The organism is Glaciecola sp. HA4-3, assembly GCF_055693685.1.
The window spans coordinates 3,460,344-3,575,686 of sequence record NZ_CM146340.1; the positions used below are offsets into that span (position 1 = coordinate 3,460,344).

Annotated in this window: 122 protein-coding genes and 6 pseudogenes (2 of these 128 cut by a window edge); 89 read left to right on the forward strand and 39 right to left on the reverse strand. The window is 40.7% G+C overall.

Annotated features, from left to right (window positions below):
* A pseudogene (locus tag ACZ1G6_RS16520) lies at positions 1–1,522 on the forward strand (alpha-galactosidase) (it extends 615 nt beyond the left edge of the window).
* Positions 1,523–1,573: 51 nt separating this feature from the next.
* Positions 1,574–2,266, forward strand: coding sequence for a FadR/GntR family transcriptional regulator (locus ACZ1G6_RS16525; protein WP_472617289.1), 693 nt, complete (start codon positions 1,574–1,576; stop codon positions 2,264–2,266).
* A 12-nt stretch (positions 2,267–2,278) separates the two neighbouring features.
* Here ACZ1G6_RS16525 and ACZ1G6_RS16530 read toward each other — a convergent pair whose 3' ends face one another.
* The gene (locus tag ACZ1G6_RS16530) at positions 2,279–3,052 is read right to left on the reverse strand and encodes an MBL fold metallo-hydrolase (protein WP_472617290.1); all 774 of its coding nucleotides are present in this window, start codon (positions 3,050–3,052) and stop codon (positions 2,279–2,281) included.
* A gap of 165 nt (positions 3,053–3,217) precedes the next feature.
* Here ACZ1G6_RS16530 and ACZ1G6_RS16535 point away from each other — a divergent pair, with 165 nt between their 5' ends.
* From ACZ1G6_RS16535 to ACZ1G6_RS16560, 6 genes are all read left to right on the forward strand, one after another.
* Positions 3,218–4,804 (forward strand): ABC-F family ATPase, encoded by a 1,587-nt coding sequence (locus tag ACZ1G6_RS16535; protein WP_472617291.1) that lies wholly within the window; start codon positions 3,218–3,220, stop codon positions 4,802–4,804.
* A complete protein-coding gene (locus tag ACZ1G6_RS16540; protein WP_472617292.1) occupies positions 4,801–5,415 on the forward strand; it encodes a flavin reductase family protein in 615 nt (204 codons plus the stop codon). Before ACZ1G6_RS16535 ends, ACZ1G6_RS16540 begins: the two co-directional genes overlap by 4 nt.
* A 30-nt stretch (positions 5,416–5,445) precedes the next feature.
* A complete protein-coding gene (locus ACZ1G6_RS16545) occupies positions 5,446–5,943 on the forward strand; it encodes a hypothetical protein (protein WP_472617293.1) in 498 nt (165 codons plus the stop codon).
* A 168-nt stretch (positions 5,944–6,111) separates the two neighbouring features.
* Positions 6,112–13,191: an N-acetylmuramidase domain-containing protein gene (locus ACZ1G6_RS16550; protein ID WP_472617294.1), complete on the forward strand. Its 7,080-nt coding sequence runs from the start codon at positions 6,112–6,114 to the stop codon at positions 13,189–13,191.
* Positions 13,163–13,723 (forward strand): hypothetical protein, encoded by a 561-nt coding sequence (locus ACZ1G6_RS16555; RefSeq protein WP_472617295.1) that lies wholly within the window; start codon positions 13,163–13,165, stop codon positions 13,721–13,723. Before ACZ1G6_RS16550 ends, ACZ1G6_RS16555 begins: the two co-directional genes overlap by 29 nt.
* A gap of 139 nt (positions 13,724–13,862) precedes the next feature.
* Positions 13,863–14,492, forward strand: coding sequence for a tyrosine-type recombinase/integrase (locus ACZ1G6_RS16560; RefSeq protein WP_472617296.1), 630 nt, complete (start codon positions 13,863–13,865; stop codon positions 14,490–14,492).
* Positions 14,493–14,810: 318 nt separating this feature from the next.
* Here the strand turns inward: ACZ1G6_RS16560 and ACZ1G6_RS16565 are convergent, their stop codons facing one another.
* Positions 14,811–15,029, reverse strand: a complete 219-nt coding sequence (locus ACZ1G6_RS16565) for a hypothetical protein (protein WP_472617297.1) — start codon at positions 15,027–15,029, stop codon at positions 14,811–14,813.
* 329 nt (positions 15,030–15,358) lie between these two features.
* On the opposite strand from ACZ1G6_RS16565, the gene ACZ1G6_RS16570 reads away from it, so the two are divergent.
* The 12 genes and pseudogenes from ACZ1G6_RS16570 (at position 15,359) to ACZ1G6_RS16625 (ending at position 24,633) form a co-directional block, all read left to right on the forward strand.
* Positions 15,359–15,877 (forward strand): tyrosine-type recombinase/integrase, encoded by a 519-nt coding sequence (locus ACZ1G6_RS16570; RefSeq protein ID WP_472617298.1) that lies wholly within the window; start codon positions 15,359–15,361, stop codon positions 15,875–15,877.
* 163 nt (positions 15,878–16,040) lie between these two features.
* Positions 16,041–16,970, forward strand: coding sequence for an NYN domain-containing protein (locus tag ACZ1G6_RS16575; RefSeq protein ID WP_472617299.1), 930 nt, complete (start codon positions 16,041–16,043; stop codon positions 16,968–16,970).
* A gap of 186 nt (positions 16,971–17,156) precedes the next feature.
* Positions 17,157–17,978, forward strand: a complete 822-nt coding sequence (locus tag ACZ1G6_RS16580; protein ID WP_472617300.1) for a hypothetical protein — start codon at positions 17,157–17,159, stop codon at positions 17,976–17,978.
* Complete coding sequence (locus ACZ1G6_RS16585; RefSeq protein ID WP_472617301.1) at positions 17,978–18,448, forward strand: hypothetical protein; 471 nt, start codon at positions 17,978–17,980, stop codon at positions 18,446–18,448. The genes ACZ1G6_RS16580 and ACZ1G6_RS16585 overlap by 1 nt, the downstream gene beginning before the upstream one ends.
* Before the next feature lie 49 nt (positions 18,449–18,497).
* Positions 18,498–18,638 (forward strand): hypothetical protein, encoded by a 141-nt coding sequence (locus ACZ1G6_RS16590; protein WP_472617302.1) that lies wholly within the window; start codon positions 18,498–18,500, stop codon positions 18,636–18,638.
* 123 nt (positions 18,639–18,761) lie between these two features.
* The gene (locus ACZ1G6_RS16595) at positions 18,762–20,003 is read left to right on the forward strand and encodes an RHS repeat domain-containing protein (RefSeq protein ID WP_472617303.1); all 1,242 of its coding nucleotides are present in this window, start codon (positions 18,762–18,764) and stop codon (positions 20,001–20,003) included.
* 1 nt (position 20,004) lies between these two features.
* On the forward strand, positions 20,005–20,487 hold the full coding sequence (locus ACZ1G6_RS16600) for a hypothetical protein (RefSeq protein WP_472617304.1): 483 nt from the start codon (positions 20,005–20,007) through the stop codon (positions 20,485–20,487).
* Positions 20,488–20,928: 441 nt separating this feature from the next.
* Positions 20,929–21,087 (forward strand): annotated as a pseudogene (locus ACZ1G6_RS16605) (RHS repeat-associated core domain-containing protein); the annotation flags it as partial.
* 821 nt (positions 21,088–21,908) lie between these two features.
* On the forward strand, positions 21,909–22,460 hold the full coding sequence (locus ACZ1G6_RS16610) for a hypothetical protein (protein WP_472617305.1): 552 nt from the start codon (positions 21,909–21,911) through the stop codon (positions 22,458–22,460).
* A 136-nt stretch (positions 22,461–22,596) separates the two neighbouring features.
* Entirely contained in the window at positions 22,597–22,842 is a 246-nt protein-coding gene (locus ACZ1G6_RS16615) for a hypothetical protein (RefSeq protein ID WP_472617306.1), read from the forward strand.
* 94 nt (positions 22,843–22,936) lie between these two features.
* Complete coding sequence (locus ACZ1G6_RS16620) at positions 22,937–24,250, forward strand: RHS repeat domain-containing protein (RefSeq protein WP_472617307.1); 1,314 nt, start codon at positions 22,937–22,939, stop codon at positions 24,248–24,250.
* A gap of 5 nt (positions 24,251–24,255) precedes the next feature.
* Positions 24,256–24,633 carry a hypothetical protein gene (locus tag ACZ1G6_RS16625; protein ID WP_472617308.1) on the forward strand — a complete coding sequence of 126 codons (378 nt, stop codon included), beginning with the start codon at positions 24,256–24,258 and terminating at the stop codon, positions 24,631–24,633.
* Positions 24,634–25,380: 747 nt separating this feature from the next.
* Here the strand turns inward: ACZ1G6_RS16625 and ACZ1G6_RS16630 are convergent.
* Positions 25,381–25,974 carry a hypothetical protein gene (locus ACZ1G6_RS16630; RefSeq protein ID WP_472617309.1) on the reverse strand — a complete coding sequence of 198 codons (594 nt, stop codon included), beginning with the start codon at positions 25,972–25,974 and terminating at the stop codon, positions 25,381–25,383.
* Between the two features lie 204 nt (positions 25,975–26,178).
* Here ACZ1G6_RS16630 and ACZ1G6_RS16635 point away from each other — a divergent pair, with 204 nt between their 5' ends.
* The 11 genes from ACZ1G6_RS16635 to ACZ1G6_RS16685 all read left to right on the forward strand — a co-directional run bounded on the left by ACZ1G6_RS16635 (position 26,179) and on the right by ACZ1G6_RS16685 (position 34,170).
* Positions 26,179–26,451, forward strand: a complete 273-nt coding sequence (locus ACZ1G6_RS16635) for a hypothetical protein (protein ID WP_472617310.1) — start codon at positions 26,179–26,181, stop codon at positions 26,449–26,451.
* A gap of 187 nt (positions 26,452–26,638) precedes the next feature.
* Entirely contained in the window at positions 26,639–28,204 is a 1,566-nt protein-coding gene (gene istA / locus ACZ1G6_RS16640; protein WP_472617311.1) for an IS21 family transposase, read from the forward strand.
* Positions 28,197–28,670: an ATP-binding protein gene (locus ACZ1G6_RS16645; protein WP_472617312.1), complete on the forward strand. Its 474-nt coding sequence runs from the start codon at positions 28,197–28,199 to the stop codon at positions 28,668–28,670. Before istA ends, ACZ1G6_RS16645 begins: the two co-directional genes overlap by 8 nt.
* An 8-nt stretch (positions 28,671–28,678) precedes the next feature.
* Entirely contained in the window at positions 28,679–28,969 is a 291-nt protein-coding gene (locus tag ACZ1G6_RS16650; RefSeq protein ID WP_472617313.1) for an ATP-binding protein, read from the forward strand.
* 120 nt (positions 28,970–29,089) lie between these two features.
* Positions 29,090–29,902 carry a toprim domain-containing protein gene (locus ACZ1G6_RS16655; RefSeq protein ID WP_472617314.1) on the forward strand — a complete coding sequence of 271 codons (813 nt, stop codon included), beginning with the start codon at positions 29,090–29,092 and terminating at the stop codon, positions 29,900–29,902.
* Complete coding sequence (locus ACZ1G6_RS16660) at positions 29,893–30,822, forward strand: tyrosine-type recombinase/integrase (RefSeq protein WP_472617315.1); 930 nt, start codon at positions 29,893–29,895, stop codon at positions 30,820–30,822. Before ACZ1G6_RS16655 ends, ACZ1G6_RS16660 begins: the two co-directional genes overlap by 10 nt.
* Before the next feature lie 84 nt (positions 30,823–30,906).
* Positions 30,907–31,218 carry a helix-turn-helix domain-containing protein gene (locus ACZ1G6_RS16665; protein ID WP_472617316.1) on the forward strand — a complete coding sequence of 104 codons (312 nt, stop codon included), beginning with the start codon at positions 30,907–30,909 and terminating at the stop codon, positions 31,216–31,218.
* Complete coding sequence (locus ACZ1G6_RS16670; RefSeq protein WP_472617317.1) at positions 31,208–32,080, forward strand: ImmA/IrrE family metallo-endopeptidase; 873 nt, start codon at positions 31,208–31,210, stop codon at positions 32,078–32,080. Before ACZ1G6_RS16665 ends, ACZ1G6_RS16670 begins: the two co-directional genes overlap by 11 nt.
* Entirely contained in the window at positions 32,077–32,550 is a 474-nt protein-coding gene (locus ACZ1G6_RS16675; RefSeq protein WP_472617318.1) for a PIN domain-containing protein, read from the forward strand. The genes ACZ1G6_RS16670 and ACZ1G6_RS16675 overlap by 4 nt, the downstream gene beginning before the upstream one ends.
* Positions 32,551–32,606: 56 nt before the next feature.
* Positions 32,607–33,539 carry an RHS repeat-associated core domain-containing protein gene (locus ACZ1G6_RS16680; protein WP_472619005.1) on the forward strand — a complete coding sequence of 311 codons (933 nt, stop codon included), beginning with the start codon at positions 32,607–32,609 and terminating at the stop codon, positions 33,537–33,539.
* A gap of 286 nt (positions 33,540–33,825) precedes the next feature.
* Positions 33,826–34,170: a hypothetical protein gene (locus ACZ1G6_RS16685; protein ID WP_472617319.1), complete on the forward strand. Its 345-nt coding sequence runs from the start codon at positions 33,826–33,828 to the stop codon at positions 34,168–34,170.
* Positions 34,171–34,426: 256 nt separating this feature from the next.
* Here the strand turns inward: ACZ1G6_RS16685 and ACZ1G6_RS16690 are convergent, their stop codons facing one another.
* Complete coding sequence (locus ACZ1G6_RS16690; protein WP_472617320.1) at positions 34,427–34,768, reverse strand: hypothetical protein; 342 nt, start codon at positions 34,766–34,768, stop codon at positions 34,427–34,429.
* Positions 34,769–35,004: 236 nt separating this feature from the next.
* Here ACZ1G6_RS16690 and ACZ1G6_RS16695 point away from each other — a divergent pair, with 236 nt between their 5' ends.
* From ACZ1G6_RS16695 to ACZ1G6_RS16705, 3 genes are read left to right on the forward strand one after another with little or no spacing between them, the layout of a single operon-like run.
* The gene (locus ACZ1G6_RS16695; RefSeq protein WP_472617321.1) at positions 35,005–36,018 is read left to right on the forward strand and encodes an RHS repeat domain-containing protein; all 1,014 of its coding nucleotides are present in this window, start codon (positions 35,005–35,007) and stop codon (positions 36,016–36,018) included.
* A gap of 9 nt (positions 36,019–36,027) precedes the next feature.
* Positions 36,028–36,264, forward strand: coding sequence for a hypothetical protein (locus ACZ1G6_RS16700; protein WP_472617322.1), 237 nt, complete (start codon positions 36,028–36,030; stop codon positions 36,262–36,264).
* 2 nt (positions 36,265–36,266) lie between these two features.
* Positions 36,267–36,716, forward strand: coding sequence for a hypothetical protein (locus ACZ1G6_RS16705; RefSeq protein WP_472617323.1), 450 nt, complete (start codon positions 36,267–36,269; stop codon positions 36,714–36,716).
* A 191-nt stretch (positions 36,717–36,907) separates the two neighbouring features.
* Here the strand turns inward: ACZ1G6_RS16705 and ACZ1G6_RS16710 are convergent, their stop codons facing one another.
* On the reverse strand, positions 36,908–37,204 hold the full coding sequence (locus ACZ1G6_RS16710) for a hypothetical protein (RefSeq protein ID WP_472617324.1): 297 nt from the start codon (positions 37,202–37,204) through the stop codon (positions 36,908–36,910).
* 212 nt (positions 37,205–37,416) lie between these two features.
* Between ACZ1G6_RS16710 and ACZ1G6_RS16715 the strand changes: the two are divergent.
* The 3 genes and pseudogenes from ACZ1G6_RS16715 (at position 37,417) to ACZ1G6_RS16725 (ending at position 39,950) form a co-directional block, all read left to right on the forward strand.
* A pseudogene (locus ACZ1G6_RS16715) lies at positions 37,417–38,140 on the forward strand (transposase).
* Positions 38,137–39,312, forward strand: coding sequence for an RHS repeat domain-containing protein (locus ACZ1G6_RS16720; protein WP_472617325.1), 1,176 nt, complete (start codon positions 38,137–38,139; stop codon positions 39,310–39,312). The pseudogene ACZ1G6_RS16715 and the gene ACZ1G6_RS16720 overlap by 4 nt, the downstream one beginning before the upstream one ends.
* 8 nt (positions 39,313–39,320) lie before the next feature.
* Positions 39,321–39,950: a hypothetical protein gene (locus ACZ1G6_RS16725; protein WP_472617326.1), complete on the forward strand. Its 630-nt coding sequence runs from the start codon at positions 39,321–39,323 to the stop codon at positions 39,948–39,950.
* A 376-nt stretch (positions 39,951–40,326) separates the two neighbouring features.
* Here ACZ1G6_RS16725 and ACZ1G6_RS16730 read toward each other — a convergent pair whose 3' ends face one another.
* The 6 genes from ACZ1G6_RS16730 to ACZ1G6_RS16755 all read right to left on the reverse strand — a co-directional run bounded on the left by ACZ1G6_RS16730 (position 40,327) and on the right by ACZ1G6_RS16755 (position 46,306).
* Positions 40,327–41,121, reverse strand: a complete 795-nt coding sequence (locus ACZ1G6_RS16730; RefSeq protein WP_472617327.1) for a DUF481 domain-containing protein — start codon at positions 41,119–41,121, stop codon at positions 40,327–40,329.
* On the reverse strand, positions 41,114–41,911 hold the full coding sequence (locus ACZ1G6_RS16735) for a hypothetical protein (protein ID WP_472617328.1): 798 nt from the start codon (positions 41,909–41,911) through the stop codon (positions 41,114–41,116). Before ACZ1G6_RS16735 ends, ACZ1G6_RS16730 begins: the two co-directional genes overlap by 8 nt.
* Before the next feature lie 23 nt (positions 41,912–41,934).
* Complete coding sequence (locus ACZ1G6_RS16740) at positions 41,935–43,179, reverse strand: hypothetical protein (RefSeq protein ID WP_472617329.1); 1,245 nt, start codon at positions 43,177–43,179, stop codon at positions 41,935–41,937.
* Entirely contained in the window at positions 43,176–43,409 is a 234-nt protein-coding gene (locus ACZ1G6_RS16745) for a DUF2798 domain-containing protein (RefSeq protein ID WP_472617330.1), read from the reverse strand. The genes ACZ1G6_RS16740 and ACZ1G6_RS16745 overlap by 4 nt, the downstream gene beginning before the upstream one ends.
* A 144-nt stretch (positions 43,410–43,553) precedes the next feature.
* The gene (locus ACZ1G6_RS16750) at positions 43,554–45,329 is read right to left on the reverse strand and encodes a choice-of-anchor B family protein (RefSeq protein ID WP_472617331.1); all 1,776 of its coding nucleotides are present in this window, start codon (positions 45,327–45,329) and stop codon (positions 43,554–43,556) included.
* On the reverse strand, positions 45,317–46,306 hold the full coding sequence (locus ACZ1G6_RS16755) for a choice-of-anchor B family protein (protein WP_472617332.1): 990 nt from the start codon (positions 46,304–46,306) through the stop codon (positions 45,317–45,319). Before ACZ1G6_RS16755 ends, ACZ1G6_RS16750 begins: the two co-directional genes overlap by 13 nt.
* 250 nt (positions 46,307–46,556) lie before the next feature.
* Between ACZ1G6_RS16755 and ACZ1G6_RS16760 the strand changes: the two genes are divergently transcribed.
* The 4 genes from ACZ1G6_RS16760 to ACZ1G6_RS16775 all read left to right on the forward strand — a co-directional run bounded on the left by ACZ1G6_RS16760 (position 46,557) and on the right by ACZ1G6_RS16775 (position 49,128).
* Positions 46,557–46,877 carry a hypothetical protein gene (locus tag ACZ1G6_RS16760; protein ID WP_472617333.1) on the forward strand — a complete coding sequence of 107 codons (321 nt, stop codon included), beginning with the start codon at positions 46,557–46,559 and terminating at the stop codon, positions 46,875–46,877.
* 19 nt (positions 46,878–46,896) lie between these two features.
* On the forward strand, positions 46,897–47,292 hold the full coding sequence (locus ACZ1G6_RS16765; RefSeq protein WP_472617334.1) for an MbnP family protein: 396 nt from the start codon (positions 46,897–46,899) through the stop codon (positions 47,290–47,292).
* Between the two features lie 53 nt (positions 47,293–47,345).
* Complete coding sequence (locus tag ACZ1G6_RS16770) at positions 47,346–48,416, forward strand: MbnH family di-heme enzyme (protein ID WP_472619006.1); 1,071 nt, start codon at positions 47,346–47,348, stop codon at positions 48,414–48,416.
* Between the two features lie 133 nt (positions 48,417–48,549).
* Positions 48,550–49,128: a DUF4136 domain-containing protein gene (locus ACZ1G6_RS16775; protein ID WP_472617335.1), complete on the forward strand. Its 579-nt coding sequence runs from the start codon at positions 48,550–48,552 to the stop codon at positions 49,126–49,128.
* On the opposite strand, the gene pseI is transcribed toward ACZ1G6_RS16775, so the two are convergent.
* The 6 genes from pseI to ACZ1G6_RS16805 form a co-directional block, all read right to left on the reverse strand.
* Positions 49,125–50,210 (reverse strand): pseudaminic acid synthase, encoded by a 1,086-nt coding sequence (gene pseI, locus ACZ1G6_RS16780; RefSeq protein ID WP_472617336.1) that lies wholly within the window; start codon positions 50,208–50,210, stop codon positions 49,125–49,127. The genes ACZ1G6_RS16775 and pseI overlap by 4 nt on opposite strands.
* Positions 50,211–50,268: 58 nt before the next feature.
* On the reverse strand, positions 50,269–50,598 hold the full coding sequence (locus ACZ1G6_RS16785; RefSeq protein WP_472617337.1) for a hypothetical protein: 330 nt from the start codon (positions 50,596–50,598) through the stop codon (positions 50,269–50,271).
* A gap of 175 nt (positions 50,599–50,773) precedes the next feature.
* A complete protein-coding gene (locus ACZ1G6_RS16790) occupies positions 50,774–51,442 on the reverse strand; it encodes a dUTP diphosphatase (protein ID WP_472617338.1) in 669 nt (222 codons plus the stop codon).
* A 33-nt stretch (positions 51,443–51,475) separates the two neighbouring features.
* Positions 51,476–51,772: a 2OG-Fe(II) oxygenase family protein gene (locus ACZ1G6_RS16795; RefSeq protein ID WP_472617339.1), complete on the reverse strand. Its 297-nt coding sequence runs from the start codon at positions 51,770–51,772 to the stop codon at positions 51,476–51,478.
* Positions 51,744–52,181 carry a hypothetical protein gene (locus ACZ1G6_RS16800; RefSeq protein WP_472617340.1) on the reverse strand — a complete coding sequence of 146 codons (438 nt, stop codon included), beginning with the start codon at positions 52,179–52,181 and terminating at the stop codon, positions 51,744–51,746. The genes ACZ1G6_RS16795 and ACZ1G6_RS16800 overlap by 29 nt, the downstream gene beginning before the upstream one ends.
* 229 nt (positions 52,182–52,410) lie before the next feature.
* On the reverse strand, positions 52,411–53,046 hold the full coding sequence (locus ACZ1G6_RS16805; protein ID WP_472617341.1) for a hypothetical protein: 636 nt from the start codon (positions 53,044–53,046) through the stop codon (positions 52,411–52,413).
* A gap of 164 nt (positions 53,047–53,210) precedes the next feature.
* Here ACZ1G6_RS16805 and ACZ1G6_RS16810 point away from each other — a divergent pair, with 164 nt between their 5' ends.
* The 11 genes from ACZ1G6_RS16810 (at position 53,211) to ACZ1G6_RS16860 (ending at position 71,302) form a co-directional block, all read left to right on the forward strand.
* Positions 53,211–54,377 (forward strand): sensor histidine kinase, encoded by a 1,167-nt coding sequence (locus tag ACZ1G6_RS16810; protein WP_472617342.1) that lies wholly within the window; start codon positions 53,211–53,213, stop codon positions 54,375–54,377.
* Positions 54,370–55,014 carry a response regulator gene (locus ACZ1G6_RS16815; RefSeq protein ID WP_472617343.1) on the forward strand — a complete coding sequence of 215 codons (645 nt, stop codon included), beginning with the start codon at positions 54,370–54,372 and terminating at the stop codon, positions 55,012–55,014. The genes ACZ1G6_RS16810 and ACZ1G6_RS16815 overlap by 8 nt, the downstream gene beginning before the upstream one ends.
* A gap of 138 nt (positions 55,015–55,152) precedes the next feature.
* Complete coding sequence (gene zapE / locus ACZ1G6_RS16820; RefSeq protein WP_472617344.1) at positions 55,153–56,490, forward strand: cell division protein ZapE; 1,338 nt, start codon at positions 55,153–55,155, stop codon at positions 56,488–56,490.
* A gap of 471 nt (positions 56,491–56,961) precedes the next feature.
* Positions 56,962–57,462, forward strand: a complete 501-nt coding sequence (locus ACZ1G6_RS16825; protein WP_472617345.1) for a hypothetical protein — start codon at positions 56,962–56,964, stop codon at positions 57,460–57,462.
* Between the two features lie 39 nt (positions 57,463–57,501).
* On the forward strand, positions 57,502–60,417 hold the full coding sequence (locus tag ACZ1G6_RS16830; RefSeq protein WP_472617346.1) for a prolyl oligopeptidase family serine peptidase: 2,916 nt from the start codon (positions 57,502–57,504) through the stop codon (positions 60,415–60,417).
* A gap of 415 nt (positions 60,418–60,832) precedes the next feature.
* On the forward strand, positions 60,833–63,640 hold the full coding sequence (locus ACZ1G6_RS16835; protein WP_472617347.1) for a tandem-95 repeat protein: 2,808 nt from the start codon (positions 60,833–60,835) through the stop codon (positions 63,638–63,640).
* A complete protein-coding gene (locus ACZ1G6_RS16840) occupies positions 63,627–63,995 on the forward strand; it encodes a hypothetical protein (protein ID WP_472617348.1) in 369 nt (122 codons plus the stop codon). Before ACZ1G6_RS16835 ends, ACZ1G6_RS16840 begins: the two co-directional genes overlap by 14 nt.
* A 104-nt stretch (positions 63,996–64,099) precedes the next feature.
* Positions 64,100–66,598: a SpvB/TcaC N-terminal domain-containing protein gene (locus tag ACZ1G6_RS16845; RefSeq protein ID WP_472617349.1), complete on the forward strand. Its 2,499-nt coding sequence runs from the start codon at positions 64,100–64,102 to the stop codon at positions 66,596–66,598.
* Positions 66,599–66,701: 103 nt separating this feature from the next.
* Positions 66,702–68,195: a toxin TcdB middle/N-terminal domain-containing protein gene (locus ACZ1G6_RS16850; protein ID WP_472617350.1), complete on the forward strand. Its 1,494-nt coding sequence runs from the start codon at positions 66,702–66,704 to the stop codon at positions 68,193–68,195.
* 18 nt (positions 68,196–68,213) lie between these two features.
* Positions 68,214–71,045, forward strand: a complete 2,832-nt coding sequence (locus ACZ1G6_RS16855; RefSeq protein WP_472617351.1) for an RHS repeat domain-containing protein — start codon at positions 68,214–68,216, stop codon at positions 71,043–71,045.
* A gap of 2 nt (positions 71,046–71,047) precedes the next feature.
* Positions 71,048–71,302, forward strand: a complete 255-nt coding sequence (locus tag ACZ1G6_RS16860) for a hypothetical protein (protein WP_472617352.1) — start codon at positions 71,048–71,050, stop codon at positions 71,300–71,302.
* Between the two features lie 129 nt (positions 71,303–71,431).
* On the opposite strand, the gene ACZ1G6_RS16865 is transcribed toward ACZ1G6_RS16860, so the two are convergent.
* Complete coding sequence (locus ACZ1G6_RS16865; protein WP_472617353.1) at positions 71,432–71,608, reverse strand: SymE family type I addiction module toxin; 177 nt, start codon at positions 71,606–71,608, stop codon at positions 71,432–71,434.
* Positions 71,609–71,659: 51 nt separating this feature from the next.
* Between ACZ1G6_RS16865 and ACZ1G6_RS16870 the strand changes: the two genes are divergently transcribed.
* The 5 genes from ACZ1G6_RS16870 to ACZ1G6_RS16890 all read left to right on the forward strand — a co-directional run bounded on the left by ACZ1G6_RS16870 (position 71,660) and on the right by ACZ1G6_RS16890 (position 75,006).
* Complete coding sequence (locus ACZ1G6_RS16870) at positions 71,660–71,812, forward strand: hypothetical protein (protein WP_472617354.1); 153 nt, start codon at positions 71,660–71,662, stop codon at positions 71,810–71,812.
* A gap of 138 nt (positions 71,813–71,950) precedes the next feature.
* Positions 71,951–72,106, forward strand: a complete 156-nt coding sequence (locus ACZ1G6_RS16875; RefSeq protein WP_472617355.1) for a hypothetical protein — start codon at positions 71,951–71,953, stop codon at positions 72,104–72,106.
* A gap of 207 nt (positions 72,107–72,313) precedes the next feature.
* Positions 72,314–72,955, forward strand: coding sequence for an ankyrin repeat domain-containing protein (locus ACZ1G6_RS16880; RefSeq protein ID WP_472617356.1), 642 nt, complete (start codon positions 72,314–72,316; stop codon positions 72,953–72,955).
* A gap of 456 nt (positions 72,956–73,411) precedes the next feature.
* Complete coding sequence (locus tag ACZ1G6_RS16885) at positions 73,412–74,209, forward strand: hypothetical protein (protein WP_472617357.1); 798 nt, start codon at positions 73,412–73,414, stop codon at positions 74,207–74,209.
* 446 nt (positions 74,210–74,655) lie between these two features.
* A complete protein-coding gene (locus ACZ1G6_RS16890; RefSeq protein WP_472617358.1) occupies positions 74,656–75,006 on the forward strand; it encodes a hypothetical protein in 351 nt (116 codons plus the stop codon).
* Between the two features lie 117 nt (positions 75,007–75,123).
* On the opposite strand, the gene ACZ1G6_RS16895 is transcribed toward ACZ1G6_RS16890, so the two are convergent.
* Complete coding sequence (locus ACZ1G6_RS16895; RefSeq protein ID WP_472617359.1) at positions 75,124–75,294, reverse strand: SymE family type I addiction module toxin; 171 nt, start codon at positions 75,292–75,294, stop codon at positions 75,124–75,126.
* A 173-nt stretch (positions 75,295–75,467) separates the two neighbouring features.
* Between ACZ1G6_RS16895 and ACZ1G6_RS16900 the strand changes: the two genes are divergently transcribed.
* Positions 75,468–75,764, forward strand: a complete 297-nt coding sequence (locus ACZ1G6_RS16900) for a hypothetical protein (protein WP_472617360.1) — start codon at positions 75,468–75,470, stop codon at positions 75,762–75,764.
* A gap of 75 nt (positions 75,765–75,839) precedes the next feature.
* Here the strand turns inward: ACZ1G6_RS16900 and ACZ1G6_RS16905 are convergent, their stop codons facing one another.
* Both ACZ1G6_RS16905 and ACZ1G6_RS16910 read right to left on the reverse strand, forming a co-directional pair.
* On the reverse strand, positions 75,840–76,202 hold the full coding sequence (locus ACZ1G6_RS16905) for a SymE family type I addiction module toxin (RefSeq protein WP_472617361.1): 363 nt from the start codon (positions 76,200–76,202) through the stop codon (positions 75,840–75,842).
* Positions 76,162–76,716, reverse strand: a complete 555-nt coding sequence (locus tag ACZ1G6_RS16910; RefSeq protein ID WP_472617362.1) for a carboxymuconolactone decarboxylase family protein — start codon at positions 76,714–76,716, stop codon at positions 76,162–76,164. Before ACZ1G6_RS16910 ends, ACZ1G6_RS16905 begins: the two co-directional genes overlap by 41 nt.
* 246 nt (positions 76,717–76,962) lie before the next feature.
* Here ACZ1G6_RS16910 and ACZ1G6_RS16915 point away from each other — a divergent pair, with 246 nt between their 5' ends.
* Positions 76,963–77,502, forward strand: a complete 540-nt coding sequence (locus tag ACZ1G6_RS16915; protein ID WP_472617363.1) for a peroxiredoxin family protein — start codon at positions 76,963–76,965, stop codon at positions 77,500–77,502.
* 5 nt (positions 77,503–77,507) lie between these two features.
* Here ACZ1G6_RS16915 and ACZ1G6_RS16920 read toward each other — a convergent pair whose 3' ends face one another.
* A complete protein-coding gene (locus ACZ1G6_RS16920; protein ID WP_472617364.1) occupies positions 77,508–78,362 on the reverse strand; it encodes a cupin domain-containing protein in 855 nt (284 codons plus the stop codon).
* Positions 78,363–78,498: 136 nt separating this feature from the next.
* Between ACZ1G6_RS16920 and ACZ1G6_RS16925 the strand changes: the two genes are divergently transcribed.
* Together ACZ1G6_RS16925 and ACZ1G6_RS16930 are read left to right on the forward strand one after the other, a co-directional pair.
* Entirely contained in the window at positions 78,499–78,978 is a 480-nt protein-coding gene (locus ACZ1G6_RS16925; protein WP_472617365.1) for a YHS domain-containing (seleno)protein, read from the forward strand.
* Between the two features lie 212 nt (positions 78,979–79,190).
* Positions 79,191–79,712: a DUF2058 domain-containing protein gene (locus tag ACZ1G6_RS16930; protein WP_472617366.1), complete on the forward strand. Its 522-nt coding sequence runs from the start codon at positions 79,191–79,193 to the stop codon at positions 79,710–79,712.
* A 24-nt stretch (positions 79,713–79,736) separates the two neighbouring features.
* Here the strand turns inward: ACZ1G6_RS16930 and ACZ1G6_RS16935 are convergent, their stop codons facing one another.
* The 3 genes and pseudogenes from ACZ1G6_RS16935 to ACZ1G6_RS16945 all read right to left on the reverse strand — a co-directional run bounded on the left by ACZ1G6_RS16935 (position 79,737) and on the right by ACZ1G6_RS16945 (position 81,620).
* Complete coding sequence (locus ACZ1G6_RS16935) at positions 79,737–80,138, reverse strand: ACT domain-containing protein (RefSeq protein WP_472617367.1); 402 nt, start codon at positions 80,136–80,138, stop codon at positions 79,737–79,739.
* Between the two features lie 39 nt (positions 80,139–80,177).
* A pseudogene (locus tag ACZ1G6_RS16940) lies at positions 80,178–80,832 on the reverse strand (cupin domain-containing protein).
* Between the two features lie 20 nt (positions 80,833–80,852).
* Positions 80,853–81,620, reverse strand: a complete 768-nt coding sequence (locus ACZ1G6_RS16945; RefSeq protein WP_472617368.1) for an SDR family NAD(P)-dependent oxidoreductase — start codon at positions 81,618–81,620, stop codon at positions 80,853–80,855.
* Between the two features lie 108 nt (positions 81,621–81,728).
* Between ACZ1G6_RS16945 and ACZ1G6_RS16950 the strand changes: the two are divergent.
* A pseudogene (locus ACZ1G6_RS16950) lies at positions 81,729–82,071 on the forward strand (winged helix-turn-helix transcriptional regulator).
* Between the two features lie 25 nt (positions 82,072–82,096).
* Positions 82,097–82,930, forward strand: coding sequence for a dihydrodipicolinate synthase family protein (locus ACZ1G6_RS16955; protein WP_472617369.1), 834 nt, complete (start codon positions 82,097–82,099; stop codon positions 82,928–82,930).
* On the opposite strand, the gene ACZ1G6_RS16960 is transcribed toward ACZ1G6_RS16955, so the two are convergent.
* The 5 genes from ACZ1G6_RS16960 to ACZ1G6_RS16980 all read right to left on the reverse strand — a co-directional run bounded on the left by ACZ1G6_RS16960 (position 82,927) and on the right by ACZ1G6_RS16980 (position 88,464).
* The gene (locus ACZ1G6_RS16960) at positions 82,927–84,345 is read right to left on the reverse strand and encodes a DUF1501 domain-containing protein (RefSeq protein ID WP_472617370.1); all 1,419 of its coding nucleotides are present in this window, start codon (positions 84,343–84,345) and stop codon (positions 82,927–82,929) included. The genes ACZ1G6_RS16955 and ACZ1G6_RS16960 overlap by 4 nt on opposite strands.
* 11 nt (positions 84,346–84,356) lie before the next feature.
* Complete coding sequence (locus ACZ1G6_RS16965) at positions 84,357–84,683, reverse strand: hypothetical protein (RefSeq protein ID WP_472617371.1); 327 nt, start codon at positions 84,681–84,683, stop codon at positions 84,357–84,359.
* 60 nt (positions 84,684–84,743) lie between these two features.
* Positions 84,744–86,684 carry a DUF1800 family protein gene (locus tag ACZ1G6_RS16970; RefSeq protein WP_472617372.1) on the reverse strand — a complete coding sequence of 647 codons (1,941 nt, stop codon included), beginning with the start codon at positions 86,682–86,684 and terminating at the stop codon, positions 84,744–84,746.
* Positions 86,685–86,987: 303 nt separating this feature from the next.
* The gene (locus ACZ1G6_RS16975; RefSeq protein WP_472617373.1) at positions 86,988–88,082 is read right to left on the reverse strand and encodes a tetratricopeptide repeat protein; all 1,095 of its coding nucleotides are present in this window, start codon (positions 88,080–88,082) and stop codon (positions 86,988–86,990) included.
* A gap of 109 nt (positions 88,083–88,191) precedes the next feature.
* Positions 88,192–88,464, reverse strand: a complete 273-nt coding sequence (locus ACZ1G6_RS16980) for a hypothetical protein (protein ID WP_472617374.1) — start codon at positions 88,462–88,464, stop codon at positions 88,192–88,194.
* Between the two features lie 61 nt (positions 88,465–88,525).
* Between ACZ1G6_RS16980 and ACZ1G6_RS16985 the strand changes: the two genes are divergently transcribed.
* From ACZ1G6_RS16985 to ACZ1G6_RS17020, 8 genes are all read left to right on the forward strand, one after another.
* The gene (locus ACZ1G6_RS16985; protein ID WP_472617375.1) at positions 88,526–89,092 is read left to right on the forward strand and encodes an arsenate reductase ArsC; all 567 of its coding nucleotides are present in this window, start codon (positions 88,526–88,528) and stop codon (positions 89,090–89,092) included.
* A 146-nt stretch (positions 89,093–89,238) separates the two neighbouring features.
* Entirely contained in the window at positions 89,239–89,730 is a 492-nt protein-coding gene (locus tag ACZ1G6_RS16990; RefSeq protein ID WP_472617376.1) for a hypothetical protein, read from the forward strand.
* A gap of 45 nt (positions 89,731–89,775) precedes the next feature.
* Complete coding sequence (locus ACZ1G6_RS16995; protein WP_472617377.1) at positions 89,776–90,660, forward strand: fatty acid desaturase family protein; 885 nt, start codon at positions 89,776–89,778, stop codon at positions 90,658–90,660.
* Between the two features lie 125 nt (positions 90,661–90,785).
* Positions 90,786–91,490, forward strand: coding sequence for a DUF4919 domain-containing protein (locus ACZ1G6_RS17000; protein ID WP_472617378.1), 705 nt, complete (start codon positions 90,786–90,788; stop codon positions 91,488–91,490).
* Between the two features lie 25 nt (positions 91,491–91,515).
* Positions 91,516–92,310 (forward strand): MBL fold metallo-hydrolase, encoded by a 795-nt coding sequence (locus ACZ1G6_RS17005; RefSeq protein WP_472617379.1) that lies wholly within the window; start codon positions 91,516–91,518, stop codon positions 92,308–92,310.
* Between the two features lie 120 nt (positions 92,311–92,430).
* Positions 92,431–92,667 carry a TIGR02450 family Trp-rich protein gene (locus ACZ1G6_RS17010; RefSeq protein ID WP_472617380.1) on the forward strand — a complete coding sequence of 79 codons (237 nt, stop codon included), beginning with the start codon at positions 92,431–92,433 and terminating at the stop codon, positions 92,665–92,667.
* 12 nt (positions 92,668–92,679) lie between these two features.
* Positions 92,680–93,717, forward strand: coding sequence for an alpha/beta hydrolase fold domain-containing protein (locus ACZ1G6_RS17015; protein ID WP_472617381.1), 1,038 nt, complete (start codon positions 92,680–92,682; stop codon positions 93,715–93,717).
* Positions 93,714–94,511: a TlpA family protein disulfide reductase gene (locus ACZ1G6_RS17020; RefSeq protein WP_472617382.1), complete on the forward strand. Its 798-nt coding sequence runs from the start codon at positions 93,714–93,716 to the stop codon at positions 94,509–94,511. Before ACZ1G6_RS17015 ends, ACZ1G6_RS17020 begins: the two co-directional genes overlap by 4 nt.
* A 33-nt stretch (positions 94,512–94,544) precedes the next feature.
* Here ACZ1G6_RS17020 and ACZ1G6_RS17025 read toward each other — a convergent pair whose 3' ends face one another.
* Positions 94,545–95,828: an NHL repeat-containing protein gene (locus tag ACZ1G6_RS17025; protein ID WP_472617383.1), complete on the reverse strand. Its 1,284-nt coding sequence runs from the start codon at positions 95,826–95,828 to the stop codon at positions 94,545–94,547.
* Between the two features lie 178 nt (positions 95,829–96,006).
* Between ACZ1G6_RS17025 and ACZ1G6_RS17030 the strand changes: the two genes are divergently transcribed.
* A complete protein-coding gene (locus ACZ1G6_RS17030) occupies positions 96,007–97,089 on the forward strand; it encodes a sensor histidine kinase (RefSeq protein ID WP_472617384.1) in 1,083 nt (360 codons plus the stop codon).
* Positions 97,086–97,841, forward strand: coding sequence for a LytR/AlgR family response regulator transcription factor (locus tag ACZ1G6_RS17035; RefSeq protein WP_472617385.1), 756 nt, complete (start codon positions 97,086–97,088; stop codon positions 97,839–97,841). The genes ACZ1G6_RS17030 and ACZ1G6_RS17035 overlap by 4 nt, the downstream gene beginning before the upstream one ends.
* An 11-nt stretch (positions 97,842–97,852) precedes the next feature.
* Here the strand turns inward: ACZ1G6_RS17035 and ACZ1G6_RS17040 are convergent, their stop codons facing one another.
* The 5 genes from ACZ1G6_RS17040 to ACZ1G6_RS17060 all read right to left on the reverse strand — a co-directional run bounded on the left by ACZ1G6_RS17040 (position 97,853) and on the right by ACZ1G6_RS17060 (position 101,815).
* Positions 97,853–98,575, reverse strand: coding sequence for an alpha/beta hydrolase family protein (locus tag ACZ1G6_RS17040; protein ID WP_472617386.1), 723 nt, complete (start codon positions 98,573–98,575; stop codon positions 97,853–97,855).
* Positions 98,576–98,656: 81 nt separating this feature from the next.
* Positions 98,657–98,866 (reverse strand): penicillin-binding protein, encoded by a 210-nt coding sequence (locus ACZ1G6_RS17045; RefSeq protein ID WP_472617387.1) that lies wholly within the window; start codon positions 98,864–98,866, stop codon positions 98,657–98,659.
* 13 nt (positions 98,867–98,879) lie between these two features.
* On the reverse strand, positions 98,880–99,167 hold the full coding sequence (locus ACZ1G6_RS17050; protein WP_472617388.1) for a TIGR03643 family protein: 288 nt from the start codon (positions 99,165–99,167) through the stop codon (positions 98,880–98,882).
* Between the two features lie 67 nt (positions 99,168–99,234).
* A complete protein-coding gene (locus tag ACZ1G6_RS17055) occupies positions 99,235–101,412 on the reverse strand; it encodes an exonuclease domain-containing protein (RefSeq protein ID WP_472617389.1) in 2,178 nt (725 codons plus the stop codon).
* Between the two features lie 91 nt (positions 101,413–101,503).
* Positions 101,504–101,815 (reverse strand): hypothetical protein, encoded by a 312-nt coding sequence (locus ACZ1G6_RS17060; protein ID WP_472617390.1) that lies wholly within the window; start codon positions 101,813–101,815, stop codon positions 101,504–101,506.
* A 115-nt stretch (positions 101,816–101,930) separates the two neighbouring features.
* Between ACZ1G6_RS17060 and ACZ1G6_RS17065 the strand changes: the two genes are divergently transcribed.
* The 5 genes and pseudogenes from ACZ1G6_RS17065 to ACZ1G6_RS17085 all read left to right on the forward strand — a co-directional run bounded on the left by ACZ1G6_RS17065 (position 101,931) and on the right by ACZ1G6_RS17085 (position 104,643).
* The gene (locus tag ACZ1G6_RS17065; protein ID WP_472617391.1) at positions 101,931–103,058 is read left to right on the forward strand and encodes a hypothetical protein; all 1,128 of its coding nucleotides are present in this window, start codon (positions 101,931–101,933) and stop codon (positions 103,056–103,058) included.
* 123 nt (positions 103,059–103,181) lie between these two features.
* Positions 103,182–103,373: a zinc ribbon domain-containing protein gene (locus ACZ1G6_RS17070; RefSeq protein WP_472617392.1), complete on the forward strand. Its 192-nt coding sequence runs from the start codon at positions 103,182–103,184 to the stop codon at positions 103,371–103,373.
* Positions 103,374–103,390: 17 nt separating this feature from the next.
* Positions 103,391–104,055 (forward strand): annotated as a pseudogene (locus ACZ1G6_RS17075) (flavin reductase family protein).
* Positions 104,039–104,164, forward strand: coding sequence for a hypothetical protein (locus tag ACZ1G6_RS17080; RefSeq protein WP_472617393.1), 126 nt, complete (start codon positions 104,039–104,041; stop codon positions 104,162–104,164). Before ACZ1G6_RS17075 ends, ACZ1G6_RS17080 begins: the two are co-directional and overlap by 17 nt.
* 188 nt (positions 104,165–104,352) lie before the next feature.
* On the forward strand, positions 104,353–104,643 hold the full coding sequence (locus ACZ1G6_RS17085; RefSeq protein ID WP_472617394.1) for a high-potential iron-sulfur protein: 291 nt from the start codon (positions 104,353–104,355) through the stop codon (positions 104,641–104,643).
* Positions 104,644–104,720: 77 nt separating this feature from the next.
* Here ACZ1G6_RS17085 and ACZ1G6_RS17090 read toward each other — a convergent pair whose 3' ends face one another.
* Positions 104,721–106,322, reverse strand: a complete 1,602-nt coding sequence (locus tag ACZ1G6_RS17090) for an amidase (protein ID WP_472617395.1) — start codon at positions 106,320–106,322, stop codon at positions 104,721–104,723.
* A gap of 364 nt (positions 106,323–106,686) precedes the next feature.
* Between ACZ1G6_RS17090 and ACZ1G6_RS17095 the strand changes: the two genes are divergently transcribed.
* The 3 genes from ACZ1G6_RS17095 (at position 106,687) to ACZ1G6_RS17105 (ending at position 108,777) form a co-directional block, all read left to right on the forward strand.
* Complete coding sequence (locus ACZ1G6_RS17095; RefSeq protein ID WP_472617396.1) at positions 106,687–107,097, forward strand: delta-class carbonic anhydrase; 411 nt, start codon at positions 106,687–106,689, stop codon at positions 107,095–107,097.
* Positions 107,057–107,461, forward strand: coding sequence for a delta-class carbonic anhydrase (locus ACZ1G6_RS17100; RefSeq protein WP_472617397.1), 405 nt, complete (start codon positions 107,057–107,059; stop codon positions 107,459–107,461). Before ACZ1G6_RS17095 ends, ACZ1G6_RS17100 begins: the two co-directional genes overlap by 41 nt.
* Before the next feature lie 167 nt (positions 107,462–107,628).
* On the forward strand, positions 107,629–108,777 hold the full coding sequence (locus ACZ1G6_RS17105; protein WP_472617398.1) for an HD-GYP domain-containing protein: 1,149 nt from the start codon (positions 107,629–107,631) through the stop codon (positions 108,775–108,777).
* Here the strand turns inward: ACZ1G6_RS17105 and ACZ1G6_RS17110 are convergent.
* Positions 108,774–109,253 (reverse strand): hypothetical protein, encoded by a 480-nt coding sequence (locus ACZ1G6_RS17110; RefSeq protein ID WP_472617399.1) that lies wholly within the window; start codon positions 109,251–109,253, stop codon positions 108,774–108,776. The genes ACZ1G6_RS17105 and ACZ1G6_RS17110 overlap by 4 nt on opposite strands.
* An 11-nt stretch (positions 109,254–109,264) precedes the next feature.
* Positions 109,265–111,001 (reverse strand): M64 family metallopeptidase, encoded by a 1,737-nt coding sequence (locus ACZ1G6_RS17115; protein WP_472617400.1) that lies wholly within the window; start codon positions 110,999–111,001, stop codon positions 109,265–109,267.
* Positions 111,002–111,202: 201 nt separating this feature from the next.
* Here ACZ1G6_RS17115 and ACZ1G6_RS17120 point away from each other — a divergent pair, with 201 nt between their 5' ends.
* From ACZ1G6_RS17120 to secD, 8 genes are all read left to right on the forward strand, one after another.
* A complete protein-coding gene (locus ACZ1G6_RS17120) occupies positions 111,203–111,772 on the forward strand; it encodes a zf-TFIIB domain-containing protein (RefSeq protein WP_472617401.1) in 570 nt (189 codons plus the stop codon).
* Positions 111,773–111,791: 19 nt separating this feature from the next.
* On the forward strand, positions 111,792–112,073 hold the full coding sequence (locus ACZ1G6_RS17125; protein ID WP_472617402.1) for a hypothetical protein: 282 nt from the start codon (positions 111,792–111,794) through the stop codon (positions 112,071–112,073).
* On the forward strand, positions 112,070–113,344 hold the full coding sequence (locus ACZ1G6_RS17130) for an alpha/beta fold hydrolase (protein WP_472619007.1): 1,275 nt from the start codon (positions 112,070–112,072) through the stop codon (positions 113,342–113,344). The genes ACZ1G6_RS17125 and ACZ1G6_RS17130 overlap by 4 nt, the downstream gene beginning before the upstream one ends.
* Positions 113,345–113,368: 24 nt before the next feature.
* Positions 113,369–113,698, forward strand: coding sequence for a class I SAM-dependent methyltransferase (locus ACZ1G6_RS17135; RefSeq protein ID WP_472617403.1), 330 nt, complete (start codon positions 113,369–113,371; stop codon positions 113,696–113,698).
* Between the two features lie 10 nt (positions 113,699–113,708).
* Positions 113,709–113,963, forward strand: coding sequence for a hypothetical protein (locus ACZ1G6_RS17140; RefSeq protein ID WP_472617404.1), 255 nt, complete (start codon positions 113,709–113,711; stop codon positions 113,961–113,963).
* A gap of 68 nt (positions 113,964–114,031) precedes the next feature.
* The gene (locus ACZ1G6_RS17145) at positions 114,032–114,514 is read left to right on the forward strand and encodes a methyltransferase family protein (protein ID WP_472617405.1); all 483 of its coding nucleotides are present in this window, start codon (positions 114,032–114,034) and stop codon (positions 114,512–114,514) included.
* A gap of 131 nt (positions 114,515–114,645) precedes the next feature.
* The gene (locus ACZ1G6_RS17150; RefSeq protein WP_472617406.1) at positions 114,646–115,032 is read left to right on the forward strand and encodes a hypothetical protein; all 387 of its coding nucleotides are present in this window, start codon (positions 114,646–114,648) and stop codon (positions 115,030–115,032) included.
* 111 nt (positions 115,033–115,143) lie between these two features.
* Positions 115,144–115,343, forward strand: the beginning of a protein-coding gene (secD, locus tag ACZ1G6_RS17155; RefSeq protein ID WP_472617407.1) for a preprotein translocase subunit SecD family protein. 607 nt of this gene lie beyond the right edge of the window; only the first 200 of its 807 coding nucleotides appear in the window; it begins with the start codon at positions 115,144–115,146; its stop codon lies off the right edge, out of view.

Here is a 115,343-nt window from a genome sequence, read left to right on the forward strand (position 1 = left end):
GTTTTGCATGATGCTTACGCTAACGAGACACAAGGCGAATGTTATGGCTTTCATCTTGGATGGAGTGGTAATCATCGAACTCGCGTCGAATTGTTGCCTGAGCAACGAACTTATTTGCAAATGGGGGAGTTATTAGGTGATAGAGAGCTCGGATTAGCAAAAAATGAGAGCTATGAGTCACCAAGTTTATACATGTCATACTCACATGATGGTTTTGGTGAGTTGTCCCATCATTTTCACCAATATGTGCGCACTCACTTGTTGTCCAATAAGATCGTATCTACCCCCAGACCTGTTCACTATAATACTTGGGAAGGTATATATTTTGATCATGATACCAAAACTCTGAAGCAGCTTGCGGATATCATGGCGGATGTTGGGGCTGAGCGTTTTGTGCTTGATGACGGTTGGTTTAAGGGCAGGCGCAACGACGAAGCAGGTTTGGGTGATTGGCTCATTGATACACAGATCTACCCTTTAGGTCTTCAAGACATTATTGACCACGTTTTGAGTAAAAAGATGGAATTTGGCATCTGGTTTGAGCCTGAAATGGTTAATCCAGATAGTGATTTATACCGGGCACATCCTGACTGGGTACTTAGCACTCAAGGAAACCCAATGACCTTGTTTAGGAACCAATATGTACTAGACATGACTCGGCCAGAAGTTACAGACTATCTTTTTTCACATATCGACAAGGTGTTATCAGATTATCCTCAGATCACCTACATAAAGTGGGATATGAATCGAGATATCAACCATACAGGCGATGCGCACGGGAAAACAGTGATTCATAAGCAAACCAAAGCTGTTTATGACTTGATATCCAACATAAAAGCAAAACATACTCATGTAGAAATTGAAAGCTGCTCTTCTGGTGGCGCGCGTATCGATTTTGGTGTGTTGCAACATACTGATCGTGTTTGGACCTCAGACTCTAATGATGCACTTGATCGCTTGCTGATTCAGAGGGGCTGCTCATTTTTTATTCCAAGTATCATAATGGGCTCGCATGTTGGTCCACGAGACTGTCATATCACGGGCCGTCGAATAAGCATGGATACCCGCATTGCGGTTGCGATGTTTGGTAGCATGGGCATGGAAATGGACCCGCGTGAATTAGATGAAGATGATAAACAAAAATTACGCGCAGGTTTAGCGCTACATACTAAGCACCGAGAGCTAATTCATAGTGGTCGACTATATCGCTTTGATGCTAACGGCGATTCAATTGACTTTGGAGTGGTCGCTCAAGATAAATCACAAGCATTATTTAGCTATAACAGTGTTAATGAGAGTCGGCGTACTATGCCTCGCAAATACCGATTTATCGGCCTTGAGCCAAGGCAGCAATTATCAATTTAGTGTAGTGTGGCCGACGAAATTACAAGAGTATACACCTTCTTTGTTGACACAAATTGAAGGACAAGTATTTAGTGCACAGGCGCTTATGTCTTTTGGTATGCAGTTACCTATTACCTTCCCACAAACCAGTATTATCTTTAAGCTACAAAAAGTATGACAATTAAAGTAAGATAAATCACATAAAAAGTTAAAGAAGTTAATAACGCAGATGTCACGTACACACAATTTAACACAACAACTAACGCATAAACTGGGTGTTTTAATTGTTAATGGGGATTACCCTGTTGGTGAGGGAATGCCTTCTGAGGCCGTCCTATGTGAACAGTTTGATGTAAGCAGAAGCTCTACCCGAGAAGCAGTTAAGATGCTCTCAGCGAAGGGTTTGATTTCGTCGCGCCCCAAAAAAGGGATTAGAGTATTACCTGAAACGCAATGGAATTTGTTTGATAGTGATGTGCTTTCATGGATTTTACAAAGTAAACCTTCATTAAGCCTACTTCGTGAATTCACGCAAGTTAGGCATGCTATAGAGCCCAACGCTGCAAAATTAGCTGCCCGCAATGCGACGCCTAAACAATTAGCCGCGCTTGAAACAGCTTTATTCCAAATAGCGGATGCTCGTGAAGGTTTAGATGATCAACTAGACGCTCATATTAATTTCTTAAATGCAATTCTAATGGCCAGTGGTAATCGTTTCTTTATTCAATTAACACAGTTTGTAAAGGCTGCATTGAGAGTAAGTATTCGCTATAACAATCAAAATATGGGCGTGAATAATACAGATATTAGTTTTCATGCAGATGTATTTGATAGTATTAAAATAGGTGACGAACAACGTGCTTTCGAATTAGTTGACACTATTTTGTCTGATGCATTGGCATCACTTGAAAAACGTCTATAAGCCTATTTTTGCTTAATCAAGACTTGTTGGGTCAAACTCAATCAACGCTTCATAAGCTTCTTGTAACATCGCTTTATTCGCTAATGGGCCATGCCCAGGTATGATTTTCGTTTTGCCGTTGCTGCGCGCCAATATTGCTTTCATTGCCGCTAAATACCCTTGATACGATCCACCATTATCGGTATCAATAAAAGGCGTGACTCCTACAAAAAACAAGTCGCCGGTGTGAATAACATTTGATTGTTTGAAAAACACCGCGATGTCGCCAGCGGTATGGGCATTGGGGAAATGAATAATTTCAATAGTTTCTTCATCCTCATGAAGTTGCAGTTGCTTATCAAAAGTGACATAAGGTAAAGCTTGATTTGAGAGTTGAGGTAAGCGCGAATTGGGCGCGTGTGTTGTAGATGCCGCTTTTAATATCTGCCGAGTATTCGCATGTGCAATGATGGTAATATTAGGACCGTGAAAGTGCTCGTTTCCTTGAGTATGATCAGAATGATAATGAGTATTGATCAAATATTTTATTGGTAGTGGTGAAATGTTCAATACAGCCTCTTTTATCGAACTTGACGCTTTTGTGAACTGACTATCAATCATAATTGTGTGGGTTTTACCGCGCACAATAGCAATATTCCCACCCGTACCTCTGAGCATATAAATGTTATTGGTTAATGCGATGGTTTCAATAGGAACTTGTTCATTATTGGTGTTATGCACATGAGCATTCGCCACATCAATAATGCAAGTATAGAGGATTACCAATAAGGTTAGCTGATTGCGCATAATAAATGTATTGAGTTGCTTAATGCTTATAAGCAGTCTAATTGTTTTTGAGCTGATATCAATGCAAGCAATGAAATAAAACGAGTATGTCTTTGTTTATTATTCGTCCATTTTGGCGTATAGTGCGCGTCCTTTTTTTGCTCTATCTGATACAGGTCATCGATTTTGATTACAACCGCAAATATCACCATGCAGTTTGGTGCTAAGCCTCTTTTTGAAAACATATCAGCTAAGTTTGGTAACGGAAATCGCTACGGATTAATTGGCGCCAATGGCTGTGGCAAATCAACATTTATGAAAATCATGAGTGGCGAACTAGTGCCAACTTCAGGCAATGTGTCGCTCACGCCTGACGAGCGTATTGGTATATTAAACCAAGACCAATTTGCGTTTGAAGCCTATTCGGTTGTTGACGCTGTGATTATGGGTGATGAAAAGCTATGGGAAGTAAAGCAGGAGCGTGACCGTATATATAGCTTACCAGAGATGTCAGAAGAAGACGGTATGAAGGTTGCTGATTTAGAATCACAGTATGCAGAATTAGATGGGTATACCGCTGAGACGCGGGCAATAGAATTACTACTTGAAGCAGGTATTGATGAAAGCTATCACTATGGTTTGATGTCACAAATCGCACCGGGGAAAAAACTACGAGTGCTGATTGCTCAAGCATTGTTTTCACAACCGGATATTTTGTTGCTTGATGAGCCTACCAACAACCTTGATATTTATACAATTAAATGGCTTGAAGATGTGCTTAATCAACGCAAATGCACGATGGTGATTATTTCGCACGACCGCCATTTCTTAAATGCAGTGTGCACTCACATGGCTGATATCGACTATGGGGAGCTGCGTATTTATCCGGGTAACTATGAAGCATTTAGTACGGCTGCTGCCATGGCGCAAGAGCAAATTCACATTGAAAATGCCAAAAAACAAACTGAAATTGAAGAGCTACAAGGCTTTGTTGCGCGGTTTTCTGCAAATGCTTCTAAAGCGAAACAAGCTACTTCACGTGCCAAAAGGCTTGAGAAAATTGAGTTGACCGAAGTTATTTCTTCTTCTCGCCAATCACCGTACATCACCTACAAGCAACACAAAAAACTGCATCGCTTAGCACTAGAGATGCACAATTTAGAACATGGCTTTGATGAAGGTAGCTTGTTCAAAGGTGGCGATATTTTAGTTGAAGCCGGTACCCGACTGGCCGTTATTGGTGAAAACGGTGCAGGTAAAACCACGTTTATGAAATGTTTGGTGGGCGAGCTTAAAGCAAATGCTGGCACCCTAAAGTGGTCTGAAAATGCCGCCATTGGTTACTTAGCACAAGATGTCAGTAATGATTTTGCAGTTGAAATGAATCTGTTTGATTGGATGTCACAATGGCGCACACCAAAACATGACGATTTAGCGGTACGTGCGATATTGGGGCGTTTGTTATTTAGCGCAGATGATATCGTCAAAGACGTAAGAGTTTGTTCAGGTGGTGAAAAAAACCGCTTGATGTTTGGTAAACTCATGATGCAAGAAATCAACGTTATCATCATGGATGAGCCAACTAACCACATGGATATGGAAGCCATTGAAGCGCTCAATAAGGCCTTATTGAATTTTGACGGCACCTTGGTATTTGTAAGTCACGATAGAGAGTTTGTTTCTACCTTGGCAACCTCTATTATTGAGATTAAAGACAAGAAATTACATTATTTTCAAGGGACATACGACGAATACGTAGGTAATACAAAGTGAATGTTGATTTAGCATCTTTATCAAGTACGCAAGTCTATCATTTGATGACCCAAACGGTCATTCCAAGGCCTATTGCATGGGTGCTCTCAGCTAATACAAATGACACGCTAAACTTAGCGCCGTTTTCGTACTTTAATGCGGTGGCTAGTGATCCACCTTTATGCATGTTGTCGATGGGCAAAAAACCAAGTGGCGATATTAAAGACACCGCGAGCAATTTATCTGAAGGCGCACATTGTGTGATACACATTGCAAGTGCTGAGCAAGCAAAAGAGGTAACGGCAAGCGCTGCAACACTTGATTATGGTGTAAGTGAGCTTGAGTTAACTCGATTAACAACAACTAGACATGCACATTGGTTGCTTCCTAGGTTGGCAAATTGCGATATTGCCTACTATTGTAAAGTACACTGCACCCAAGAAATTGGAAATGCTCCACAACGACTTGTGTTTGTCGAAGTGCTTGAGGTTTACCTTAATGATAAGGCGTGCAAGCATGATGAAAAAGGACGTTTGATGATTGATGCATTAGCCATTAATCCACTAGCTCGACTAGGGGCAAATCAATATGCGTCATTAGGCAGTGTGTTTGATAACAAACGGCCTAAGTAGTCAATCGAATAAGCTAAAAGGGCAATAATTATGAGCGCAGCCTATTTTATTATTGTAAACGATGATGTTGATTTTGATACCTATGTCAGTGGCAAACACATTGCTAGGCTTAGTGAAAAACTAAATGCCTTTTGTCTTGCCAACAATATCAAGTCGCTTGATTTTTACTTGTATCAAGACTTTTCAGAGTTTCTAGATGAACAGCATAGTTATATTGATGAGCCATTAATGGATGAACAAGACTATGATGCTACCTTTGCTGAAAATAGCGAAGTGTCTGATACCTTAATTGATGAAAAAGACCCGATAGAAAATGACGACAACGCTAGTGATGCACCAGAGCAAGACGATGTTTGGTTTGATCCACGCCTTGGTATTGAATGGGTCGATATGCTTGTTAGTGCCCTTCAAAACAAGGCGCCTGACTTTCTAAGCTCCTCTCTTATCGAAGAATTACTAGAATATAAAGATGTACTGAAAAAAACCCAAAAAGCGAACCTGCTTTGGCATTTAGAGATGGATTATTAGTGTAGATAAAATGTTTAACTGACAAGATATAGTAAAACAATCGTTCAGCGGCTTACTTAATTAAGTATTTGAGCTAAAACAATAAATTACACTTAGAATGTTGACATAACAACAAACAGCCTGTACTTTTGTTTGTATATTAATGGATTAAATATACAGGCAATGGACATGTTTTCTAACACGTATACGCGTGCAAACTCGCTTAGTGGCTTACTCAGCGCATCGGTACTTTCTTTTTTTATTATTTTTACTACAAATACTGCCAACGCGGCTATTTTTGGTAGTACCTTGAATGTGCCAGCAACTGATGCTGATGGCACCTTCACTATATCGTGGACAGAAACCGCACCTAATTTAATTTTAGAAGAACAAACGGGCTTCGGTTTTACACCTTTGCTCCAAAGCACACTTGGTAGCCCCATTACCATCACAAGACCGATGGGGTCGTATACCTTTCGTCTTGCATCATGCAATAATGGTGGTGGCGGCGGAGGCCCTGCGCCTTTTGCCGCGCGAAGTATGAGATTCCCATCTGGCGGCTCATCTTGTGTTTATGGCGTCGCCAAAACTATTTTTGTTTCACCCGATGTAGCACCGCCACCCACAGGGCCAAGTCCTGGCGAGCCTGTTGCTGAACCAAGTGCAACATCAGCCGCTTCAGCCCCCACGCGCACAGGTGGCACGAATTATCATCAAAAAAATGGAGTTGTGCTCGATCAAGGGCTAATTACGCCCACTGTGCCAAGCTCCAATTTTCAAGGGGGCTTAATGGGCAATGCGGATGTGTCAGGCGGTGGCGCAAATTACAACCTGCCACTTGATGTATTGCCGGGCCGAAATGGTATGCAACCATCGGTATCCATCAGTTATAGCAGCCGGGCTGGCAATGGTAACGCCGGTGTAGGCTTTAGTGTGAATGCTGGCGGCTCGATATCGCGATGCGGCGCAACCCTTGCGCAAGATGGCTTTTTCAAAAGTGTGAGTTTAAACAAAAGTACCGACAAATTATGTTTAAATGGTCAGCGTTTAATGCGCGCCTCGGGTACCTACGGTTATTCAGGCGCTCAATACCGATTTGAGATAAACGATAACACCGTTGTCTATCAGCTAGGCGGTAACATTGACCAAAGCAAAGCATATTTTAAGGTCGTATCGCCCAGTGGTGGCGTCACGTATTATGGACAAAATACGCAAAGCAAAGTGGTATTAAGTGGTAATGCAAAAACCCTCACATGGCTTGTGGATAAACAAACGGATGTCAGTGGTAATAACACCATGGAGTATGTGTACAGCAATTATGGTGATGGTCAGCGCTTGCTAAGTAACATTTACTACACAGGTACGCGCACATCACGTGGTGATAGGCGCGTTAACATTGTGTATGAAACACGTACCGACGATAGTGTCAGCTATATGGTAGGCGCGATGAGTAAATCAACTAAACGCGTGAACTATATTGATATTATTTATGGTTCAACTCGTATCTATCGTTATGATTTGCAATACCAAAGCAGTAACGCAAGTGCGCGAAGTTTGTTAACAGGTATTCAAAAGTGCGCTTATGAGTTTGGTGCGGTATGTCAAGCGCTGACTACATTTGATTGGTCAGATGATGATATTCACTACCAAGTCGAAGCGCTTGAAACAAATAACGGGCAAACGCTAGCTCCGGGAATAAGTCAAACGACTTTACCCCGGGGCGACATGAACGGTGATGGTGTTCGTGACTGGCCTACATTTTTTGTTAATGCCGAAGGCGATAACAAGGGCGCTAATAATTATGCGCAAAACCCTTGTACTAATAGTTTTGTCACCAAAAGCACGATTTGCCACAGCCCAGATTTTGACAAAGACGGCCTTACAGATGTTTGGCGTGTCCGCAATGGTAAAATGGAAATTGGCTATTCGCGCGATGGTCAACCCAATAATTGGACCGATGTTGTCACCACCAACGTTGCATTATCAAATCAGATATATGCTCACGCCGCGGCCTCAAAATCAGTAACTAGTATCGCTGATTATTCGGGTAATGGTTGGCCCGACTTAATTGTGCATGAAGCCACCGAGATAACTAGCTACTACACCAGGAATGTCAGCACGCGAGGAAATTTTTATATTTACAAGCATTCTGGCAATCGAAGCGCGCCCTACCCAAGTAAAACGCTACTAACGTCTCTACAAAGCCGAGAGTCCATTCAATATGCGGGAGACTTAAATGGTGATGGTCTGCCTGACTTTGCAATTTCGTCGACAAATCGTTTAAGTCGTAATGCACGCATCACTAAGTTATTGCTAACCAATCAGTCATCAGGGCAGCATTTCAGCCTAACAACAGTCCCTTTTTCGGTGCCTGCGCCTTCTACCACAAGTTTAACTGACAACTTTGACATGTTGGTAGATATTAATGGCGATGGTTTGAGTGATTGGATCGGACTTATATCAGGCCAAAACATGCGTTTGTATGGCAAGTTAAACAAAGGCAATGGCACCTTTACCCCACATTTTCCGCTTAATTATACATTACCTTCACGTCAAGTTGGTGTCCAAAATGGGCCCGAACAAGAATTTATAACAGCGCCGCGTTACAGCGTTGGGATAAAACAAATTGATATGGATCACGATGGTCAAACTGAACTACTTATTCCTGACGCAAGACAAGTAACGGGTTGCGCGCGAGTGAATATATCAAATGGCAGTCAATGGTTGTGTGGGGACGATATTTATGACACACCCTTGCCGCAAGCTGGACAAATGTTTAATGCACAAGAGATTGACGATAAAAGCATTTACCAATTTAAACAGTTAAAGTTTGTTAAACAAACCGATAACACCTATCGCATTGCGGTGAGTAATACATCATTAATTGGGAATGTGGAAAGTGCGGTTGTCGATGCCTTTGGTAAAGGTTTAAGTGACTTGGTATTCGATTACTATGGCGATGCTGGCAATTATCGAACAAATACACCGGCATGGGGTCCGTTAGTGGGCAAAGCTGATAACAGAGTCTATGTGAATCGCAATTATGGCAGCACTTCGATTGCCTCACCTTCTGTTGATGATTACCATCCAACAGATTTAGTTACACAAGTCGACAATGGCGTTGGAAATGTTACCCAATTTACTTATTTGCCACTCAGTAGCGGTCAACAAGCTAATCTGTATGAGGTGAATCACGATGATGTAGTTGATAATAACCATTTTCATTTTGCCTCAAGTATGTACGTTGTGGCACAAAAGCGCACTAAAAACATTAACGGTTCATTTAACGTCATGCGTTACGAATATGAAGGTGCGATGTATAACACGCAAGGTCGTGGGTTTAGAGGCTTTTATCGTATATCAGAGATTAATGAGGCCTTAGGCACGCGAACAGACACCCAATACAAGCAAAAATTCCCTTATACCAGTTTAATTGAAAGCCAAAAAGTATATGCCATAAATAGCAATGCGCCCTTTATGACAGTTGATAATGTCTATGACGACATCACAAATAGTACCTATCCCAATACAGTGAAAGTATTTAACATTGATAGCGTTACTAAACGTTATGACATCAATTCTTTGGCGTTAATGACAACCCAGCAAACAACAGTCAACCCGACTAACATTGACGCATTCGGGAACATCACCGAGTCACTCACCACAGTGAAAGATAAATTTGGTGAATTAAGAAAGAAAACAACCGCAAATTATAGCCCAAGTGTTGCTTGGCCGCATAAACAAACCTCATCAACTCAAAGCACCACATACATCCCAGATTCAGCGCCGGTTAGTATCCCTAACAATGTAGCATTAGCGCATACGCAATTTTCAGCCACGACGATTTGGGATCTTACTCATCGTAAGCCAAAAGAAACGCTCAAAGGTGCTGGCAACTCTATTTTAAGTGCCAGTCAGTGTAACACCTCATCTAGTGATGATTGTACTGTGACCACTGCCACATATAACACCTATGGCCTGCCCACAAAACTTGTTAATAAGGGGCGTGTGACCTTAGGCAGCGGTGACACTACCGCCTTGCAAATAAAAGAGCAGCGCATCAGCTATACCAAAAACGGAACCAGTAGTGCCAGTGATGGTTACTTCCCTTATCGCACCACCGTTGAAAATGGCAGTTTAGATCACGTTTCATACACAAAATACTACCCTGCTCGCGGCTTAACTAAACGCATCATCGATGCCAATAGTGTGGCACTTGATACCAAGTATGATAGCTGGGGCCGGGTAATTGAGACAAAACCGTGGGGCGCTCCTATTCAATACACTAGGTATCGCACGCCAGATAGCCTTGCGCCTACTGGTGTCGTGGTGAGCAAGGTAAGCCAATATCAAGCAGGTACACCTACTGCACATCAGTATATGGCCAATAACGGCAAACCGCTAAGAGGTATGACACAAGGTTTTGATGGCAGTTATATCAAAGTCGATACACTGTATGACAATCTAGGACGCATCACCCATGAATCTGCGCCGTATTATAGTGGCAACCCCTATTACACTCGTTATTATGGCTACGATATTCTGTCTAGACCGGCTCAAAAGCAAGCCTTATCTACTTATAATAACGAAGCATTGAATGTTACTTATACCTACGATAGTTTTACCACTACCGTGACTACCACTGCACCTGATGGGCCGAACATGGTCATGACGCGCACGTATGACTCGCGTAAATTGTTAATGGAAACCATCGATGACATTGGCGGCAAAACCCAATACGCCTATGACGGTATGGGCAACCCTGTGGTGATAACAGATGCCAACGGTAATAGTATTGTGGCTTCTTATGATGATTTGGGCCGCAAGACCTTTGTTGATGACCCCAATCAAGGTACCACGTTGTTTTCATACAACGCCTTTGGTCAGCTAGAAAAACAGATGGATGCTAACAATGTAAGTATGCGCTATGACTATGACGCGCTTGGGCGGGTCACTAGGCGATATTCGCCAGAAGGTACCGCGAGCTTTGTATTTGATACAGTGAAAAAGGGCATGCTTAGTAGTGAAACAAGCCCAGGCTTTGCGCGCAGTTATGAATACGATATTTTAGCACGCCCAGTGGCATCGGTGACCACCATTGATGGGGTCACGTACCGCGGTGAAACCCACTACGATGCTAACTATGGTAGAATTAAAGCAGTGGCCTATCCTAATGATTTAACCGTGCGCTATTTTTACAACACACAAGGGTATTTACAGTTTGAAACCAACGCTGCGAGTGGGTATGTGTATCGTGAAGTCACAGCCCAAGATGCCTTTGGCAATATTCAAAATAGTCACATTGCCAATGCCAATAATCAAGGTGCGTACTTATACAGCCAGCTCACAGGACAAATGCTATCTTCACAGGTGAAAAAATCACTACAAACTGTGCATCACCTAGCATATACCGACTATGACAGCTATGGTAATTTAAAAGAGCAGCGCAACTATGTTACATCGGTCGCTGCCACTGACAACTTCACCTACGATTCACTGCATCGTTTAACGCGTTCAACCTCTCGTATGAATTCGTTGCCAACCAGCAGCACAAATCCATTTACCATTGACTATGCATATGATGCCGTGGGCAACTTACTTAAAAAGACCGATTATTCACAAAACCATAATAATGCTTATCGCTATACCAGTGGCACTAACCGCTTGCATCAAGTGACATTAAAAAATAACAGTGTCGTGACATTTGCATATGATGGACGAGGTAACCTCACCAAGCGCAATAATCAAACACAAACGACCTACAATACGCTTGATAAGCCCAAGCGTATCACCAAAAATGGTGCTACACTCGATTTTTACTATGGCAGTGACTGGATGCGTTTTAAGCAAGTACGTACTCATCAAGGTCAAACGACGACGACCTATTATTTAGGAAAAGGCTTTGAAGTAGAAAAAGTAGGCAACAAAACAACCGAGCATACCTACATTGGTGATGTGGCCGTGTTAACAGAAGTCGATGGCACACCCAGCATTCGATTTACTCACCGAGACCGACTAGGCAGTGCTACAAGTTATACGAATCAAGATGGTGATGTGCTGGGTTACCGCACATACGACCCATTTGGTAAACCACGAATGGGTAATAATGCGCCTATGAATTACTATGCCATGGCATCACGTATACTCAATAATCTTAATGATATAAACAATCCATTAAGACGCGGTTTCACCGACCATGAGCACTTAGATGAAGCCGAGTTGATTCATATGAACGGGCGGGTGTATGACTATAACCTTGGGCGGTTTATGTCTGTAGACCCGTTTATTCAAGGTGACGGAAACAGCCAAGGAATTAACCCTTATAGTTATGTCATGAATAATCCACTAGGGTACACTGATCCGAGTGGATATACTGCAAAGTCAACTGATAGGCGTTCAGCCTGCAAGTTTTCGTTAAGTGGTTGCGAGGCCTCCGGTTGGAGTGTTCCCAGAAAATCTGGTAATAATGGAGTAATCCATAGTCAACAAACTGGCACGCCTGAACAGATTCAGGATATTGAGTCGAGGGTAATAAAGAGAGGAGGGAAATTGACTTTAGGGAGAACCAATGCCGATGGCTCAGTTACAGCTCATTTTGCAATGCCGGTGGCAAAAACGTTTTTTATAGACGAAAATAGTACCAGTGGGTTGACTGCTAACACAATTTCTTCTTCAAAGGGGGCTGCTGGACTATCTCAACAAGACCTCACCGATGCCGCCTCTGCAATTGGGACGGATGAAGCTGCAATACTTGCCGTAGGGGAACTTGAAAGTGGTAATAATGGCTTCCTCGCCTCTGGAGACCCCAAAGTTCTTTTCGAAGCCCATATTTTTAGCAAGCTAACAAATGGTAAGTATGATAAATCGAATCCTGATATATCTTCAGCCACATGGGATAAGAGCTTATATAGTAAGGGTTCGGCAGAACAAAGAGGGCTTGGGGAATACATGAGATTGTCCACCGCCATGTCTCTTGATGCAGACGCAGCGATAAAAGCCACATCTTGGGGGAGATTCCAAATTCTTGGATTGAATCATAAGGCTGCTGGGTACAAAACCCCTAAAGCATTCATGTCAGCAATGCTGACAAGTGAGGTATACCACCTCAAAGCCTTTGTTAACTTTGTCAATCGTTCAACAATCAGAAGTCAATCTCTTCAAAATCACAATTGGGCGAGATTTGCTAGGAACTATAATGGACCAGCCTTTAAGGCAAACAGGTATGATACGAGGCTTAGTAATGCATATAAGAAATACAGCACACCTTAGATTATTAATGAGTTTTGGGTTGCTTTTAGCAACCCAAGCCTGTGCAAAAAACACAGACAACATATACGTTGATGAAAACTTGATACCGCAAGTTAATGTGGATAGTGAGGTTGTGAGCGAAAAAATTAACAATCAACTATCATCGTTTTTTAAAGATTTCGCATGTGACGACGGCTCCATGCCAGACGTTACAATCGAAAATACATTCGTTAATGATAGTTACTTAAGTGCTTCCTATATGCTTGCTGGATATTGCCCGGGACTAGCTTCTCCATTCGAATTTTCTGGTGGCTTCACATTTGACTTAATTTCTGGAGAACTTGTACCACTAGAAAAGCTAGTCAACAATAAAAGCATCATAAAAAATACAATACAAAAAACTTATAATGACAAAAGCAAAGTAGATTGTCCTTTACCTGACTATAGTGGTGAGTTTTACCTAAAGGAAGGAGTCATAGTTTTAAAAGAGTTTTACCCATCTAAACAGGACATTACTTGTGAATTTGAGGTTGAGTTGCCTATCAGCAAATAACGTTTAATTATCACCCACCGATCTCCGATCGGTGGAATCCTGCGTCACCCATCATCACACCTTCATCATTACTAGCAGTATTATCCGGCTGAAAACATTCCCATTTTGGAGTATAATCGGGAAAGTCTAGGAGAATGGAATGAGTAAAGTTGTAGAGTTCAAGCATCATCAAAGTACCACCCCAACCATCGAAAATCGGAAAGTTCTTCCAACCCCACCCAAATATGACCAAGTTCGTGAACGTGAATATCTTCTACCCGATGAAGTAAATCGCATCATCAAAGCTGCAAAGAATGTCGGTCGCCATGGTCACAGAGATATGACAATGGTGATGATGAGTTATCACCATGCATTGCGTGTATCTGAGTTAATCAATCTGAAGTGGTCACAAGTTGATTTATCACAAGGTCTGATTCATGTTAATCGACTAAAAAATGGTGTTGCCAGTGTACATCCATTAAGTGGTCAAAGCATTCGGGCATTACGTAAACTCAAACGTGATTATCCCGATACCCAATATGTGTTCATGACCGAATGTAAAGGTCCATTGGTGGCTGATACCGTTAGAAAGATGATAAAACGGGCAGGTGAAGTAGCACAACTGCCCTTTCCTATACACCCACACATGCTAAGGCATTCAACAGGGTTTAAACTGGTGAACGACAAGCATGATACCCGTGCTATTCAACATTACATGGGGCATAAGAACATTCAACACACGGTGCGTTACACAGAGCTTGCTACGGGACGGTTTGATACCTTTTGGTAGTGTACCGTGTTGAGCAGTGTTGAATGTTGCGGTCTGTTGAGTTGATTCAATTAAGCATCAGTATTAACGGGTCGATGTAATTTACACATGAAAAGCAATGCGATTTAGTTTGGCCTGCAATTTACTTTGCACCATTTGGTAACCAAACATACTGTGATTCTCTGTGAAATATAACATCTGCGAATGTCGCACCATAAAACAATGGTAGGTCATTCGCTGGCCTACCTTCGCTGGCCTACCAATGGGAAGCCTACTAGTGCCGTGCACACGTTATCGTGATTGATGTAACGTGATATCAATCCCATAAGCACATGGATATCATCTAAGGCGATTGGAATGGTATCGTGTGTCGCCCTGTGTCAGGTAATCACCTGCCTGACCTACCATGCCCTCATGTTGCTTTACGGCATCAACAACACCCCTTACAACCTCATGACCTAAGAATGCTTTTTGATTGCACTTATCAAATGAAAAGCCCGATATGCTGAGATAGGCCAGTGATTTGCCATCCTTAATACTGTATTTGTTTGATGTCATGTTAACCCGCTTTTGTTGTTATAAAACGGTATTTATTGAGATTAAAAGACATCTGCAAAAAACATCACATCTTTACATGCTGGTGCAAATGATGTCACGTTATTCGCATCGCTGGCAGTTGCGCTGATTCACTTATCTCTCCCTTCGATAAAAAACACCAAATAAAATAGAACAATGTTTATTCATTGCTAATGCTCGCCTGTGCGCACTCATACTAAAGAGTTGATGCCACTTGGTAGCACTGCACTGGGTTTCACATAACAACATTGTTTTTAGTTTGGCGTTTATTTATCGCCCATCATTAATGTTATCGCAACACTGTTTTAGCAATGCTTGGGCTTTCGTATAGATATAACGAGGCCAATACACAAGGTAATTGTGACTACAAACGGGTGTTATTTTCACCCAAAGAATGTCAGCAGGCACTTAGTCATAAGTCACAATCATGGGCTGAATGGGCAGAGCCGATTGAACATAAGTTGCGCGACCTAATCAAGCACGGGCTTACTTTACCTAAGCTTATGCACTTAAATTCTGGTAACGCTTTGTTTCTGTGTAATAGCGGCCAGCAGTTTACAAGACGACAGCTCACAGCAATGGTATCGAAACATAAGCGCAGAGCAGGCGTAGCAAAGCGTGGCGCTTGTAATTTGCACAGGCACACTACTGCTACTACTATGCTGAATAATGGTGCTGAAATAAGTGTAGTGCAAAAAATGTTGGGACATAAGAGCATTAATACGACTCAAATCTACACGCACGTTGCGGTTCAAAGGTTGTCTGAAGAATATAATAGATTTCATCCGGCGGCACGTGCCCACGATAATGAACAACCGCCGGGACACTAGTGGCCTATGGTTAGCTAGTCGCTCATAGGCGCTTGATAAAGCCTTTATTGTGCAATATACTTGCGCGTAACAACTGACCCTTTTTCCACGCGTGACATTATGCTCCCTGAAATTGGGAGGAAAAGCCGGCGAAAGTCGGTTTTTTCATTTTAGGGAGAAAATAATGAAAACAAGGATATATGTTGACGGTTATAACCTCTATTACGGTTGTTTAAAAAACACGCCTTACAAATGGTTAGATATCGTTAAGCTATTTGAAAACCATATTCTTCCTAGCTCTACTCCTGAAGCCTACAATCAAGGCGATGTAGATGTCCGCTATTTTACTGCGTCAATAAGCGGTAAAGCAGCACAAGACGATGATTCTGTACAAGACCAATCTACTTATCTTCGGGCACTTCAAGCGCTTTACCCAGTCGGCAAGCTAGATATCATTCAAGGATATTTTTCTGTGTCTGACATGCTTGCATTTAAAGTAGATGACGATAATCCTGTCAAAGAGCCACGGTATTGTGAGCGAGTTAACGTATGGAAACTTGAAGAAAAACAAACTGATGTCAATATTGCTGTTGAATCATTATATGACGCACTCACCGATAGTTCATTAGAACATTTGGTGTTTGTCACAAATGATACTGATATTGCGCCTGCACTTAAGAAAATTAAATTAGCCACCAATATTAAAATTGGAGTTGTGGTGCCTACCAAAGAAACGGTACGTAGACCAAGTGAAATGCTACGTGCTGAGGCTGATTGGTTTCGTAGCAATATAAAAGATGAAGAATTACAAAATTCTGCGATGCCAAGAGCTATCTCCCAATCAGCTCGTCAAAAGCTTCGCAAACCAATTATTAAACCTGTTAGTTGGTTTGGGCAGCCTGACCTAGTAAACGAAATCATATCAATTCTTTTGACTACTACGGGTGGTAAACGCAACCGTTGTTGGCAATGGCTTGAATCTGGAAAACCAAATGTTGATGGCTTGCCTTCGCTCAAGGGCTTACCAATCAATATGCTCGATACTAAAGAAGATGCTGAAATCGTGCTAGCCCACGCTCAAGCATATGCTGAATATCTTAAACTTCAAGACTAAATAGTACGCTAAAAATACTACCTTTGATGACCTAGCTTCTGGTAATCTACCATTTATTACATTTTTCTTTAACAGTTTTGTTGTGGCTTAGCCTCTAGTCGTATACACGCTCCATACATATGAACGGGCGGGTGTAAGATTATAACCTTGGACGGTTTATGTCGGTTGACCCGTTAATTGTAGGTCATGGTAATAGCTAAGGCAATTAATCCTTATTCTTATGTGTTAAATAACCTCTTAGGATATACCGACCCAAGTGGTTATTCTCGAGTCGCCAAACACAAAGAGCGCACAAGGCTTAAAAAAATTGCTAAGTTAAACGAAAAGATTGACGCACATAATGCAAGTATCACAGACAAAGGCAGTACGAAAAATAACATCGGGAATGGCCAAAGCTCAACCGCAAGTGAAACAGTACCAACTAGTAATATGGTTGATTTTGGCTCTCCGCAGAATATTGCAGCTTCAAATGAGAATGAGTCGACTACTGGAAAAGCTCAGCCGGCTGTTGGAAGTGGGGCTCAAACAAGTGAAGATGCACAAAAGGTGAAACCTGACCTTTTGAAAGGTGAAGTTGAGGTCGAGTTAAACGGCTACATTAAGGGTAAGTTGTCTTCGGGGGGCGTTGAGCTTAGTGTGGAACTTGGAGCAGCATCAGTTTCATTTGATCAGGATGGAAAAATTTCTGGCACGTATGGCTTTGTTAAAGGCGAGGGTCAGTTTTCCGGTCTAGGTGCAAAACTCACGTCCTTAGGTATTGATATTAAAGGTGCTCAGTTTACATTGAGTGACTTTTCATCAACCTCCCTTTCTTGGAAACTCCACTATTCGAATAGTTTTTGGGGTTACGATGTAGGTAAGCACTTCCCTAGCTTTAGTGGTTCAATCAACATAGATCCAGTTCACTACATAATGCAAACAAGAGCTGGTCAAGCAGGTCAGCAATACCGATCTGGATCAACGAATTACGTTGAACAATGCATGGCTAGAAATTTTGAGGGTTGCTAATGATTAAGTTGATAGTAGTTTTAGCTTGTTTTCTCACCACTTGGGGACTGAATGTCAATGCCGGAGGTGGAGATGCTGATTGCGAGCCTAACGTTAATTTATTCCAAGACTATATTGGTCGCATAACTGAACTTGAAGCGAATACAGCACAATATTTTAATCTGCGTTATCTGTCTCAAGAAATGAAAAAACAAGGTATACCGGATGAGGAAATTACAACTAGGTTATTGAAATACATATCGAGCATCGATCAGCTATTGGAAGGGGTCTCGTTGATTGCCGTGAGCCCTTCCTGCGCAGGTCAGTCTTCGAGGCTGGTTTTTAAAGTTGACGATAAAGATTCGCCTGGGAAGGGCGACTATATAATTGTTCGCATGATTGAAGGTCGGGTCATAAATGTGAGTTTCGAGGAATCCGGTGTCTTATTGGATAATATGGGAATTCAAGATTTAGCCTACAAGAAGCTATAAATAACCTCATGCAAAGAAGGAGGAACCGTTACTGCTTAATGAAGATTATTTGATGAATGTATTTAAAATCCATCGTTACGATACGGATGGCGTTGTTATGGATGAGCAGGCGCAATCCTTGGCTACAGATATGTATTTCAAAGCACTCAAAGCTGACGAAGGTATATCTGGGTCGAGAGGGTTTTTATAGCTTTCGCAGGAGCAATCATGGGGTCAGGTTCGTTGAAACGCCATTGCACATTGTTATTTAGGTAAGGGTTTTGACGTTGAAAAAGTAGGCAACAAAACAACCGAGCATACTTACATTGGTGATGTGGCCGTATTAACAGAAGTAGATGGCACACCAAATATTCGATTTACTCACCCAGACCGGCTAGGCAGTGCTACTAGTTATACGAATCAACATGGTGATGTGCTGGGTTATCGTACATACGACCCATTTGGTAAACCGCGCATGGGCAATAATGCGCCTATGAATTACTATGCAATGGCATCGCGCATACTCAATAACCTCAATGATATTAACAATCCACTAAGACGCGGTTTTACCGACCATGAGCATTTAGCTGAAGCCGAGTTGATTCATATGAACGGGCGGGTGTATGATTACAACCTTGGCAGGTTTATGAGTGTTGATCCGTTTATTCATGGCGGTTCTCAAGGGGTCAATCCCTATTCCTACATCATGAACAATTCTCTTGCTGGAACCGATCCTAGTGGTTACTCACCTGAAAAAGAGACAGTTGAAGTCAGTGCCGACTCCCAAGTCTATAAAGATTCTGATGGAAATAATTACGTCGATGCTGGTGACGGAAGTGGGGACTTAATTAAGATAGACTCTGCTACAAAAACTAATTCAAATGGCAGTAGTACAACTTTTACGTTTGGGAAAAGTGGTGCAGTGACGGACGTAAGCACCACTGATATTGGTAGCTCATCAGAAACTACTAAAAATCAAACCTCTAATTCCGCTGGAAACAACAATAGAGGGGATTCATTATTCCCGAACGGAGAGTTTAACGGGCAACAAATTAAACAATTAGAATCTGATAGAATTTTAGCTGTTGAAAAAATGGATAAGCTATTGACCGCAACGAAGAACAATAGTTTTACTGCGCAGCAAATTACAACATTATCGATTTATGGTGTCGACGTTAATAATAAAAATGATCTTGCGCTATTGGAGAAACGGTTAAATTATTCAATAACGGCTTTGCGTCGAGCGACTTTCTTGCCTCGTTCTGAGAAAGCGATAAGAAGCTTCGTGTTAGACATTGGAACTTCGCAGTTCAAGCTGCGTCGACAAACTGCAGACAAGTTGGTCAGTGAAATTAATACTTTTGATCTAGATGCGTTTGTATTTCCAAGCGTTCGTTCACGGTCAATATTTGTCGATTCTAGTTATTTTGGAAACTCTAACAAAGACCGAATTGGCACGCTCTCACATGAAGCATCTCATTTTGATTATGTTTTTGACAAAGGCACTATAGATAAGCCACCCTTTCTGAATATGAATAATGCGCATGGATTTGGAATGTTGGTAAAGGAGTTTTAATATGAATAGTAGTTTTTTTTATGCTTTGCTATTAGTTTTTATGGGGACAAAAATGGTTTGCTCAGCAGAGTCAATTGTTACAGTATCTATTGACTCAATTAATTCTGTAGGGACTCTTGAGTTAAAAATACAAAATAACAGCAAAGCGCCTATGAAGATACATAATTATGTTTTATGTCACGAGGGCTTCTCTAATGAACAAAACTTTGATGTGAAGTTAGTAGGTACTCAAACAATAGATGTTCCGTATATCTATGTAATCAAAGATATTGCTGATTTCTATTCTGAGAAAAATTATATAACATTAGACTCTGGGGAAGTAATTAGGACGAAATGTGAACTCAGTAATTTGTATTTTTTGGAGGCAGGGAACAAATACATGGTTCGCTTTCATACTACGTTACCAAAGTATCTCGATCTTCAGTCTGAAATAAATTTAATATCTGAAACAAAAGAATTTGAATACAAAAAAGCAAACAATTAGCCATTGAAAGTTATGCTCACTAGCATAGAATCACTAGTAGATGTAGATCACCACGCACTTGTCGTGTCTGTCGTTAGAACGTAACCGATCATTTTAGACCGTTCTTTACAACCGTCTGATTTAGATCTAATGGTGCAGCACGAATGTGCCTGACGATACCAGCGGGGACTTGAAATAACGGGGTCAGGGTTATTTAACGAGAATTAGCGAAAAATATAGTCAAGTTTGCATGAGCTTCATAGCTATGTCAAAGCCCAAAAATGTTCCTAGTGCGTATTAAAATGATGAAGATCGCTGATATTGGGCGATCTAAGTGGATGTTAATATGCACCTAGGAAATTTTTGTCAACAAGGAATACTCAAGCAATAAGAATGCTCTTTAATACCGCTGCTCTCTAGGCCAAAACGCCATATACACTTGGATGTGCCCTAGGCTCGTTCGTTCATATGAACGGTCGGGTGTATGATTATAACTTAGGTAGGTTTATGAGTGTTGATCCCTTCATTCAAGAGCCGGGCAACAGCCAAGGGATCAATCCGTATTCATATGTGATGAATAATCCATTGGGCTATACTGATCCTAGTGGTTACAGAAGCGAAAAGTCTACCGCGTGTAGTAAAAATGCTGGGCAAGGTTTCAACGGTTGCTTATTTTGGCAAGCAGCAGGGATTACAATAGGTGGTGGAACTGGAAATTATTTACTAGGATTGAATCCCAGTGGCAATGGCGCAAAGAGCACAGCAGCTTCAGGAAAGACGCCAAACGTTGAGGGCACTGATATTGAAAGCAATCCAGAAAAAAACGAAAAAACTAGTGCTGAAAGTGAGCATGCTGATACAGCGCCTAGTACCAGTGGAGGTTCAATTACCCCAAAAGAAACCTTAACCATGATACAAGGCGTACTCAAAAAGCTGGATGCTGTAGCTCCCGGCATGGACTCTGAAGAGGCACAAGCACTTCTATTACTAACGGCGGCAAAAGAATCTGACTTTAGGGCGAGAGACCAAGACGGCGGAGGGCCGGGTAAAGGCCTGTTTCAGATGGAGGCGACGGCAGATGGCAAGAGCACTTTGGGTAGTTTATATGAACACTACTTCAGTAAGCCCTCAAAAAGCGCATTGAAAGATGTTGTTAATGAGATTGGTGGCCTAACTGATAAGTCCAGTCATGCTGATAGAATTCAAGCTTTGAGAACAAATCAAGAATATGCAACAGCTATGGCTCGTGTGCATTACTGGCAAAGCTCCAAGTTAAAAGTGCTTCCTCAAGTTAGCGACGTTAAAGGTATGGCGTATGCTTGGTTTAACGCATATAACAGCCCTCCTCGACACCTCAGGGCTAGGCGAGACCCCAAATTCCCGAATCAAGCAATGGCTAAATGGAAACAATATAACTTAGGGCAATATTTCGGAGGTAAAAAATGAGATTATTAATTTCAGTTGTGCTAGCGGTGTTTGCTCAACTATCTATGGCTAGCGATAAGCTAGAGTTGCCCTATTGGCCGTGTAAATTGGATTCCAGTACCGAGTTTGATTACCAATGGGGGCAGCGGGTAGTTAACGTTCATAAATTATGCTTTTTTAATAGTGCAGACAATGAAGTTGATAATGCTGAAATGATGATGCTGTCAGTGCTCGACAATGAGTCTAGAGCAAAAGGGCGACCAGTTTTCTTTAGAATGATAGAAGGTATAAATTCAAAAATTGAAACCGTGACAATTGATAGCGAAAAACTTTTAATATTGTCATACCTGTCTGGTGCTAACTCTCATTCGACAGATGTCTTTAAACTTGATGACTACTTGGTTTTGAAGTTAGTCGGCAGCGTTTTATCTGATGAAGGAGTGGTAACGTTTAGCAAATCCAAACAAGGATTTTTCTTTCAGAGTATTGAGTTGGATGATAATGGCAATGGAGCACCTGTTTTGCACAAATATAATGGTGAAAAATTAATAAAAGTTAAGAACTGGTAAATGTTTTGGGGTAGTCGCTTGGGTTACCCCAACCATCATCACAGTTTCACACCTTCTTCAGCATTACTAGCAATCTTCATCACCGTATAAATCTTTCCCACTTTCGACTATAATCGGGAAAGTTACTGGAGCCAATATGAGTAAAGTTGTACAGTTAATGCATCATCACCGCACCACCCCAAGCATCGAAAACTTGAAAGTTCTGCCAAACCCACCCAAATACAAACAGGTTCGTGAACGTGAATATCTCGCATCATCAGAGATTGACCGTATTGCAAAAGCCGCCAAGTCCATAGGTCGCTACGGTCATCGTGACCACGCCATTATCATGTTAGCTTATCACCATGCATTGCGTGTATCTGAATTAATCAGTCTGAAGTAGGCACAGGTCGATTTAGCACAAGGTCTAATTCAATAAACCTAAACGCATTACTCGAAATGGCGCTACACTCGATTTTAACTATGGCAGTGACTGGATGCGTTTTAAGCAAGTACGTACTCATCAAGGTCAAACGACGACGACCTATTATTTAGGAAAAGGCTTTGAAGTAGAAAAAGTAGGCAACAAAACAACCGAGCATACCTACATTGGTGATGTGGCCGTGTTAACTGAAGTCGATGGCACACCCAGCATTCGATTTACTCACCGAGACCGACTAGGCAGTGCTACAAGTTATACGAATCAAGATGGTGATGTGCTGGGTTACCGCACATACGACCCATTTGGTAAACCACGAATGGGTAATAATGCGCCCATGAATTACTACGCCATGGCATCACGTATACTCAATAATCTTAATGATATAAACAATCCATTAAGACGCGGTTTCACCGACCATGAGCACTTAGATGAAGCCGAGTTGATTCATATGAACGGACGGGTGTATGATTATAACCTTGGGCGGTTTCTCAGCGTAGATCCATTTATTCATGGCGGTTCTCAAGGGATTAACCCTTATTCCTATATAATGAATAATCCTCTTGCTGGGACTGATCCAACTGGGTATGAGCCGGAAAAAGAAGTTGAAGAACCTGAAACATTTGAGTTTGAAGCCAGTGAAGTAGAAAGTATAACGGTAAATGCAGAGGGGCAAGTAACTGTTAACTTTAACAATGGCGCGGAAAGTCAAAGCTTTCAGGCTGAAAGCGTGTCAATTGGTGAAAACACAGTAGATATTGGTAGTCAGTCTGATATAGCCAATAATAACCCCGGAGCTACGTCATCAGAAGCGCTGGCTGCTATAGGTAGTACAATTGCTGATAACTGGAAAAGTATTATAAAAGGCGCAGTGGGTGAAGCCAGTGATTCAAACCCAATTATGGGTGTGGCATCTACGTTTGTTGGTGCTGAAGAGGCAACCGATGGGATTATTGCTGCTTCAGAGGGGGATTACGAAGGAGCGATAGAGAATGCAGGGCTGGTACTGATTTCAAAGCTCAGAGTGGCGGATAAAGCAGTTAAGTTTGGTCAAAGTGATGTAAGCAATACGTTCTCAAATGGTGAATTTAAGGGGAAAACTATTGGGGAGGTTTCTGAGGGGTTGAGAAATGGCACAATAAGTCCTGATCAGCTACCGTTAGAATACATCGTTAGAAATGGCGAGCGTGTGACACTTAATAATAGGTCGCTGACTGCATTAAGAAGGGCTGGTATTAAACCTACCAACTTGATTAATCGAACAGGTAGTAAAATGCATGAACGAACATTGAATAGGCACTTAAGAGGCGCTGAACCAAGTGATGTAATTAGGATTAGAGGGGCAGGAAGAAATGCTTCATCTTTGGAGTAAGGAGAATGAATATTAACTTTAATCAATGGGTTATACCAATCAATGCATCTTCAAAAAGAGCAATTGAACTGAGTCAACTTGTATATGAAGGTAATTCACTCTCTTTTAAGTTTTTTGATGAAGAGTCTGATTGTTACTGGTCTATGAAATTTAATGCATATCAAGCAGTAAAGATCACAAGTGAAGAATGTGACTCACAAACATGGGAACAACTACCCGAAACTGGTGCTTTTTATAAAACTGATGAGAGTTTATGGCTTTCTGAATTAGGTAAAGGTGATATCGGCTTTTTGGATGACTCTTTGCATTTTGTAATATGTTGCTATGACCAACTTATCGAAGTGGTTTCATGTTTAGATGCTGTAGAAATAATGAAGTGTTAACTAACGTAAGACCATGAAGCCTGTACTAGCGGGCTTCATGGTCTTTAGATGCCAAAACTTGTATTTGTCTATTATCAGCCTTACCGCTTTGAGTCTCCAGTTCTTTCTAACCAGCAGAACTATTCATGAGTTAACAGCGGGAACTGCATTTTTATCCAGCCCCACTACTTGATGGCGCTGGTGTATTTGACAAACTCTGCTGATGACAATTGACTAGCAAAACTGTTGAGGTCAGCATTCGCCGCTGGTTATTTTTTGTTAAGCCGACTGGGCTAGCGTAGCGTACCTTTTTGCTGTCATAGGTTTTGCCAAATTAGCGGTCATAAGATCGGAAAAGGGGTCAGTGTAAAATTGCAATAAATGCCTTGCAAACGTAGATGTCACATTTTTATGTATTTTGGTCCTTTTTACTGGAAACGTGGTCCAACTTATATGGAACTGTGGTCCATCGGGCCTGTAATATGCAACTGCATATTCCGATATGAGTGACACTCGGTTCCAATTAACAGGGACCACTGTTCCAACAAGTTTTGCCAGATAAACAAGTCATTGAGATTAATGAAACAACACGATGAAAACGTAAGTGAAAAATCTAACACTATCTAAAGGTAGTACTTTTAAACCAAATCGCCGACTATCTTGTTAATGCCAACAGCATGGATTCAATTATCAAAACGTGTCTTGTCAGGCAGTGATAATACCGCGATATCCTGCTTGTCATTTGATAAACGCGTGATGCCAAGTTGTTTAGCGTTCCAGATAATTGGTAAGCAATTGGTCTACTGCTTTTTCATGTTTTATACTTGTTATTTCTCGCTTTATCGCTTCAAAACTATTTCGAATTAACATTCCGTTATACCGCCTTACCTCAAGAGACAAGTTGCATCTTTTGGCCAGCAACAATAATCTTAACGTGTCGAGGTTGGGTTTAAGAGAGAGTTGTTGTAGTTTATAAAATGAAAACGCCGCTAGTTTTAAAGCCTCCTTATCTTGGTCGTAGTGTGCGACTGTCAATAATTCATGATAGGCAAAAATATCTGGAGTGCATTCTCGTTTTTCCATAAAGTACGCCTTCCATAATGCCTTTTTTGTACTGACTAGTATCTCAAACGTCGGATGGTTGATGATAGATAGTGTTTCATCAAAAACTTGCGACATATGCAATATTTTATTTTTCCATGCCAATGGTTGTCCGTTACGTTTTCGATACCAGAATCGAGAGATAACTTCCGTCTTCAGTATTTCGTCGTTTGGATAAAGCTTCGTCAGTTTTTCAATTAAACCCGCTACACTTTTTTCGTCGACTGCTCGCATGAGTCGCGCTATGACCAATTGAGTCACAAAAGACCTTAACTTCAGCGGCAACTTTCGATACATATCTTATCTCCCTCCTACCCCACAACTTATAGCATAGACAATATTTGCTGCCTTTGATGTGCAAATAATTGCACCTTTTTTAAGCCATTTAATACAATTGCGTCTGGCTCAGTCACGACTAGACTTATTGATAAACGATTTATTAAATAAAGTGAGGGTGTTTTGGACGTGCCACAAGAACCAGTTCGTGAACTTGCCAAGCAACTCGAAACCCAGCTGTTAACCCAGTACAAGATGCCCATGTTAAGTGGGGAGTCGTTACGGCTGGCGCTTGGTTATCCGAGTCAAGATGCATTGCGACAAGCTATTAAGCGTTCATATGTAGATGTTCCGCTTTTCACTATCCCAAATAGACGAGGTAACTTTGCGTTAGTTAAAGATGTCGCTCTGTGGATAGCAAAATGCCGCGAACAAAGGAGGTGCAACAAGAAGAAAAAATAACTGTGTAAAACAACGAGGGCGTAAAAGCAAAAAAGCCTTGTGATAAAAACCACAAAGCTTCTTTAGGTGTCAATTTTGGACGACTGACTCATAAAGAATAGCTTGTTTCTGAAGACTGTCAAGAATTTCAATACATTCTGACGGCACTGGTGCGCCCTTCATTTAAACTTAATGAAGGAAAATAATCATGTTATCGAAACAAAAAATATGTCATATCGCACGATTTAAAAAAGCCAGTCCGCTAAGTGCAAGAGAAATTGCGGACATTGTTGGTTGCTCACATCAAAGTGTTATCCGTTATCGTTACTTTATTGAACGGCATAATCTACACGTCAATGATATGGTCAATACGCCCAAAGGCGATTTGCTTAAGATATTTTTCCCCAACTATCCTTATCGCCAAATTGATAAAATAGAGCCCGATTATCAATACATTCATCGCGTGTTGATGGGCAATCGTAAACAAACTATTTTTAACTGCTGGCTTGATTACATTGCTAGTGCGGGTCAAAAAGCCATTGGTCGGAGTCAGTTTTATCAAGGGTATCGGCACTATCGCAAAGCACAAAAACTCTCGATGAAAATGAATCACAGAGCAGGTGAAATCATCTTTGTGGATTATGCGGGTACCACCCTCAACTATGGTAGACCTGGTAAAGCGGCTGTTCAAAAAGCGCAAATATTTGTGGGAATACTGGGGTGCTCACAAAAGATGTTTGCTTATGCAACACCACGTCAAACCACCACTGATTGGATCGAAGCACAAATTGCGATGCTAGAGTACTTCGGCGGTGTTCCAGAGATAATAGTGCCAGATAACCCTAGGGCATTAGTGAATACCACTAAGCACACGCGCGTTATCGCTAGCAACTATGAACGTTTTAGTGTTCATTATGGCGTAAGTATCGTGTTTGCGCGTGTGCGCGCACCGCAAGATAAAGCAATGGCAGAGCAAGCGGTTGGGTTTATCACTAACCGCATTCTTTCGAATATGAAAAATATGCGTTTTTTTAGCCTTGATGAAATGAATGCCTATTTATCAAGAGAGGTCGAAAAGCTAAACGATGCACCATTTCAAAAACGAAGCACTACCCGCAATATTGAGTTTGACCGTCTTGATAAGCCAAAACTAGGTATATTGCCTCAAAAACGTTTAGCGTTGGTTGAGCAAGTATTAAGCTGTCGTGTGCCCGAAAACTATATGGTAGAGGTCGCAGAAAATGCATATTCAGTACCTTATCGTCATGCCCATAAACCGGTTGATATTCATGTAACACGACGTCATATCACTGTGTTGCACGACATGCAAGAGATAGCAAAGCACCCGCGCAGTTATGAAAAAGGCGAAGAAATTCGCTTAACTGAGCACATGCATCCTGATCACTATTATATTGAAGACAAAGCCCTCGAGTATTACTGGTTGTGGGCAGAGCAATTTGGTGAGGCGGTGCAAAAAATCATGTCATTGCAATTTACAGGCGCCCATCCGAAATCACGCAGAGCGAACATAGCATGTCGAAAGATACAGTCTTTATATGAAAAAGCGAAGATTTCAAGCGAGGATTTTGAGCGTGCATGCCAATTTGCCCTAGAGTATTCGCAAACCACACCGACTCATATCAAACAAATTGTGTCATCAAACGCATACAACATGCAAAACGATGCGCCGCCAGTTGATTTACAAAAGCATGCCAATGTGAGAGGTAAGCACTATTACGATGTGACTCAACAGCAAGGAGAGCATCATGAATAATGCCCTGAAACAAAAACTAGCATCGTTGAAACTAGATGCATTTGAACGTTCTTTCTCACACGCCGTTAAACCACTAAAGATAAAATTAGCCGACGCGCTTGTTTTACTAGAGCAATTGTGTGATGAGCAACTTAGCGTTAATAAGCTTGCTACCGAGCAGCGTAATCGACGGTCGGCCAAATTGCGCTGGCCCGATGCCACCACCGCAGATATTGATTTTCAGCGACAAAAAGTCCTTAGCAAACGCGAAGTGGCAAGACTTGCGTTAGCTGACTGGGTAAAAGAGCATGCTCATATATTACTGTTAGGACCAACCGGTGTCGCAAAAACCACCATTGCATGTGCGTTATGCAACGTACTGATAGAGCGTGGGTATAAAGTCTTGTTTTATCGTTTCCATGATTTACTTCTAGAATTAAAGGCGCTGATTGTAATGATGATCGGCGGGTATTTAATTCACTATTAAGAAAGTTGGTGAATGTCCCTGTATTGGTGATAGACGATTGGGCGATTGCGCCTATGTCAGAAGTACACAGACGCCTCTTATTTGACGTGGTTGAAAAACGAGATGGGAAAGGCTCATTAATTATTACCTCTCAGTACAAACCGTCGCAGTGGCATAGTGCACTGGGCGATTCCACCATCGCCGATGCTATTCTTGATAGGATTGTGCATAGTGCCAATGTTTATGACTTTGAGAAGGTTGAATCATTTAGGAAGTTAAACGCGTTAAAGGGAGGGAAGGCACATGCAAGCGCTAAGTAGCTATTCTGTCAACTATCCCGCTAAACATTTTTATTCTTCTTCCTTGATGTGGTTACATGGCATCTATCACTTTGTCACTAACCGCTGCGTTGATGGACGATACCATCTAGGAGAGTCGTAATGTTTACTCAATTAAATCACGCGAATATCGGTGCTTCACGATTAGTGTCGACTGTCGTACAAACAGAGTATTTTGAAATGGCACTCAAGCATTACTCACAACGTTTGATTAAGTGCACTCAAGCAAGTGATTATTTAACAAAACAACGAGGTATAGCAGCTGCGTTAGTTCGCTCATTTGATATAGGTTATTGCGATCGCACTTTGCCTAAAGTGCTACCACATTGCGAGTCATTCGAAGGTGCTTTGGTGCGTGGTACCTTGCAGCGCTTTGGGCTCATTAAACCTAATGGTAGAGAACTTTTTAGGGGCGCTATTACTATTCCAATTAAAGATGAGAAAGGGACTATTGTTGATGTCTATGGGCGAAGAATTGGCTCGGTTCAACGGCAGGATGTGCCGTTGAGGCTTAGCATGAAACGGCATCCGTTCAGCTTGTTTAACGCCGAAGCGCTTGTCACCAATCGCCATATCATTTTGTGCTCATCACCCCTAGAGGCGCTGACATTATTAACAATGGGATTTAATAATGTCGTCAGTCTATTGGGTTTGGAACGGTTAACAGCCTCCTTTTTTGAGCAAATGAAAGTTAACGGAATAGAACATGTTGTCGTTGCAATAAGTGACTTACAAAAAGGGCGCGCTTGTAAAAAAATTGTGTTCCAAATGCTCAAATCGCTAGGCATCAATTATAGTGAGCTACGCCTGTTGGCAAATGATGACATCAATAATCTATTTCTTACATTAGGGTTTGAGAAAGCACAATTGCGGTTTGGTGAGCTGCGGGATATGGTGGGTATAAAATGTCATTAACTACTGTCGAGCATGCTGTGGCAATCTATTTACAAGACTGCACGGCTAGAGGACAGTCTCCTAGAACGATTGAGGGTAAAAGTGGTACCCTCAATCAGTTCTTGGCGCATTGTCAAGTACACAAACTCAACAATATTGAGCTTATAACACTCGCAACGCTAAGAGACTATCAACAGCTTTTGGTCGATTATAGAAGCGCGTGTAACAAGCCGCTTGATGTGACAACTCGTCGCAATAAGTTGGTAATAGTCCGCACTTTTTGTCGCCGGCTTTATACGCTAGAGTATTTGGCACAAGATCCATCTGAGCGTTTTGAGGTGCCTAAGCGACCGCGCCGATTACCCTCAGGAATATTGACTGAAAGTGAGCTTATTGCTATTGCACAACAAACATCGTTGCATGGCAGTATTGGAACACGTGACAAATGCATAATGGAATTATATTACGCCTCAGCAATGCGCCGAGCTGAATTGAGTAATATGCGATTACAAGATGTAGACATATCAAAGAACCTTGTTCGTGTTAACAATGGTAAAGGGCAAAAGGATCGCATTGTCCCCATTGCACCTCGCACAAGTAATATGCTCATTGAATATGTCGATAACGTGAGAAAAAAGCAGGCATCGTTTTACTCAGGTCAATGGCTATTTTTAAATAACCAAAACAAACAGTTTACACCCAAACAGTTATCAAGCTTAGTAAGAAAATACGTTATGAGAGCGGGCATCGATAGGAAAGGTGCATGCAATTTATTTCGTCATACAGCGGCTACCCAGATGTTGGAAAATGGTGCAGATATACGTGTTATTCAGGAGCAATTAGGGCATGCTGACTTATCTACTACCCAGGTTTATACAAAAGTAAGTAATAAGCTATTGATTGATACTTACCATAAGACGCATCCTGCGGCTTTAGATTAAATTGGATTTGTTGGTCTGCAATGTATTAAGATACAAAAAAGTAATAATTTAAAAAGACAGATTTAGTGTTTTTGCAGGTGAAAAATGAAAAGCATACCGGTTGAAGGAGTTCAGCCTACAGTTTTAATATGGGCACGTTTGTCAATAGGTCTGTCTATTGATGATGTAGCTTTAAAAATGAGGCGTTCTGCTGATGACATATTAGACTGGGAAGCAGGGAGAAGCGCACCCTCTTATCCACAGTTAGAAAAACTCGCTTATCAACTATATAAGCGACCATTAGCTGTGTTTTTCTTTCCTGAACCACCAAACGAAATTTCACCCAAAAAAGAATTCCGGAGCTTACCCGAATCTGATTCTAGAAAATTTGCATCCAGATACTTTCATGCATGTTAGAAAAGGTCATGCCTATCAGTTGTCGTTGAGAGAAGTGTTTCGAGATTCAAATCCCGCAGATACAAAGCTTTGGAATGAAGTCTGCTTGAATATGGATGGCAACATTGCTGAGCAGTCACTGCAAATTAGAAAAGCATTGAATATTACTCTTGAGACGCAATCTACACTTAAATCTGATGAAGAATCATTGAAAGTTTGGCGTAGCAAAATTGAAGAGAAAGGTATTTTTGTCTTCAAATCTTCATTCAAACAAAAGGATATTTCTGGTTTTTGCCTTTCAGATGAACAATTTCCTTTAATTTATATTAATAACAGTACTACTAAGACTAGACAAATCTTTAGTCTTTTCCATGAGTTAGCGCACTTACTCTTGAATACAAGAAGTTTGAGTAAATTCGACCATTCGTATTTCAATGAATTAGCAGCATATGAGAAAAAAGTAGAAATTTTTTGCAACGCAATAGCCGCTGAGACTTTAATTCCTAGTTCAGATTTTGAATCGTTTACTAAGAATCTCCCTGTAAATATAGAACTAGTTTCTGATGAAGAAATCTCTCATATCGCTAATCGTTACTGCGTAAGTAGAGAAGCAATTCTTAGAAGGTTTCTTGATCAGGGGCGGGTAAGTAATGCTTATTATAAAAAATGCTCAGAAGTTTGGTCTAACCAGCAAAAAACAAGCGGTGGTGGTAATTGGTTTGCCTCCGCCAATGCATATTTGAGCAAGTCTTTCGCTCGTGAAGTCGTAAGCCAATATTATAAGCACAACTTAAGTGTTGAAAAAGCGTCTGATCTATTGGGCATTAAAGCAAAAAATTTCAGCGGTATTGAGCAACGGGTATTGCAAGGAACAAATACATGATATATGTGTTTGACACAAGCTCATTGATCAAACTTAAACACTTCTATCCGACAGTATTCAAATCTTTATGGAAAGGGCTTGACGACTTGGTTCAGAATGGACAGTTCATATCTACGCGTGAAGTATGGAATGAATTCGAGCGTGGGGTTGATGATAAGCATGTCAATGAATGGTTGAAAGCTAGAAAGCAAGTTTTCACTACTCCGACCGGCCCAGAACTTCAATTTGTAGCGCAAATATTGCAAGTGCAACACTTTCGATCGTTGATAGGTGAGCAACAACAGTTGAAAGGCACGCCAGTAGCGGACCCTTTTGTAATTGCTTGTGCAAAAATAAACAATGCAACAGTCGTTACAGAAGAGTTAGCAAAACCGAACGCAGCAAAGATTCCTAACGTTTGTGAACACTTCGGTAATATACCTTGCGTTACGCTCGAACAATTCATGGAAAGCCAGAATTGGGGCTTCTAAACAAATCCTCTTAAGTACAAACGTTCTTTAACAATCAAATATCATACACCGTTTTCATTCATATGAACGGGCGGGTGTATGATTATAACCTTGGGCGATTTTTGAGTGTTGATCCTTTGATTCATATGGAAGGTGGTAGCCAAGGTATAAATCCATATTCGTATTTGATGAATAACCCTATGGCAGGTCTGGATCCCTCTGGATACGATCCAGATCTTGAAACAGTCGATGTTGCAGCGGACGCTCAGGTCTATACGGACTCTGATGGAAACAATTACGTTGATGCCGGTGATGGTAGCGGCGATTTGATAAAGATTGACTCGATATCAGCAACCAAATCTAATGGAACAACTATTTCAGCTAGTTTTGATAATGGTAGCGTTACTTCAATGACTGCGTCTAAGGGGAACGCAACAGTAAGCGTTACTGACATCGGTAGTCAGCAACAAACAGCAACCTTGAGTTATGACAGTTCTAGTAATGGAAATGAAAGCGAAAGCAACTTTTTTGGAGATGCGTACGGAGCAACAAAAGAGCTGTTCGGAGAGGCAGTAGACGGTGTGGCACGGAGGTACAATGCCGTAGCCGATGGCCTAGCTGATGACTTTTCTGAAGGGGTATTAGAAGGAATAATAAACTTTACCGGTGGAAGATCTGAAACCAGCGCACTTGAAGACTTTAGACAAAATTACTCCGACACGAGTATAGTGGTTGGGCCGATAAGTGATATAGATAAAAAAGTCACGGGCATGCTTGTTGGAGGACAACTAGCGAAAACCAATGGTGGAATGACATTCGGTCAATGGGCGAAAACAGGTTTTAATACCGCGCCGCATTTACAAACAAGAGGCGCGACTTTTGGATATGTTGCGAGAACATCTGTCATCAATGGAGCTGTAGTAACCGCTGCTTATGAGTTTGGTAATGCAGTTGGTAGTGGTATACGGGTCGGTGTTAATCGATTTGCTAGATACCTTGCCGACGAATAGAGAGTTTATAAGACATGAATACAAATGACCCAGTAAGGTTGGGAGCAACTGCGCGGATAGGAGCAGGCTTTATATTACTTTGTGCAATCCTTGCAGTATGTGCTGTTATATATTTTATGATAGCCGAAGGAACATCACTCTTCGGAATGGGGTTTGTTATTGCGAGTATTTTCGGTTGCTATCTTTTTGCTCATATGGCCTTTAAAGGGCACGTACCGCCAATGTTTAGGTGGCTGGAGTAAGTTGATTATTCCTTCATTCTTCACCGATGATTGAGCTACAAAAATTGAGTCTTCAGAGTTGGACTACTCCGTTTGAAGCTTCAAATAAGAGGGCGATAGAACTGCTGAACTATCAATTTGATGGTTCAGTAGCAAGTTTCGTTTTGTACGATGAGGAAGAAGATCAAAAATGGAAATTGACATTTGAAAGCCATACAGCGTTAAAAGTTATTTCTGAAGAATGTTCAGCAAGTATTCAAGATGGCCTTCCTGAGGATGGCGCTTTTTATCAAACAAGTGAAAGTCATTGGTTGGACGAGTTAGGAAAAGGAGATGTTTCATTTTTAGATGACGCGGTCCATTTTGTAATGTGCTGTTATGATGTAGACCACCACGCACTTGTCGTATAAATTCCCACGGTATTTATCATAACATTTGAGCATAATTTTCTAATTTCCCACGCTCCTACCGAACGCTAAATTTTCTTTGCCACGTTAACGTCATACAATTTCTCTTTTTGCATTATACCTTTTACCACTTTGCATCATACGCTCGACCAAACTGCCATCATAAGTCAGATTGTTTTTACCTAAAAAAGAGCCAGATCATGATAGATCTGGCTCGTTGTTGTGCCGTTTAGTGGCAAGTTATGATGCTTTTGACTGGCTATTTAGGCACTTGTTGGGTGATTAATTCCTTGTGGGTGCGCCAATGTGGCTGGATTAAGATAGCGTTGACATGACTAATGGTGACTTCCTTTTGTGCGTTTCTGGCGGCCTCCATTAAACTGCCATAGCAGAGGTTTTTGCATAATCTTAAGTTGCCGTTGGCATTGCGCAGTATGAGCTCCATTGCACCTTCGGTGAAGGTATTCGCGCCCATGTTGGCGGTGGTGAGCTCTCTTTCGATGAAATCGGTTAAGTGCGCATCGGTCAACGGTTGCAAGTGGTTTGAGTAGGTAATGCGGGATTTTATGTCAGCATTGGCTGTCAGTGATAAGTAGTGCATTAAGTCAGATTGCCCGAATAGCACGAGGTTGTGTTTTTTGGGGAATTTGTCTACCAGTAGGCGTAGCCTACGCAATGATTCGGTGGGAAGAAGGTGTAACGATGTAGCTGAAGGTAAGAAAATCAAGGGGTCAGGTTCGTTGAAACGTCATTGCACATTACTATTTAGGTAAGGGCTTTGAAGTAGAAAAAGTAGGCAACAAAACCACCGAGCATACCTACATTGGTGATGTGGCCGTGTTAACAGAAGTCGATGGCACACCCAGCATTCGATTTACTCACCCAGACCGACTAGGCAGTGCTACAAGTTATACGAATCAACATGGTGATGTACTTGGTTATCGCACATACGACCTATTTGGTAAACCGCGCATGGGCAATAATGCGCCTATGAATTACTATGCAATGGCATCGCGCATACTCAATAACCTTAATGATATTAACAATCCACTAAGACGCGGTTTCACCGACCATGAGCACTTAGATGAAGCCGAGTTGATTCATATGAACGGGCGGGTGTATGACTATAACCTTGGGCGGTTTATGTCTGTAGACCCGTTTATTCAAGGTGACGGAAACAGCCAAGGAATTAACCCTTATAGTTATGTCATGAATAATCCACTAGGGTACACTGATCCGAGTGGATATACTGCAAAGGCAACTGATAGGCGTTCAGCCTGCAAGTTTTCGTTAAGTGGTTGCGAGGCCTCCGGTTGGAGTGTCCCCAGAAAATCTGGTAATAATGGAGTAATCCATAGTCAACAAACTGGGACGCCTGAACAGATTCAGGATATTGAGTCGAGGGTAATAAAGAGAGGAGGGGTATTGACTTTAGGGAGAACCAATGCCGATGGCTCAGTTACAGCTCATTTTGCAATGCCGATGGTAAAAACGTTTTTTATAGACGAAAATAGTGCCAGTGGGTCTTTTGGTCCCTATAGCAAGGATGACTGGTTTTACCATAAGTTTGATTTCCGAACAGAAATTTGTTCAACGCAGGTGTCTAGTTGTACTTTTGAAAACGTGACCATATCTTCAGAAAAGAATCATGCACCGGGTTCAGATGGCGTAAATAGAATTACAAATGATAAGACAACCGGAATACGATTTTTTGGGTTATCCGGAGTTGATGTTGCTACTGAAGTTGACACTGAAAATGGCAGCCTGATGAATATAACCCTAATAAATCACCTTTTTATTACGGTAGCCTGCAGAGGACGGTTGAAGAAGAAAATGGATTTATTTATATGAGAACTGTTGGTGAAGGGGTTAATAGACCTATTCACTCAATTGCTCTTAGCGCAAGGGTCTCAATTCCCAGTGGTGGTAGAAAATATTGGTAATGGTGTATCATGGTTGGGTAATCATGTTTTGGGGAGAATCGCGTTTAAAGAAATGGATAGAAGAATAATTCAAGATATCCATAACCAAAGCTCAAATGGCTCTCAAGAACTGTTCGAGCACACATTAAGAAATGTGGAATGGAGGAGTTTCTAGATATGAAAATGTTCTTATTTTCAGTAGCCTTAGTTTGTTTAGTTGGCTGTAGCTACGTAGTTCGTGAGGCAAAGACGCATGGGTATTTAATATTAAAAGATATGAAAGATTCAGATATAGTGTTAGCCGAATTTGAATCTATTGCAAAGAAATTTAACTATACAATCTCACTTTCAGACGACGTGGCTCGTGGAGACCCTAATATTGTTTTAAAGAGGCGCGAGTATGAAAGCGAAGATGCATCTTATACCTTTTTCTATAGCAACTTTTCTGGCCTTAGATGCATAACGATAGGAATTTATAGTGATTTGCCTGAACAATTGGCCCAAAAAGAGTTAGAACGATTTAAGAGTGAAATATTTGAAGCACAACAGTCATTGACATTTACTAAAGAAAATTGTGTTGGGATTGACAACAACATTTCAATCTTTGATAGGAATACTGATGATTAGCATTTATTTTCAATATTTTTAGTTGTGGCGGGGTAGTTCAGTCTATTGGTCAATCTCACATGTCATGTGATTTTATTGCTAAATTATACGATTAGCGTTACGCAAGAGGGGTTACAATCGTGGTGACTATCCTCCAAAACTTTCCCGATTATAGTCTAAAACGGGAAAGTTTTATACAGTGATGAATATTGCTACTCTACATACCCATCAAGCGGAGCTACGGTATTCTCTTTTTCGTGCTTGATTGGCTCAATAATTATCTGGTTCTTTAAATTAAAGAAAGCAATGTATGTTGTTGTTTCGCCCATAGCATTGTATTCGTAAATAGTTGAACCAGCAGGAATAATTCCAATCGCATCAGGGGATTCTTGTAGCTTAATATCTTCCTTCAACTTGTAGGCTGGAAGGTTGCCAAGAGTATTTTGTTTCCACTTGGTGCCAGCAAGAAAAGCTACACCACACAAAACCAACGTAATTAATATGTACATAATGTTCTTCACCATAATCTAGTTACCTCATCATTTATATGTATTCACAGCACTTGCTTTACCGTATTGTTCTGCGGCTTCCTGAAGGTCCATCGGCATCCTGACTCCATTGCCAGTTTTGCTGAAGTTATATGCCTTCTGTAACCCTCCCCTGAAATCAGAATAGCCTAAATAGAGTTTCCCATTTACAGTAAACCTAATGGAGAACGAAGATGAAAAAAACACGTTTTAGCGAAAGCCAGATAATCAGTATTTTGAAAGAAGGTGAATCAGGCGCGATGAGTGTGCCTGATTTATGCCGATTACATGGCGTGGGGCAAAGCACCTATTACAACTGGAAATCTAAATACGGCGGCATGCAAGCGTCTGACTTATCAAAGATTCGTGAGCTTGAAGCCGAGAACGCAAAGTATTAGCTCAATATGCAGTCATTGAGTTTGGTCTGAGCGTGGTGTTGGCCTGCGATGCAGTCGGGATTAGCCGATGTACTTACTATTATCAACCCAAATTGGTAGACGATAGTGAGATTATTGAAGCAGTCAGTGAGCTTGCGCAAAAGCACACCACTTACGGATTCAAGAAAATCCATAAGTGACTGCGTTTGATGGGACATTGGTGGAACCATAAGCGCGTTTATCGGATTTATTATGGGCTTAAACTTAATTTGCGTCGCAAAGGAAAGAAACGCTACCGTCGCGCGACCCAGAGCCGCTGGTTGTGCCCAGCAAGCCCAATGAATGCTGGTCGATGGATTTCATGAGTGACAGCTTGCACGAGGTATTGGATTGCTATTTGTTTAAAAGCTTGACCGAAGTACGCGAAATAACAGATAGTTGGATGGTCGATTACAATTATGAACGGCCTCATGAATCACCAAACGATTTACCGCCAAAAGAATATGAGCGACTAGATCAGGAAAACTCTCTTGAAGTTTGATCGATATAGGGGAGGGTTACACTACAAGTTATACGAATCAACATGGTGATGTACTTGGTTATCGCACATACGACCTATTTGGTAAACCGCGCATGGGCAATAATGCGCCTATGAATTACTATGCAATGGCATCGCGCATACTCAATAACCTTAATGATATTAACAATCCACTAAGACGCGGTTTCACCGACCATGAGCACTTAGATGAAGCCGAGTTGATTCATATGAACGGGCGGGTGTATGACTATAACCTTGGGCGGTTTATGTCTGTAGACCCGTTTATTCAAGGTGACGGAAACAGCCAAGGAATTAACCCTTATAGTTATGTCATGAATAATCCACTAGGGTACACTGATCCGAGTGGATATACTGCAAAGGCAACTGATAGGCGTTCAGCCTGCAAGTTTTCGTTAAGTGGTTGCGAGGCCTCCGGTTGGAGTGTTCCCAGAAAATCTGGTAATAATGGAGTAATCCATAGTCAACAAACTGGCACGCCTGAACAGATTCAGGATATTGAGTCGAGGGTAATAAAGAGAGGAGGGAAATTGACTTTAGGGAGAACCAATGCCGATGGCTCAGTTACAGCTCATTTTGCAATGCCGGTGGCAAAAACGTTTTTTATAGACGAAAATAGTACCAGTGGAGGTGAAGAGCCTCCTGCTAATAAGTTGAAGCCGACAGCGGCAGAATTTAAGTTAGTAGAAGACGGGAAGCTGCCTGAAATGTGGAAAGGGAGATGTAGTAATGGTGACCCTATAGGCTGTGTAGGTTTTGCAACATGGGGGAGTGTTGCTGAAATTAGAGAGTATTATGGTGATAATGAACTGGAGGCTGACTACTGGATAAGTGTTGGACTCACTGTTCAATTCAATGCGACAACAGGATTGCTGGAAGGAAACAAGGTTTTGCAAAGCGATATTGGGCGAACATACCTACCATATTTTACGCATCAATTCGGGAAAAAAATCGCTCTCGCTCACTTAAGGGCAACCGAGCTAGATTTTAAAAATAAACCTCACTTTTTGTCACCCTCTGAAATAACTGATTATCACCATCGAGTTTTTGATGCACACAATGTTTCTCGAAAATGGTATGGTGGGAGCTACATATCCGGCGAACATGAACCCATTTTGACACCTACGTATTGCCGCTCGGCATGTGATAAGGAGTGAAACACAAAATGAAAAAACTAGCCGTAGTCTTATCTATACTTTCAGTGTTAACTTGTGGCGCCGCCAATCAAGGCTCGTATCGGTTCAATACGCAGGAGTACACATTAAAAATACCAGCCATGTATATAGATAACACCGAAGGTTTAGCTCCTTGGCTTGAGCCGGTAAAAGAGAGCCTTGATAGTAATGACGGGATAGTGCTACTAACGTTTGAGCACGAAGAGATTTCTTACAGCGTTGTTGATTTTGAAAAAAGTCGGGCTAATGATAACTCACTTGTTCTGCTGTACAGCGAAAAGATGAATCAGCAAGCTTTAGTCAATGTTATTCAGCAGCGAATACCAACTTCATTAAGAATCGAAAAGCATGGCGCCATTAATAGCGCCTACAGTGTATATCTATCAGAGGATGCTTGGGATGTTGTTGAGGGTTATTTCACGGGAAATGAAAAGGATTTTATCGTTACTAAAATGATTGCAAGTTGTGATTCAGGGTTTTATGGGACTTCTTGTAAATTTTTTGCGGAAATGAATGGCGCCTATTTTACATACTCACTTAAAGGGAAAAATTTAAATTTACGCAATGATATTGAGGGGTTTTATAAAGGAAAAATTGCTGGATGGGTACATTATCGCTAACTGGAAGCCATTAATGAGATTTCGCTTCCCTGTTAACTCTAACCCTCCAAAACTTTCCCGTTTTGAACTATAATCGGGAAAGTTACCGGAGCCAAAATGAGTAAAGTTGTACAGTTAAAGCATCATCACGGCACCACTCCAAACATCGAAAACCGGAAAGTTCTGCCAAACCCGCCCAAATACAAACAGGTCGCCAAATGCCGTAATTTTTCCCTACAATTTAATTATATTATTGGTTTGCTTTGATCAGCGATACAGTTGATCTTCGTTTTTACCGTTGGTTGTTTAAATGTCGATTGATTGTTTTACAGATATCGCTAGAGCCTTTACCAATGAAAAGGTCACAGTGGATTAATGGAGGAAAACCCTAGGCTGCTTAAAAGACATAATTTAAGGATACGCCATATTCAATATCAGTTTTTTTAACATCAGGGAAAGGCATGGAATTATGTTGAACTTCAATTTCAAATCCAACTGACAAGTTAGGTCGAATTGGATATTCAATAGCTGATATTGCCAGCATTCTAAAGTCATCAACATCATCAAACGCAGGTTGAAGATAGGTTGAAAACGACACAGCAAAAGGATATTCGCTTTTGTTTTCATATATATACCGAGCATATAAATTCGCTCTTATCGTGTTATCACTTACCCCTGTTAACACTGATTCTTCAGTTTCGTAAAACATGCCAGCAGCTAAAATCAGCTGACTATCATAGTTGTCATTTTCAGATGCTTGTCGCCATCGTATATTGCCACCCAACAACTCTCTTGATGAAATGTCGGCAAAATCATCATATTGATATTGTACAAATAGCTCTGGGTCAATATTTTGTGCTAACGCATCAATCCCAACCCAGCGGGCATGCAAAAACAGCTCGTCTTCATCTGTCACGTCATTTGTTTCGGAAAAATTAATATCGCCTATAAATACAAATAAATTATCTTGCGTTCTATACCTAAGCAGGCCATTGGCGTTATATTCTTGCTCGTCTTTGTTTCCTGACTGACCATTTAGCATAAATCCTATGTTGCCACTGATGCCTTGTGCAGGAATCACCTTGTCGTTAATAGGGACAATAGCAGACGCACAATAAGGCGATGACAGCAATGCTATGCTCATCGCTTTGCTGAAAAAAGAAATCTTACAATCGTATCCTTGCTTATTCATTAGTTTTCCATTGATAAGTATTGCAACGATTTTGCCAACCCTTAAGCCATTTTTGTTCAACAGCTCGTTGTGGTGAATTCTCTACTCGCCTTTTGAGCATAGCAAAACAAGATTTAGCAAAGGCATCATGTAAATTGTACTGCTGTATATCCATATGACTTAAGACCTGCAGTAGTCCCCACCCTTGTCCTTTATAGCGTTCAGATTCTGCGATACCTTCGCCTTTAAAGTTTACATAGTCGATGAGTGAATATACGCCAAGTTCAGTGGTTTCAAGCTGGGTAAAACGGCTTGTTATCTTATGAGCTTGTTGTTGATTTTGGATGTTAGTTAACATCGCAGGCAATGCCGCTTGCATTCTTTTGTGAATAAAACGTATTTGATATTCAAAGGTCGATAGCATTAGCTGGCGCAGTTCCTTCATTTTTGTGCTGTTTTTGGCTTCATTAAATTCATGTTTATTTTGCCACGGATTATCTCTTTGCTCGATAAGCCAAACGGGCACCTGTACACCTTGCTCAATAAAGTAGTCTATTAGGCTAGGGAAGGTTTCGGTAAAAGGACTGTCTAAGTTGGCTGGAAACCAGATAAAATGGCCAATCCCTAAACTAGCGAATGACTCGCCTTCATTCCATGCAATTAGATGTTCGGGATTTGAGCCTGTTTCATTTTGATAAATCTTAAGGGCGATGGTTTTTAGTTGTTGTGAACTAAGCGATTCGCCAATTGAAGGCGCGCTGTACATAAATAGCGTCAACATTAGCGACACTGATATATACAGCGAGGTCATTTTTGATTTCATTTTTGTAGTTTCTATTGCACTTGTGCTTGTGTATGTGCACTAATCCAATTTTCAAACACATCACTTTTAACAAACTCAGCATAAAAAACTTCAGCTTCAAAGTTTGCTTTATCAAATTGATATCCAAATATTTCCACTAAATCATCTAAGGTCGCTATGCTTTGAGAAAACTGTTGCTGCTCAATTTGCAGGGTCAATAAGGTCCAGTAGATATCTTCAAAATCATATTCTAAGTCTATGCCTTTGTAGCTATTTGAAATTGCTTCATCAGGCATATCCATTAAGTAAAATGTGTTGGCTTTAAGATTATATATAGCCGCATCTTTTCCAAACCTATCTTCTACCGATTGTATGGCTTGCATGGTGAGTTCAAGCTCGCCTAGGTTAGAATAATAATCAATAAACATAAACTGTAGCGTTGGGTCATCACCATGATACTTTGCTAAATTTCCCAACTCACTGAAGTACACTTCATCGCTGATAAACTGCGCAGACTGTATAGCATTATTGATCATAAGTTTAGAGTTTCGAACTTCTTCAGGAAGCGCTTTTATTTTGTCGTATGCTTGTTGATGCTGCCCAGATTTTTGTAGCTCACTGATTGCGCGAATTTCCAATGATAGCGATTCATTTGCGCTTAAGTTACCTAGTAAGCGACCAATCAAGTTATCGCTAGGAGCGACCAACATGCTTACAGCATCTTCTAATTGTTTGCTATATAACATGCCGCCTGACGCAATAAATAAATCGACTACTTTAGAGGCATCTTCGTTCATGTGTAAAATCATATACTCATGACCACCATCTTCGATATCTACTCTTAGCAAAGGTCGCACAGTATTATCTTCTTCTAAGAGCCTCAGAAACCATGTTGGGCTGTTTGTACCAAGCATATTTTGCGCTAAGTTACTTGCCACGGTAATGGCGCCAGCTTGCATAAAGCCTTGATATAAATCGCGCTGCTGGCGACTTGAATCGGTAATGTTTTTTGCCACATCCATCGCCATAGTCTCAAAATCAATCAAGGCGGCCAAGGCGGGTAAATTTTCTTCATTAAGGGCACTTGCAAAAGCAATTGCAGTATCAACACTAGCCTCTTCAAACTGACACGCTTGGTCACATTCATTTTCAGCTTGAGCAGCATTGACAGTATTTATAGACATGCTCAAGGAGAAAACAAGCATTAAGCCAAACCTTGACCATGGAGTTACTTTTACAAGCTGTTTTGTGAATGTGGAAAAAATATCTGTAGTCATCCTGATTCCTTCATGACGATAATGGTTAATAGTTTACGAACTAAGGGTGCCAGTAATAGTATCGCTGGAAATGCAATCGTGAAAGCAAAACACCATGCCTTTAGCCAAATAATTAGTAAATTATCGATAAAGCCTAAATTAAATGTGGTGATAATAAATGACATAAGCCCAGACATCATTAATGCCATTAAAAACGCGAATGCTACTTGTTCATACCTTGCAGGTATCATAGTAATGACTCCATATTCGCCATGAAATAAATATCTATATTTATACAGTTTTCGTCCAGCTTTTAAATACAAACCCTAAAATATATCCATATGGGCATCAAATGGTTTTCTTGTCAGGCTAATAATTAAGTTGTTCATTTGTTTTTAATTGCGCGAAATTTGATATCTTCGCACAAGTGTTATCAATAATAAGCCAATTATGTAAAAGTTCATGGAGCCACCCGAGCTAGATTGAGGGGGATCCGGAACAGGTACAAATGGAAGCGCAACAACGCTAATACTAAGTTCGTCACTTGTTGATAAGCCCAGTTGATCTGTTGCACTAAGACTCAATACGACAGTACTTGGGCTAACTGGCGCGACAAAACTAGGGTTAAGCGTGTCAGCATCATTTAGCGTGACACTTGGCCCTGACACCTGAGTCCATAAAACAGTCACGTCGCCTTGTGTATCTGTGGCACTAGCACCGCTTAGGTTAACAGTTTGTCTTGTATTGACTTCAATATCATCACCTGCATTAACTTCAGGGGGTAAGTTGGCATCATCATCTATAATCGACACTTCAATGTCAGAAAATTGCCCTAATATTGACGCGTCGTCGGCGCTTAGACTAATGCTAAAGGTTTCAATTGATTCGGTAAGTTCATCGTCTACTAAGTTCACTGTAATAGTTCGTTGACTTGCATCGCCTTGTGCCCAAGTCAGCGTATCTATATCTTCTAAGGTAAAATCATCATTTTCACTTGCCGTATCGGCTACCACACTGACATTAACACTTAAGTCGGTTTGTGTTCCGTTTTGTCGAAGCACAACGAGCTCTAATGTGCCTTGCGATTCTGCAACTTCAATTTGGTTATCTTCAAAGCCAATAAAGCCAGTATTGACAGCGGTGCCCTCTATGGTGACAAAGGTATGTGATTGTGCATTAATAATATGGCCATCTTGAGCATTATTAAGCACCAGTACAAACATTTCATCGTTCTCATCTTCATCGTCGGTCACAATGGGTATATCAATAAACTGACTTTCAACATTTTGTGCATCCCATGTAAGCGTACCGCTAGATAAGGTGAGGTCTTGTTCTGACGAAGAAGGATATAAAATATCATAATTAACAGATATATCACCGGTGCCTTGTCTTTGTACTTCAACACGAAGGGTGTCGCCTTCTTGCGTGGTGAGAGTTTTTTGCGAAAAACCTATCGCATCATCGCTTGGCTCTAATGATTGGTCTTCTAAAATGAACAATCCGCCTTGGATATCGCTTGCAAGCACAATGCCTGACGGTAAAAATGGATATACTCCCCATACTCCATTAAACGAAGCAGAATCAGATGCGCCAAAGGTATCAAAATAAGCAATATCGTTAGGCGCAGTTGGGTCGCTTATATCAAGTACAGTAACGCCACGTTGATAGTTTGACATATAGTACTTGTTGCCTTTGACAAAGCCGTTATGGTCAATTGCGCGGGTAGGCCCTGTCCAAGTAGCTGCTAGTCTTGGTTCGCTAACATCGCGAATATCAAAAATGTTAATTGTAGTGTTTAGGCCAAAATCTGTTTCATCAAGTTCATCGTGTACTAACAAATAGTCTTTGTTTTCTGTCCACCATCCAGAGTGGACATAGGAGATATTTGGGTAGGTAATACTGGAAAGCTCTGTTGCACCCGATGCATTTGTTTGGCGCCATATACGTAAACTACTTTCATTAAAGTCAAATATGATTGAACAGGCTCGGCCGTCAGTGATTCCGCAACTCGCTTGTGCTTGATCTGAACCTAGTAGCATTGAAGAGGCGTCATGGGTGTAATCGGCGCGTGTTGCTGCAAAAGCGCTATATGCTTCTTGAGGGTTTTCGGCATCAAATAACTGATAGCTTCTCCAAGAGCCACCAAAGTTATTACTGCCTAATACTTGCAAGCTAGCCTCCGCACCATAGGTAAGGCACTATTTGTCGTGTAGTTTACATTACTAATGTACACATTATGTGAGCTACGGTCAGTTAAGTCGCGTCTAACTAAACGAATGCTTTCAGGCAATGCACTTAAATCGATAATTGTGAGCCCTTCGTTAATGCCATCAGCTCCTGCGTAAGCATAGGATTTGAAGCGGCGCTCTGTTGCATCATAAAATTGGTGAACTTTGATATCTCTCCAGCGAGCTGATTGACCAGAAATCGCGCCTACTATGCTTGGTGATGACGGATTGCTAACATCGATAACGGCAATCCCTCCCCTTAAACCAATAATGGCGTATTCTCGCATATCATTTAAATCGACATGTCCCCAAATATCATTGGCAGACGTACTGTTGGTCGGTAATGCTGAAATGGGCAGGTGACTAAGTAAAGCCATTTTTTCACAAGCAAAGCCACTGGCACTGCCATCTACGCAGTTTGATGCATTTTGTGCTTGCTGCAGTTTTTGAATTGACGCCAAACCATCATCAATTTTGCTTTGTATCAGTCCTTTTTGATCAACAATGACTTTAAAACCACGTTGATATATAAATTGCGCATATTGTTGAGGCACACCTGAGATAGTGGTAACGAATTGATCAGGTGCTTGTGATTGAAAACTATTGACTAGATTGTAGCCGCCAAAGACAGGTTGAAGTTCTGACAATAAGTAAATCAGATCTTCTTCTGATTTAACGTTGTAGTCGCCTTGCGCAACCAATATACGGTCTCCTTTGATTGCTTTTTGAGCGGCGTAAGCAATGGTTTTACATGGTCGAAACCGATTATTACAAGGCCCTATATCGCTACCCGTAGAAGAAACAAATCTTGCTTTTTCAAAGTCGCTATGTGCGTTTGCATAGTTTGACACTAAGCAAAGCGATAAGATAAAGCTAATGCTATACACGACAGTAGAGATTGAACTATTATATTTATTCATATTGCGCTTACTCGATTCCATGTGTTTGGCTATCATCGCGACTTGGTCTTACCGTCACCATGTTTTTGTCCAATTGTGAGTGTAGAGTATAGCAAGTAATTAAGGCTTCGTTAATAAGCCTTGCAAGGTGCTTATTCGGCGGGCTTAAATATTTTTTAAGGAGCGGCAAATTAAAAGACTAATGGTTTGTTTGTTAACATGCTTGCTTTTGTCTAGCTGTGCTAACGAGAGTGAAAAGCACCCTTCTGCTGTGTCTATACTTTCATTTATTGCTTACATGGGCGACCAAAGATTACCTTGCGATTTGACGTTTGAACGACACGCATCGTGGAAAATTGAATCACTCGCATTTTATGTGTCGGATGTCGAGGTCTTGGCAAAGGGCGCCGATACTTTCAAAAAAGTGCGCTTGCAACAAAATGATTGGCAAAGCGACCATGTCGGATTGTTGTGGTTTTCAAACCAATGCGCGCAAACTAGTAACTTTAATCAAGAATTAACGTTCTTTTTACCAGAAAAAATCACGCAAGAACTTAGCCGTATTCGTTTTACCCTTAGCAGTTCCCTTTGAGCTCAATCATTTAAACCCATTGAGTCAAACTTCGCCGCTTAATATTCCAGAAATGTTTTGGTCTTGGCGTTTAGGGCATAAATTTATGCGTATCGATATGATTACTAGTCAAAACAATTGGTCTTTTCATCTTGGCAGTGTCGGATGCAAAAGTCCTTCAAGCTTAAGGCCTCCTAAAGAAGCTTGTGAGCTACCAAATATATATCAAATTACCATGCCGCTTGAATTCGATTTGAATGACGGCTTTGTCAAATTTGATCTAAATACGATGCTTGATAACATCGAACTAAGCTCTGAAAATGCTTGTATGTTTAATTATGGGCAAGCATCATCCTGCCAGATCCTAATTAATAATTTACAAAACAAGCCAGTATTTTCGTTTGTCAAACACACTACAGTGAGCGATATACAGTGAAGGGCTTAATAGCATGTGTAGTACTGGCAGTATTTTCGTCACTAGCAATAGGCGTGTTTTATGCCTTTAATGATCACAATGAAGCATATCAGTGGCATTTGCCGCCTGGGTTTCCAGCCCCATCAGTGCCTCAGGATAACCCGATGACAAGCGCAAAAGTCGAACTAGGCCGTGCGCTATTTTATGAGCCTGCCTTGTCAGGCAATGGTGCTATGTCGTGTAGCACATGTCACCAACCTCAGCACGCTTTTAGTGAACCGAAGGTTCGTTCTTCGGGTTCAACTGGAATAGAGCTTCGACGCAATGCGCTTGCTTTGGTGAATGTTGCCTACAATAGTGAGTTTACTTGGGCGCACGATGGCATTGATAGTATTGAGCAGCAAATGCTTATCCCCCTTTTCAGTCAATCTCCAGTCGAAATGGGCCTTACCGGTAATCAAGATGAAGTGCTTGAGCGTTTCGATACGCAAGATTATAGGCGATTATTCAAAGATGCGTTTGGTGATGAAAACATTACGCTTGACCGTATTGTTAAAGCCACTGCCAGCTTCGTACGCTCGCTGACATCCTTTAATTCGGCATTTGATGATTATGCTTACCGCAATGATGATAAGGCGCTTGATGAATCCGCTTTAAACGGCTTAGAGCTATTTTTCTCGGAACGTTTAGAGTGCTTTCATTGTCATGGTGGGTTTAATTTTACTCAGTCAAGTCGACATGAGTTTCAACCATTAGACTTGCGTCCTTTTCATAATACGGGCTTATATAATGAAGATGGTGAAGGCGCTTATCCAGCCAACGACAAAGGGCTCTTGGAAGTCAGCTTAAAGCCATCAGATATGGGACGTTTTAGAGCGCCAACGCTTAGAAATATCGCTTTGACTGCGCCTTACATGCATGATGGTAGTATTGAAACATTAGCGCAGGTCATTCGTTTTTATGAAAATGGAGGACGTGGTGATGGGATCAACAATCCTTACAAAAGCCAATTTCTGCCAGGATTTAGGCTTAGTGAAGAAGAATTTAACGATCTATTAAGTTTTCTAAATAGTTTGAGCGATCCTAGCTTCGTTAATAATGCCCAACACCACGGCCCAGTTTACCCTCCAAGCGTTAACTTTTAATATGTATATATGTATTTACTTTTTGTCGTAGCTGTTTATAAACTTTATTGATTGCTTAGTGTCGAAAACGTGATTATCCAAACAAAGATCGCATATACTTAACGGCATAAGAAAGAAATGCTAAGGAATATTTATGTTTAAGAATACCGTGATAACAATTGTTGCGTGCTTATTGTTAACGGCTTGTGCATCAAAGCCTAATGTCTATACAGATGCAGACCCACAGCGCGATTTGACGAACTACCAACGCTTTACATGGGTATCAGAAAACCCAATGATTGTGCAAAGTGATGAAATCATTAGCCCTTTAGTTGAACCTCGTATCATGAAAGAAATAAAAGCTGCGATGGAGGCTAAAGGTTACGTATTTGTTGATACAGAAGAAGACGCAGACATTGCGGTGTCCTTTACAATTGGCGCACGAGACAAAACGACCGAGTTTAGGCAGCTTGATTATATGAACACACAGTGGGGTTGGGCACGAAGAGGCTGGTATGGGACAGGTATGCCCATGATTAACCAATCGTCACACACCTACAAAAGCGGGACGCTTGCCATAGATATATATGATGTCACAGATAAGGTGCCAGTATGGCATGCTAGCTCTAGTAAACGTATCGGGCGCAGCAAGTTAGAAGCTGGTAACGCTTTGATAGGGGGCACAGTAGAAATCGTCCTAGCACCATTTCCCCAAGCCAGAGCTGCAGATTAGTCGATTGAGAAACCTTTAACATCCTCAGGTTCAAGCGGTTTACCAAAAGCTAGATCGCTTGAGCAGACTTTCCCCAAAATATCGGGCAAGTGTCTGGTATGCATGCCTAAAGCAGGACGCACTGACCGTACATTTTCACGAGTAAATACATCCCCAGCTTTCATATTTTGTGCGACATAAAGTGAGCGTCTAAGACCTCGGTTTTGTTTTTCGCTAGGTTTCAGGTCGTAACCAAATTGACCTAAAGCACTGTGCGCTCTTTTGCATTCTTTTACCAAGGCACTAAATTCATGCGGTTCAAGCGAAAAAGCAGCGTCTACAGAGCCCTCACTTCGGTCAAGCGTAAAGTGTTTTTCAATGACAGCCGCTCCTAAAGCGACGGCTGTCGCAGAGGCTGTGTTGTCTATAGTGTGATCACTTAAACCAATAGGCATGTTAAATCTGCTTTGTAAGTTCGTTATGGTGCGCAAGTTACAATCTTCAATCGGAGTGGGGTAGCCACTTATGCAGTGCAATAAAGCGAGTTGATTACCACCGGCATCTTCTACTGCTTGTACGGCTTCTTCAATTTCGTCAAGCGTCGCCATTCCAGTAGATATAATAATTGGTTTGCCAGTGCTTGTTGCCGCTTTAATCAGTCCAATATCAGTAATTTCAAACGACGCGATTTTGTAGGCAGGGCAATTGAGTGACTCTAACAAATCGATTGCAGTGCTATCAAAAGGTGAAGAAAACAAAGGTATGCCCTTTTCAGCCGCTCGTTCAAACAATGCCGCATGCCATTCCCAAGGGGTGTAGGCTTCTTGATACAAATCATGCAAGGTGCGTCCTGCCCACAAACCTTTTTGTAAAGTGAATTCAGGACCGTCATGCTTAAGTGTTATGGTGTCTGCAGTGTAAGTTTGAATTTTGATCGCATCAGCGCCTGTGGCTGCAGCATGATCAACAAGCTCAAGAGCTTGCGAGAGGTCACCTTTGTGGTTACCTGATAACTCTACAATGATAAATGGGGCATGCTCTCTGGAAATCGTTTTCCCAGCAATTTGGAAGGCATCTAAAAAACCATTTGAGTGTTTGCTCATTTACATATCCTAATGATGCGAAGCCTTGATTGGTAGTGTATTGATGAATCAACTAGGCTTATTTTTCAATAACGACTGGCTTTTCTTTATCTGCATCTTTTTGTTTATCAATTTGCTCATCGATAGCGTCTTGCTGTTTTCTATTTTCAGCTGCTTGCTGAGCTGATTTTGCACGAATAAACGCATCATATTCATCTTTATAGTCTTCAATGGTGACATTCATGCCTTGTAGGCAGTCTTCGCGAGCTCTGTCGATATATTGTTCACACTTGAGCATCCGCGCTTGATTTTCATTTTCAACCAAGTCTTTGCTCATGCATCCTGATAACAAGATCACACTGCTTGAAATTAAAGCGATGTTTTTTGCAATAAAGGCCAACTTTTGCATACGGCGTCCTATTAGATCAAAGTGATTAAGGAAAGACTGTTAATGCTTATGCTTTTATCGGAAGGATAAGCAGATTTGCTTAACAATTTACGTAATTTAATATCCACACTATAGTGTTTACGAGTCTAGGCCATAAAAGACTACAAAGATGGCTAATGATTAGCGCTAGCTAAACTCACTTTGTTGCAAACGCTTGGGCTTCTTTATATTTTGCGCTTAACGCTTCAAAGATAGTATCGTAACTATTAGATTTAGCTTCTTCGCTCAAGTTTTCTATAATTTCGATAAGGTAATCGTTATCTTCATTACCAAACCAATTTTTAATATATTCACCTGATTTGTAACCGTTAGCTTGCCTAAAATTGTTTAGCGCATTTTTGCCGCAATACCATAATAGAAGCTGCTCAGGTTGTAAGCCTAAAAATATACATGCAACAAAAAAGCGAGGATAATTGATATTTCCATTAGTGAAATCAACATCCATTTGATCAAGCACTTTATTTGCGTCTTCAGCTGACATCGCTTTTATCGCGCTTTGGTCGATTGGCATGTTAAAATGAACACTTAATAGGCGAGTAACCGCATCTATATCACCTTCAAAGCGCACTAGCTCTTCTGAGATGATAAAGTGCAACGCATCGACCATTTCCATGGCCGCATTATGATAGTCAGGTTTGTTTGCTTTCCACCATTTCCATGAGCACAAGTGATCGATTGCTTCAACGGTTTCCATTTTTGCCGCGCGTAAATAGTTGGGCGCGTCGGACAACCAATCTGGCTTTGCGATATCGTTAGCGGCTTTTTGCAAGGTTACAATGTATTGTATTTGCTGTGACGAAATCATGTACTTTCCTATTTATATTTTTATTAAAGTATATTATTTGCTTGCGGTAAACCAGCCCGTTATTGCGATACGTGGTTTTCTGGCATAAGGAGCAACATAGGTTACTGCATGAGCGTGATGGACATCAAAAATAGACATTGAATTGAATACTGGCATCCAAGCATCTTTTGGGTGACCACTATCATGATAAAATTGTAGCAACCCACCCCAATCTGGGTGCCAATCGGGTGCAAAGTTAAGCACATATGCGACGCGGCGGTTCTCTGAATCATTAATATCGTTATGTCGAGTTAAAAACTGACTAAGGATAAAAGCGCGTCGCTTGCGCATTCGCGCCATCTATATCTTGATGACCTGTCATTTGACGAATGCCATGAAGGATTGTCTCAGAATTAAGCCATGTCAGCACTTGTTGAGCAATACTTGCATCCATCGGATTTGGTTGAATTTGGCTTTTACCATAGAAAAACCCAATTCCTTCGCCTGCTTTTTGATAAATACGCTGCGTTAGGGCTTCTTGTTTCTGGGTGCCCATTGCTTTTAATTCATCAGAACTTATGAGCTTGAACTCCCCATCATCAAAATATGCATTTTTATACTTTAGTTCTTTGAATATATAAGTTGCGATATCGCCAGCGGTAGTGTTATCAAATACATCAAATAAACGGATTCTTTTGTCATCGGCGTATTGCTCAGCGTAGGAGCTTAAATTATGTGAAGGGCTAAGCGTAATACTCATTTAGTGATAAACCTTGGTGTTATATTTTTTGACTGCTTGTCGAAAATTATATCAAAGCTCGCCGCTAAGCCCTATTTAAATTTACACATTCATAAACGCTAGTGATTGAACGTTTATGAGGGGCTTTTTTCGATAATGCCCCCAATTTGAAAAACCTTTTTGTATTTGTTGCATAGAAAGTACGTTGCAATTGAGCCGATGATGCTCAAGGTGCGACCCAAAAAATAACCTAAATCCCCGCATTTTGTAAAAATTGGCGTCCACCAAAAGCAACAAATGCGGTATATGCGCCAATGCCAGAACCAATCATACTGCTGATATGCTCCATAATATACATACGCTTAGTCACGGCTTTTGCCAGCACATAGCGCAACATACTCATTGCAATAAATGTCCCTAGAATACCAAAGATGATGTGCAGTGTTTGGCCCTTCATAAACCCCATTGTCGAGATAATAGGTCCGCCTATGAACAACACAATAATAGGACCAAGATACGAAACTGTGCGCAGTTTTTGGCGTTCGTCTTTTGCTTTTAATACCGCATCGCCATGGCGAGTCGACGTAAAAGACAACACGCCAAGATAAAACAAAAAGGCAAAGAAAAAACGTAGTTCATCAGCTATTGCTGCGGCGTTTGCATGATTTGCATATTCGTGCTTGATGACTAAGGGCATTGAATATACTAAGGCCCCCATAATAATTCCTGCAATCCCGACAAAGTACATGAGATTTTTATATATGGCGCCAAATCGTTTGTGATTGAGTTGGCCTTTTTTTGTAAACAATGGCACCCAAAATAAAATGAGCGCTAAAGAACCGCATACAATATGCATAACAAACAGTGATTGATAAAAAATAGTCATAATGAGTTTTGCCTAACAAGATTTTCAGTATGTTTAGATTACTCAATGTGCGCATATTTAATTAGTGCTAAAGGTCATGACTTTAAAAAGTGACTTTTGGCACATACAGCATTTTGCGCTACAAATGGTATGGTATGTCACACGATGCCTTTGTTAGTAAACCTATGAATATTAAATCATCACAATTTTTAAATCTCGAAGTGCTTTCCGCTGTGCTGACTTCTATTGTCGTAGGTGGGTTTTGTATTTACTTGCTTATCGACAATGACTTCAGTGTGTCTCACATCATAGCAACGTCGTTATTAATTATTGGCTTTGTAGGCCTTTGGTTATTTTTCGAAGCGTTTTTTGAAAAAAGCATATTGCTTGCTAAATGTGTCGCGTTTTTACTATTTTGCATTGTAGTGGGTTTGTACTTTTTAGTGCCCTTTGGTTTTATTGCTATTTTGATGGTGATTTTTAGCGCCATTGTGCCGACCTTTATGTCCGTTAAAAAAGCCTTGTTGTGCAGTTGGGTTTGGTCATTGCCACTTTATTTGGTATACACCTATTATTGGGGGCAAGATTTTGCTTATATTAATGCCTTACTCTTTTGGACCTTTAATGTTTTTGCACTCATTATGGTCAATACTGCCGTAAAAGAGCGCGAAGCACGGTTGAATGCAGAAGAAACTAGTCGCCAACTGCTTGCTACGCAAAGCTTATTAAGCCAAGCGGTTAAACAAGGTGAAAGAGTGAGAATCGCTAGAAACATTCACGATTTATTAGGTCATCACTTGACGGCATTGACCATACACCTGCAGGTGGCTTCTCGTAAAAGTACTGATGATGTAAAAGCATCTGTTGATCAGTGTCATCAGCTGGCTCAGCTGCTACTTAGTGATGTTAGAGAGGCGGTGTCTGATATTCGCGATAAGAGCGTATTGGATTTGCGAGCTAGTTTAGAGTCGATGCTAAAAACAGTTCCCAACCTTCGCGCCGAGCTAGATATTGATGAGAATCTAAAAGTAAGTGACATTGAAATTGCAGATACGCTAATTAAAGCTGTTCAAGAGTCAATTACTAATACCTTGCGTCATGCAAAAGAGAATAAAATGAGTATTCGAATTACGCAAACTCATCCTCAGGCAAATACATCAAGTGAAGGACAAGGTTCACAGCTTGCACTTGAAATCCAGAACAATGGAAAAATGCCGTCGATTATCGAAGAAGGAAATGGTTTATCGGGCATTAAGGAAAGGATACAGGCTTTGCATGGAAATGTTGAGTTTGCGCTTCAAAATGATTGCTTTAACACCCGTATTTTAATTCCGGTAGGCCACCATGATTAATGTTTTATTGGTCGATGACCAAACACTGGTAAGGCAAGGAATAAAGAGCCTGTTGGGCTTGTCTGATGAAATCACTATTGTAGGCGAAGCACAAGATGGTGAGCAAGCGCTTGAATTAATGCGAAGTCACGCGGGAATCGATGTTGTATTAATGGACATTAGGATGCCAAAAGTGACAGGAATAGAGGCGCTTTCTCAGGCTATTTCTCAAGGCATTGATACACCTGTAATTATGCTAACAACCTTTGATGATCACGAGTCAGTAATGCAGGCGATTAAGGCTGGTGCAAAAGGGTATTTATTAAAAGACGTTTCACTTGAAACCTTAGTTGAGAGTATTCAAACAGTCCATAAAGGTGAAACTTTAATTCAACCCGCCATTACTGAACGTTTGATACAAGGTTTACAAGGAAAAAAAGGAGAGTTTGAATCAGCTGATATTCCCGAGACATTAAGCAAGCGTGAAACTGAAATACTTAGACTAATGGCTGCTGGGTGCTCCAATAAAGAAATGGCGCAAAGCTTATTTAAATCCGAAGGTACGATTAAAAATCAAGTGTCGAGTATACTAAGTAAATTAGGCGTGCGAGACCGAACAAGAGCCGTATTAAAAGCCATTGAACAAGGCATGATTTGACATAAGAGAGTCACTGTTAAATGCTAAATTTTTACAAGTTGAATCCCGAAACTTGAGTATCTAATACAAATCCATTTGATACTCATCCAGCAATCTAGCGTAACATACAATCATGTTAATACACTCATTAGCTCCATAATGAAGACGATGACCATGATGATGAAGGCGATGATGAAGACGACAGTAGCGCAACACAGCGCTGCTCGGCGGTGCTTCTCGACTGGCATAGTTTCAGCGGCTTATGAACTTAAGGTGGACGCGGGGGAGGTGCGACGAGATGACGCGCAAGTCGCTCTGGCGGCAAAATTCGATGCCCTGCACGAGTCTCTTGCCTCACTTCCACCAGTGCCTATAGCCACTGAAGATCCGACACAGACTAGCTTCACAAGCAGCCGTTCACTGTTACTGGCACGAACCATGGCATCTGCCCAGTCTTTTCTTCGAAAGAAGTTCCATTTGTGGTCTTTTGGCCCACCACCGCGAGGCATTTACATTCATGGACCGGTCGGGGTCGGCAAGAGTTTTCTAATGGATCTCTTTTACGCGTCGGTTCATGTTCCTGATGATTACTCTTGCTGTAGTAATGACAGCCCCAAACACGCAAAAATCACCAAGCGCCGCGTCCACTTTCATGAATTCATGCTAGATGTCCATCATCGAATCTTTGTCTATAAACAAAAGCACCCAAGAGCTGATGCGATTCCCATCATTGCGCAACAATTGGCACAAGAAGCCCAACTCCTTTGTTTTGATGAATTTCAAGTGACAGACATTGCCGATGCCATGATTTTGAAGCAACTGTTTTTACAATTATTGGATTGGAATGTCGTGGTGGTAGCCACCTCGAATCGCGCCCCAGATGCCTTATATGAGGGAGGCATAAACCGCTCCCTCTTTTTGCCATTCATTGACATGTTAAAAGACACGTCCGACATTATTTCCATGGAGGATTCCCAGAAGGATTATCGACGAGAAAATCGGGCGGATGGCCAATCCTATTTTTGGTCAAACAAGGATATTCATGGCGATAATAATAATAACGACAACGTGCAGGCGCAGTTGGAAGAAATATTTGGTGGCACAGCATCTGGAACTGAGGCCCAGATCATTCCTGTCCTTTTGGGTCGCACCGTCCAAGTCGCCCGGTCGAATGACCGGAGCGCCTGGTTTGACTTCTCTGAGTTGTGTGATCAACCGCTCGGGGCGGCCGATTATATTACCCTTTGCTGCCGATTTCCGGTCATCATCATGGAACGCGTCCCCCAACTGGACGCCAATCACCTCAACGAAGCGCGGCGATTCGTGACGCTCATTGATGCGTGTTATGAATCTCGCACCCGCTTGGTGCTCGCGGCTCAAGTCCCGCTCGACGAATTGTTTGTTGATTTTGAAGCGCAAGTGCAAAGCAGTGATGAAGATGGAGAATTGATTGTCAGTGAGAAGGGGGGAACTCGAGTTCCTTTGCGACGACCATGATTCGCACCAAAGAGGGGAAATATTATGAGTGGTCGGCGACGGGTCGAATTGGCGTGTCACTGGCACAATTTTCGTCCGCCAATGATCTCGCCTTTTCCTTTCGACGAGCTGCGTCTCGGTTGGTAGAAATGGGTGGAAAGCAATGGGGACGGCAATGACAAAAGTTCTTTAGCTATAGCAGCAAAATATAGTAATGTAATGCTTCGTCCGTATTTATGCTTAAGCACTAAATTATGCATTGATATAAGACCATTACAGTTTTGCTATTTACTAGTTTGTATTATCTACTCTAGTAATTGGCCCTGCTTATTTCATAAACATCTGATACACAAAATCGTGTTATTTGAGCAAATATACCCAAATGCACAAACACAAAACGCGTTCTGTTTATCGTTGTAGACAAGCGTTTGATGGGGGTAGTATTTTGCATAAATCCCTCTTATACTCGCAAAGGAAAACAAGGACGTCTTTATGAAAACTAAAATTCTCACATTAGCCATATGTGCATTTGCACTAATGTCTTGCCGCACAACCGTCGAAACCATAAAAGATGATATTGACCAGCTAGATGAGGATGATTACGCATATATCCTAATTGGTCTTGATACCAACCGTGATTTGTACCGTATCACGCTGTCTGGCCCAGATGATTATATATTAAAAGCAAAAGACCTAGATCAGTCGAATGACTACATACTCTCTAAAGTCAAAGTTGGTGACTACGCGGTAAGTCGTCTTTACACGAATGAATTCGTTCGCTTTGGCTTTGAAGATGATAGTACCTTTACATTCTCAGTCAGCCCAAACACCGTCTCTTATGTTGGCCATTTTGAGATAGTCACACGCGGCTTCTTTGATACAAATTCATTCCTTCAGTTAGACAACCGCAGCAGCGAAGCTTATGTATACATGCGCGACACCTTCCCAAACATACTGCGAGAAAGAGCCATGTATTATAACGGTCCAGAGTAAAGACAATTTTTTACATTATATTGTTGAGGGGCAAGCGAAATGATGAACATTATAAATAGTCCTGTTCGCTTTGTTTGCTACCTGTCTGTCATTCTTCTATTTGGCTTCACTATTAGTCAAAGTGCACAAGCTGAAATCCTCAAGGGAAATCACCTATTTAGCCAAGACCAAATCAGTCGAGTCGATTTATCGCCAAATGGGGCAATTATCGCCGTTTCCTTTAATGATGAAAATGGGCACAAATTGCACTTTTTTAGTCGTGATAACAGAGCGTTACTTACTACTTTTGACATGGGTGACAAAAGCGTCATCTTACAAATGGATTGGCTAAACAATACGCAAATGTTTGTGAAGCTCCGTGGCATGCGCTCGACCCGTAATTTTATTTTAGAATATGATGGCACTTCCCAAAACGTTACCGTAGTGAATGGTACAGGAAATTTGGTATATGCCTATCCGCAGGATCCACAGAAGGTTATTTTTGCTAAGCGTGACTATATGCGCAGAACGTGGCGCTGGCAGGACAAACTTTACAACATTTCAGTGGAAGACCTTAAACAAGGCAAGTTCGATGAGGCTGAAGAAATTCAATATGTTTCTAATGACGTAAAAAGCTTCTATTTTGATGAGAGCTCCCAAAGTTTCATTGGCCTTGAATACAATCAAGAAGATGAGACAGCAACGATCAAAACCATGCCTTTAGTAGGTGGTGATTGGGAAACAGCAATAAGTTACAAAATTGGCGACGATATTTTTAAACCGATTGCAAGGTTAAAAGATGGTAATTTTGCAGTATTGAGTAACGCAGAAACGGACACTGTAGCCCTACAAATTTTTAACCCTAAAAGTAATGAATTTATCGGTACGATTTATCAACATGCTCAATATGACTTATTGAACGCGCACTTCTCGTCAGAAGGCGAATTGAGCATGGTGACTTACGAAGAGCATGGCTTACTTAAACGAGAAGTGTTCGACCCGGTGGGCAAGACCCTAAATCGCCGTTTAGCAGCAACCTTCCCCAATCAAGAGTTTTATATTGTTGACAAAGATGATGATGCCAAATATTTAATCATCAGCGTGGAAGGTGGCACAACTCCAGGTGAGTATCTAGTTTATGACTCTACTGACGATATGCTGCACCGGCTATTCTCAAATCATACAGAACTTGCCGACCGCTCGTATTCTCCTACCTTGCGCCTGTCATTAAAGGCCGACGACGGAGCTGAGATAGAGTCCTTTCTTACATTACCTCAGGGGCTCAACTATAAAACCTTAATAGTCATGCCTCATGGCGGTCCTATTGGCGTGAAAGAAAGTGCTCGATTTAATCGTGAAGTACAGTATTTCGCCAGTCGCGGTCTTGCAGTGCTTCGGATTAATTTTAGAGGTAGTGCTGGTTTTGGTAAAACCTTTATGGACCAAGGTAAAGGTGAATTTGGTAGACTTATTGAGCAAGACATATCAGCGGTGGTTGAAAACGTAATGCGCAACCATGACTTTGAACATGTTTGTGCTGTTGGAACAAGCTACGGTGGCTACTCGGCGATGATGCTTAGTATTCAGCATCCAGATATTTACGACTGCGTAATAGGTGCATATGGTATCTATGATTTACCTCTGCTGTTTTCTCAAGACAATTTTGCTACAACTGAAAAACGACGCAAACGCCTAGAAAAAATAGTCGGTGAATACGACGATTCATTATACGAAAACTCTCCTGTTTATCTTGCTAAAGATATCAATATACCGGTTTTGTTAATTGCAGGTGAAGAGGACGAAATCGCTAGTTTTGAGCACACTCATAGAATGGCCTTTGTGTTAAAAGAAAGGGGCGCGGCACTAAAAGAAATATACTATAAATATGTTGGGCACGGACATTCAACTTGGGAAGGTGAACAACATCAAGCGGCAGTGTCCTTTGATTTTATTGTTCATACTTTAGGACTTGAGTTACCGCCTGCAGAGTCCCTTAGTAAAGCTTCACAGGAGGCATTGGCAGATGATTTTGCGATTATTGGTAACTTTTATGGCAGGGAAGTTTTAACGCAAGAAAATTACGAAGCCATGATCAGCTCCTTAAAAAAAGCTGCCGCGTTCAATCATGCTGATGCAAAAGCAGAACTTGCAGGCTACTATCTGATTGGCAAACATGTATCAAGAGATACAGAACTGGCGCTAAAACTCTATGCTGAAGCTGCTAAGTTAGGTAACGCTCATGCCATGCGTAAGCTTGGTGATGAAAAAATAAGAGGTGATCTTTTGGCCCAGGATTTCATGGGGGCGCAAGAGTTAATCCAAAGTGCCATAGAGGAAAATGACTCTATACTCAATCAACTTAGTTTGACGTATTTACAATGTGTTGGACCTGCTCCTGTAAAAGCCTTTGATGCCTGTCTAGAGGGTATATCTTTAAAGTCGTTTGGTAAGACAAATACATATGATAATGACCAAGCAAAATCTTTATTGCGTAGAATGCTTTCACACTTGCTTAGCGCTCATCATTTATCGAATGAAGAGTTTGAGGAGCTTAAAACAAGACTTAAGAGTATCTATGATATTACGCATGAGACTGGCGACATAGAAATAGAAGAAGAAGGAATTTTTGAGCAGGTTGAAGATCTTGGTTATGGCAAAGGTGTGGAGCATCAATTTAGAGCGAACAAGCTTTCTCAAGAGATGTTTATTAGTGACAACTTTTATCTTGGCCTAAAGTTTTCACTTAACTTCCCCGGTGTCGACCAACGCGGCGAAAAGACACTTTTAGCATTCGAATGGCTTGGGGAAGATGCATCTGGTGTTATGCAGAAAGTGTATAGTTCCACCCTTCAGGGGGACTCAGCAAGACAGTGGAGTATTTTTCTAAAATCTGAAGGTATGCAACATTATGAAAAAGTACATTTGAGGGTATATTCCATTGCAGGAGATTTATTAATATCACGTAGTTTTGATTGAGCGATTTATTGAAAAGGCGAATATAGTCCAACGTTTTCAGTATACTGGGCACAAAATTAATTAAGTTGAGCTTTTTTGCTATGAGAGTTACTTTATTAATGCGCCCAGTGACGTTCTGTTATGGTCTCGATACGCTACTTTCCTAGTAAATGAATCGACAGTCGGTTTGCAAAATGAATCTGATGACTATGAAATAGTTAAAGCTTTGCCAAATTGATTTCCAATCAATTGACGTGTTAGTTCGTACAGTTTGAATGTTAGCTTTCCCCCTAGAATACTAATAGCTTTTTTAAGTAAATATGTATTAATTACACCATGCCACACATCTTAATCTTTAATTATTAGGTATTGTATTAGACACCCAAAAAAACATAGGTGTATGTAAGGTGATGCGACTACACAACGGGATATTGATATGAAATCGGCTTTAGCGATAGTCTTTTTAGCCAGTTTGACCATTGGCAAACATGGCAACGTAATTGCGCAAGAAGCGCATGAGAATATTTGGCTTGGACAAGCGCAACAAAACACGTGGATTTTTGATTACGCTGCACTGAAACAAAATGCACTTGATTCATCTTTTTTGGCATTACCTAATTCAAAAGGTAGCTTGAGCCTTTATCAAAAGCGGGAGGTGTCTGTGTTCGCGCCTAAACTTGCAAGCAAATACCCAAGCATTAAAACATACGAAATAAGAAATGGACGTGATCTTGGCTATGTTGTGATGTCAAAAAGTGGCATTAGCGGCGCATATCAAATTGGTGGTACTTGGTTTGATATTGAACAAGACAACGAGAGCTTTTCAATCAAGGCCATTTACGACAATCAGCGCGAAGCGCTTGAAGGTATGCGCGAAATGGAATCGCTAAAAGCAGAACTTCATGCTAGCCCGCTATCTGAAACTAATGCAAGCCAAGCGAGTGTTACTGGCGATAAACTAACCACTTACAGACTCGCAATGACTGCGGCAGGTGAGTATACCCAAGCCTCTGGTGGAACCACCGAATCAACCTTAGCGGCAATGGCAACCCTTTTGGTTAGAGTCAATCAAGTATTGGAGCATGAATTAGCCATTAGATTTGAATTAATCGAAAACAATGACCAATTAATTTTCTTTGATGCCGCTACCGACCCATTTACAAATAGCAATGCATTTGAAGACATCGATGAAAATCAAGTTCAGACTGATGCCATAATTGGTAATGCAAATTATGACATTGGACATTTGTTAAATACTAATGGCGGCGGCTTAGCAGGCCTTCGTGTGTTATGTAGAAATAGCTCTAAAGCCAGAGCATATACCGGTTCTCGCAATCCTCGTGGCGAGCGCTTTATCGTGAATTTATTATTGCATGAATTTGGGCATCAATTGGGAGCACAACATTCATTTAATGCCGCTGAATCTTCTTGTGCGGGAAACCGTTCAAGCAATGGTAGGGCGTCGGTTGAGTTTGGCAGTGGTAGTACAATTATGTCGTATTCTGGTCTTTGTTCATCGCAGAATATTGAACGAGACAGTTCAGCGTTTTATCACACATTCTCTCTTGGCGAGATGAGAGACAGAATTGAAATTACAAGTTGTGGCGTTGAGAGTGCGCTTCCCAATACTGCGCCAAATATTGAAGTCGAGCAAACTAGTTACAATATTCCTGCAAATACGCCATTCATACTCGATGCGCTGGTTACCGATAATGAACAAGACGAAGTGTTAAGCCTTTGGGAGCAAGTTGACCCTAGTGGCATTGCTGGTGCAACGGCAGATGCTGCTGCCGCGCGAACAGACAATGGCGCAAATCCTTTGTTTCGCTCGCTTGAGCCAAGCCCTGAGCACTTTCGATATTTTCCTAGCTATCAAGGCATTATTTCAGGTAATTTAGATTTTGGTGAGGTATATCCAGATACGACGCGTCAACTAAGCATGCGCATTACGGCAAGAGATTATAACGCTGGTGTTTCAAGCGCTGATGTTGATGTGCTTGTCAGCAAAACATCTGAAGCATTTGCGCTAAGCTCACAGTCAAGCAACACCTTATGGGAAGGTTTGAGCGAACAAGAACTGACTTGGCAAACAGGTAGCTCTGAGATGACGCCTATTAACTGTGCTCGCGTCGATTTACTCATCGATTCAGATGATGATCAAGTGTTTGACCTAACACTTGTTAGTGATATCCCAAATACAGGCTCTGCAACAATTAATGTTCCTAATGTAAATTTTAATGATAAACGACTCATGCTCAAATGCGCTGATAACATTTTTTTTAGTTTAAGTGCGGGTTTGGTTACGTTTGAAGCGGTGGATATCATGCCGGTCATCACTGCACAAGTGAATGCGGTGGTAGTATCAGAAGAAGAATCATTTTCCTTATCACTAGATGATGTTGTTGTGTCAGATGGTGATAGTAGCTTCCCTGATGATTTTATTTTTTCGATACTTGATGGCAATAATTATACGGTTGATGGCTTGAGTGTTTTACCCGACGTAGACTTTTTTGGAACGTTAAACGTGCTTGTTCAAGTTAATGATGGTCAATTTGATAGTAATGTATTTACCATTAACGCTACTGTTGTTGGCGTAAATGATGCCCCAGTCATAAATGGCCAAAATAGCCTTAGCATCGATGAAGATACAAGTGGTTCAATTGCATTAAGTGACTTAAATGTGACGGATGTGGATAACTCTCTTAGTGAGTTAAGCTTGATTATCGGTAACGCAGACAACTACACAGTTGACGGGCTAACTATTTCGCCTGCCAGTAATTTTAATGGTTCACTTAATGTTATTGTCAGCGTAAATGATGGTGAAGATACCAGTGATAACTTTGCATTAGTGATAGGTGTTAATCCTGTCAATGACGCACCTACCGCCTCAAATGACACCTTACGAGTTGTTGAAGGTGCAGGGGCGAGCTTAATCGATGTGCTCAGTAATGATGATGATATTGATGGGGATACGTTGTCAATTAGTGCTATTACTTATAATGGCGGAGGTCGGGCGAGTATTGCTCAAAATCAGATCTCTTATACGCCAGCTGCTAATTTTAGTGGTTCTGAATCAATCAGCTACACAATAAGTGATGGTGCCGGCGGCCAAAGTACTGCATCGGTGAGTATATCAGTGACTGCTGCACCACCAGAGTCAAGCGGGGGTGGGTCTATTCCAGTTAGTACTTTGTTATTTTTAACGACACTCTTATTGTTGAGGAAGTCGCATGAAAAGCATTAGTCTACTTATCATAATGTTATGCTTAAGCGGCTGTAACGAAGCTGAAAATACCGATATCTCTGGTGATGACTTGATAGCCAACGATCCTGTATTGCTTGCTCAAAAAGCCATAGAGCAAGACGACTTATCCTTATACGTCATTTTAGGGCGACAAACAAACGTACCGGGTTTGGCAGGAACTGACTTATCGACACAGGATGTAGAACAGCATTGTGGATTTAAGACGCTCGCTTCAATTGACACTTTTGAACCTGACGCTAACTTAGATGCGCTAAGGTTAAAGACTGATTATGCGGTAAAATATAATCAGATTATATTACCCCAATGTGCTGATAGAATCGCTGCAATAAATTGAAATAGAATGACAAAATGATGATTGAATGTTGCACAACACTCTGGTTTGTGTCACTGTAATTCATATTAAAATCATATATTTAAAATTTACACATGGAGGTGTAGATGAGTTACGTTCACCGTAGTCGCGTTTTAGCCCTTTTAATTGGTGTTCTTTCCACCGCTTTTTTATTTACCCACCACACAGCAGTTGCTAGCTTAGCTGCGCCTGCAATGTCTTCATTTGGCAGCACTTTAGTTGTACCAGCAACTGATACAGACGGAACATTTGTCGTGTTATGGAACGAAACAGCGCCTAATGTAGTATTAGAGGAGCAGACAGGCTTGGGCTTTCGCGTTTTACTTCCCAGTTACCTCGGCAGTCCGCTTACTCTAACTCGACCTATGGGTTCTTATACCTTTAGACTTGCTTCTTGCACAACTGGTGGCGGTGGTGGTCCAGCGCCCGGAGGTCCTGCGCCCTCCTTTGGGTTCGGTGCGACAGATTTCAAAGAGCCTCCTGTTTGTCAATATGGGCCCGCAAAAACAATTTTTATTGCGCCAGATGAGGACCCTACACCTCCGCCGTTAGCCGCAGGAGAGCCTGTAACAGAGCCAAGTGCAACTGCACCTGCTACCGCGCCTACTCGAACGGGCAGTAGTAACTATCATCAAAAAAACGGGGTCGTACTTGACCAAGCGCTAACTACGCCAGTTATGCCATCAAGTAACTTTAATGGCGGTTTATCGGGCCAAGCGAACATGTCAGGGGGTGCCGCCTCTTATTCTTTGCCTATTGGAATATTACCAGGCCGAAATGGAATGCAACCTTCGGTCTCAATTTCATATAGTAGCCGGTCTGGTCAAGGCAATGCTGGTGTTGGATTTAGTGTCAGTGCCGGCAGTTCGATTTCACGCTGTGGCGCTACTGTAGCGCAAGACGGATATTTTCGAAGTACGCAATTAAGCGTGTCAGATAAGCTGTGTCTAGATGGACAGCGCATGATGGTGGTAAGCGGGACTTATGGTTATGCGGGGGCATCTTATCGCTTAGAGATGAATGATAATACAATCATTTCACAAGTGGGCGGTCACATTAATCAAAGTGCGGCTTCATTTGTAGTAACGACAGCTAATGGTGGCAAATCATATTACGGTAACACCACACAAAGTAAGCTCCGATTAACAGGTAATGCTGCAACGATGACTTGGTTGCTAGAGAGTGAAGAAGATGTCAGCGGCAATAACACGGTTGACTATGTCTATATTGATTATGGACATGGTGAACGCCTATTAAATAAAATTTATTACACAGGCACTAGAACCTCTCAAGGCGATCGAAGTGTGACGATTGCATACAAGAACGCTGCTAAGCAAAGTGTTAGCTATTTAGCTGGCGCTAAAGGTAAATCAACCAAACAAGTCGATTACATTGACGTTCATTATGGCAGTACCCATATTTCTCGTTATCTTCTGCAATATATGTCAAGTAATGCAACAGGTAGACCTTTGCTTTCATCTATTCGAAAATGCTCGTATGAATTTGGTACTGCATGTCAATCACTTACTTCTTTTGAATGGTCTGACGATGATATCCATTATCAAGTAGAGGCTCTAGCGACAAATAATGGTAATACGCTAACGCCTAATGTTGGCCAGATAAATATGCCACGAGGTGATATGAACGGGGATGGTGTAAGAGACTGGCCATCGTATTTTGTGAATGCAGAAGGTGACGAATTAGGTCCAAACAACCATACGCAAAACCCCTGCTCATACAGTATGGCCACTAAAACCATGTTATGTCATTCGCCTGACTTTAATAATGACGGCTTGACAGATGTATGGCGTGTAGTTAACGGTAAAATGCAAATTGGCTATTCTAGGGTTGGTCAGCCAAATAATTGGACATCTACTGCGGCTACAAACGTATCTTTGGTTAATCAACACAACTTGCACTATGCACATAGTAAATATGTCACCAATATTGCTGACTATACTGGTGATGGCTGGGTTGATCTAATTGTTCATGAAGCGTCTGAGGTGACTAGTTATTTTACTCGTAATGTCAGTACGCGCGGCGCATTTTATATTTATAAACATTCTGGCAATCCTAACGCGCCTTATCCGGTGCGGACCTTGCTAACAACACTACAAAGCAAAGAAAGTATTCAATACGCCGGTGATCTAAATGGTGATGGCTTACCTGATTTTGCCATATCAAAGGTCAGTAGATTAGACCGAAATCCTCGGATTACTAAATTGTTAATGACTAATCGTAGTAGTAATGGCGGAATTAGTCTTATTACGCATACATTTTCGGTACCTACGCCACCGATAAACAGCCTTTATGATAATTTTGATATGTTAGTGGATATCAACGGTGACGGTCTTTCTGATTGGGTTGGCTTAATTAGCGGCCAAAATATGCGACTGTATGGCAAAATCAATAAAGGCAATGGCACTTTTACAACGCACTTCCCACTTGGATATACGTTACCATCGCGTGAAGTGAATGTACAAAACGGTCCAGAGCCAGAGTTCCTAATTTCGCCAAAATATAATATTGGTGTTAAACAAATGGATATTGATCATGATGGTCAAGTAGAGCTACTGATTACTTAGCTCAAGGCAAGTTAAAGGATGTGCAAGGTTAAATGTTTCAAACGGCTTCCAGTGGTTGTGCGGCGATGATATCTATGACCAACCAGTTCCGCAAGCAGGTCAGATGTTCAGCGCACAAGAGACAGATGATAAAAGTATTTATCAATTTAAAGCGCTTCGCTTTGTTAAGCAATCAGACGATACGTTCCGTATTTCGTCGAGTAACACTAATTTAATTGGCACGGTAGAAAGTGCAGTAGTTGATGCTTTTGGTAAAGGTTTGAGTGATTTAGTATTTGACTACTATGGCGATGCAGGAAACTACCGTACTGAAAATCCTACTTGGGGTCCACTAGTTGGACAGCCCGAAAACCGTGTTTATGTAAATAGGAATTATGGTAGTACGGCAAGCAGTACGCCAAGTAATCTGGAGTATCGTCCTTCTGATTTAATACTGCAAATTGATAACGGAGTTGGGAATGTAACTCAATTTGATTATTTGCCCTTATCAAGTGGTCAGGGCGGAAATCTATATACCGTAAATCACGCTGATGTCGTTGATAGTAGTCATTTTCACTTTGCATCTAGCATGTATGTAGTCAGTCAAAAGCGCACAAAAAATATCAATGGTACCTTTAACACTAAACGCTATGAATATGATGGTGCTATGTATAACAATAAGGGTAGAGGGTTTAGAGGGTTCAGAACCATAGTTGAATATGATGATGCCTTGAGTACAAAAACTGAAACAACGTACTTACAAAAGTTCCCTTTTTCTAGCTTGATCGAATCACAGCGCATTTATGAGCAAGGTCAAGCAAGCCCTTTTATGACAGTGGCAAAAACATGGGAAGAGAATCATAACAATAGTTATGCCGACACCTATCAAATATTTAATGCAAGTAGCCTGTCACAAAACTACGACATCACCACATTTTCTTGGTATAGCAGTACATATAATAGGGTGCTAGCAAACGATGTTGATAATTTTGGTAACGTCAAAAAAACAACTACTACCGCAACAGATGGATACGGAACGTTAGTTAGTACTACCGAAAAACAGTTTACGGGGACAACAAGCTGGCCTCATAAATACACTTGGCAGCGACAAACAAGTAACTATACGCCAAGTGGTTTGGTAACCGCAAAGCATGCAAATACACAGCTTAACCATACGCAAATAAGCAATGTAACACAGTGGGATACACTACATAGAAAACCTAAGCAAATGACATTGGCTGCGGGTAGCGTGCCTCTAAGCGCAACGGCGTGTAATGCTAGCATTGGCGCAAAATGTACATTGACAAGCACGGTATATAATACTTATGGACTGCCAATAAATATTACTCGTACAGGGCGCGTACTTAACAATACCAATGACAGCCAAGCTACACAAAATCGCAGTCAAACTATCTCGTATACTAAAAACGGTACCAGTGCGGCTAATGATGGTTACTTTCCTTATGAGCAACGTGCGAGTGTAGGCAATGTAGAGCATGCTAGTTACACTAAGTATTACCCAGCACGTGGTTTAGTAAAACAATTTGTGGATCCAAATGGAGTTGCGGTAGAAACAAAATACGATTCTCTTGGCCGCGCTATTGAAGTAAAACCCTAGGGTGCCCCTAAGCAATATATGCGCTATCGCAACGCTTGGTCAATTGCGGTTAATGGCAGTGGAAACGGCATTGCAGAAGCAATAGAGAGTGTTTACCAAGCTGGAACACCTACTACTCACGTATACTTAGCTAACAATGGTAAACCCTTGCGTGCGCTGGTAGAGGGATTTAATGGTGATTTTATAAAAGTGGATACCAGCTATGACAACGTTAATCGACTTACTCGAGAATCTGCGCCATATACATCAGGTACCAAGTATTACACACAATATTTTAATTACGATGTGTTATCACGTCCGGGCCGAAAAATTGCGCTAGCCACGGAGTCATCTGAAAACTTAACCGTTGATTACACCTATTATAAATTAGCCACTAATATTACGACCTATGCACCCGATGGTCACAATATGACAATGCAGCGTGTATATGATTCGCGTAATTTACTCATAGAAACTACCGATGCTAAAAACGGAAAGACACGATATGCTTATGACGCATTGGGTAACCCAATCGTTATTACTGATGCCAATGGACATAGTATATACACAAACCATGACGCTTTAGGACGCAAAACGTGGGTACGCGACCCCAATCAAGGATATTCGGCTTTTGAGTATAATGATTTTGGGGAGCTAGAAAAACAAACAGATGCAAATGGTAAAGTGACACGTTTTGATTATGATGCATTAGGGAGGGTTGTTAAGCGATTTTCGCCTGAAGGAAGTGCGTCTTTTGTGTTTGATACACTTAAAAAAGGTCGGTTAACCAGTGAAAACAGTCCTGATTTTAGCCGTAGCTATGAATATGATATTTTAGCCCGTCCAATAGCTACAAATACCACTATTGATGGTGTTAGTTATCGCAGTGAAACGCACTATGACGCAAACTATGGTCGTGTAAAAGCGATTGCTTACCCTAATGACTTAACGGTCAGGCATTTTTATAATTCACGCGGCTATTTGGAGTTTGAGACTAACGCGGCTAGTGGTTATGTATATCGCGAAATTACCAATCAAGATGTATTTGGTAATGTTAAAAATGCATACATCAGTAATGCTAAATTAAGCGGTGAATACCTTCATAGCCAAATCACTGGGCAAATGCTAATGTCAAAAGTGAAAAAAGGTCTGGCGACGCAACACCATCTGCATTATGTTAACTATGATAGCTATGGCAATATTAGAGCGCAGCAAAACTTGGCCACAAGTGTATCGTCAAGTGACGCCTTCACCTATGACAGCCTACATCGCTTAACCCATTCACAAACAACTAGTGTTGGCCAACATAGCGCAACAGACATTTATTATGCCTACGATGCGGTAGGTAATTTAAAGAAAAAAACCGATTATTCACAAAATAATTCAAATGCGTACCGGTATCATGCCAATAACAATCGTTTAAGCCAACTGACGCTAAAAAATGGCAGTATTGTTTCATTTACTTACGATGCTCGTGGTAACTTGACGCATCGCAATAATCAGTTAGAAACCCAATATAATAGTTTAGATAAACCCACACGCATTACTAAAAATGGTGCGATATTGGACTTCAAGTATGATGCAAACTGGATGCGTTTTAAACAAACACGAACTTATCAAGGAACGACAACACACACTTACTATTTAGGTAAAGGGTTTGAAGTTGAAAAGCGTGGAAGTCAAACTACTGAAAATACATATATTTCAGATGTTGCTATATTGACAGAGGTTAATGGCACGCCTTCAATTAAGTTTACTCACCGAGATAGATTAGGAAGTGCAACTACATTTACGAATCAAAATGGTGATGCTATTGGATATAGAATGTACGATCCCTTTGGCAAACCCCGAATGGGTAATAACGTTGCGATGAGTCATTATGGTCTAGCGGCCAGAATAACAAACAATTCCTTTGACCCAAGTAGTACCCCATCACGGCGCGGTTTTACCGATCATGAGCACCTTGATGAAGCAGAGTTGATTCATATGAACGGGCGGGTGTATGATTATAACCTTGGTCAATTCATGAGTGTAGACCCGTTTATTGTGGGACAAGGAAACAGTCAAGCAATTAATCCTTATTCATATGTACTAAATAACCCTTTGGGGTATACTGACCCAAGCGGATATTCGAGAATCAAGCAAGCGAAAAGAAACAAAGCTAATCTCACTAATAGAAAAATTGCCGCGATAAATAAAAAAATCGTTGCACACAACAATAAGATTTTAAGTAAGCAAGATAATGGTGATCGCGACCAAGTGGCACAAGGCTCATCAGATAATGGTGTTGACAAGCCAACAGGAATTAATGATACTAATTCAGTCGCTAGCGCAAATGAAATATCGGATATAGGTGGCCCACAGAAAATCGTTGAATCACCTGCGAGTTCTGGTGTAGAACCTAATGATGGTGCTAATGTAAATACTGACGTAACACCTGCACAAGAGGGGCAACAGAATGGTTTGAAGGCCGCACTGAAAGGGTTTGGCAGTGGTGTAGCTTCCGTGTTTAAAGGCACGGGAAAATCTATTAGGTTTGTTGGCCGTGGTACGGGACTTCTTGGTTCAGAGGAGCTTTCAGATTTTAATCTAGAGGGCGAACTCGTTGATAGGGGTCTCTATATACTTGTGACAAATGAAGCTGTTCGTAACGAAGTGGCCAATCAAGCTATTAATGCTGCCGGAAATATTGAACCGACTTCATATAATATAGGCAAAATCACAGGCCGACTTGTGACAGGAGTTATCTTGTCTCCTCTTGGAGCTTTAGCAACAATTGGGGATGGCACTAGCGCAGTCGAATCTGGGGTTGATTTAGGGCGGCAGAAGCTTACCGAAAGAGTTGTTCAAAGTATAATTTTAGGTGATTGAAAGTGAAAAACTATTTATTGGTTTTTGCTTTAAGTTTAGGCTATTTTTTAGCTTGTTTGTTAAAGCAGAATTATCCATTTTATTTCTTAATCGCTGTTCCTGTTTTTTTTGGAATTCTATCTTGCATAGTTATCAAAGGTAAGCCGATTATTAAGCGAGGTTTGGCTACTGTAGTACCAATTTTTTCTTTACCCTGGATCTATTTATTTTTGAATATACAAGATTTTATTGGGGTAGTGCTGCTGCACTCTTTTTGATTGGCTTGTTAGTTGTGCAGCTTTGGGAAGCTCTTGAATGGATTTTTGAACCAATTAAGAAGAAGTTTAAAAAAACCTAATAAAATAGAAGGCGCTCACTCATTGAATAGTCACTGAATGAGCGGCTATTTATTTATACGGCTCGCTAGTCAGTACCAAACACCCTTCCATAACCCTGATCTTCACAGGCGAATCAATCTCAAAAGCTGCTTTGATTAACCAATGGTCTTTAATGTGGATCTCACCAATGGGTGTGGGTTGGTGGCAGTTCTGGCTCAGTTGATAGGAGTGGTAAGCCTCCCTCACTTTTAGTTGCCGTTTTTTTAGATGTAGCTGACATTGGGTATAGGAGGCTGAGTGGATTCATATGTACTAAATAATCCTTTTGGGTATACTGAACCAAGCGGATATTCGAGAATCGAGCAAAATAATGATGACGGCGACCAAGGAGCAAAAGGCTCATCAGATAATAGTGTTAAAGCGACAACAGGCACTAATTATACTAATTAGGTTGGTAGCGCAAATGAAATATCGGATATAGGTGGCGCACCAAAAATCGCAAAATTACCTGCGAGTTCTGGTGGGAAATTTGCTAATGGCGCTCAGACTGGGGCTTTTCAGTATTTGTCCAACCAGGTTGGACAATCATTGGAACAAAATGACGAGGCATTAATTACAGATGAAGAAGCGAGGAAATTAGCCAAACTTGGGATAGAAGCAATTTCGTCCGGTGGAAAGTTGATATTACAATCTTCAAATGGCACCCTTTTGGGGACGCTGAAAAAAGTGGGGCTGGAATATTAACTTCTGGTTTGGGATTTTTAGACCCGGATTTAGGGAATTCTGTTTTAACAGCACAAACGAGAAGAAACATCGATATTTTTCAAGCTGAAAACTTATCTATAGAAGGAATTGAGACATCATCGAGCATGACTATAATGAATAGGAGTGGTAACCATATTGGTGTTGCTATAACTCTAGCGGAAAATGGCTATCGATACAGGGGAATTCATGAATTACTCAAAAAATAAGGGCATTACTCCTGCTGTAAGAAAAATGATGTTGTTGATTGCTTTTTTTTCATCATTATTGCCACAATTCGTCAGCGCATCTGATGCTACAGAGCCAAAAACTGATGCCATGACGTCAGCACTTGTTGACGCAATCGAGGATAGTTCATTATCAAGGTTGCGCGAACTTTTAAATTCTGGTGCAGACCCAAATGTTAAAATTAACGGGTTTCCTATAATTTTTTACACAGTAATAGATTCCTGTAAGCCATATGTTTTGAAGGAACTCTTGATTAATGGTGCGTTAGTAAATGTCAGTGATGACATTTCAAAGACCTACCCATTGCATTGGAGTGTCACGCATAAAAATCTAAAATGTTTTGACCTTCTTTTGGCAGAAGGAGCTAATCCGTTAGTGGTGGATCATGAGCAAAGAAATCTGTATTTTTTTGCCCTCGAGTTTTCAAATAGTGAAATATTGCAGAATATATTTGATTTAGAAGTCGACTTAATGCAAAAAAATATTTATGGGGTAGATGCGGTTCATCAATCAATTATCTTGAAGGAACCGTTATTTTTTAGAAGTCTACTTCTGCAGAATGTCGTCTCAAAAAATGATATCGATGACGAAAAAAATCGCTAAAACTATAAGTATTTTATCTATAGAAGAGGAGTTAGCAGCCATCATAGCTGTGAACTTCCCAGATTTTGCTAGACGCTTATAGGTGGCTCAGGTGTGGATTCTTACATATCCCTCAAGACAGATTATTATTAACAGGGAGGATACGATTATGAAAATTAAGCCAAGACCAAGTTTATTTCTCTGGACGTTCATTAGTATCTTCTTAGTTTTCTGGCTTGGATTTGATCTTTCGTCTGGTATCGCTAACGGAGAAATACAAGATTTACGGACTGGAAATAGCTTACTTCAAGACGAACGACCAATATGGTTTTGGTGTGTTTTTCTACTGAAGTCTTTAGCTATGTTTGCTTGTTTGTATTTTTTGTCTGGTGTAACGCAGATAGCCAGTGTCATGCTGAAAAGAGCCCGAAGAAAGTGAAATAGCTTAATGAACAAAGCCCACACTCGCGGGTTTTGGTGTTTTTGGGGTCAGGCTGCCGACTCGTTATCGTTGGACTGCTCAGCCTGTTTGATGGCTTCCTGCTCTACCTGCCCGACGATATTCGTACTGGCCATGGTCTTTTGTTTATTGATGCTCATGCAGCGACTCAGCGTGTTAAGCCTTGCCTCAAGTGTGGTGCAAACGAAAGCGTTTGTGATAAGGTGCTATGGCTACCCAAAGATGTTGTAAGCGCTGCTGTTACGGGAGCAAGTGCAGCGTGTGAAGGCTTTTTCAACTGCATATGCTCAAAACGTGAGTACTTCAGAGTTAGTACAAAGAGCTTTAAGAATGGATTTAGAATGATTAAAAAATTGTTAATTGCTATAGCACTGTTACTTTCCTATCAGGTTTTTGCTTCTGCATCACTGTACACGTCGAGTTATTTGAACATAGCTTCTTACTATACTCATCCTCCAGTTAAAGGTGGTATAGAACTGCGCCGCTTGCCAGTTTTGTTTGGTGACGTTATTTCAATCAAGTTTTTGAGTTTAAAACAAGATGAAGCTTGGAAACTCATTGAAAAAGGTGAGATCGGCTTAGCAGCTATACTGTCAAGTTATCAGCACAACCAGGCTTTGTCTCCTGAAGAAGCGAAGCGTAGGGCTATGAGAATAGCTGAGCTATTTATTCAGGCTGGTTACGATGTATCGCGATACGAAAACGATGGCAGGAGTACAGCGAGAGTTTTGGAGGACTGGGCTTTATTCGATGATGAAATGAATGCTTTTTTAAAGCAGTCATTAGGAGGCAAAGATCTATATTCCTGTTACTAATTTGCACAAAAGGGGCAGGGTCGCGGTTGGTGGGCACAAACGAAAGCGTTTGTTAAGGGCGCTATTGGTTATCCCAAGGATGTTATACGTACGGTTGTTACTGGAGGTAGTGTCGCTTGTGAAGGTTTTTCAACTACTTGTGCTCAGAATGTCGATAATTCAAGACGTATTGGCGGCGTACTCTATGAATATAATAATGATCCTGAAGTTGCCAAAGCGGTCGATTTAGCAAATAAGCTTGCTACGCTGGAGGTAATGAATAACCCCGTTATTCAATCACAAATCGCAGGTAGGGCTACAGTTGCCACAATAGTTGGAACTGGTGATGTTATCGGGATGGGGTTAAATGTAATGGCTATTAACGGTGGCGCACTGAGAGCTACAGATGCTGGAGGTAATGTTAGTACTTCCGAGCTGGTGCAGGGAGCTTTAGGGGTGGAATTAGAATGATTAAAAATAGATGTTCAAGTTGTGGTTCAGCTTTGACAATTCCTAAGGCTGCTTTTGCGAGCAAAAGCTTTCCATTAAAGTGTAACGAGTGTGGGAAGAAACAATTTCGAAGACATGATGTTTCAAAAACACTTATCTATTTAGGTGGTTCTATAGGATTGTTTGGCTTGCTGTTCCTTTATATGGGTAAGGGATTGCAAGCTGTTGGTATGTCGTTAATTGTATATTTGTCCTTGCTTTTGATTACATACATTGTAGACTTGTTTTTGTTTGATTTGTCTGAATATACAGATCAAGAAGAAAGTCGCGTGGTAAGTAAATCTAAAAAAATATTTACATTGCGGTAATTGTTATTTTTCTTGGTACGATTTTCTATGTGTTTGATGTGTAAATATAATTAAACGCAGATAGATAATTAATAGGATAGGCACTCGTTGAATAATTAATGAGTGCCTTTTTAGTTTTTACGGTTCGCTGGTTAACACCAAACATCCCTCCATAACCCTGATCTTCACAGGCGAATCAATCTCAAATCCTGCTTTGATTAACCAATGGTCTTTAAGGTGGATCTCACCAATGGGTGTGCGTTGGTGGCAGTTCTGGCTCAGTTGATAGGAGTGGTAAGCCTCCCTCACTTTTAGTTGCCGTTTTTTTAGATGTAGCTGACATTGGGTATAGGAGGCTGAGTGGATTCATATGTACTAAGTAACCCTTTGGAGTATACTGACCCAAGCGGATATTCGAGAATCAAGCAAGATAATGGTGGTGGCGACCAAGGAGCGCAAGGCTCGATTATTGGGAAGTGATAATGAAAATTAAAGTTTGCCCTGAGTGTGGAGGTCAAAATTTTTCTATTTTAGAAAAATTACGTATTGTTGCAGATGACGAGTCGGTGACGTGTCAAAAGTGCGGTACGCGCGTAGGTGTCTTTGTCGTATTGCGGTATTTGATAATGGCAATAGCTACAGCAGGATTCCCGTTTTCTTTTGCTTATTTTTTTGGGGAGTTTGGCTTCTTAAAGGCTATTGTGCCATCGATTTTGTTTGCGTTGTTTTTACTCGTTGCACTCTCCATTTTTTGCCCTGTCTCTAGGCTCAATAAATAGTATTGTTTTTTTATGAAACCTAATAAATAGGACATACACTTTAAGCCCTAGCTAACCACTAGGGATTTTTAGTATTTAGAGTTCGCTAGTCAGCACCAAACACCCCTCCATCACTCTGACCTTCACAGGCGAATCAATCTCAAATCCCGCTTTGATCAACCAATGACCTTTAGATTGAATCTCGCTAATGGGTGTGCGTTGTCGGCAGTTCTGGCTTAGTTGGTAGGAGTGGTAAGCCTGCCTGACTTTTAACTGACGTTTTTTTAGATGTAGCTGACATTGTGTATAGGTTGCGTCACAATTTGGTTCTGATGACAATCTAGTAAAAAAATGGCCTGCTCGTGAACACTCGAGCAAGCCACTATAACAAATAACTATTCCAATTGAGGGCAAACAACTAAGGGGCTTTTTGCCACTCAAACTGCTGGAAAGGTGCATCAAGTGGCGTTTCTGCAAAATGATTCACATAGTTACTCATTACCTTTTGCGACAGTATCAATACGATATCTAGTATGTGTTGATTGTTGTATCCCACATCATAAAAGGCCTGCTTTTGAACTTGATTCAAATGGCCTCTTTTACGTACTATTTCTAACGTGGTGTCGCGTAAAACGTTTAATTTTTCATCTGTAAATGGTGTTTCGTTACGTACTGCTTCAATGATATCTGCAGGTACTTTCATGGCATGCGCAATACCAGTATGAGCCGGTACGCAATAGTGGCAAGCATGCTCAACATTTATTGTTTGCCATACAACGGTTATCTCATTTGAGTTAAAAGCTGTCTTTTGCGCTAACCCGTGCAGTATCTGATATCCCTCGAGCAATTGTGGGGATTGTGCCATGACAGCGTGTAAATTGGGGATCATGCCAAACGCTTTTTGGGAATTTTCCAAAAGAGGTTTAGCTTCTTTTGGCGCTGTTTCAATATTATGTAGGGTAAAGTCCGACATTGTTTGTCTCCTATTGATACTTAGTTAACACGCAAATTTTGTGCTTACGTTGTATAAAAAAAGACAGTACTAGCAGCATAATAATTTCAGAAAGATTTTATAGTATTGATTTTTAATGAATTTTATTGCTCGTTTTTTCGCAATGAAAGGCCTTGAAAGTTTTTTAATGATCAAACTGTCTATTACTACATAGACGAATAATCAGCTATCAATACACAATTGATAAGCGTACCAATGGAAACCAACATGAATAACATTATTGCAATACTACTAACTGCGCTTATCGGGTTTAGTACATCGGCACTGGCTCAACAGTCAGCAAATACGGCAGACAAAACAACTGAGTCAGAAAAGCAAGTTTTAATGGCGCCAGACTGGACATTACAAACCCAAGACGGAAAAGACGTTAGTTTTTCCGACTATAAAGGCCAGCCGATGTTTATTCATTTTTGGGGAACATGGTGTCCTTATTGCAAAAAACTCCATCCAGGCTTAGAGCGAGTGCGCGCACAATATGAAGATAGAGGTTTAGTGGTCTTAGGAATTAGTGTGAATGAGCCGATTGGTGCAAAACCACAAAGTGAGCTAACTAGTCGTGGTATTAATATGCTAACACTTGTAGATGGTGACGATGTCGCAATTGAAGATTTTGAAATTGCAGGTACACCGGCCACATTTTTTATTGCACCTGACGGCAGAATTTTAGGCTCAACAATGGAATCAAACCCAGATGATCCGCGTTTTGCCCAAATCGCTGAATATTTAGTGAGCCTACCAAGAACTTAATAGGTTTACTTTGTTGATGAAAGACGCGCTGACAGGTGCGTCTTTTTTACAGACAGCGGCGAAATATTTAAGTGTTGTTTAAACAACCTTGCTAATGCTGAGCCGCTATCATACCCTACGGCAATCGCTGCTTGATGAACTGACTTTCCCTCAATTAGATATTTTTTGGCATGCTCTAAGCGCAGCATGGTTAAATAATGCATGGGCGTTTGATTCATCACTTGTGTAAAACGTTTTGCAAACCCCGCTCTAGACATCAGCGCCTCTTGTGCAAGTTTTTCGACACTCCAATTCTTTGAGGGGAATATATGAATTGCTTGGATAGCACGTGCTAATTTACTGTCTTGCAAACCCGCAAATAGCCCTTGTTTCACCTTACCTGCAGCAATGGTTTCTCTGATCATTTGTATAATGAGTATTTCACATAACTTGTCCATTATGGTTTCTTTGCCGGGGCTTTCGGTGTTTGCCTCACAGAAAAGCCATTGACTAATTTGAAAAATCTGAGCAAATTCATCAATTGGGTATATCAACAATGCCGGCAGCCTAGCCATAATGTTTAGCGCCAATACATTATGAAATGAAATATTTGCACATACCAAGTCAGCCCCAATCTGGGGATCAGGTTGTAAGGTATGCGTTTTGCCTTGTGGAAAAAAGAAAATAGATGGCTTGTCAATTGCTATCGTTTTGCCTTGGCTAATGATATTTAACTTGCCTGAATTCAAAATATGTAAATGCCCAGACAAACCTTTATCTGTAGGTGACTGCTCAAACGGGCTTAACTGGCATAAGTTACCGTTAAAGAATACTTGCGCTTGCAAGTCAGTATCTTTCAGTACAGTTGATAAAGAATCCATAAACACCCCATAATTAGACGATATGTATGAAAGTGTAGACTATATGACGCAATAAAGATTCATTTTTTCCTATCTTATATGATGTATTTACACATAATCGCGTTTATGCGCATTAATCACTATAGGAAAACAAAACATGAAATTATCAACTTTATTAAAAGTAAGTGCTATTGCCTCTTCAATCGCGTTTAGTGCATTTAGCTTCGCCTCTGACATAGATGTAAATGCAGATGCTAACGATGTTGCTATCAAAGGCTATGACACGGTTGCTTATTTTACGGCGGGCGAACCCGTTCAAGGTTCAAGTGAATTCACAGCCACTTATAAAAATGCTATTTATCAATTTTCGACTGCAGGCAATCGTGATCTGTTTCGTTCAAATCCAGAAAAATTTGCACCTCAATATGGCGGTTTTTGTGCATTTGGTGTGACGATGGAGCGTAAGTTTGATACCGATCCAACGGCATTTAAAATTGTCGATAATAAGTTGTATCTAAATTTAAATGACCAAGTACAACAGCGTTGGTTAACCGATACTAGTGGCTTTATTAATACTGCTGAACAAGTATGGGTAAATATTTATGACAAATCTGATACACAATTAGCTGAAGAATAAGTGCTTAAGCGGCTTGACGAAGTCGCTAAATGAGTAGCCGAAAGTGCCAAGTAATATTTTGTTACTTGGCATTTTTGCGTATAAAAGAATAAATATTCTTATTAAATCGCCCTTTGTGCTAGGGTTTATTTAGGCATCATATCCTAAATATCTTCAACTATTATTGCGGTCAAGATATCATAAGGCAAACCATAAGATATATAGGCATCAACATGGCAAAACTGTCGCTTCAAGAACAAATGCTCAAAGCTGGACTAGTAAATCAAAAGAAACTCAAAAAGGCTAAAAAAGGCTCAAAGAAGTCTCGTGAAATGGCTCGTGAAGTTAAGGCGAGTGTTGAGTCGCAAAAAGATGAGCAAGTACTAAAGGCGAAAGCGCTCAACAAAGAGCAGCAAGATCTAAAACATCAAAAAGAGTTAAAAGCGCAAGTTAAACAACTCATAACGATGAATCAAATTGTCGTGAAGGGTGGAGAGCTTAAGTATAATTTTACCGATAATAATCTAATTAAGTTTGTTTATGTTGATGAGAAAACAAGGGAACAGCTAGTCAATGGTTTATTGGCAATCGCTAGGCTTGATGACACCTACGCAATTATTCCAAGTATTGTGGCAAATAAGATTGTGACACGCGACGAAGATACTATTTTAGAAAACAAATCTAATGAAGTAGATATTGCACCAGAAGATGATCCTTATGCAGACTACGTGGTGCCAGATGATCTGATTTGGTAGCGGTTTAGTGGGCTATTCGCTAAGTTAGATTTTAGTGAGTGCTTGTAGCACACTTAGCGCCGGTTGAGCATCCTTGCTAGCAACAAACACGTGGTCATGATAGTAGGCGGCCACGACGTTCGCGCTGATATTATGCTGTGTTAATGCAGTAGCAACTGCCGCCGTTAGGCCTACAGCATCCAAACTAGAGTGAACATTTAGAGTAATGCATTGAAACACGCCTGAATAAGACATTTCGTGTTTATCAGCAACCCTGCGCTCTACAATCAGCGTTAAGCCTTCTTTTTCTTGAAATGTACATATAGGCTCCAAACTACCCAGTACAGAGTAATCCTTGATATCAGTCACAACAAACACATATTGTCTATAAGATAAACTTGGTGACATTGAACGGATTAGTTTGTTTAAGTCTGTTTCACCTGACATATCTTTTTCCCTATTTTATTTGTCTATCGCGTTTTTAAATCAATTGATTGGCAAATGCCCTGTTTTGACTAAAATAATAGTATCTTCTTCTACAAATGGATGATGTTTACTTAAATGCGGGCTTCGTATCCAAGTATGTTTTGGGTAGTGGCCAAACTCATCTGCGAATGTGCCACTTAACACTAATATTTCCTCACCTCCGTAGTGCATATGAGGCTTAAATATTTCTCCTGCCGGCCATTTGACTAAGGCCACGTTTTCATTTGGACTTTGGTACAAAGGCATGACTTCTAGTTTGCCTTGCCCTTGTAGCCAAGGCGTATTTTGCGTGTCAATTCTTAACGTTTGTTTGTCGTCGGGGTCGAATTGGTGCAATTTGACAAACAACGTACACCCTTGCTCGCTAAACGGTATATGGCCGCTGCCAAGGTGGATTTCGTATGTAAGTACCAGCAGGGTAATCACCATTTTCATCAGAAAAAACACCATCTAGTACAAAGATTTCTTCTCCTTTAGGGTGTTCATGCCGAGAAAAGCTTGCACCAGGCTCATAGTAGACAATACTGGTGGCATGGCCTCGTTCCTGCTCTTGCCTTGCTAAAGGCTTGCGCAATACACCCGCTGCAGGACTTTGAACCCAGTCCATTTGATTAGTGTCGATGACGACACGTTTAGTAAAATCAATATTGAGCATGTGTTTTCCTATACTTAAATTTAATTACGACCTGCAATTACACCGCCATCGACATCCCAGATTGCGCCTGTAACCCAACTCGCCTCTTCACTAAGTAAAAAAGCAATACTATTTGCGACATCCTGTGGTGTGCCTATTCGCCCAATAGGGTGAAAAGCATTGAACCCTGTTAGCGTGCTTTCTAACTCTTTTGCATCGATAAAGGATTCATATATAGGCGTATTAACAACTGCGGGTGATACAGCATTGACGCGTATATTGTCATCTGCCAGCTCCATTGCCATGTGTTGAGTAAGTACGTGAAGACCAGCTTTGGCCATCGAATAGGCTGAAGACGGCGTTGCTTTTATCGCTTGCTTAGCCCACATCGACCCCACATTCACTATACTTCCACCATTATTACGTTTCATGTTATTAGCAGCGGCTTGAGATAACAAAAAGAAGGATTTGTTCAAGTCCATATAAACATTAATATCATCTACAGTATGATCTAAGAAACCTTTTGGATTAAAAGAGCCCGCCGCATTAACCACGTAGTTAATAACGTGATTTGTGTCATTAATATAGTCAATAAGGGTTTGCAGATCATCCTGATTATACAAATCAATTTGAACAGAGCTGGCGATACCGATTTCATTGAGCATAGAGAGTGAATTTTCAAGCTTTGCCTGATTTCTGCCTGTGATCACAACATGCACACCCGCTTTGGCTAATAATGTTGCCGTTGCTAAACCGATTCCGCTGGTTCCACCAATAATTAGCGCAGTAGCTGAAGGAACGTAAGTCATAATAAAATACCTCATGTAAGTGTAATTAACGTGTTAATCTTAATCGTCTAGTGGTGCCTAAAAAAGTACGCACAAATTAGTTAGGTAGTTACAATTAGGTGTATCTTAATGAATACTAAAGAAAAATTATTTTCAATAAAGTCAGCGCCCGCTAAATCGGCGCGTATGGTTGAAGCGATTTTCCGGTGTAAATGGTCTTTAACGGTTTATCAACTGCTTGCAAATGACATTTGTCGTCCTTAGTGAAATGGTTAGGAGTGTAGAGGGCTTAAGCACAAAAGTATTAAATGATTGTCTGCGTCGAAATATAGAATTCGGTATATTAGAGCGGATCGCATACAACGAAATCCCTCCTAAAGTGGAATATAAAGTCACTGAATTTGGTCAAAAATTTATTCGTATTTTGGACGAACTTGCATCCTTACAAAACGAGCTAGAAAAAGAAAATTAGTGTCTAAATGAGGAAACAATAGTCTATGGTTTTTGCAGGTTTAAGTGGTTTTCCTATCACACCGATGAAAAATGGTACACCTGATATCGCATGCTTATGTGCGTTGCGTGACCATATCGATAATTCAGGCTTGGATTCTATTGGCGTGTTAGGTAGCACGGGTAGTTTTGCATATTTAAACGAATCTCAAAGAATTATGGTTATGGAGTGCTGGAGCGAAGTCTCTACTCCATGGATTGCAGGGGTAAGCGCAACAACGACCGCACAAGCAGTCAACTATGCAAAAATGGCGTATCAAAACGGTGCTCAAGGGATCATTGCTAATGCTTTTGCTTATGTTCCATTAACAACGACAGAATTAGAAAGTTATTTCTTGGGTCTTGCAGATGCTAGCCCTTTACCCTTGTGCGTCTACGACAATCCGGTCACAACCGGCCAAACCTTACCTATAGCGTTACTTGAGCGCTTGTCCCAACATTCAAACATACAAGCAATTAAGGCCTTCGCTAAACCAGATAATACTGAGCAACATACAATATTAAGTACTTTGGAGTGGCAAGCTGGATATGCAGTTGATGCGAATTGCTGTGAAGCAATGATAGCGGGGGCCAGTACTTGGTATTCTACACTGGCAGGCACGGCACCAGAATTATTGGTACCGATAGTCGAAGCGATAAAAAGGAATGACTTTGCTAAAGCTAGGCACTTAAATCAAGCAAATCAAAAAGTATATGGCTTAATGAAACAACACACCGGTTACCGATTTGTACATGCCCTTGCAAAACAAAGAGCTTGGCATTGTGAACTACCAAAGCCTCTTATAATGCCAGACATTCCTTTAATAGAGGCCTTAGCTTAACGCATAAAGCCAATGTCTTTATCAGTGAAGTTAGCTAGGTTTGGAAACTCTTGTGCTATTTGATCTTCATCTAAGCCAAACCAACTGCCTAATGTAGCCGCATATTGCTCAACAGAGACTTTTGGTATTAAGCGGCCACGTCCATCCGTATAATCTTCACTGTCTTGTTCCATGCTTGGTAGATGTCCAAAAATGTTACCGCCTCTTACACTGCCTCCTGCAACAAAGTGATGCCCAGCCCAGCCATGGTCTGTTCCGTCACCATTGTCGTTTAAGGTTCTACCAAAGTCAGAAGCGGTGAATAATGTGACATCATCCCACATGTTTTGCTCAATCATAGCGTCTCTGAAGGCTTTAATGGCATCAGCGATTTGAGTTTGTAAACCAGGTACACTGTTGGCTTGTGCTGAGTGAGAATCAAAGCCACCAATACCAACAAAAAACACCTGGCGTTTGGCGTTAAGTGTTTCGCGAATCGATATGGTTTCGGCTACGGTTTTTAATTGGGTTCCTAATCCTGTGCTTGGAAATACAACGCTAGAGTCTGCAACATTAGCATAAGCATCGGCAAACACTGTGCCATTGCTCACTCCTAAGCCTTGATAGTTAGCGGCATCATTTTCAAACACATTGTTAGAGTTAAAATCGCGCTGTTCTAAAAATGCCAGTAAACGGGCTCGAGCATCATTAAAATGATTGTTACTTCCTAATATTGAGCGGCGCTCTACCGGGTTAACTCGCACACCACCATTTGACGACACACTAAAGCCTGAGGCCAATTGCCCAGTTAAAAAAGTATTGTTGGTACTGGTAGTAATGCCCATATACGTTGTATTAAGCGTAGCGTCACTGCGTATAGTTGAGTCAAGCAAGCGGCCACCCCAGCCGACTCTTGCGCCTTCAACATTTAAGGCCATCCATGTTGATTGTTGGTCATTATGTGAAAATAAGCGGCTGGGTAGCTCGACGGTGCGCTGCTCAAATTCTTGACGTGTGACCGGCCGAATAAGTGGTCCAACACTTCCTACCACGGCAAGTTCTTCATTATCAAAGAGTTCATGTAAAGGTGCTAATTGAGGGGGTAAACCATATTCACGACCACCTAAATCAGGTGAGTTGAGGGGATTTAACGCTAAAATATTGTTGATGTTGCGAGATGAGCCTGACGAGCTTGCATCATATGCACCCATTAATTCAGCTCGGCGACTCGAAAATATATCATAGGATGCTTGGTCCTTCGGTAATATGGTGTCGTTATGATCCAGACCACCAAAGAAAAAGACACACACTAAAGCTTTGTAGCCTTCTACGTCTTTGGCAAAAGCATTGCTGCTTGTTAGGCTACCAAGCAAACCTGCACTAACGGCCATCGCACTGGCACTGCGTAAAAAGTCTCGTCTATTTATTTTTGACATAATAGCACCTATTAATAAATTACAGTAAACGAAGGGTCACTTGTGACCATTATGATAGCCAAATGCACTCTGGCGAGTTTATCCGTGTCTTCGTTTGTGTCTCTGATGGCGATTGACGCGACAGCATCTTGTATGACTTGTTTGGATTCATCAGTCATCCGGTCACCGGTCAACAACACCGCTAAGTGTTGTGTTAGGGCTTGAGCATCATCCGCTAATGCGAGTTCATCAGAGTAGTCAGGAATAAACGTGTTTTCACTACTTCGAGTCGGTGTATTATCGACAATAAAGTCGGTGATAAAGTTGGTAAATCCAATCGCCGATGCGGTGTTTGTCACTTGAAACTCTGGCGCGGTTAGACCTAATTCTCCACTGCGCGTACCATAGGCGCAATATAGCTAAGGCCGATAAAAATTAAATACAGACGGTGCACCAAATGGTCTTTGACCCAATGCTGTAGAGGGACTAGCAGCACCGCGCAGTCTTGTTTCAGATGCGCTATCGACATTGGCTAATTTAAAGGCTCTGCCCCAATGCACAAACCGAAGGACAGGTTCGCGGATTTTGCCATCTACTGATTCGGCAACTGAGGAGTCTGGCTCATCAAATAAGCTTGGCTCTAGTAAAATCGCAGCTAGTGTTGACTCTAAGTTGCCGCGCTGGCCATCACCAAAGGTAATATTGTTATCTGAAACAAATTCACCGGTCTCAAATGCCATGGCCACACGTTCAACATAATCGGCTTGTGGACTACTAGCGGTAAAACGTTGTATGAGCTGGCGAGCAATAAACGGCGCAACATTCGGGTGTTCAAAAATACCGTCAATGGCTAAACCAATTGTTGTTGTGCCATCAGTGTCAGCAGCAATACTGGTTGATAAAAAGTTTTTCTCTAAGCTTGAATGATTGTTTTCATTCATTTCCATTGGTGAGGTATGAACAGCCACAGTGTCACCCAAACTCGTATCATAACGAAGGCCTGTGAATACTCTTGCTAAATTAACAATATCGTCATTGTCATAAGTCTCAATCGCTTCACCATTTTCAAGTTTTGCTTCGCCGTTCATCTGAAGTTCAACAAGACCAATTGAAAACAACTGTAAAATTTCACGAGCGTAGTTTTCATCTGGTAAACGCCCTGTGCGCGGGTCGCCTTTGCGGTTGTTGATATATGTTAAGTATCTTCCCATAATTGGCGCATAAGTAATATCTGTAAGGATGTCTTTATAATTACCAAATGCATGCTTACCCAATTGGTCTAGATAGTATGCTTCACGGTGGGCTTGTCTGGCGTCATTTTCTGTTGCGACAATAATTTGTGATAGAGCAAATAACATACGTTGTCGTAAAATATCGTCTGCACTAAAAGCATTATCCCAAAATAACTCTAAATGATAACGATAAGTTGAAGTGCGTGAAAACCTTCGTTCAGGGCCATCTTGTATCATTAATCGTGGCTGTATAGCTTCTAAATAAGACTGGTAAGGCATAGCAAATTGTGCAGCTAACCAATCAGCAGCATCGGTATTTACCATTGCTTCAAGCTCTTGCATCGATGCCCCAAAACCCGCAAATGACATAAAGCGTTGCGCCGTATTGATATCTTTTATTAAGCTTGATGATTCATCTGATACTATAACAACCAAAGTTGCGGTAGCTTCAAGGCCGCCATCATCTATAGCAACGACGTCAAGCACATAACTACCGCCACTTAATCTGCTTAGGGCATCATTAGATGCATCCCACTGATAAGGCGCTTGAGTATCTTGGGATACTAATTCGCCATTAATCGATAAACTGACCGATACAATTTCACCGTCACTGTCTTGAGCATCAACACGCACTGATAAGTCAGAACCATTCTCAAGTTCAACAGATGCGCTAGGATTGATAAAGCTTACTGATGGCGCAACATTTGGTGCCTCAGATACCGAAACGCTTTGCGTTATCGTTGTTTGATCACCATCATCATCGGTGACGACCGCGCTAAGTGTATAATCACCTGAATTAAGTGATTGTAAAGCGCTAATAGGGTTAGAGCTACTGTGTACCCACTGATAAGGGCTTTGAGTATCCTCGCTAACCAAAGTATCGTTGATAAACAGTGCTACTGAGGCAACTTCGCCGTCTGAATCGCTAGCATTAACTTCAACGTCAAGGTTTGATCCAAAATCAAGTGTTGTTCCAGTGGTTGGCAATACAAACTCGGCACTTGGTGGTGTGTTGGCTACTGGTATTTCAGGGCCCGGTGCAGGAGGCTCTGGCTCACTGTCACTGCCACCACAACCAGCCACTAGCAAAAACAACGCTAAACTACTTAACTTAGAAACCTTTAACATTTTTAATGACTCTTTCTATGGGATTAGGGTAAGCAAAGATCCTGCATATCAAGTAAGCGCGGATGCAGTATTGCTTTAACACGTAAGAATGCTTTGCGTAAAGTCAATTGTCAACGCAAATCCTTTTTTCCTGCGCTCATAAAGCGTGATGGGGTATTCAACAAGCAATTGGGCTGTAAACTATTCATTACATAAAATCTAAGTCTGGCTTAAGTACCTGTTTTAAAAATATAAAACGCTAAACTTTAACACTATCTAAAACTTATATGGGTAGTTATTGCTAGTTATACTTACTAATAGATTTTAGTTGGTTTTTTGTTTCAATTTTGCAAGTGCTAATACGACTCGTGGATCGATTACGTCATGCGATGACCATTTGATGGCATTATTTAACAAAAATTCAGCAAAGGCCGTGTTTCCTTTTTTTGCCATAAACAAACCCACGTCGATATTAACTCGTAAATCTAAGGGAAACGCTTGGTATAGTCTTTGAGCATATTCATCTGCCTTATCCATATTTCCTAATTGAGCATGAATTTGAAACACCCTACGCAAAGAAAAGATTTGAGGTTTAATTTCAATACTTTTCTCGAACAAATCCAGTGCTTCACTCAAGGCCTGCTTGTCTAAGGTTTTAACATTTTTGTCTGCATACCTAAGATTGAAAAAATATTCGCCCATAAAAAAGAGGGTGTCGTAGTCAAGTTCACTGCTGTCCTTGATTTTTGCCATCAGTTTCATTGCTTCTGATTTGTCACCCTCAAGCGCTTTCAATGCGGCCAATCGGGCCAAGGAGGTAGGGTCTAATGACTCAGCACCTTTTAGTAATAGAGATTCAAAAAGTGTACTGTTTTTCGAAGGTACTGCGCTGGCTAACGCCGAATAACTTTCACCGATACTCAAGGCTGTTTGTTCGACCTCGATGTTTTTATCTGGAATAGGCAACTTGACGCCAGATATATTTGGTCGTTTAGCATATGTTCTCAATTTAAGTTTGAGCTCATCAATGCTTATATCAAATGCTTGATTAAAGGCATCAATGCCAATTACATCTTTTTGTTGCAATGCCAACATCTTGTTTAGTTGTGTATTGTAATTCTCAAAACCATTGCGACCACTGAGCATAAAAAAGCTTGTAACTAACCAAGACGCCGCGTACAAACGGGCGTTATCTTGCGGGTCGCTTTCGTATTGTGTGGCATTAAAAAGTGTCTCGAGATCGTACATCTTTGTGTAGCGCAGTGTATCAGCCCTTCCTTTTGGAAAGGAACCAAGAAAAATATTGTCTTTCCCCACTCGAAGAGAACTAAAAAAGTCAGCTATGCCTTCACTATACCAAAGTGGTTGTTTGGGACCGTTTACACCACGTTGAAAAAAGTGAATATACTCATGAAACAAGGTTTCATATTGTGATGTACCGCCAGTTGAGTGAGGTGCGACAACAATAAATGGACCATTGTTTTAGGTGCTGTAGAAACCAATTATTGACCTATTGCCAACAAATTCGTCAAACAGGCGTTTCGTGTCGAACTGGTAAATAGTGAGAGTCGGTAACGATAGACCTTAGTTGAAATTTCAATAAGTCTTTAAGGGTTGCTGCGAAAATCTCTAGCTTTTGGAGTTGCTCCAATGCTTTTGTTTCTTCGTCGTCGGTATACAAAACATAGTTTTCAGTTTCATACTTTGTCCACGCTTGAGTAATCTCAAACGCATATGCAACAGTACTTGTGAAAAACAGGAAAACTACGATTATCAGGACTTGAATTTTACTGAATCTCATATATCTAATCCGTGTAAATTATGAGTGCTATATCTATCGTGTAGCAAGGCTATCAAGGCTTATGTTCGATGTAAAGGAAGTTACTTGCGAAGCAATGTCATATTCGCGTAATCTTTATGGTATCTACTTAGTTAACTTATTTCTGTGGACCATTACAGTGTTAAAAGTACTTTATATTTGCACGCACAATCGCTGCCGAAGCATATTATCAGAAGTTATAACCCAACACGAATGTGATAATGTTATTGCAAAAAGTGCAGGTAGTGAGCCATGCGGTGAAGTTCATCCTTTGTCGATTAAATATCTACAAGAGGCTGGATATCAAACTGCAGGTCTTAACAGCCAGTCATGGGATGAGTTTGTCGATTTTAATGCAGATGTTGTTATCACAGTGTGTGACAATGCCGCAAATGAAACATGCCCAGTTTGGTTTGGTGATTCGCTACGTCTACATTGGGGGCTTGTGGACCCTAGCAAAGTTAAGGGCACTGATCTTGAAATCCGTCAGGCTTTTGAACGATGTATTGCGATAATAAAAACCAGAGCACACAAGCTGAATAGCATAGCTGGTCAAGGTTTATCAAAAAGGGATTTAGCCAGTGCCTTACTGGAGATTGTGGATGTCTAATAATAGTAATTTATTAGTCAATGAATAGCGATATAGCAATCATGGATATACCCTGTAGATTAAGAATGCTCGTTCTTTATTATAAAATATGTTGTGTTTTACTTGCTTTGGTAATTAGTGGCTGTAGCAGTATACCTGTTTCTACAATGATAAAATTTGCGGGATTTCAGACGCGTGATCTTATAGATATACCGGCTGATGATTTACGAGTGAAAACGCAACTTGATGGTGGCTTGGGCATTGATGCAAGCAGCACTAACTTAACCATTACTTTGACCGATGAGACAGGGGCTCGACAATTTTCGTTTGCGCTTGAAAAAATCTCTGATGCATGGTCATTCACTCAAGAAACTTGGTTTTCTTCATCAGTCAAAAGGCACGATAGCTTATTTAAACTATCTCCTGCTGGCATAATTGCATATGAGGCTTTACAAGCAGAGCTATCGAAAGGTTCAAAATATGAATACTCCTTTAGAGTCTCAAGTACCTTTGAGTGGGCAGAAAATGAACAAGACTATGAAACAGTTAGCCAAAATGCGCAGTTTTTAACAATATGGATTAAGTTATCCCAAGATGAACCGTTCATTGCATTAATAGAAGAAGCCGAATTAGATCTAGATTGGTCGCCACAAGATTAAGTCATAATGATTCTTTTTTTGCGTAATATTTGTTAGGGTTATTGTATGCAAAACATTCATCAATATTTACCAAAGCAAGTCTTACAGGACTTACGGAAACGTTCAAATTTGAGCGCGCTTATGATGGTCTTTGTTAACATTGCTTTAATTGTATTTGCTTTCACACTTGCTATCACCTACCCAAATATTTTAACCATTTTGTTTGCCGTTGTTATTATTGGCGTTAGGCAGCTTGGACTGGCAATATTAGTGCATGATTGCAGTCATAATGCTTTGTTTACTCAAGCTCGGGTAAATGATTTCGTAGGGCACTATGTGTGTGGTTCGCCAATTAATATGTCTTTGCATTCGTATCGGCAAACTCATAATGCTCATCATCGATATACAGGCAGTGACAAAGATCCTGACTTAACCTTAATCAAAGGTTATCCGGTGAGTCGCGCCAGTTTAGCTCGGAAATTCACGCGTGATTTAATCGGGCTCACAGGGCTTAAACTGATGGCTTTTAGGATGAAAACAATCAGTCTGAGTACGACACGATGGCTCATATTTCACTGTGCACTTTTAGCCCTTTTTGTTTATCTAGGTCATGCATGGGCATATGCTTTGTGGTGGGCTGCTGAGTTATTTGTATTTCCGATTGTGGCTCGGATTCGTCACATTGGCGAGCATGGCACCGTTACCGATCGCTTGTCAAAAGACCCACGTGATAATACCAATACCACATTGGTTAATTTCGTGTCTCGTGTATTCATTGCTCCGAACTATGTTAATTATCATGTCGAGCATCACATGGTGCCAAATATACCGCCTTACCATTTACCAAAAATGCACAATTACCTTCGAGAGTCTGGTTTTTATGATGATCATCAATGCTTACGAAATGGCTATATCGATGCTTTGAATAAGTCATTATCATCTGCTAAGTAAGTCTTTATAAGAATATTTATTCTTATTAAAGCGATGAGTAATTTAACTTGAATCAGTACACAAGATCGTACAAACATAATATACTTTACTGTGTGTCAGGTATAAAACTGTGCAGCGAGGGAGTTATGCGAAATATCTTAAAATCTGCAATATTAGTATGCATTGTTGCAGTGTTGGGAGCTTGTGCCACAGCGCCAGACAAACAAGCGCAATCTGACAATACACAACTTAATAATGTATTAAACTATCAAGCCGCTGATAATGATTACCAACTAATCGTTCAAAAAATCAAAGACAATAAAGCGACGTACCAAGATTTTGATGACATCCTACGGCTTTATCCGCTTACATCGATGTACAACCCAAGTAGTGACCAAGAGCAAACTACTCGTTTATTGTCTCAAAATTTTATGGAGAACAATGAGTGGGACGAATGTATCTCAATAAACGAAGTATTGTTAACACTTAACTATATTTCGTTAACTGCGCATTATGGTGTAGCGGTTTGCGCGTTTGAAGTGGGTAATATTGACTTAGCTGCTTATCATAATGAATTACTTGATATGTTAATTGAAGCGACTTGGCGTACTGGCGATGGCAAAACGCCTCAAACACCTATTTATATTACAAGCTTAAGTGACCTTTATGCCTTTATTCAGTTACATCAAATGGTTGCAGTAGGGCAGTCCCTGCAATATGTGGATGACCTTCCAGTGCAAGCGATTGAACTTAGGGCGCCAAATAAAGCAAACACAGAAACTTGGTATTTTGATCTTGTCCCGCAGTTTAGAAAAGCGCTTATTGACGACATCGAAGCTAAAAACAAATGAGCGCCAAACAATGGAAAGGCTAAAAATGAGCAATGTTTATATGTGTATTCTCGTAGTGGTTTTATGCATAACTAGTGAGCAAAGTTATGCTCATGAACCCAGCGCAAAGTACATTGCTAACGAATCAGTCTTAATTGAAAATGGACGAACAAAAGTTCTTTTTGACCCTTTTTTTCATAATGACTATGGCATTTATCAATTAGTTGCTGATAAAACCCTTGCATCTATATTTGCCGGTGAGGCGCCTTTTAACGACTTAACCGCGATAGTGATAAGCCATGCTCATGGCGATCATTTTGCGGCTGATTTAATGCTTGAATATTTGACTAAGTTTCCTAATACCGTTTTATTTGCGCCTAAACAGGCGACGGACGAACTAATCGCATTGCCAGACGCCAAAAAAGTAACTTCACAATTGTTCCCTATTGATTTGGCTTTTAACCAAGCTGCAAAAACCCTAAGTTATAAGGGTCTTATTGTTGAAGGTGTCAGAATACCTCACGCTGGCTGGCTAAGGCGCGCTGATATACAGAATCTTATATTTAGAGTTACATTATCGGACGAAAATAAGCACCCTATCACCGTTATGCATATGGGTGACGCGGACCCTGATGATAACCATTATTTGCCATTTAAAGAACATTGGCAGGCGCGTACAAGTGATATGGCGTTTCCTCCGTATTGGTTCTTTTTATCAATGGAAGGCAACTATATTTTAGATGAGCTTATTAATGCAAATCAGCACGTTGGCGTACATGTGCCAGTTGAAATACCTAAATTATTAAAACAAACTGATAAAGACTATTTTTCTAATCCTTAGTGAAAGTCGTCCTATTTCTGTACCACACAAGCACTAAGTTTTCATTAACAGGTCAAGCTTGATCGCGTTTGGATGCACTTGCGTAAAGAGGCTTATGGTTTTGAATAAAGTGTATTGTATGTGAATCAAGTATCACCGAAAAAGTTGCTACACACCAAATGGACAGCTCAATCTGTATTGAAAGAGCAAATGTCTATGCGCAAAAAAGAAAAGCACTTTAGTGTCGTGTTAGTTAAATATGACGATGATGGGAATGTTATCGAATGTAAAACTGAGTCAGTCATGTCAAAGCGTCGATTCGATATTCAATGGCGAGATCTTAAAAACCCGAGTTTGTGGAAGCAAGGTTGGCAATAAGGAGCGACAAACATGAGTAAAATCAAAAATGATCCGCGCATCGACCCCCGAATCAAAGCGGTGTTTGGTAAGGTTAGTTTTAGCGGTTCAAATGATGTTGAAAGTCGACAAGCGGCGCTAGAAGCCGCCAATTCTGAAAGAGCAAAAACAGCAAGAAACATGGTCAAAGCTTTTTTGGACACTTGTGATAATGAAGATGTTGCTCCAAGTACAGGAATGACGGTTAGCCATAAAACACTAATATCAGCGCCCGATGGTAACGCAATCAATATTCAGTTTATTCGTCCAGACAACGATAGCGTAGTACCTTGTATTTATTACATTCATGGCGGTGGTATGGCGACAATGTCTTGCTATGATGGCAATTACAAAGCATGGGGGCGCATCCTCGCAGCTCAAGGTGTGGCAGTTGCAATGGTTGATTTTCGTAATGCTCTTGTCCCCTCTTCTGTACCTGAAGTAGCCCCCTTCCCAGCCGGTTTAAATGATTGTGTGTCAGGAATAAAATGGCTTAGTCAACACAGTGCTGAGATGGGAATTGATGCGAAAAGAATTGTCGTGGCAGGTGACAGCGGTGGTGGAAATCTTGCCATTGCATCTGCCTTAGTGTTAAAACAACAAAAACGTTTGTCGCTTATCAGCGGTATTTATGCGCTTTGTCCCTATATTGCAGGTAGCTGGCCAAACCCGCAAAGCCCCTCGTCGACGATTAATAATGGCATTCTATTAGATTTACATAATAACCAAGCGGCGATGATTTACGGGATTGAAGCATTTAATCAGCGTAATCCACTAGCATGGCCAGGGTTTGCTGATGAAAACGATCTAAAAGGATTAGTTCGCACAATGATAAGTGTAAACGAATGCGATCCCTTGGCAGATGAAGGGATAAATTTTTATCGAGCGCTTTTGCGAGCAGGAGTGCCAGCGAACTGTCGACAAGTAATGGGGACTATCCATGCAACTGAGATTTTCCCAACTACATGTCCGGAAATCAGTTTAGAAACAGCTCGAAGCATGGCGAATTTTTGTAAGGAAGTGGCCTCATGACATCTGTAAGCCTTGGCATAGTCTCTTTTACAGTATGGCCGGTTCTGCTCATTATCAGTATTGTCATTGGTGTTATTGTAACTTTGATTTCAGCTAGGAAGCACCAAGGCAATGCTTTGGGGGCACTGACAGTATTTTTGTTATCTGGTTTAGTGGTAGGGCGAATTGTATATATTGTTCGTTTTAACGAAAGTTATAACAGTGTGAGTCAATTTGTCGATATCTTTGACGGTGGCATCGATTATACAGCCGCTTTGCTTATGTCTTTAGCTGTGTTGATTGTTCAACAACTTAGGACGAAGCAGCGTAAACCCATGTTTGTTGGTGTATTCACAATGATTGGGACATATGCCTGTTTTAGTTTTTTGATTGCGGTGGCAAGCTCCCATGCAGTCATTCCAGATAGTGACTTTATGACGCTTGATGGCAAAGTAGTAAAAATAAGAGATATCAGCCAAGACCAAGCAATTGTCATGAATTTGTGGGCAAGCTCTTGTGACCCCTGTATTCGAGAAATGCCTTTGTTAGTTCAAGCCGAGCAGCGCTATCAAGACATTACGTTTATTTCACTTAATCAACGCGAAACGAGTGAGAGAATCGCCTTTTTTATGCAACAACATGAATTGAATTTTGAACATATCTTGATCGATACTCAAGGTGAGATTGCTGAAAATAAGGGAATTTTTAGCTTCCCTGTTACTTTGTTTTTTGACGCGCAAGGGCAGCTTGTCTATAGCCACAATGGCGAATTGTCACAGCAAAGTTTACAAAATGCGATTGAGCAATATCTATAATTACTCAATCGCTTCATTTGTTATTCGCGCAATTTACAATCGTTGCCTTCTTGCACAACACAGTAAACTTAAAATAATCAGAACAAAAATATTGGTAGATCCTCCACTTGAGCTCACTGGCGGTGTAGGTGTTACAACCGGATCAGGATTGGGCTGCGCGGCAACAGCACTCACGGTAATACGAAAACCTTGAGTTACTTCATCACTACCATCGTCTAATCTGGCGCTTAGGTTTATGACAGTGCTGGTTGTTTCAGAAACGCTAGTCCCTGATATTGTATCAACGCCATCAAAAGTGACCCATTGCGGCATATTGTCAATTTGTAGACTTAGTGGGTCACTGTTGGGGTCTTCAAAAATAAACTGATGTGAAAAGTCGGTACCACCATCAATATTTATTGCGTTATCGCTGGTAAAATAAGGCCTGATTTGATCAACATTAGGGTCGGCAATCACTAAGCGCCTGACATGGTCATTTGTGACAAAGTAAATTTGCGTTCCCATATTGCTAATGGCTAAGCCAATAGCACTATTCATTGTGGCAATGCTCACAGGGCCATCTTGCACACCGCCATCGGTGCTTTGCAATATAGTTTGACTGGTGCCATCCATATTGATTGAAATTATTGAATTGGTGTTAGTTCCTGTGGCATAAAATAACTCATTAGTATCATCAAACTGTAAAAAAGAAATCCCTGGAAGGTTGGTGCTTGCAAATAGACTCACGATGCCGGTTTGCGTGACTTGGTATATATCACCTGAGCCATAGCTTGTGACGTAAATATGATCACTATTGTCCAAACAAAGACTCGATACATTTGTTAGGGCTTGAACTTTAGCTACTTGAGATTGAGAACCATCAGCGCTTAATCGAGTAATAGTAGTGGGGCCGTTAAAGCTACTGACATACAAGTCATTATTACTATCCCAATCAAGAGCGATGGGTTCATTGACGCCAGCGGCGAAGATAGTTTCATTGCCTTGATCATCAATTTTGATTACCTGAGAGGTATTATACAAAGCAATATACATATTACCTTGGTCATCAAACCTTATACCAGCAGGGCCTCGATTATTATCATTTAGAACCAAGGTGCTTGTGCCGTCTAACTGCACTTTATAGACACGTCCGTTATTATAATTTGTTGCGTAAATTTCATTATTATATACCGTTACCCCATCTCTGGCGGATACGTCAGCGATTGTTTCAACAAAAGTATCTGCGTGTGTCAAAGGTGACAAAAGTATTGTTAATACGAGTAATAAAGTAGTAGTAATATTATGGTGTTTAGAACAAAGCGTACTTGCTGTTTTCATGTGTGGTTCCCTTTTTGTAAGTGCCAGATAATCCTTAAATGAATCGAAATTGTGAACAACAGCTTTGTGATAAACACCCAGAAATATAGTGACTAATCAACTGATAATTGTGAGTAAAATGTACTAGCATTGCTGGTCGTAAAACATTAAATAAGAAGTAAAAAAGGAATAAATATCAATGTTAAAAACCTTAATGTGGGCCCTACTCGCATGGACCTGTGTAGGCGCCTTGCACGCTTTATCGAGGTACTCTGATATTGTTAAATACGGCGTAAGCGTCGAGTTTGGAATGCGTGAAGTTAGTCTTTATATACTGACTTATTCGTTATGGATAATAGTGACAGCTTTTCTTTTGAAAGCCATGAAATCGCTTTCTTTCCCTTTTGCAATTTTTCGAATGTTAACACTTTTTGTTTTAACCATGGTCGTGTGGTTACCTTTTTATTTTGGCGTTGAATACTCCATTGGAACGCTTATTGAAGGAGGTGGCTTAGAGCAATGGATAGGCAAATTTAGCCAAACAAGTAATTCGGTGATTTTCTTTTATATGGTTATCTATGCGATGACCTTTGTCGCTTGCTTGGGCTTAACATTGTCTGAACAAACGCGCTCAGCGCAACAACGAAATGCAAGCTTAGAGCAAGAGCGTATTGAATCTGCATTGCGACTAGCTCAACAGAACATGCAATTGATGCAATCCCAATTAAGTCCTCACTTTTTGTTTAATTGCATGAGTGCTATCAGTGCGCTGGCTAGAACGGGTGAAAGCGCAAGGCTAATTGAGGCCATTGCTAAGGTGGGTGACCTATTAAGATTTACCATTGAATACTCAAGCGAAAATATAATCACCCTTAACGAAGAACTTGATTTTTCAAATAATTATATTAGCTTACAGAAATTAAGGTTTCAGGAGCGCTTTAATTGTCATCTAGACATTCACGAATTAGATAACGATGCAATGTGTCCGCCGTTTACTTTACAGTTGCTTTTAGAAAATGCATTTCGACATGGCGTTGAAACCACAGAAGAAACCGTTGATATACACGTTGATCTTGCTCAACATGGGAATGAAATCGAGATATGCGTCAGTAATTCATTGATAAGTGGCTCACTGACCAATAGAAATAGTGGATTAGGATTAGAGAATTTGTCTTCACGCATGGCGCATTTATACCCAAATTGTTTTAGCTTACGGAAAATAAAAAGCGATGATAAATTTGAAGTGTGCTTAAGGTTTCCTAAACAAATAGTGCTTTTATGAGCTATCGAGTTTTCATTATAGATGATGAGCCTATGGTCAGGGACAACCTAGTGCATAGCATTACTCAACATGCAAAATGGCAACAAGTCCATACATTCCCATCAGGTAAGTCTTTGTTGATGGACATTCACAGACTAAAACCGGATGTAGTGTTTCTAGATATCAATATGCCGGGACAAAATGGCATTGAATTGGCTAAACACATAATTGCACTCAAAGCACCACCGCTTATTGTTTTTGTGACTGCATTTTCTGACTATGCGGTTGCTGCCTTTGAATTATATGCAATGGACTATCTATTAAAACCGTTTGATGATGCTCGTATTACTCAGTGCTTACAAAGGCTCGAAAAGGCTTTTGAAGACCAAGAAACTCATAGTGGAGCGCTATCAACTCAAGTTGCATGGAGTGAGACGAAGCCATTAGACAATATTCTCATCAAATCAAGCGCCAATTTGCGCATTATTCCAACCGCAAGTATCATTTGGTTAGCCACAAATGGTAATTATGTTGATATTCACCATGAGCAAGGAAAGCATCTTCTAAGAGGCTCATTAAAGCATTTGATGACATGCCTGTCGCTTAATGTATTTATTCAAATCCATAGAGGATATGTCGTCAAGAAGTCACTAATACGTGAGCTAAGAACAACAGGCGATGAGCAAGTTAGTGTTGTGTTAGCAAATGATGTGGAATTGCCGGTTGGTAAGTCGTTTTATAAACCGCTAATAATAGCGCTACAACAAGGCTAAGTATTGACTATTTAGTCATTTTTAAGCGCTTGTAGCACTTCTTGCCAAACTTGATAATCAAAACCCATACCTAAATGACAGGCTTTCACTTCGACATGTTTTACGTTTTTTGACAGTTTATCAATACTGGCACTCCAATGCACAATACCATCATTTTTGCTGTATATAGCAGTAATAGATTGAGTAATAGGTATTTTATCTAGTTGCTTGATTTCTTTTGCAATCCAATCCACATCCACACCAAGTCGTTTAAAGCGCCAAGCAACAGCTGTGTATTTGGGACCACCGACGACCGGGGAGCCAAACGTGACTACTTTTGAAATATGTTGAGGTAGAGCCCGCGCAACCTCTCTGGCTATATAACCACCTAAGCTCCATCCAACAAGCGCAATTGGTTTGCCTATGTGTTCCGACAATCTTTGAGCGTGTTGTGCAGCTTTTGAGCAAAGATAAGCAACGCCCCATTCATTTTTGTGGATAGGCCTGCCATCAGGGTGTTCGTTGGGTTGCCAGTCAATGGTAATATCGCTTTTAGTGAATCGCCTGTTAAAACCTGCATCATTGACACCAAGACCCCAATCATGAGTAGTATGTCCATGGCGATTCAAAAATTTACTCATGGGTTTAAAAAAACGCCCATCGACACCTAGCCCTGGAATTAGCATGATGTGCTGCCCATCACCTTTTAAATGATGAAGTGTCTTAGACGTTCTTGGATGTAAAAGTGTGGCCACGTCTTTTAATGCGCCTAGCTCTTTTATAAGTGTCCGTTTTTTTGGTGGGGTAGGAGTAATGTTCAAGTATTGCTGTACTTACTAATAACAAGAGTTGGGGGTAGAGTCAGGATTGATATCCCCTGATACTTCGTCAGGATCCACATCATTGTCAAGCAAAACACCTCTTACAAATTCGACCTGCTCGAGTACTCGTTGGTAATCGTCACCATACTCATATTTTGTTACCTCAATAGCTTGAGGCATGAAAGTAAAAGCTATTTTTAGGGCTTGCAATTCGTCTTGGCTCATTAAATAAGTACCTTTAGCGCTTTCTAACAGGTTTATATTGGGTTGAACAGTAGCCTCTTGATACGTCAGGGCTGCGTAACTTTAAATGTTTAGTTTTACGGCCGGTGACGCGCTCGCGCCAATTATTGAATGTTTTACGTTTTATACTAGCGCGCATCAGCTCAATCACTTGTGGCTCTTTTAGGCCATAGAGCCTTTCGATTGCTTCAAAGGGTGTACGGTCTTCCCATGCCATCTCAATAATTCTAGAGTGTTGCTGCTCATCTAGGTTGTGTTTTTTAGCAACTTTATTTGTATTCATAATATAGGACGTAACATGTAATAAATTAACTCAATCTTATTTAAAACGAGTATTAAGCTTAAATGGATTATTGAGTTGCCGTTTTTGCTGACTTTTGTATGTCAATTCGTGCATGATTAACCAAGCTTAATAACTCGCTGGCGGCAACGGCATCAGACATCGCCCTGTGATGGCGCTGCATGTCGATATCAAAATGCTTAGTCAGATTAGCCAAAGAATAACTTGCTAGCCCTTTATAGTATTTTCGCATTTGTTGTACGGTGCATAACTTTGGTCGTTTAAACGCTTGTCCTAATTCAGCGAACTCAGATTTGATGAAACCATAGTCAAAGTTGACATTATGGGCAACAAATACACAGCCTTGAGTAAAGTTATCGATTTGAGATACAAGATCCCCAAAAACAGGGGCATCACTGACCATTTCGTCGGTGATGCCGGTAAGACGCGTGATCATACTAGGTATGCGACGTTGCGGATTGACTAAGCTTTGCCACGTATCGACAACCTCGTGATTAATGACTTTTACCATGCCTATTTCAGTGATTTTATGATAACCGTTTCGCCCGCCTGTGGTTTCGATATCAACAACGACGTATGCTTGGGATGGGTCCACAATATAATCGACAGTCGTAATGCTGACATCATATCCACAGGCTTGAAGATGTTGAATTTGGCATAGTTGGTTTTGGCGTAAACTATCACCTTCTCCTTTGACTTCTTCAAAGCGAAGCTTGCCTTTTGATAGAATCATTAAATCAGGATAACCGTCATTATGCAGTTGATAGTTTTGTGCAATATATAAGAGCTGTTTTTTCAGTGCATCAAGATTACTATGTTTTATAAGTATGCTAAGAATATCCAGCATATTCGCACGCCAGCTAACAATAGATTGACTCTTTCCAAAATGCCTAGCGGCATTTTTTGTGATGTGCTCAAGCATATCTTGATTGCTTTGAATTGCATCTAGTATTTGCTCAATATCATCTTTGGCAATATCAATAAAGTTGTGATGCTTAATGCTTGCAGGTAAGTAATCAAAGGGCGTTGCTAGGCCAAATCCTTCTTTATCAAACAAGGGCGACCAAAACACCAAACCAAACAAATTATTCCAGATATAGTTTTCCGTTCGCCAAGCTTGCTCGCCACGAGCGTGATAATAATCAACAACACCTCTCTCAACTTGTCCTTTATATAGCTCATCTATCGATATATGTTTGGTATTGTTGCGCAGCATGTCAGTTAACACACTGGTTCTCTTTTTTTGATATTTACGCGCTAAAAAATCATGGGCAAACTGCAGCAAGGTATCACTTTGTGGTGCATCTATAATTGAATTTAAACGCGATTCAACCGTCTCTAATTGACCTAACTTATGTGCTTGTCGGCACCAGAATTCAGCAGCAAGTGGATGCTCAATATGCTCGACGATCGCGATTGCTTTATGGGCGTTAAATTCGAGCATAAGCTTTGCTAATCGATAACAGAGCTTTCCATGTAAGCTAATTGCTTGCTGGCCAACTGGCTGACGAACGTGTTTATATAAGCCTTCAATTTCCTGTTCGCAAAACTCTTTTGTGTGTTTAATTTTGTGCAAACTTTGCTGCAACTCAAAACAACTTGTTGCTTCTTCTATACACATAAAACGAGCTTGCATATGAGCTTGGTCTTCTCTTGTGCGCATAAGGCCTAAGTCTCGCATCGAAAACTGATTTAATTTGCCTTTAAGATGCCCAAAATATAGAAATAAAAAGTACTCGATAATCGGGTCGGTATTGCGCCTTACATAATGTTGACAAATCGGATGCTGAGCAATGTCAATTGGGTCAAGCGTAATGCACGCTTGCAAGCAAAACTCTTTGCTTGCAGAACGACTAATAGTGTCAGAATTCGGTGGTTGGCAGTCTTTATGAATTGTTTGAAGCTCAGGCTTTGTTAGTACGTTCAATAGATCCTTTGCATGGCATTGCGTGATGTCTGTCAGACAATTTACTTGATTCAATGTCTTTAATAATTCACTTACATTAGGTAGTTCATCAAAACGCAAGCTTGTGCGTTTTATTACCGGATATTTTCGATTAATCAACCGAACCAACATGCATTGCTCATGATGGCTTAGCTTGAAAAAAGTGTTGATAAATTGCTCGTGCTTAGCGCTTAATAAATGCGCGTTAGGCCCTCGAATAAAGTCTAAAAACTCAACAAAGTGTGTGTGATAATAAAACGTGGGAAGCTTTGCAAGCGCCATTTATTATGCCTTTCATTACGTTAACTGGTTAAATGTACAGTATATCGAAAGGTCTTACTAGCGCTTTTTTCGCTAAGGCAATTTAAGTTCATTATTGTACTCGTTGTTTACTTAACCAAATGAAATGTGTGGCTAAAACCGGGTCGATTTTTATGCTAGCAAGCGTATTTACCTTCTTTGCCAGTGTCATCTCGTCATATGTTTTATGAATGAAAACATGGCACTGTCGGCAAATATCGATACCTTGTGCTAAATCGCTTTTACTGAAATTTTTCTTAAAGAACTTACGCCGATGCATCTTTTTTGGAATCAAATGATGAAAGGTCAAATCGGTCGTGCGCGAGCATAATGGGCACTGGCCGCGTCGGGCACGCTTTGGGTATTTTGCTGTGTGAGTAGTCATAAGTAGACTATACGCATGGGTTTAGGCATTAGATTAAGCTTGAATTTATGTAATCGATTAAATATTGTACTACTTATGCCATATTACGTATTACAACAAAAAACAGGGACGCACTATGCAACTATCACAAAAACTTATTCAATTGCTCATAATAATAATAGTCGGTTTGTTTAGCAGTGATTCACTGGCCAATATCATCCAAAACAATAATCACCCATTTTATATACAGATAGACTGTTACCGTTCACATTCATTACAGAATGCTGGCACGGCGAATAAATTGACACTTAGGCTGCTTGATGCGAATAAAAAGCTTGTAAAGATAGGCGATACAAGTGGCCCAGCTTCTTATGATTTATATATTGATAATAGTGCCTGTCGACAACGTGCAGTCGATATTGTAGATCCTCTTGGCGCAGTCAGCATTGCTCAAAAGGTTCGTGTTTTAAATAGAAACACAGCAGTTAGATACGTACAAATACAGACCGATGGAGATGATGCGTTTTGGTTAGACCGCTTATTGTTAACATTGGGCGAAGATGACACCCAAGGGCAAAGTTTTGGCGTCAACAATGGTAAAGGCTACTGTTTATCCACAGATTCAAATGATGCCAATGGAAACTGGCGAGAATACGTTGACCAATGCACACCTTGCTATACTTTTGATTTGCAAACTGGAAAGTCTAATACAAGTTGCCAATACGAAGACACTGAAAAAGAAAACAGTGTACCCAGCCAGTTATTTGAAATAGATTGTTATAGAGACAGTGATTTTACCAATGCTGGTACCAACAATAACATTGAAATTGTCTTTTTAGACGAAGATAGAGTCGTAATTGACTCAAGTAATAGTATGGGGTCGTATCAAACACGCAGGCAACGTTATTTCGCACCAATTACAGATAACATGTGTGAAAACAGTAGCCATCAAGGAGATCTTACAAAAATAGTGAGAGAGTTTGAATTGGTCAGAGCAAAAAAAGTCGCGTTTGTTCAAATTCGCAACGAGGGACAAGATGCGTTTTGGCTTGATCGCATAAGGTACCATAGCACTGCCGAATTCAATCCCAGTGATTGGATGACTTGGGGAGTTAATGGTGGCAAGGGTTATTGCTTGTCGACTGAATCCGAAGATGCAAATGGTGGTTGGAGAGAATATGTAGACCGCTGTATACCCTGTGTTGAATTTGATATGTCACAAAACCATAAAGTAAGAAATAGCTGTCCAAATTATCGATACTAAACATCATTTACAAGCCGCGAGTGTTTTTCTTTACGCGATTTAAGCGGCTTTATCTTTAATGTCAATCCAATGTAGCTTATCCACAGTATACACTTTAAGACTAATAAACTCGGAGTAGCTTAAATGAGTTTGTCTCGAGCGGAGCGTTTTGAATGTCCGTATTGTATGACTATCAACGATATTGAAATTGATGAAGAAAATGACTTAGGGCAACAACAAATTGTAGATTGTCAGATATGCTGTTCACCCATTGAAATCACAATTATTGATAATGGATTTACCCTCGAAATCATCGCCCAGACAGATGATGAGTAAAAAAATGGATAAAACTGATGCCAACTAAAGTGTTTAGTGAACAGTCGATAGCGCAATTACCACAGCGATATCGCGCAAACTTTATCAATAGCTTGTCGGGATTTAAAAGTGCTAATTTAGTCGGCACGACTAGTGTCGAAGGTGTGAATAACCTTGCAATGATATCATCGGTATTTCATGTGGGAGCAAATCCCCCCTTTTGGGCATGATTATGCGACCTCATACGGTTGTGCGTGATACTTTAGAAAATATTAAACGCACTGGTGCATATACTATTAATCATGTGCACGTGGATATGCTAGAAAAAGCGCATCAATGTTCAGCACGCTATCAAGCTAATGAGAGCGAATTTGACGCAGTTGGATTAACGCCTCGCTTGTCGTCCATGGTAAATGCTCCTTTTGTTACTGAATCAAAGCTAAAAATAGCCCTAGAGCTTGCTCATAACAGTGTTATCGAACTCAATCAAACTGAACTTGTGATAGGAAAAATAGTTGAAGTTGAATTAAGCCAGAGTTTAATATTGGAGGATGGGTATATCGACATAGAAATGGCAAACAGTGCAGTGGTCTCATGTTTGGACAGTTATCACAGTACCAAACGTGTTGACCGTTTTAGTTATGCGAAACCTGAGCTAGCAATAACATCAATATGGAACGACAAAGATGATACCGAATCTTGATCAACTACTAATCGTATGTGGCATCGCCATTTTAGGCGTTGCACTTATTATGTGGCTGGTATTAAAAATACCTACCGACAGCGGTGATGAGTCAGACGAGGAAAATTAGTGTTCAGTTTTCTTAACACAAATCAATTTTCTTTGAAGAGATCCTTTACAAACCATAATTTATTGCGCACAGTATAAGTAGCACAACGTTTTTCTTTGCCAAAGGCCTGCCCAATTCGCAGGCCTTTGTCGTTTCTAGCGTTTAGTTAAAAAGAATTATTATCATTTGCATTATAAAAAGGAAACAATATGAAATCAGTAAACCGTCGTGACTTTTTGAAATTATCGGGTACAGGTTTAATCGGTTTAACGCTTGGTGGCGTGGCTTTGCGAGCAAATGCACAAGAGAAACTCGCTGAAGATGATCCTACTGCAGTTGCGCTTAAGTACGTTCATGAATCTCCGGTTGAGGGGAATTATTGTGAAAATTGTATGTATATCCAAGGAGAAGATGGTGCACAATGGCGCCCGTGTGCGATATTCACAGGAAAAGTGGTAGCAGCGAAAGGTTGGTGTTCTGCTTGGCTGAAAAAGCAATAATAGTTATTCGTTAATGAAAACCAGCCTAGTTAAAAAGCGTGGCTGGTTTTTTTATTGCTATTACATCCAATATTACCTTAATTTCTTTGTAATGCTTCAGACAGCGCGGGATGCTCGAACGCACTTTGCGAATAGCCTAGGTTGATTTTCTTGTTTGAGGCTTGTTCATATTGATATGCAAGATTTAACAACACGCCATCGCTAAAGGCAGTTCCCATAAAACTCACATTAATCGGTAAACCCTTCATGGTGCCCATTGGTACGCTAACATGAGGATAGCCTGCAATGGCAGCTAAATATCCTGCACCTGCAAATCCACCTGCAAAGCTATCACCATAAACTGCATCAATTAAGAATGCGGGTGTTTGAGATGGTGCAACTAAAGCATCTACGTTGTACTGTTTTAATAACTTATCAATACCATCATCACGCGTTGCTTTAGATAAGCGCTGACGAATCTTGTTATAGTCTTTGTCATATCCTGTTGTTACTTGTGATTGTTCAAACAGCGACTGTCCAAACAAAACGAGTTGACGAGGGTCTTTCAAATTAAATGCGATAAGTTGTTCAAGTGTTCTTACTTGAACAGCCTTTGCACTGTTGGCTAAATAATGATTAAGCTCAATCTTAAACTCTGTCAAAAGCAAAGAAAGGCTGTCATCCCAGAAACCATCTGGAAGTTCAAAAGCGTCTATTTCAACCACTTCCACGCCCAGATCTTTAAGGATATTTAATGCATTATTAAGGCTAGCTTGTATATCTGTGTGTCGAGATTGGGTAGATCGTAGAACACCCACTCGTAAACCAGAAATATCTTGGCCAAGGAGGCTCGCATAGTCAGCTTTTTTGTCGTCGGCCATTTGAGTCGCTTTATCAAACTCATCAGTGCCTGCCATAATACTTAACATAATAGCTGCATCTTTGACTGAATGAGTCATGGGGCCGGCTGTATCTTGTGTCACCGAAATGGGCACTATATGTGTCCGCGAAACTAGACCAACGGTCGGTTTTACGCCAACAATACCATTCATCGCGGCAGGGCAGATAATCGACCCGTTGGTTTCCGTGCCGATGGCAAGTGATGCAAATCGTGACGCTATGGCAGCACCAGATCCGGACGATGAACCGCATGGCGTTCTATCTAAGCTATGGGGGTTCCGTGTTTGCCCACCTATTGCGCTATATCCACTGATTGAGTCGTTATCTCTAAAGTTAGCCCATTCTGACAAGTTGGTTTTACCTAAAATGATGGCTCCTTGCGCCTTTAGCCGAGCAATTAGAGGAGCATCACGATTAGTATTATTGTTGGCTAGGGCAAAAGAGCCTGCAGTAGTTGGAAGCTCACTGGTCTCAATATTATCTTTGACTAAAATAGGTAAGCCATGAAGTGGCCCTAAAAATGTGCCTGCATCAGCCATTAAATCGAGTTCTTTGGCTCGCTCAAGTGCATTAGGGTTAAGCGCGATAATGGCTTGGATTTGCGGTCCATTCTTATCCATCTTCTCGATACGTGCTAAGTAAGCTTGTACGAGTGTTGCCGAAGACAATTGCTTTGTTTGTATTAATTGTGCTTGTTCATGCGCATTTAAAGCTAAAACATCATTAGCCGTTTGCTTCGCACCTACTTTATAAGTAATTAAGCTTATACAAATTAATATTCCTAATGTTCGTATCAGCATATATATTCCCGTTTTATTGTTTTGTGAAATGGTAAGAGCCAACCCCACTTAGTGCTAAAAGTGATGCAAATAGCACTAAATCATACATCGTAAAAAACTGCTAAAAATAAGGATTGATCAATTAAAAGTTGATAATAAGGGTTATATTATAACATTTCTTATTTGTATGCTGTTGTTTTCTATAGGCAATTCAATAAAAGAAATGAAGAGTCAAAAAGTAATTCATTAGACTGATATGCAATTTCAGAGTAAATTATGTTTTTTTATTACAAAGTGATCTATCAAGCGACAATCCATTGATAATACTTCTCGTAATTATATCTTGCACACACATTAACGTAATTTTTATTTGTAAGGAATAAATATGAAGAAAATTCTAACTACCGGTTTATTAGCCGTTGCGAGTTTTGGTTTAGCAGCACAAGAAGTATGCGAAGGTTATGGTCCTCAGACACCACGGGATATTGATTCTTTAGGTGGTACTAACTCTGTCATTTTTTCTAAAGCACCACCTGCAGAACAAATGAATTTGTGTAATATTCATTTCCATAAAAATGCTGAACACAAAGCAAAAGACTTTTCTATTTTCGCCGGTAGTGGTGATTTTGGTGGTTATAAATGTGGTATTGGTGAAACCCTTACCAAAGCTGAGTTAAAAGCACCTTCTGGCGATGTTTGCGGTGGTTTGAAGCCTGGCGACACAATTGAAATGCATTGGGTACATACATCTTGTGATGTCGCGCCAGGCTACAGGCTTAGGTTCATGCTTATCTGACAAATGCGCAAACCCAGATTTACGTGTTGAAACTCAGGTGTTTACACTAGTTAACGACGCTAACGCGATGGACTTCAATGATATGGGCTACGATGGCAATGAAGTTAATGGATACCATCAAGCTAAAATGATCCCAGACACAACAGGCGCTCCTGTTGAGTTTTTAGGATCAACGACTGGACCTAGCTTTACTCAAGCGACTTGTTCACCTTTACAAGTTAGCTGGTCTGTACGCCCTCAGTGCGCAAAGTTAGACATAAACAGTCTAGCAAAATGGTGTGAAAGTAATGAATTTGACGAAGCTAAAGCACACGGTGTTCGTCAATTAGTGACTGATAAACGTTTGTTATCTCATATTCACTAAGCATATTGTGATGGAAAAAGCCCAGCATATGCTGGGCTTTTTTATGTAATTGTATCTAGTTAATTCGCTTTGAGCCGATATCATAGGGACGTTAACGAGAGTTTTTAATATGTCTTCAAATAATTTAAGTTGTATTCCCGTCGATGATTTAAAGCTAAGGCATGATTGTGCATGATATTGCTGAGCAAACGGGTTCATTAACGGTTAAAACCAAAGGCAAAGTGACGCATTTGGGTATCGTCAAAAAATTAAGTGAAAATGGCGTTGTTTCAGTGTTTGTGGAACAGGCAAATAGTCCAGAAAATAAACCTCAATCGGATACACTACAAAAGCTAGCTAGGCAAAAACAGCATCTAAATCAACACAAAGAAAAGCAAAAGATGCGCCAAGCAACTAGTTTGAGTATTGAACTAGAGGAGGCAACAAAACTTATAAAACGAAGTCATTTGATACAAAAAAGCTTTTCACGCTCACTTAAACAAGATCTCAATCTTGATGTACAAGAAGCCAGAGTGTTTGTAAAAGATGTGTATGATAGTTTAGCAAGAAATCCAAATGCTTTGCTGTGTTTATCGATGGTGATGAACTCACAAGGGTACTTAGCTAACCATGCTGCGCATGTATCTATTTTGATGTGCTACTTTGCACAACAGCTTGGCCTATCTGAGCTTGACTGCGAAAGGTTGGCATTACTGGGCTTGGTATTTGATGTTGGGATGACAAAAATACCCGAAAAAATACTCAATAAAGCAGGTAGCTTAACGCATGCAGAGCAAATTCTTATCAAAGAGCATGTTAATCATTCATTAGATATCTTAGCGCCACTAGAGCTTGATAGTGAGCTTATGATGGCTGTAGAACAACATCATGAGCGTTTAGATGGCTCAGGTTACCCTAATCAATATGAGGGCGCGAAAATTCATAAATTTAGTCGTATCCTTGCCATTGTAGATACCTATGATGCTCTAACGACATCGCGCCCTCACAAAATCGCTAATTCGCCGGCGGCAGCCTTAAAAATACTTAGTAACCCGGATTTTGGTTATGATCAAAAGTTGGTTATTAAGTTCATTCGGCATATTGGTATATATCCAGTAGGTAGTTTAGTGTTGCTATCAAATAAGCGAATCGCCATTGTCACTAAAGCAAACACTGATAGTCAGACCCTACCAGAGATAAAAGTGTTTTATAGTTTGGCCGGTGGTCATTATATTCCTGCCAAAATTATTGATTTAGCGAAGCAGCGTAACGGCTTGAAAATTGTCAAACCGGTAGTCGCAGAGCAATATAAACTAGATCCTAGTAAGATTATTTAACGCTCGTTGATAATGGTAAAAGTCTGCATGCTATTTGTTTGTTTTGTGGCATCAGACGTTTGCTGATTTGGTTTAGATAGTCGAACCGTCGGTAGTGAAATAGCGAGTGAATCGAGCTCATTAAGCGATAATGGCAACCTGACACGATAGCTTCCTTTGTTTAAAACAACCTGTTGATGGCCAGCAACAACGATACCGTTTGCGGTATCGATTGGTGCCCACACTACTCGAGGATCATCTACGGGTATAACATATAAATCACCGTTTTGCTTATAGCTTACGTGTGGATTCTGCGCAGTATTATGATTTGTTTGAGGTGTATGCGTGCTGTGTACATTCATGTTTGGTACGCTTATGACATTCACAATTCGATGAACATCCCCTTCAAACTCGATGGTGACAATATTAGTGGCATTAGCTATAGAAGAAGCTAAGCTCAAACTTAAGTAAAGGGTAAATAGTCGTATTACTTTCATCTTAGCTCCTATTAGTTAACGCTAATTTGCCATGTGTATATATAATTTGAAGGTAATTGTTCGATAGGCTTTCTTATTGCGCCAGTGATATCGGATACGCTAACTTCTAACGTGTAGTTGCCGCTTGGTAGAGAAATATCAATATTATTTTGACTATCAAATTGAGGCATAATTTGTGAATCAAGCCGCCATTGTATGCTTTGACGTTGAGTATCAAAGGTAAGTTCAACAGCGAAGTTTGTTGCTTGATCAGCTTGAGCAGAAACATTGACACTGTTGGGGGTAATACTTTGTACCGCTCCTGTCACAGCATATAGTGAAAGCAACCATTGTTCAGCATTTACTTCGCCAAACTGTGCATTATTGCTTCGCATCCTTGAATCACTCAATGGCCGATAAAAACCACTAGCGTTATAATTTGAACCTTCAAAAATACCAACCCCAGCTTCGCCTTCAGCACGAGGCACATTGTCTTTGTCAGTAATCCAGTGTGCCCATTCTACTTGTTCGGCATTAGTAATATTGGTGACATTAGCAAATTGTCCCGCTACATAATTATTGCGCGCATTTTCCGCAAGTTGGTCATCAACATACTCATCCGCTAATGCAGCAAAGGAGTGCCCCATTTCATGCAAAGCAATTTCAGGTGATGTCCTATTATAAATTGAAATGCTACCACCGCTACCGCCAAATCGATTGTCATTGACGATTAGAATAATTTCATTTGCATAAGGATATTGCTCATCAACCACTTGATTTACTTTGCTAAGATCGGCACATATTAAGCGTTGTATACCATTACAATTATAACCAGACCCAAAAAATGTTGAAGATGTGTCGACACCAAAGTCATCGTCTGCGCCTGCTTGTGCCGAAAATGTCTCTACTACATGAACATTCCACACATCTAGGTGTTGATCAATATATTCATCTGAGGACAACACATCAATAAACTCATTTGCGTCTGCTAAATATCGCTGGAGTTCAAAGTTTGGATAGGCGTCGCCCAAGATAACAAGATGCACGCCAGGCTCCTCTTTTTTGCCTTTAAGTGTTCTGCCTAAACCAGATGCATTGATTGGATACAGACGGACATCGACCTCTTCAGATATACTTTGACCGTCTGCTGTAAGGGTTAGCGTGATAGGTGTTAGTACCGCTTCGTTAATGTCCGGGACATTTGCTTCGATACGATTACTTAGCACGGTGAAGTCTAAAAGTGATTCTAAGCCGCTAACTGACACCTCCACAGTGTCACTTTCTTCGTCAGTTGCCGTAAATTCAATACTCAACAGAGTGTTTGCATCAGCACCAAAAAAGTCTTGCGATAACGTTAACCTAGGTAGATCATTTATAGCTTCTACAGTTAAGTCAAAAGCAGGTAGCGAAACCGTATTTGACTTGTTGTCGGTTGCGGATATGACGATATTTTCAAACAAGCCTGTATCGGCGTCTGTAAAAGGCAAGCCACTCACTAAACCCGCATTGTTAACCCGCAACCAACTAGGCCCGTTCTCAATACTAAAACTCAAAGGGTCGCCATCTGGATTAGTTACCGTAATTTGAAAGCTGTACTCTTGATTTTCAGTCGCATCAGTAACAGGTGTTGCGTCAAGCGAGTGCAACACATCTGGTGTTGGTTGTGGCTGAGGTTGTGGGTCAGGAGTTTCATCGTCGCCGCCTGAGCCGCAAGCAGTCAATACCACAAATAGTGCAGCTAGTAGTGCACAGTTTAATTTATTTTGCATATGCAATTTACACTCGTTCAAAATTTAAACGCCTAGACTCAGTTTACTTATATATTGCTGGTTTGAGTAGTGCTTAGCGGTAAACAAAGATAGATTTAATTTTGATATGTAAAGGTATAATCGTTAAGCTCCTAATAAGTATAAAATTTTAAAGTCATATTAATCGTGGAAATCTCAAAATGCACATCATGTAACCATGAAATGAAAGGTATTTCACGTTATTGTCCTTTATGCAACGCGGCGATGAAATTAGTCATGGAAGAAGGTCCTCGGACCTGTCCTAGATGCCAAGTAGCGCTGAAAATCAATCACTTCAATCATCATGATATCGATACCTGTCCAACATGCGAGGGTATGTGGGTAGAGCCAAAAATTTTTAGAACGTTGACGACAGAATTTGATGTGTATAAAGACCCAGACGCAGACCCTGATTATAATAGACCTGCAATGCCAACTAATGAGCAATATTTACCCTGTGCGTCTTGTTCAGATTTAATGGTTAAGAAGCAATTTAAGCGTATATCAGGCGTAATGATTGATTTATGCATACATTGTGGCGTTTGGCTTGATAAAGATGAGCTTGTTCAAATCCGAAACTTTATTGCAAGCGGCGGGCTTGATCACGCACAAGATCGTGAATTCGAAAGATACACAAGTAAAACTGACTTAAGACTTGATAGTATCGATAGCCGACTAAAAGACGTTGAATATATGGATAAAATTATGAATATGTACTCACCTAAATGGTGGTTTTATAAAAAGACACGTTAACAAATGTAGGGAAACAAATATGCTTAGATGGAACGTAAGCCAGATTATAATGTGCTTAACCTTAGTCCTTTTTGCAAGTACATGTGTTGCAAAAACCAGTGTAAAAACAGATTTGCTGGTTGAAGAATGTGGCTTTTTTGAGCCTTACAAAAAGCATGATTCCCAATGCGGGACAGTAATACTGCCTCTTTCGTATGATCAACACGACCAGTCTTTACCATCGACGCTGTTTAATCAGAAAGTGCATCTGCCATTTATGAAGTTCTCTCCAAAAAAATCACTGGTGAACCAATTATCATAGTAGGTGGAGGCGGTCCCGGTGCAAGCATAGGTTTATCGGATAAAGAATATTTGAACGCTTCGGTATTTGTAAAAGGCTTTGTTAAAGCAAGCTTGGACCAAGGCAGAGAGTTGATTTTTATCGAGATGCGCGGAGTAAATGGTACGCAACCAGCCCTTATCTGTGAAGCTTATACAAAACAAGCTTATGAAGACTTTATTAATGGTAGAGATCACAGCGATTATCAAAGTACTCTTGAAGCGTGTGGGGAAGCCTTTAAGAAAAAAGGAGTTCCTTTAGACGCATTTCATATAGACAACGCAGTAAAAGATGTTGAGCAATTTAGGCTACTTTTGGGAGTCGAATCTTGGCATGTTTATGGAGCATCACACTCTACACGTGTCGCATTGCAATATGCTAAGCGTTATCCAGGAGCAACTAAAAGTCTTATTTTAGATGCATTGTATCCATTTGAAGTTGATAGCATGAGTAACTATGCACAAATTGTTTCTCGCGGGATCAAGCAGTCGTTCGAATGGTGCACAAATCAACGCTCTTGTCATTCTATGATTGATGGCGATCCATGGGGTCACTATCAAAACTTTACTGAGCAACTAACAAAGAAGCCGTTGAGTATTGAGGTAAAGCATTTTGACATTGATATAAATGAAGTAAAAAGCACGGTGAAAGTAACGCCAGAAACACTCGATATCATGATTCAAATCGCTTCATATGATGCCAAATTAATTAAGCAAATTCCGCTGGCTCTTTATACTGCTTCTGCTAAACAGGATTATGTAAGGCTCAAGCGTTTGATCGTGAATTATCTTGATTTTATGATATTTGCAAATTTTGCTGAAGGTGCCTACATCAGTTATTCATGCTATGAAGAATATGGTTTCGCTGACTACGACAAAGCGTTTGCAAACGCTCAACAATTTCGTCCAGATGATGAAGGATTGGCATATTATATTCGCTCTACAAAGAATATTTGCCAAAAACTGAACATACCTCGCGCAGACTATGAAATAAAAAAATCAGATTTAAACATGCTCAGCACACCATTGATGATATTAGCGGGTGGCTTTGATATTGCCACGCCGCTTAGTTGGTCAGAAGCATTTTTTAATGAGTTGCCTAATAAAAACAACACTCAGCATCTAATTGCTTGGCCAGAGCAAGCACATGGTATTTTATTTAACGTATGGTGTGCATCAGATTTAATGGCAGATTTTGTTAAAGACCCGTCAAGTTTAAATCCTAAAACTTGTCGCCAAGCCACTTTTTATTAAACAAAGTCGACGTTCGAGGAAACCATGAATCCAGAAGTTTTAGGCAGTAAATATGACAAAATTGCCCAATGGTGGCATCAGCGTCAAAGACAATCTTCATATGGGCTTGAACAGTTTAAAAAAGCGCTTCAATTTGCGCCTTCAAGTGGCTGTGCACTAGATATAGGCTGTGGTGCAGGTGGTCGTTTTATTCGTGTATTGGAAGAAGCTAATTATCGGGTTACTGGCATTGATGTGTCAAAGAACATGATAGACATTGCAAAATTAGAACACCCCAAGCAAGCATTTTTTGCACAAGATATTTGCACGTATGAAAGTGATGATACCTATGATTTTATTTTTGCCTTAGGATAGTATTTTTCATTTGCCCTTAAATATGCAGGCTCCAGTCATTCAAAAAATGTGTGCGCTGCTAAAACCAAAAGGTGTACTTTTGTATACCTTTGGAGATGCCGAAGGCGAAACTACAGATACTTGGCGAGACGACACTTTCTACTATAGTTCAATTGGCATCAAACAAAATCTACAGATCATACTGGATGAAGGGTTAAGGTTGCTACATATGGAGTTAGATCAATATCCTGAAAAGCACGTATATCTTATTGCAACAAAGCCCTAATAGGAAAATGCGCGCTGGACGTATTTAGTCCTAGTTCACATTGACGCCTTAAAAACAAAGGTAATAGTTTGATAAAGCATGATATGCAACACAAGGCCCATGATATTTTTTGGTGGAATACAAAAGTACTGTGCGGCCTGTTATTAATTTGCCTTTTTATAGTTGGTATTTTGTTTGATTATCCAAACAAGATAGTTGTGTTGCCGCTGTGGATAGGGCAAGCAATGACGGTAGTAGGTGGTGTTTTGTTCATTTACCATTTTGTTTTGTTAAAAACACAAAATAGGATAATTGGTAGGCCACAATTGCTCTTATCAAATAAAGGTATGTATAAATGGGTGCGTCATCCTATGTACTTTTCAGACTTTATAATTTACGCAGGGCTAATGTGTTTGCACGTGAGTATAATCAGCATAGTGGTATATATCATTGCGTGTTATAGCCTTTTTAAACAAGCCGCTATCGAGGATAAATACTTAAGTGTGCTCTTTGCACAAGAGCATAAAACTTGGCGCAAAAGCTCTTCTTTACTCATTCCGTTTGTATATTGATTGGCAGTTAATTTTTTGCTGATATCACCCTTTACAAAAAGCATCTTTAGCTAAACACCATCAGTTATACACTTGATTTATGAACGTTAAGTCCCATTACTAATTTAGGCTCAGTATTGCTTAGGATAGTGATGCGTTATTTTTCAATTATTTTGTGTTTTCTGCTATTGCTGAGCGCTGAGCATGCTGTATTTGTTACTAATAATGACTTAGCACCAGATACAGCAATGATGATTGATGTAGAAATCGACGATAGTAGTGTTGATAGCATCAGTCCAATACCAAGTAGAAGCATCGCTAGTGCATTTCTGCACGCAAAGCAGCAACAGTTAGATTACGTTTTGATCACGGAATTTCTACCTGAAAACTGGTCTGCCAACCTCTACAAAAACTTAATAGACAAGGGTGAACTTCGTCCTTGGTATATTTTGTTATCGACGTCCGCAAACAACGGTCGAATCAGCGCTTGGAAAGACAGTAATCTTCTTTTCAAGCAACGAGATATTCAACAACCATAATCTTTTCGTTTACTCATATTTAACCAATATTGTTAACCATGCCGCGAGCAATTCAGTGATCTTTATCACTTGTTTTGTTGATTGGCGGTGCGTAATAAAAGAGATTTTAAAATGGAAAATTCCAGAAATACTTGGCAATTGTTTATTGTCATCTTGATCATTGCTGTATTAGCAACAAGCGCGTTGCCTACCATTTGGGGTAAGCAAGAAGTCATTCAAATAACCGTCCCTACCGAAGATAAAATAGATACCTTGGATCAGCTGAAAACACTTGCTGAACGACAAAACGTCATCATTAATTCAATTGAGCA

Excerpts from the sequence above, each read along its gene's own strand:
- ACZ1G6_RS16525 (WP_472617289.1), top strand. The coding sequence starts at position 1,574 with ATGTCACGTACACACAATTTAACACAACAACTAACGCATAAACTGGGT.
- ACZ1G6_RS16530 (WP_472617290.1), bottom strand. The coding sequence starts at position 3,052 with ATGCGCAATCAGCTAACCTTATTGGTAATCCTCTATACTTGCATTATT.
- ACZ1G6_RS16545 (WP_472617293.1), top strand. The coding sequence starts at position 5,446 with ATGAGCGCAGCCTATTTTATTATTGTAAACGATGATGTTGATTTTGAT.
- ACZ1G6_RS16550 (WP_472617294.1), top strand. The coding sequence starts at position 6,112 with ATGTTTTCTAACACGTATACGCGTGCAAACTCGCTTAGTGGCTTACTC.
- ACZ1G6_RS16555 (WP_472617295.1), top strand. The coding sequence starts at position 13,163 with ATGCATATAAGAAATACAGCACACCTTAGATTATTAATGAGTTTTGGG.
- ACZ1G6_RS16560 (WP_472617296.1), top strand. The coding sequence starts at position 13,863 with ATGAGTAAAGTTGTAGAGTTCAAGCATCATCAAAGTACCACCCCAACC.
- ACZ1G6_RS16565 (WP_472617297.1), bottom strand. The coding sequence starts at position 15,029 with ATGACATCAAACAAATACAGTATTAAGGATGGCAAATCACTGGCCTAT.
- ACZ1G6_RS16570 (WP_472617298.1), top strand. The coding sequence starts at position 15,359 with ATGCTTGGGCTTTCGTATAGATATAACGAGGCCAATACACAAGGTAAT.
- ACZ1G6_RS16575 (WP_472617299.1), top strand. The coding sequence starts at position 16,041 with ATGAAAACAAGGATATATGTTGACGGTTATAACCTCTATTACGGTTGT.
- ACZ1G6_RS16580 (WP_472617300.1), top strand. The coding sequence starts at position 17,157 with ATGGTAATAGCTAAGGCAATTAATCCTTATTCTTATGTGTTAAATAAC.
- ACZ1G6_RS16585 (WP_472617301.1), top strand. The coding sequence starts at position 17,978 with ATGATTAAGTTGATAGTAGTTTTAGCTTGTTTTCTCACCACTTGGGGA.
- ACZ1G6_RS16600 (WP_472617304.1), top strand. The coding sequence starts at position 20,005 with ATGAATAGTAGTTTTTTTTATGCTTTGCTATTAGTTTTTATGGGGACA.
- ACZ1G6_RS16610 (WP_472617305.1), top strand. The coding sequence starts at position 21,909 with ATGAGATTATTAATTTCAGTTGTGCTAGCGGTGTTTGCTCAACTATCT.
- ACZ1G6_RS16615 (WP_472617306.1), top strand. The coding sequence starts at position 22,597 with ATGAGTAAAGTTGTACAGTTAATGCATCATCACCGCACCACCCCAAGC.
- ACZ1G6_RS16620 (WP_472617307.1), top strand. The coding sequence starts at position 22,937 with ATGCGTTTTAAGCAAGTACGTACTCATCAAGGTCAAACGACGACGACC.
- ACZ1G6_RS16625 (WP_472617308.1), top strand. The coding sequence starts at position 24,256 with ATGAATATTAACTTTAATCAATGGGTTATACCAATCAATGCATCTTCA.
- istA (WP_472617311.1), top strand. The coding sequence starts at position 26,639 with ATGTTATCGAAACAAAAAATATGTCATATCGCACGATTTAAAAAAGCC.
- ACZ1G6_RS16645 (WP_472617312.1), top strand. The coding sequence starts at position 28,197 with ATGAATAATGCCCTGAAACAAAAACTAGCATCGTTGAAACTAGATGCA.
- ACZ1G6_RS16655 (WP_472617314.1), top strand. The coding sequence starts at position 29,090 with ATGTTTACTCAATTAAATCACGCGAATATCGGTGCTTCACGATTAGTG.
- ACZ1G6_RS16660 (WP_472617315.1), top strand. The coding sequence starts at position 29,893 with ATGTCATTAACTACTGTCGAGCATGCTGTGGCAATCTATTTACAAGAC.
- ACZ1G6_RS16665 (WP_472617316.1), top strand. The coding sequence starts at position 30,907 with ATGAAAAGCATACCGGTTGAAGGAGTTCAGCCTACAGTTTTAATATGG.
- ACZ1G6_RS16670 (WP_472617317.1), top strand. The coding sequence starts at position 31,208 with ATGCATGTTAGAAAAGGTCATGCCTATCAGTTGTCGTTGAGAGAAGTG.
- ACZ1G6_RS16675 (WP_472617318.1), top strand. The coding sequence starts at position 32,077 with ATGATATATGTGTTTGACACAAGCTCATTGATCAAACTTAAACACTTC.
- ACZ1G6_RS16690 (WP_472617320.1), bottom strand. The coding sequence starts at position 34,768 with ATGCACTACTTATCACTGACAGCCAATGCTGACATAAAATCCCGCATT.
- ACZ1G6_RS16705 (WP_472617323.1), top strand. The coding sequence starts at position 36,267 with ATGAAAATGTTCTTATTTTCAGTAGCCTTAGTTTGTTTAGTTGGCTGT.
- ACZ1G6_RS16710 (WP_472617324.1), bottom strand. The coding sequence starts at position 37,204 with ATGTACATATTAATTACGTTGGTTTTGTGTGGTGTAGCTTTTCTTGCT.
- ACZ1G6_RS16725 (WP_472617326.1), top strand. The coding sequence starts at position 39,321 with ATGAAAAAACTAGCCGTAGTCTTATCTATACTTTCAGTGTTAACTTGT.
- ACZ1G6_RS16730 (WP_472617327.1), bottom strand. The coding sequence starts at position 41,121 with ATGAATAAGCAAGGATACGATTGTAAGATTTCTTTTTTCAGCAAAGCG.
- ACZ1G6_RS16735 (WP_472617328.1), bottom strand. The coding sequence starts at position 41,911 with ATGACCTCGCTGTATATATCAGTGTCGCTAATGTTGACGCTATTTATG.
- ACZ1G6_RS16740 (WP_472617329.1), bottom strand. The coding sequence starts at position 43,179 with ATGACTACAGATATTTTTTCCACATTCACAAAACAGCTTGTAAAAGTA.
- ACZ1G6_RS16745 (WP_472617330.1), bottom strand. The coding sequence starts at position 43,409 with ATGATACCTGCAAGGTATGAACAAGTAGCATTCGCGTTTTTAATGGCA.
- ACZ1G6_RS16755 (WP_472617332.1), bottom strand. The coding sequence starts at position 46,306 with ATGAATAAATATAATAGTTCAATCTCTACTGTCGTGTATAGCATTAGC.
- ACZ1G6_RS16775 (WP_472617335.1), top strand. The coding sequence starts at position 48,550 with ATGTTTAAGAATACCGTGATAACAATTGTTGCGTGCTTATTGTTAACG.
- pseI (WP_472617336.1), bottom strand. The coding sequence starts at position 50,210 with ATGAGCAAACACTCAAATGGTTTTTTAGATGCCTTCCAAATTGCTGGG.
- ACZ1G6_RS16785 (WP_472617337.1), bottom strand. The coding sequence starts at position 50,598 with ATGCAAAAGTTGGCCTTTATTGCAAAAAACATCGCTTTAATTTCAAGC.
- ACZ1G6_RS16790 (WP_472617338.1), bottom strand. The coding sequence starts at position 51,442 with ATGATTTCGTCACAGCAAATACAATACATTGTAACCTTGCAAAAAGCC.
- ACZ1G6_RS16795 (WP_472617339.1), bottom strand. The coding sequence starts at position 51,772 with ATGCGCAAGCGACGCGCTTTTATCCTTAGTCAGTTTTTAACTCGACAT.
- ACZ1G6_RS16800 (WP_472617340.1), bottom strand. The coding sequence starts at position 52,181 with ATGAGTATTACGCTTAGCCCTTCACATAATTTAAGCTCCTACGCTGAG.
- ACZ1G6_RS16805 (WP_472617341.1), bottom strand. The coding sequence starts at position 53,046 with ATGACTATTTTTTATCAATCACTGTTTGTTATGCATATTGTATGCGGT.
- ACZ1G6_RS16810 (WP_472617342.1), top strand. The coding sequence starts at position 53,211 with ATGAATATTAAATCATCACAATTTTTAAATCTCGAAGTGCTTTCCGCT.
- ACZ1G6_RS16815 (WP_472617343.1), top strand. The coding sequence starts at position 54,370 with ATGATTAATGTTTTATTGGTCGATGACCAAACACTGGTAAGGCAAGGA.
- zapE (WP_472617344.1), top strand. The coding sequence starts at position 55,153 with ATGAAGACGATGACCATGATGATGAAGGCGATGATGAAGACGACAGTA.
- ACZ1G6_RS16825 (WP_472617345.1), top strand. The coding sequence starts at position 56,962 with ATGAAAACTAAAATTCTCACATTAGCCATATGTGCATTTGCACTAATG.
- ACZ1G6_RS16830 (WP_472617346.1), top strand. The coding sequence starts at position 57,502 with ATGATGAACATTATAAATAGTCCTGTTCGCTTTGTTTGCTACCTGTCT.
- ACZ1G6_RS16835 (WP_472617347.1), top strand. The coding sequence starts at position 60,833 with ATGAAATCGGCTTTAGCGATAGTCTTTTTAGCCAGTTTGACCATTGGC.
- ACZ1G6_RS16840 (WP_472617348.1), top strand. The coding sequence starts at position 63,627 with ATGAAAAGCATTAGTCTACTTATCATAATGTTATGCTTAAGCGGCTGT.
- ACZ1G6_RS16845 (WP_472617349.1), top strand. The coding sequence starts at position 64,100 with ATGAGTTACGTTCACCGTAGTCGCGTTTTAGCCCTTTTAATTGGTGTT.
- ACZ1G6_RS16850 (WP_472617350.1), top strand. The coding sequence starts at position 66,702 with ATGTTCAGCGCACAAGAGACAGATGATAAAAGTATTTATCAATTTAAA.
- ACZ1G6_RS16855 (WP_472617351.1), top strand. The coding sequence starts at position 68,214 with ATGCGCTATCGCAACGCTTGGTCAATTGCGGTTAATGGCAGTGGAAAC.
- ACZ1G6_RS16880 (WP_472617356.1), top strand. The coding sequence starts at position 72,314 with ATGAATTACTCAAAAAATAAGGGCATTACTCCTGCTGTAAGAAAAATG.
- ACZ1G6_RS16890 (WP_472617358.1), top strand. The coding sequence starts at position 74,656 with ATGATTAAAAATAGATGTTCAAGTTGTGGTTCAGCTTTGACAATTCCT.
- ACZ1G6_RS16900 (WP_472617360.1), top strand. The coding sequence starts at position 75,468 with ATGAAAATTAAAGTTTGCCCTGAGTGTGGAGGTCAAAATTTTTCTATT.
- ACZ1G6_RS16905 (WP_472617361.1), bottom strand. The coding sequence starts at position 76,202 with ATGCACCTTTCCAGCAGTTTGAGTGGCAAAAAGCCCCTTAGTTGTTTG.
- ACZ1G6_RS16910 (WP_472617362.1), bottom strand. The coding sequence starts at position 76,716 with ATGTCGGACTTTACCCTACATAATATTGAAACAGCGCCAAAAGAAGCT.
- ACZ1G6_RS16915 (WP_472617363.1), top strand. The coding sequence starts at position 76,963 with ATGAATAACATTATTGCAATACTACTAACTGCGCTTATCGGGTTTAGT.
- ACZ1G6_RS16920 (WP_472617364.1), bottom strand. The coding sequence starts at position 78,362 with ATGGATTCTTTATCAACTGTACTGAAAGATACTGACTTGCAAGCGCAA.
- ACZ1G6_RS16925 (WP_472617365.1), top strand. The coding sequence starts at position 78,499 with ATGAAATTATCAACTTTATTAAAAGTAAGTGCTATTGCCTCTTCAATC.
- ACZ1G6_RS16930 (WP_472617366.1), top strand. The coding sequence starts at position 79,191 with ATGGCAAAACTGTCGCTTCAAGAACAAATGCTCAAAGCTGGACTAGTA.
- ACZ1G6_RS16935 (WP_472617367.1), bottom strand. The coding sequence starts at position 80,138 with ATGTCAGGTGAAACAGACTTAAACAAACTAATCCGTTCAATGTCACCA.
- ACZ1G6_RS16945 (WP_472617368.1), bottom strand. The coding sequence starts at position 81,620 with ATGACTTACGTTCCTTCAGCTACTGCGCTAATTATTGGTGGAACCAGC.
- ACZ1G6_RS16955 (WP_472617369.1), top strand. The coding sequence starts at position 82,097 with ATGGTTTTTGCAGGTTTAAGTGGTTTTCCTATCACACCGATGAAAAAT.
- ACZ1G6_RS16960 (WP_472617370.1), bottom strand. The coding sequence starts at position 84,345 with ATGTCAAAAATAAATAGACGAGACTTTTTACGCAGTGCCAGTGCGATG.
- ACZ1G6_RS16970 (WP_472617372.1), bottom strand. The coding sequence starts at position 86,684 with ATGTTAAAGGTTTCTAAGTTAAGTAGTTTAGCGTTGTTTTTGCTAGTG.
- ACZ1G6_RS16980 (WP_472617374.1), bottom strand. The coding sequence starts at position 88,464 with ATGAGATTCAGTAAAATTCAAGTCCTGATAATCGTAGTTTTCCTGTTT.
- ACZ1G6_RS16985 (WP_472617375.1), top strand. The coding sequence starts at position 88,526 with ATGTTCGATGTAAAGGAAGTTACTTGCGAAGCAATGTCATATTCGCGT.
- ACZ1G6_RS16990 (WP_472617376.1), top strand. The coding sequence starts at position 89,239 with ATGATAAAATTTGCGGGATTTCAGACGCGTGATCTTATAGATATACCG.
- ACZ1G6_RS16995 (WP_472617377.1), top strand. The coding sequence starts at position 89,776 with ATGCAAAACATTCATCAATATTTACCAAAGCAAGTCTTACAGGACTTA.
- ACZ1G6_RS17000 (WP_472617378.1), top strand. The coding sequence starts at position 90,786 with ATGCGAAATATCTTAAAATCTGCAATATTAGTATGCATTGTTGCAGTG.
- ACZ1G6_RS17005 (WP_472617379.1), top strand. The coding sequence starts at position 91,516 with ATGAGCAATGTTTATATGTGTATTCTCGTAGTGGTTTTATGCATAACT.
- ACZ1G6_RS17015 (WP_472617381.1), top strand. The coding sequence starts at position 92,680 with ATGAGTAAAATCAAAAATGATCCGCGCATCGACCCCCGAATCAAAGCG.
- ACZ1G6_RS17020 (WP_472617382.1), top strand. The coding sequence starts at position 93,714 with ATGACATCTGTAAGCCTTGGCATAGTCTCTTTTACAGTATGGCCGGTT.
- ACZ1G6_RS17025 (WP_472617383.1), bottom strand. The coding sequence starts at position 95,828 with ATGAAAACAGCAAGTACGCTTTGTTCTAAACACCATAATATTACTACT.
- ACZ1G6_RS17030 (WP_472617384.1), top strand. The coding sequence starts at position 96,007 with ATGTTAAAAACCTTAATGTGGGCCCTACTCGCATGGACCTGTGTAGGC.
- ACZ1G6_RS17035 (WP_472617385.1), top strand. The coding sequence starts at position 97,086 with ATGAGCTATCGAGTTTTCATTATAGATGATGAGCCTATGGTCAGGGAC.
- ACZ1G6_RS17045 (WP_472617387.1), bottom strand. The coding sequence starts at position 98,866 with ATGAGCCAAGACGAATTGCAAGCCCTAAAAATAGCTTTTACTTTCATG.
- ACZ1G6_RS17050 (WP_472617388.1), bottom strand. The coding sequence starts at position 99,167 with ATGAATACAAATAAAGTTGCTAAAAAACACAACCTAGATGAGCAGCAA.
- ACZ1G6_RS17055 (WP_472617389.1), bottom strand. The coding sequence starts at position 101,412 with ATGGCGCTTGCAAAGCTTCCCACGTTTTATTATCACACACACTTTGTT.
- ACZ1G6_RS17060 (WP_472617390.1), bottom strand. The coding sequence starts at position 101,815 with ATGACTACTCACACAGCAAAATACCCAAAGCGTGCCCGACGCGGCCAG.
- ACZ1G6_RS17065 (WP_472617391.1), top strand. The coding sequence starts at position 101,931 with ATGCAACTATCACAAAAACTTATTCAATTGCTCATAATAATAATAGTC.
- ACZ1G6_RS17070 (WP_472617392.1), top strand. The coding sequence starts at position 103,182 with ATGAGTTTGTCTCGAGCGGAGCGTTTTGAATGTCCGTATTGTATGACT.
- ACZ1G6_RS17080 (WP_472617393.1), top strand. The coding sequence starts at position 104,039 with ATGATACCGAATCTTGATCAACTACTAATCGTATGTGGCATCGCCATT.
- ACZ1G6_RS17085 (WP_472617394.1), top strand. The coding sequence starts at position 104,353 with ATGAAATCAGTAAACCGTCGTGACTTTTTGAAATTATCGGGTACAGGT.
- ACZ1G6_RS17090 (WP_472617395.1), bottom strand. The coding sequence starts at position 106,322 with ATGCTGATACGAACATTAGGAATATTAATTTGTATAAGCTTAATTACT.
- ACZ1G6_RS17095 (WP_472617396.1), top strand. The coding sequence starts at position 106,687 with ATGAAGAAAATTCTAACTACCGGTTTATTAGCCGTTGCGAGTTTTGGT.
- ACZ1G6_RS17100 (WP_472617397.1), top strand. The coding sequence starts at position 107,057 with ATGTCGCGCCAGGCTACAGGCTTAGGTTCATGCTTATCTGACAAATGC.
- ACZ1G6_RS17110 (WP_472617399.1), bottom strand. The coding sequence starts at position 109,253 with ATGAAAGTAATACGACTATTTACCCTTTACTTAAGTTTGAGCTTAGCT.
- ACZ1G6_RS17115 (WP_472617400.1), bottom strand. The coding sequence starts at position 111,001 with ATGCAAAATAAATTAAACTGTGCACTACTAGCTGCACTATTTGTGGTA.
- ACZ1G6_RS17120 (WP_472617401.1), top strand. The coding sequence starts at position 111,203 with ATGAAAGGTATTTCACGTTATTGTCCTTTATGCAACGCGGCGATGAAA.
- ACZ1G6_RS17125 (WP_472617402.1), top strand. The coding sequence starts at position 111,792 with ATGCTTAGATGGAACGTAAGCCAGATTATAATGTGCTTAACCTTAGTC.
- ACZ1G6_RS17135 (WP_472617403.1), top strand. The coding sequence starts at position 113,369 with ATGAATCCAGAAGTTTTAGGCAGTAAATATGACAAAATTGCCCAATGG.
- ACZ1G6_RS17150 (WP_472617406.1), top strand. The coding sequence starts at position 114,646 with ATGCGTTATTTTTCAATTATTTTGTGTTTTCTGCTATTGCTGAGCGCT.